The organism is Streptomyces poriticola (genome assembly GCF_036689765.1).
Taxonomy (GTDB): Bacteria; Actinomycetota; Actinomycetes; order Streptomycetales; family Streptomycetaceae; genus Streptomyces; species Streptomyces poriticola.
Map to the genome: position 1 here is coordinate 1 of NZ_JBAGKH010000016.1, position 115343 is coordinate 115343.

Genomic DNA, 115343 nt, shown 5'->3' on the forward strand with positions numbered 1-115343 from the left:
TGCCCCCCCGGGGGCCCCCCCCGCCCCCGGCGACGCTCGGGGGGTGGTCCCGGGGGGGGGGGGGCGGGGGGGGCGGGGCCGGCCGCGCCCCGCGGCGGAGCCGCGGGTCGGCACCGCCGCGCGCCGCCGGGGCCGGCGCGTCGCCCTCGGCCGTGCGCATCCCTACCTCCCTCGCCACTTCGGGGCGCGCTTCTCCGAGAACGCCGCGTGGAACTCCGCGTAGTCCTCGCCGTTCATCAGCAGGGCCTGGGTCGAGGCGTCCAGCTCCACCGAGGCCGCCAGCGGCATGTCCAGTTCCGCGGTGAGCAGGGCCTTGGTCTGGGCGTGGGCCAGGGCGGGGCCGTCGGCGAGGCGGCGGGCCAGGGTCTGCGCGGCCTCGTCGGCGCGACCGTCGTCGGTCAGCTCGCTGATCAGTCCGATCCGCTCGGCCTCCGGGGCCCGTACCGGCTCGCCGAGCATCAGCAGCCGGGTGGCGTGGCCGAGGCCGACCACGCGGGGCAGCAGATAGGCGGCGCCCATGTCACCGCCGGAGAGGCCGACGCGGGTGAAGAGGAAGGCGAAGCGGGCGGTGGGGTCGGCGACCCGGAAGTCGGCGGCCAGTGCGAGGACCGCGCCGGCGCCCGCGGCGACGCCGTGGACGGCGGCGATCACGGGGAAGGGGCACTCCCGCACCGCCCTGACGACCTGCCCTGTCATCCGGTTGAAGTCGAGGAGCTGGGCGGTGTCCAGGGACAGGGTGGCGCCGATGATCTCGTCGACGTCGCCGCCGGAGCAGAAGCCGCGTCCTTCACCGGCCAGCACCAGCGCGCGGACCGAGCGCTCCCGGGACAGCTCGGCGAGCAGGTCGCGCAGATCGGCGTAGGCACCGAAGGTGAGGGCGTTGAGCTTCTCGGGGCGGGCCAGGGTGACGGTGGCGACGCCGTCGGCGAGGCGGAGGCGCAGATGCCGCCAGTCCTCGGTGCGGGCGGCGGAGCCGGTGAAGGGACTCATGACGGGCGGCCTCCTAGGGCGGGCACGGCCTCACTGAGCTCTGCACCCCGACGTTATCACCTATTGATGACTGTCGTCATGAGTGCGCGATAGCACATCCCGGCGCGCGTCCGGCGGAGCGGCCCCGTACGATGCATGAGGTTGAAAGCAGGACAGCAGTGTCCTGCTCCACGAACGGACAGACCGTGCACGATCGCTTCCACGCCCCCGCCTCCTGGCGCATCGCGCTGCCGCACACCGTCGCGGCCGTGCCGGTGGCCCGTGCTCTGGTCCGCTCCGCCCTGACCGAGCTGGAGCACCCGGCCGACTGCGACACGGCGGAGCTGCTCACGGCGGAGCTGGTCGCCAACGCGGTGGAGCACACTCCGGGCGAGGGTCCGATAGAGCTGGTGGTGGAGCTGCTGCCGACCGGCTGCCAGGTCGAGGTGCACGACCCGGACCCGGAGCCGCCCGGCGATCTCACCTTCCCGGTCGGCACCGAGCCCGATCCCTGGCAGGAGCACGGGCGCGGGCTCCTGCTGATCCGCGCCCTCAGCTCGTCCTGCGGGCACCGCCCCACCGCCACCGGCAAGGCGGTCTGGTTCAGACTGCCTGTGGTTCCCGCTCAGCGCCGGCCGGTGTGACCTCGGCCGTCCGGCCGAGCCGCGAGTTGCGCCGGCCGTAGAGCAGGTAGACCAGCAGGCCCGCGACCAGGAAGACGGCGAACTGCAGCCAGGTCGTGACGCCGGTCTCGTAGCTCAGGTACAGGCAGAATCCGACCCCGAGCAGCGGCATGACCGGGTACAGCGGCACCCGGAAGGTGCGGTCGAGGCCCGGCTCACGGCGGCGCAGCGCGATCACCGCGATGTTGACGGCGGCCATGATGGCCAGGGTGCCGATGGTGCACAGGTTGACCACCGCGTCCAGTGGGGCGAAGGCCGCCGGGATCGCGAAGACCACGGCCACGATCAGCGTGCCGGCCACGGGGGTCGCGGTGCGCGGCGAGACCTTCTCGAAGACGCGCGGGACCAGGCCGTCGCGGGACATGGACAGCAGGATGCGGGTCTGGCCGTACATCACGGCGAGCACCACGGAGGCGATGGCGACGACCGCGCCGAAGGCGACCACGCCGCCGCCGATCGCGGAGCCGGTGACCTCGTCGACGACGTGGGAGAGCGCGGCGGGCGTGCCGCCGACCCGGTCGCCGCCGATGGCGCCGATCGCGGCGAGGGCCACCGCGCAGTAGAGCAGGGTGACCAGCCCGATGCAGACCAGGATGGCGACGGGGATGTCCCGGCGGGGGTTCTTGGCCTCCTCGCCGGCCGTGGTGATGGCGTCGAATCCGATGTAGGAGAAGAAGGCGGCGGTGGTGCCGGCGCCGATGCCCGCGAGACCGGTCGGGGAGAACGGGCTCAGGTTGCCGTCCTGGAAGGCGGTGAAGCCGATGGCGACGAAGGCCACCAGGACGGCGAGTTTCACGACCGCCATGGCGGCGGTGGCCCGGGCGCTCTCGCGCACCCCGCGCACCAGCAGCACGGCGGCCATGGCGATGACGAGGACGGCCGGCAGGTTGACCGCTCCCCCGTCGCCGGGTCCGGCGGACAGTGCCTGCGGGAGCTGGATGCCGAGGACGCTGTCGAGCAGTTCGTTGACGTACTGGCTCCAGCCGACCGCGACCGCGGAGACGGACACGCCGTACTCCAGCAGCAGGCACCAGCCGACCAGGAAGGCGGTGGTCTCGCCGAGTCCGGCGTAGGCGAAGGAGTACGAGGAGCCGGAGACCGGGATGGCACCGCCGAGCTCGGCGAAGGAGAACGCGGTGAACACGCAGGTGATCGCGGCGAGCACGAAGGAGACGACGACGGCCGGGCCGGCCTCGGCGACCGAGGAGGAGAGTCCCACGAAGATGCCGGTGCCGACGATGGCACCGATGCCGAAACAGACGAGGTGGAACAGGCCCATCGTGCGCTTGAGGCCGTGGCCTGCGCGATCGGCGCCGGATTCGGCCACCAGCAGATGGGGCGACTTGATGCGGGGCATACGGGTGGTGCTCGTTTCTGGTGGTGCGGGCGCGACGGTGGTCGCGGTCGGCGGCACCGGACAGGGGTGGTTCCGGGCCGCCGGCCAGGATAGAGCCTGGCGGATCAGGCGAGTGTGGCGACCATCACGGCCTTGATGGTGTGCAGCCGGTTCTCCGCCTCGTCGAAGACGACCGAGTGCGGCGACTCGAAGACCTCGTCGGTGACCTCCAGGGAGTCGAGGCCGTGGGCTTCGAAGATCTCCCGTCCGATCCCGGTACCGAGGTCGTGGAAGGCGGGCAGGCAGTGCAGGAACCGCACGCCCGGGTTGCCGGTGGCGCGCAGCACGTCCATGGTCACGGCGTAGGGGGCGAGGGCGGCGATCCGCTCGGCCCAGACCTCCTTGGGCTCGCCCATGGAGACCCAGACGTCGGTGGCGACGAAGTCCGCCCCCCGCACCCCCTCCGCGACGTCCTCGGTGAGCATGATCCGCGCGCCGCTCGCCCCGGCCAGCTCCCGGGCCCGGTCGACGACCTCCTGGGCGGGCCAGTAGGACTTCGGGGCCACGATCCGCACGTCCATGCCGAGCAGGGCGCCGGTGACCAGGTAGGAGTTGCCCATGTTGAGACGGGCGTCGCCGAGGAAGGCGAAGGCGGTCTCGGTCAGCGGCCTGGTGCCGTGCTCGGTCATGGTGAGGACCTCCGCCAGCATCTGGGTGGGGTGCCAGTCGTCGGTGAGCCCGTTGTAGACCGGGACGCCCGCGTGTGCGGCCAGCTCCTCCACCTTGGCCTGGCTGTCGCCGCGGTACTCGATCGCGTCGAACATCCGGCCGAGGACGCGGGCGGTGTCCTTCACCGACTCCTTGTGGCCGATCTGCGAGCCGGACGGGTCCAGGTAGGTGGTGGCGGCGCCCTGGTCGGCGGCGGCGACCTCGAACGCGCAGCGGGTGCGCGTCGAGGTCTTCTCGAAGATCAGCGCGATGTTCCTGCCCCGCAGATACGGCGTCTCGGTCCCGGCCCTCTTGGCGGCCTTCAGTTCCGCGGCCAGCTCGACCAGGCCGCGGAACTCCTGTGCGGTGAAGTCCAGCTCCTTGAGGAAGTGGCGGCCGGCGAGGGCGGTCGGGACAGTCGCCATGGGGGCGCTCCAGGGATACGGGGAACTGCAGGGACACGGGACACGGGCCGGGAGCCCGCTGGAATACTATACGACTGTTGGCATTCTTATACGGGATCGCGTTCGACCGGGCAGCTCATGCAGCGCGGCCCGCCCCGGCCCCGGCCCAGCTCGCTGCCCGGGATCTCTATCACCTCGATGCCCTGTTTACGCAGATGGGTGTTGGTGGTGGAGTTCCGCTCATAGGCGACGACCACGCCCGGCTCGACGGCCAGCACGTTGCAGCCGTCGTCCCACTGCTCCCGTTCGGCCGCGTGCACGTCCTGGGTGGCGGTCAGCACCCGGATCTCGCTGAGCCCGAGGGCGGCGGCGATCGCACGGTGCATGTGCTCCGGCGGATGGTCGGTGACCTTGAGCTCCTTGTCGCCGGTGCCCGGCTCGATGGTGTACGAGCGGAGCATGCCCAGGCCCGCGTACTGGGTGAAGGTGTCGCCGTCGACCATCGTCATCACCGTGTCCAGGTGCATGAACGCGCGCCGCTTCGGCATGTCCAGCGCCACGATGGTGCGGGCGGACCCGGCGGCGAACAGCTTGTGGGCGAGCATCTCCACGGCCTGCGGCGTGGTCCGCTCGCTCATGCCGATGAGCACCGCGCCGTGGCCGATCACGAGCACGTCCCCGCCCTCGATCGTGGAGGGGTAGTCGGCCTGCCCCTCGGACCAGACGTGGAAGTCCTCGCCGCGGAAGAGCGGGTGGTGGCGGTAGATCGCCTCGAAGTGGACCGTCTCGCGCTGCCGGGCCGGCCAGCGCATCGCGTTGATGGAGACGCCGTCGTAGATCCAGGCGGAGGTGTCCCGGGTGAACAGGTGGTTGGGCAGCGGGCCGAGCAGGAAGTCGTCCAGCTCCATGGCGTGGAAGCGCACCGAGACCGGCTCGGCGTGCGCCTCCAGGAACTCCCGCTTGGTCATGCCGCCGACCAGCACCTCGGCGAGGTCGCGGGCGGGCAGTGCCTCGAAGGCGGCCCGGAGGTGGTCCGTGGCCAGCACGCCGTACTCCTTCTCGTCGAAGACCCGGTCCAGGACCAGTTCCCGGGCGGCCGGGAGGCCCAGGGTCTCGGTGAGCAGGTCGCCGAAGAGGTGGACGGCGACGCCGCGGTCGCGCAGCACGTCGGCGAACCCGTCGTGCTCGGCGCGCGCCCGGCGCACCCAGAGCACGTCGTCGAAGAGCAGGGCCTGCTTGTTGCTGGGGGTGAGCCTTTTGAGCTCGAGATCCGGCCGGTGCAGGATGACGCGGCTGAGCCGCCCGGCCTCGGAGTCGACATGGAATCCCATGCCTCCATCCTGACCATCCGGGCGCGTGTTCACCCCCCGCTTGCGCGGACCCGTGCCCCCGTGCACCGCCCGTGTGCGCCCGCACCACCGGGCCCGGTCACGCTCCGTGCGCGACCGGGGCCGGCGGCGGTGTCACAGCCGGGGGTCCACCGGCTCCGACTCCAGCGCCAGGACGCCGAAGACCGCCTCGTGCACCCGCCACAGCGGCTCGCCGTCCGCCAGCCGGTCCAGGGCCTCCAGACCGAGGGCGTACTCGCGCAGCGCCAGGGACCGCTTGTGGTTCAGGAACCGCTGCCGCAGCCGGGCCAGGTTGTCGGGCCGGGTGTACTCGGGACCGTAGATGATCCGCAGGTACTCGCGGCCCCGGCACTTGATGCCGGGCTGCACCAGGCGCCCCTCCGCATCGCGGACCAGCGCGCCGAGCGGCTTGACGACCATGCCCTCGCCGCCCCGGCCGGTCATCTCCAGCCACCAGTCGACGCCCGCCCGCACCGACTCCGCGTCCGCGGTGTCGACGTACAGCCGGCGGGTGGTGTGCAGCAGGCCGGTGCCGTCGTGCTCGACCAGCCGGTCGATCAGCGCGAGCTGCTCGTCGTGCGGCAGGGCGGCGAGGCTGCGGCCCTGGACGGCCAGGATCTGGAACGGCGCCAGCCGGACGCCGTCCAGACCGTCCGTCGGCCAGCAGTAGCGCCGGTATGCGTCGGTGAACGCGGCGGCGTCGGCGGCCCGCCCCCGGTGCCGTGCCAGCAGATCGGCGACGTCGACGCCCCGGGCCGCGGCGCCCTCCAGCGCGGCCAGCGCGCCGGGGAACACCGCGCCGGAGGCGGCGCCGACCGCCGCGTACTGCGAGCGCAGCAGGCCGGACGCCTTCAGCGACCACGGCATCAGCTCGGCGTCCAGCAGCATCCAGTCGGTGGACAGCTCGTCCCACAGTCCGGCCCCGCCGATGGCGGTGCGCAGCCGGCCGAGGATCTCCCCGGTGACGGACGCGTCGTCGAGGAACGGCCGGCCGGTACGGGTGTACAGGGCGCCGGCCGGGCCCCCTTCGACGCCGAACCGGGCACGGGCCGCGTCGGCGTCCCGGCACACCAGCGCCACCGCCCGCGAGCCCATGTGCTTCTCCTCGCACACCACCCGGGCCACACCGTCGGCGGCGTACTGCGCGAACGCCTCCTTCGGGTGCTCCAGGTAGCCGTCCTCCCGCGAGGTGGCGGCCGGGGCCATGGTCGGCGGGAGATAGGGCAGCAGCCGCGGGTCGGTGGCGAAGCGGCTCATCACCTCAAGGGCCGCGGCGGCGTTGTCCTCGCGGACGGTGACCCGGCCGGCGTGCCGGGTCTCCACCGTGCGGCGGCCGTGCACGTCGGCCAGATCCAGCGGCCGGCCGTCGTGCCCGCCGGGTGCCTCGGTGCGCAGCGGCTTCACCGGTTCGTACCAGACCCGCTCGGCGGGCACGTCGACGGTCTCCCGCTCCGGCCAGCGCAGCGCGGTGAGCCTGCCGCCGAAAACGGCACCGGTGTCCAGGCAGATGGTGTTGTTCAGCCAGGTGGCCTCCGGGACGGGGGTGTGGCCGTAGACGACGGCCGCCCGGCCGCGGTAGTCCTCGGCCCACGGGTAGCGCACCGGCAGCCCGAACTCGTCGGTCTCGCCGGTGGTGTCGCCGTACAGGGCGTGGCTGCGGACCCGCCCTGAGGTGCGGCCGTGGTACTTCTCCGGCAGCCCGGCGTGGCAGACCACCAGCCGGCCGCCGTCCAGGACGTAGTGGCTGACCAGCGAGTCGATGAACTCCCGCACCTCGGCGCGGAACTCCTCGCTCTCGCCGGCCATCTGCTCGACGGTCTCGGCGAGTCCGTGGGTGAGCCGCACCGTGCGGCCCTTGAGGTGCCGGCCGTACTTGTTCTCGTGGTTGCCGGGAAGGCACAGGGCGTTGCCTGACCTGACCATGGCCGTGACGCGGCGCAGCACGCCGGGGCTGTCCGGGCCGCGGTCGACGAGGTCGCCGACGAAGACGGCGGTGCGGCCCCCGGGGTGCACACCGTCGGTGTAGCCCAGCTTGCCGAGCAGGGTCTCCAGTTCGGCGGCGCAGCCGTGGACGTCGCCGATGATGTCGAACGGTCCGGTGAGGTGGGTCAGGTCGTTGAGCCGCTTCTCGGTGACGACGGTGGCCCGCTCGGCCTCCTCCGCCCCGCGCAGGACGTGCACCTTGCGGAAGCCCTCGCGCTCCAGGTGGCGCAGGGAGCGCCGCAGTTCGCGGACGTGCCGCCGGATCACCCGGCGCGGCAGGTCGGCCCGGTCGGTGCGGGCGGCGTTGCGCTCGGCGCAGACCTCCTCGGGCACGTCCAGCACGATGGCGACGGGCAGGACGTCGTGCGCGCGGGCCAGCTCGACGAGCTGCCGCCGGGCGTCGGGCTGCACGCTGGTGGCGTCGACGACGGTGCGGCGGCCGGCGGCGAGCCGCTTGCCGGCGATGTAGTGCAGCACGTCGAAGGCGTCGCGGGTGGCGCTCTGGTCGTTCTCGTCGTCGGAGACCAGCCCGCGGCAGAAGTCCGAGGAGACGATCTCGGTCGGCTTGAAGTGGCGGCGGGCGAAGGTGGATTTGCCCGAGCCGGAGGCGCCGATCAGCACGACGAGGGAAAGGTCGGTGACCGGCAGGGTGCGGCCCTGTGCGGTGCGGGTCTCGGTGGTCGTGTCGCCGGTCATGCGGCCGTCGCTCCCTTCTCGTTCGCGGTCTCGGTTGCGGTCTCGGTTGAGGTCTCGGTCTCGGTCTCGGCTTTCAGGGTGAACACGGCCAGCTGGGTGGGCGGGCCCACCTCGGGGTCGTCGGGGCCGACGGCGCGGAACTCCACGGCGTAGCCGTGCCGTCCGGCCACCGCCCGCGCCCAGTCGCGGAACTCGGCGCGGGTCCACTCGAAGCGGTGGTCGTGGTGGCGGACATGACCTGCCGGAAGGGTCTCCCAGCGCACGTTGTACTCGACGTTGGGTGTGGTGACGACGACGGTGCCGGGGCGGGCGGCGCCGAACACGGCGTACTCCAGGGCGGGCAGCCGGGGCGGGTCGACATGCTCGATCACCTCGCTGAGCACGGCGGCCTCGTACCCCTTGAGCCGTCGGTCGGTGTAGGCGAGCGAGCCCTGCACCAGCCGGACGCGGGCGGCCTGCCGCTCGCTCATGCTGTCGAGCCTCAGCCTGCGGGCGGCGACGGCCAGCGCGCGCACCGACACGTCGACACCGAGGATCTCGGTGAACCGCGGCTCCTTGAGCAGCTCCCGCACCAGGTGGCCCTCTCCGCAGCCGAGGTCCAGGACGCGGGCGGCGGCGGACTCGCGGAGCGCGGTGAGGATCGCCTCGCGGCGCTGCACGGCCAGCGGCGTCGGCTTCTGCTCGGCCTCGGTCTCCGCCCCGACGGCGTTGTCCACCTCCTCGACCTCGCTGTCGTCGGCCTCGGCCAGCCGGACCAGCTCCAGCCGCTCCATCGCCTGCCGGGTCAGCGACCAGCGCCGGGACAGATAGCGGCTGGTGATCAGCGCGTGCTCGGGGTGGCCGGGCAGCCAGCCCTCCCCGGCCCGCAGCAGCTTGTCCACCTCGTCGGGGGCGACCCAGTAGTGCTTGGCGCCGTCGAGCACCGGCAGCAGGACGTAGAGGTGGCGCAGGGCCTCGGCGACGGTCAGCGCCTCCGACTCCAGGACCAGCCGGACGTAGCGCGAGTCGCCCCACTCCGGGAACTCGGTGTCCAGCGGGACCGGGTCGGCGGCGACGGACCAGCCGAGCGGCTCGAAGAGCCGCCGTACGAGGTCGGCTCCGCCGCGAGCGGGCAGTGCGGGCACCTCGACGCGCAGCGGGCGCGGCTCGCCGGGCAGTTCCGGCCGGGCCCGGCAGGCTCCGTGCATGGCGCTGGAGAAGACCCGGCTCAGGGCGACGGCGAGCAGGGAGGAGGCGGCGTAGGGGCGGTCGTTGACGTACTGGGCCAGGGCCGCGTCGGGGGCGCCGCCGCGGCCCTTGCCCTTGCCACGCCGGACCAGGGCCACCGTGTCGACCTCCAGCAGCAGCGCCGCCGTGCAGCGCTGGGGCTCCGCCTCGGGGTAGAGGACATGGGCGGTGCCGAAGGAGGTGTCGAACGCCTGCGCCTTCCCGGGATGCTTGTGGAGCAGGAAGCCGAGGTCGGTGGCGGGGCGTTCGGGGGTACCGGTGGTGGTGATGGTCAGGAACATGCGGCGGGCCTCTCCGGCCGGATGGTGATGACGAGGGTGCCGTACGTGCGCGAGCCCCCAGGGGAGTGCTCCCGGGGGCTCGGCAGGACGACGGTCACACCATCGCACACGGGGCCGACCGGCGCCTTTGTTTATTCCGGTGCCTGTCACGGGGTCCGGCAGCGGGCCGGGTCAAGCGGAAGAAGGCGTCGAAGCCGAGGTCTTCGGTGGCCTTGGCGACGGTGAGCAGGGTGTGTAGCCGGCCCCCTGCTGGGGCTCGGTGAGGATGCGGAGATCCATGGATCCGTCCTGCCTGCTCGAACAGGGGCGGAGATCGTCCGTCGACGGCCGTGTGTGCCGCGGTGTCCACGGTCGGGTGAAATCGCGTCAACGGTGCGCCGTCGCCGGGACCCTGCCAGTGACCGGCCCCGACGGGTGATCGTTGGCTCGGGCGGAGCCGGACCGCCCGGCACCCGCACCGGCCCGCGACCGCCGGAGTGTCACCGTGTCGGCCTCCCCCGGGGGCCAGGGGCCGAGGAGGCCGTCATGTCCGAAGAGACCGCACCGCAGCAGGGCGGGGCCGCAGCCCGGCCGAAAGGGCTGCTGCAGCAGATGGAGGAGCTGATGGCGGCCCTGAACGCGGACCTGTCGGCACTGGACGCGGAACTGCAGCCGCCCGGTCCCCCTTCCCCTTCCCCGGCGCCGGGAGCGGGTCCGGGACCCGGACCGGCCGAGGACGGGCGCGGCACGGACTGACGCGGAGGGTCTGTCCGGCCTCCGGCGCCGGAGGCACAGCCGGCCGGTCCGGCAGCGCGGGTGGAGTCAGCCCGCCTCGCGCTCGGGTAACACCGCGTCCCGGTCGGCGAGTTTGCGGAGCATCTCCTGGACACGGTCCCGGCACTCGTCGGCCGCGTCGATCGCCTCCATGCACTGCCAGTAGGTGCCCTCGTCGTCCGCCGCGCAGGCGATGCCGACCAGGGCGATGCCTATCTCCCCGAGCAGCGCGCCGAGGCGCATCAGGGCCTGGCGCGCGTCACCCAGCTCGGTGAGCTGGGCGGCGCGCAGCTCACCCGGGCCCAGCGCCGGCGTGTGCAGCACACCGCAGCCGCGCCCCGCCAGCTCGGTCAGCCCCAGTGCCTCGCCGCGCAGTTCCGGTGGCCCGGAGACCGCGAGCCGGCTGCCGATGGCCTGTGCCAGGGCCTGCGCCTGCCACACCTCCGCGAGAATCTCCGGCACATCACCGCCGGCGGTCAGGGCACGCCTGCTCGTCACGATGAGCCGCACAGCGTCCATGCGCTGCCCCCGTCCGTCCTTCGACGCGCAGTCACGCGCGTCCGCCCGAACTCCGTTGTCCACTACCCAGAGTGAGGGTCTGTGGGACGAAAAGCCAGAGGAAGACGGAAATCTGTGGACAACAAATCGGTTTCGGGCAGGTTGACGACTACTCGGGGTGACTGTCGGGTGGGTTCGGCGGTACCGGGAACCTGCGCTCGTTGCGGTCGACCTTCGCCTCCAGCGCGGCCAGCGGGTCGACGCCGAGCACCTCGCACAGCTGCAGCAGATAGGCCAGGACGTCGGCGACCTCGTCGCGGACGCGGTGCGCCCGGTCGGGGTCGGCCATCACGCGGGCCGACTCCTCGGGCGTCAACCACTGGAAGATCTCCAAGAGTTCGGAGGCCTCGACGCTGAGCGCGGTGACGAGGTTCTTGGGGGTGTGGTACGGCTGCCAGTGCCGCACGGCGGCGAACTCGGCCAGCCGGCGCTGCAGCGCCGCCAGGTCGCGGGGGTGATCGGTCACGCGTCCAGGTGTACCACCGTGACGCCGCGCGTCGCCTCGCGCGCCCACGAGGCGTCGCTGACCGCGCCGACCAGGCGCAGATGCCCCCGCTCGCACATCCGGGCCGCCAGCCGGAGGAGTTCGCCCCGCTGGTGCGGGTCCAGGCCCCGGTCGAAGCCGTCGGCCAGGACCGTGAGGGTCTGCAGAGCGCCCGGCACCTCGCCGGCCGGGTCGACCTCCAGCACACCCGGCCCGGTGAGCAGCACCAGGGCGAGGGCGAGATAGCGCACCTCGCCGTAGCCGAGCCGGGCGAGTCCGCTCCGGGTGCCGTCGCCCCGCTCGAGCAGTGCCCGCACCGCTCCCCCGGTGATCGGCTCGGCCAGCACGTCGGCCACCGGCCCCGCGCATCCGGTGCGCACCGCGGCGACGAACTGCGCGTACCGCTGCCCGCATTCGGCGCGGGTGCGCCACAGCACGTCGGCGAGGTTGTCGCAGCCGCGCAGCAGCCGTCCCGTGCCGGCCGGCACCGGATCGCGCATCCGGCCGGGCCGGGGGTCGCAGGCGAACACCGAGCGCAGGGCGACGACCGTCTGCTCGGCGGCGGCGAGCACGCGGCGCTGCCCGTCGGTCTTGCCGGCCACGCGCAGCGGCAGCAGCGTGGTGCCGAGCCGGTCGTCCGGCAGCGGCGCGCGGGTCACCGGCGCCGGTCCGGCCGTGTGCCAGGCGGCCTGTACGGTGCGCCGCCCGGGATCGCGCAGCGCGGTCTCCAGCAGGACGACGCCGTCGGCGCTCAGCCGTTCGCCGACGATTCGGAGTTCGGGTTCCGCCTGGACGGCGACGTCCAGACGGACCGGGCCCTCGGGTCCGTCGGCGGTGCAGCCGATCCGGAATCCGCGACGGCGCTGTGCGTCGGGCCGGGCGCCGTCGGGCACGCAGGAGACGGGGTCGGGGAAGACCATGCCCAGCGGGGCGCCGCCGCCGAGCCGGGCCAGCGCCTCGTACGCCCGCAGCGCACTGGTCTTGCCGGAGCCGCTGGGGCCGGTCAGCAGGGTGAGCGGGCCGAGGCGGAGCGCGGTGCGCCGCAGGCCGGCGAAGGCGGCCAACCGCAGCTCGGTGACGCAGGGCCGCCGCTCCGGGTGTGCCCCGGGGGCAGGTGCGGAGGGGGTGGCCTGCGGGGACGGCGCGTCGGGCACGGGCATGCCCGGACCGTAGGGCCGCGGAGGGCGGGCGAACCGTTCCGCCCCGGGGGCCTTCCCACGTTCGGGGGACCGGAGCGCGGTGCGGCGGACCCCGGGTCACTCGCCCGGGTCGGCTGACGCCGGTCACCTGCCCCGGGGTGACGAGTGCCGGGCACCTGCCCGGTGCGGCGGACGCCGGTCACCGGCTCGGGGCGGCGGCCGGCCGCAGGGTGGCGCCCGCGCCGAGGGCCCGCCCGCCGGGGGCGGGTACGCCTGCCTGCGGGGGGCCGGGGGCCTGCGGCCGAGGCCGGGAGGCTCACGCCCGGTGGCGCCGGCGGCAACTCCGCCGAGGGTACCCGGCACGCCGCCGCCCGCCGGTTACGGGGACGGCGGCGGTGCGACGACCGCATGGTCGGGGGCCCAGCCCGGCGCCGACGCGGTGCCGCCCGCACCCACCCGTGCGGCCCTGGGGCACCTCCAAGGCCCTCGAGGCGCTGGAGGAAGCACGACCGCCCTGGTCGGGCGGGGGGCCGCCCGGCCTCGGCAGCGGGCACCCGCGGTCGGACGGGGACGGCCGCCCCAGCCGAAGCGGTACGGTCCGGATGAGGGGCGCCGCCCAGCGGCACCCCCCGGGACCGGTGGGTACCCGCCCCCGGCAGCGGCGCGGTCCGCCGTCGGTGGGTGTCCTGGGCCGGCGCCGTACACGGGCGGACTGGTCCTGGCCGCCGGTGGGTGGGGCGTCGGCGCGGGCCGGGCTTCCGCGCGCGGGCCTGCCCGGCGTCAGATGCCCGGGGCGCCCGCCTGTTCCATGAGGCCGTTGACCTCCATGCCCGCCGGGGTCAGCAGGAAGACGTTGCGGTCGACCCGGTGCATCCCGCTGGCCAACCCGAAGACCACGCCGGTGCTGAAGTCGAGGACGCGCTTGGCGACCTCCGTCTCCGCGCCGGTCAGGTCGAGCAGCACCGGGATGCCGGCCATCAGGGTCTCGGCGACGTCGCGGGCGTCCGCGAAGATGTTGACGCGCAGCACCACGAACCGGCGGCGTGCCTCCGTCTCGGCCTCCGGCAGGGCGCGGTGCCCCACCGAGGACGGCCATGCGTCCCGCCCGCGCAGCGGAACGACCTGGGCGAGCCCCTCCCACTGTTCATCGGTGACGTCGTGGCTGTTCACCGGCTCCCCCCGTTCCGACTCGCCTTCGCTGCCTGCACCAGCCAATTCTTACGCCATGTCACCCGTTCGGCCCAACTGCGACACGGTCCGCGACCCCCCCCCCCGGTCCGGTCGCGGGCGCCGGTCCGCTCAGACCGTACGCCCCGCCTGCGCCTGGCTGCCGGCCGGCTCCTGGCGGCTGGCCAGCGCCCAGATCACGAAGACGTCGATCGCCATCAGGACCACCGACCAGAAGGGCGCGTACGGCAGGAACAGGAACTGGGAGATCAGACTGAGCGCGGCCAGCACGATGCCCGCGACGCGGGCCCAGGTCATGTCCTTCAGCAGGCCGTAGCCGGTGACGAGGAGCAGCGCGCCGAGGATCACGTGGACGACGCCCCAGCCGGTGAGGTCCAACTCGTAGACGTAGCCGCCGACCTGGGCGTACACGTCGTCCTCGGCGATGGCCGCGATGCCCTGCAGCACCGCGAAGGCGCCGTTGCACAGCAGCAGGACGCCCGCGAAGACGACGCCGCCGGCCACCCATCCGCTCTCCCGGTCCGTGCGCGTCCGCGGGGGCGCGGTGCCGCCGGAGGAGGGGGTGCCTGCGGGGGGCGTACCGGGGGAAGGTGCGTCGTGCTGGCTCATGAGCGGCGTCCTTTCTCACGGGTCCTCCGAGCCTGCGCGGAGCGGCGGCATACGGCCATGCGGGATGCGCCGGACGGGTGAGCCCGGGTCGGAGGCCAGAACATGCGGCCGGTGCGGGCCTCGCGTTGACTGGCCCCACATGCCGTCGGGGAGCCCCGGAGGACCACATGAGCGCGCCGGCGAACGCGGCCGTGCCGCAGGCCGAGCAGTCACTGCGCGACACCGTGCTCAGCCGCGGCTATCTGCGGTTGCTGCTGCTGTGTGTGCTGCTGGGCGTGCCGATCGCCCTCGCGTGCTTCTTCTTCGTCGGGCTCCAGCACCTGCTCCAGCACTGGGTGTGGGAGTCGGCGCCCGAGGCGCTCGGCTACGCCGGGCCGCCCTGGTGGTGGCCGCTGCCGGCGCTGGTGCTGGCCGGGCTGATCCTGGCACCGATCGTGACCCGGGTCCCGGGCTCGGGCGGCCATCTGCCGGTGAACGGTCTGGGCGGTGCGCCGGTCGGTCCGAAGGAGCTGCCCGGCACGGTGCTGGCCGCGCTGGCGACGCTGCCGCTCGGGGTGGTGCTCGGCCCGGAGGCGCCGCTGCTGGCGATCGGCAGCGGGCTGGCGCTGCTGGCGGTGCGGCGGTCGGCCGCGGCGGATGCGAAGGCGCGGGCGGTGGTGGCGACGGCCGGGTCCACCGCGGCCATCTCCACCATCCTCGGTGGGCCGATCGCGGCGGCGGTGCTGCTCATCGAGGGGGCCGGGCTGGGCGGCGCCCGGCTGGTGGCACTGCTGCTGCCCTGCCTGCTGGCCAGCGCCGCGGGCGCGCTGGTGTTCACCGGCTTCGGCGACTGGACGGGCCTGGAGACCGGTGCACTCGCGCTGGGCGAGCTCCCGTCGGCGGCCGGTCCGGACGTCGGCGACTTCCTGTGGGGATTGCCGGTGGCGGCGCTGATCGCGGTGCTGGTCACCCTGGGACGTGAACTGGGCCGCTCCACCGTCGGCTTCACCCGGCGGGGCAGCAAGGCCGCCCGCACCGTGGCCTGCGCCACCGCCGTGGGTGTCTGTATCACCGCCTACGCCCTGATCACGGGCCGCTCCCCGGCCGAGGCCGCGCTGTCCGGGCAGGCCACGCTGGCCGAGCTCGCCGCGGATCCGCACGCCTGGTCGGTGGGCGCGCTGGTCGCGCTGGTCGCCTGCAAGGGGCTGGCGTGGGCCGTCTCGCTGGGCAGTCTGCGGGGCGGCCCGATCTTCCCCGCGGTGCTGCTGGGCACGGCGACGGCCACGGCCTTCTCCGGGCTGCCGGGGTTCGGTACGGCGCCGGCCCTGGGACTGGGGATCGCCGCCGCGGCGTCCGCGACCACCGGGCTGCCGCTGGCCAGCGCGGTGCTGGCGGCGCTCCTGCTCGGCGGGGACGCCGCCGAGCAGATGCCGCTGATCGTCGCGGCGTCGGTCGTCGCCTTCATCGTCGGCCAGCTGGTGCGGCGGCAGCGGCCCGAGGGGGCGACGGACACGGCCGGGGCGGCGGGGGCGGCCCGGTGACCGGCCGACGGGACTCCCGACGGGACTTCGGGAGGGGCTCCCGGCGGAGGCCCTGGCCGGGCTCCTGGCGGACCGCCCGCTCCTGGCTGCCGCGCACGGTCCTCGCCGCGCTCGTGGTCGTCGCCTACTTCCTGCTGCCGCTGGACCATCTCGGCCCGCAGCACCCCGTGCTGAGCTGGGTGGTGTTCTGCCTGGTGCTCACGCTCGTCGCGCTGCTGCTGCTGCGCCAGGTCCGCCAGGTGCTCGCCGAACGCCCCGGCGCCCGGCCCGGCCTGGCCATCGCCCTGCTCACCGTACTGGCCGTACATGTCTTCGCCGCCGCGTATTATGCGCTGTCCCATCAGCCGGGCCAGTTCTCGGGGCTGCACACCCGGCTCGACGCCCTGTACTTCACCGTGGTCACGCTCGCCACCGTCGGCTACGGCGACATCACCCCGCGGGGCCAGACGGCCCGCGTCGTGACCATCGTGCAGATCCTGTACACCTTCGTGTTCCTCACCGCCGGCGCCACCGCGCTGGGCCAGTGGATGCGCGAGTTGGCGGTCCGGCGGGCGGAACGGACCGACCGCGACCGGCCCGGGTGACGGCGCACATCGGGCGCGTGACCTCGTTCCGAGCGCCGGGCACGCCCTTGTCAGCGGGACCCCGCCGCACTACTGTCACCACGCCTCGGTGAACGGGAAATCCGGTGTGATGCCGGTGCGGCCCTCGCCACTGTGATCGGGAAGTCCGGCTCCGGCCCTCGCGGGCAGCCACTGGGTCCTCACGGACCCGGGAAGGCGGAGTGCGGGCGGTGGTACCCGTCAGCCAGGAGACCGGCCGAGGCGCGTCAACCATCCACGAGGTGCTGGAGAGGGTCTGCCGAGCCATGCACATAGCCGAGGGCTTTCTGCCTCCGGCGCACGCGGTCGCCTGGGGCGCCGCGTCTGCGCCGTTCGTCGTCCACGGAGTACGGTCACTCACCCGCGAGGTCAGGGAGCATCCGGAGAGCACTCTGCTCCTCGGCGCCTCCGGGGCCTTCACGTTCGTCCTGTCCGCGCTGAAACTGCCCTCGGTCACCGGGAGTTGCTCCCACCCGACCGGCACCGGGCTGGGCGCCATCCTGTTCCGGCCGCCGGTGATGGCGGTGCTGGGCACCATCACCCTGCTGTTCCAGGCGCTGCTGCTGGCGCACGGCGGGCTGACCACGCTCGGCGCCAACGTCTTCTCCATGGCGATCGTCGGCCCCTGGGCCGGATACGCCGTCTACAAGCTGCTGCGCCGCTACGACGTGCCGCTGATGGTCGCGGTGTTCTTCGGCGCGTTCGTCGCCGACCTGTCCACCTACTGCGTCACCTCCGTGCAGCTGGCGCTGGCCTTCCCGGACCCGAGCAGCGGCTTCGCCGGCGCGCTCGGCAAGTTCGGCTCGATCTTCGCCGTCACCCAGGTCCCGCTCGCGGTCAGTGAGGGCCTGCTCACGGTGCTGGTGATGCGGCTGCTGGTGCGCTCCAGCAAGGGCGAACTGACCCGGCTGGGCGTGCTGCTGACGAGGCCGAAGAAGAAGTCCGAGCAGGCCGACCAGGAGGCGGTGGCCCAGTGAAGCGCAACACACGGATCAACGCCCTGCTGCTGCTCGCGGTGGCCGCGCTCGCCGTGATCCCGCTCGTGTTCGGGCTCGGCGACCACAAGGAGGAGCCGTTCGCCGGCGCGGACGGCGAGGCGGAGACGGCGATCACCGAGATCGACCCGGACTACGAGCCGTGGTTCTCGCCGCTGTACGAACCGCCGTCCGGGGAGATCGAGTCCGCCCTGTTCGCCCTGCAGGCGGCGCTCGGCGCCGGGGTGCTGGCCTACTACTTCGGGCTGCGCCGGGGCAGGCGGCAGGGCGAGGAACGGGCCCTGGCCGCCCCGCAGGACGCCCCCGCCGGGGACTGAGTGCTGCCGATCGACGCGGCGGCGCACAGCAGTCGCTGGCGCCGCCGCCATCCCGTGGACAAGGCCGTGCTCGGGCTGGGCCTGACCCTCCTGGCGATCTCGCTGCCGCCCTGGCCGGGCGCGGCACTGGTGCTGGTGACGGCGCTCGCGGTGCTGCTCGGCCCGGCGGGGGTGCCGGCGCGCCGGCTGTGGCGGGCCTGGCGGGTGCCGCTCGGCTTCTGTGTCACCGGGGCGCTGCCGCTGCTGGTGCAGGTCGGCGGTCCGGACGCGTTCCTGTCACCGGCCGACGGCGGTCCGGCGCGGGCGGGCGGGCTGCTGCTGCGCACCTCGGCGGCCTCGCTCGGGGTGCTGCTGTTCGCGTTCACCACCCCGATGTCCGACCTGCTGCCGCGGCTGGTGCGGGCCGGGGTGCCCGCACCGGTGGTCGACGTGGCGCTGGTGACGTACCGGATGAGCTTTCTGCTGCTGGACTCGGTGCGCCGGGTGCGGCAGGCGCAGGCGGCCCGGCTGGGGCACACCTCGCGGGCCGCGGCCTGGCGTTCACTGGCCGGGCTCGGCGCCACGGCGTTCGTGCGGTCCTTCGACCGGGCGGCGCGGCTGCAGACGGGGCTCGCCGGGCGCGGCTACGACGGCACGCTGCGCGTGCTGGTGCCCGAGGCCCGGGTGTCGGTGCCGTTCACCGCCGCGAGCTGTGTGCTGCTCGCGGTGCTGGCCGTCCTCACCTTCCTACTGGAAAGGCCGCTGACGTGAGCGACTCCGAGCTCGTCGCCCTGCGGGGCGCCTCCTTCGCGTACGAGGACGGGCCCACCGTACTGCGCGACCTGGACTTCCGGGTGCCCGAGGGGCGGGCGCTGGCGCTGCTGGGCCGCAACGGCAGCGGCAAGACCACACTGATGCGGCTGCTCAGCGGCGGGCTGAAGCCCCGTACGGGCCGGCTGACGGTGGCGGGCGAGCCGGTGACCTACGACCGCAAGGGGCTGACCCGGCTGCGGACCACGGTGCAGCTGGTGGTGCAGGACCCGGACGACCAGCTGTTCGCCGCGTCCGTGGCGCAGGACGTGTCGTTCGGGCCGCTCAACCTCGGGCTGCCGGACCCCGAGGTGCGGGACCGGGTGGGCGAGGCGCTGGCCGCGCTGGACATCGCCGCGCTGGCCGACCGGCCGACGCATCTGCTGTCGTACGGGCAGCGCAAGCGGGCGGCGATCGCCGGTGCCGTCGCGATGCGGCCGCGAGTGCTGATCCTGGACGAGCCGACCGCCGGGCTCGACCCGGACGGGCAGGAGCGGCTGCTGGCGACCCTCGACGGACTGCGTGCGGGCGGCACCACCGTGGTGATGGCCACCCATGACGTCGATCTCGCCCTGCGCTGGTCCGACGACGCGGCCGTGCTCACCCCGTCCGGGGTGCACACCGGTCCGACCGCTGCCACGCTGGCCGGCCCGGATCTGCTGCGCCGGGCCGGACTGCGGCTGCCCTGGGGGGTGGCGGTGGCGCGGCTGCTGCGGGCGCAGGGCGTGCTGGGCGAGTCCGCGGCGGGGCCGCGCACCCCGGAGGAGCTGGCCGGACTCGTCGCCGGGTGTGCCGCGCCGGACCGGCCGGTGTCGTCCTGACGGCCGGTCCGTGGGCGGGGGGCTGGGTGTGCCGGGCCGTCGCGCACGGGGGAGTGCGCTGCGCCCGGCACACCCGGTCTCTGGCCGCCGCGGGTCAGACCAGCGGCGTGTAGTCGAGGCGGGGGAAGTAGTCCTCGCGGGTGCCGGTGCGGCGCACGTCCCAGGTGGCGCAGTGCAGCGAGCCGCCGTACTCGAAGACGTGCCGGAAGGGCACCGGGAACACCTCGAAGCCCAGCTTGTCCAGCAGGTCCTGGAGGGGCTTCTCCTGCTCCTCGCAGATCACCTTGGTCGGGGAGATGCTGAGCACGTTCATCGACAGCCACTTGGAGGACTGGCAGTACGGCGGCATCTCGTCGTTGGACAGCACCGGCTGCGGGGCGTCCACCAGCTCCCAGTCGTTGGCCAGGAACATCTTCTCCTCGCCCTCGCGCAGCGGGCGTTCGGGGTTGGTGAGGACCAGGCCGGGGCGCAGCGGCACGAAGGTGCAGTCGATGTGCGAGGGGAAGAAGTCCAGCGGGAAGTGCACCGTGTGGACGCGGAAGCCGCGCGGCTCGAGGTGCTGGCGCAGCCAGCGGATACCGGCCCGGTTGGTGGTCATCGACTCCTGGACCAGGATGTCCCGGCCGAGCCGGCTCATGTCGGCGGCGTCGAAGACCACCTCGTCCTGGGTGACGCAGAACTCGAAGGAGTGCATGCGCTCGTGCCGCTGCTCGAGCGGCCAGTCCCAGAACTCCTCGCGGTACATGCCGTCGGCCATGGACGGCTTGGGCGCGGTGGTCCACAGCACCCGCGGGTCGGCGTTCCAGTACTCGTAGACCAGTTTGCGGTAGGGCTGGTACTCGAAGTAGCGGGCCCGGCGCGACATGGTGGCCTCGACGATCTCGTTGCCGAAGGTGATCATCACGTCGCGGGGGCAGACCGCGCAGTACTGGTTGTCGACCTGGAAGTCCGGGGTGGTGACCGGGCGGGAGAAGTCGTGCGGGGCCGGGCGGCGCACGGTGACGCCCTGCGACCGCAGAACCTTGACGAGGCCGTCGAGTTCCTCGCCTGCGAGGTCGACGGCCTCCTTGGACTTCGGCCCGGTCGGGAACGGCGTGCCGGGGGCGTTGCGGACGGCGGGCCGGCTGCCCGGCTCGGTCGGCTCGAAGCAGGCGCTGTCGGCAGAGCCGACGACCATCTCCTCGAGGGGGTCCCACTCGTTCCAGGAGTTGACGACCACGGAGTCGTTCTGCATGGGTACGGCCACCTGTCTGTGAGGGCGGGAAGGCGGGGCGGGCGGGGCGGATGCGGTCAGACGTCGGCGAGGCTCGCCGGTCGCATGTCGGTCCAGTGCTGCTCGATGTGGTCGAGGCAGGTCTGCCGGTCGCTGTCGGCGACGACGACGTCCCAGCCGGGCGGGACCAGGGCGAAGGCGGGCCACAGGCAGTGCTGGCGTTCGGCGTTGACGAGGACGTGGAAGGTGCCGCTCTCGTCGTCGAAGGGGTTGGTCATGGCGTACTCCTGGTTGCGGATGCGGCCCCGGTCTCGGTGCCGGTCCCGGTCTCGGTGCCGGTCCCGGTCTCGGTGCCGGTCCCGGCCGGTGCGGCTGCGGTGAGCGCCGCGGCCAGGGCCCTGGGTGTGCGGTGGCCGAAGACGGTGGACACCTCGACGGTGCGGTCCAGTTCGGCCTCGATACGGCCGGTCAGGCGCAGTGCGGTGAGCGAGTCGCAGCCGAGGTCGAACAGGTCGTCGTCGGCGCCGACGCGGGCGCGGCCGAGGATCCCGGCGGCCAGGTCGCACAGCCGCCGTGCGGTGCGGCCGGGCTCCCCCGCGGGCTCTCCCGGGTCCGCGAGCAGCCGGCCGGTGGGGGCGGCGAGGGACTGCGGGAGTGCGGTGAGCAGCTCGCGCAGGCGCGCGGCGACCCGGGTGCCGGTGCCGGCGGGGAGCAGGTCGGCACGGTGGCCGAGCTCCAGGCGGAACCGGGTGCCGGGTGCGGCCATCAGCTTCAGCGGGTAGTGGTACGGGTCCTCGCCGCTGACGGCGGTCAGCCGCAGCCCGTCGTCGGGGCTGGGGAAGGCCTCGGCGGTGGGGAAGTTCTCGAAGACGACGCAGGAGTCGAACAGCGCGCCCCGGCCGGCGGCCCGCCGCACCTCGGTCAGCGCGAGGTGGAGGTGCGGCAGCAGCGCCGCCTGCTCGCCCTGGAGGCGGCGCAGCAGGGCGCCGACCGGCTCGTCCGCGTCCAGCCGCACCCGCACCGGCACGGTGTTGATGAACAGCCCGACGGTCTCGGCGACGTCCGGCAGTTCGGCGTCGCGGCCGGAGACGGTGGCGCCGAAGACCAGGTCCCGCTCTCCGGTCAGGTCGTGCAGGCACAGCGCCCAGGCCAGCCGGACCACGGTGTTCGGGGTGACGCCGTGGCCGCGGGCGGCCTCCAGCAGGGCGGCGGTCTCGGTCTCGGTCAGCTCGACGGTGAGGCGTTCGGGCAGGGCGCGGACGCGGGCGGTGTCGCGGCCGGGACACACCAGGGTCGGCCGGTCGAGCCCGGCCAGCGCGGCGGCCCAGGCGGCGCGGGCCCCGTCCCGGTCCTGGGCGGCGAGCCGGTGCAGATGGTCCGGGTAGTGGCCGGGGGCGGGGAGTCCGGCGGGGTCGCCGTCCCGGTCGAAGAGCGCGAGCAGGTCCCGCAGCAGCAGGGAGGTGGTCCAGCCGTCGACGAGCAGGTGGTGCGTGCTCAGCACCAGCTGGTGCCGGTCGGCGGCGAGCGCGAGCACGGTGCAGCGCATCAGCGGCGGCACGGCGGGGTCGAAGCGGCGGTGCCGGTCGGCGGCGAGCAGTTCGGCGCGCCGGGTGTCCTGCTGGTCCGGGTCGAGGCCGGTGAGGTCGTGCAGCTGCCAGGGCATCCGGACGTGTGCGGTGACGGCCTGCACCGGTTCGCCCGAGCGGCGCTGCAGGAATGCCGCGCGGAGCATGGGGTGCCGGTCCAGCAGGGCGTCACAGGCGGCGCGGAACCGCTCCACGTCCAGTGGGCCGCGGGTCTCCAGCGCGATCTGCACGGTGTAGACGTCGAGGTCGCGGCGGTCGTAGCGGGCGTGGAAGAGCAGTCCCTCCTGCATCGGCGTCAGAGGCAGCAGCTGCTCGACGGGCCGCCCGAGGCGCTCGGTCAGCCGGGAGCGCTCGGCAGCCTCCTCCCGGGCGGCGCGGGCCGGTCCGGCGCTGCCGTGGGCGACGAGGGCGCGCAGGGCCGCGAACCACAGCTCGGCGAGCCGCCCGGCCTCGGCCTCGGTGAGCAGCCGCCGCGCCCACAGCCAGTGGGCGACGAGGCGTGGGCCGTCCGGGCCTTCCTCCACGGCGGCGTTGACCTCGACGGCGTGGGTCAGCGGCATCCGCGGATCGGCGCCGAGAGGCAGTGCGTCCGCCTCGGGCGCCGCGCTCCAGTCCGCGTCCTGCACCGCGGCCGGACCGCCCTGTCTGCCGAGGTAGTTGAAACAGAGCTGGGGCTCGGGCCGGGCGGCCAGTCCGGCCGCGGTCTCCGGGTTGAGGTGGCGCAGCAGGCCGTAGCCGAGGCCGTGGCGGGGGACCTCGCCGAGCTGGGCGGCGACGCGGCGTACGGCGTCGCCGAGGCGGGCGTCGCCGGCGGGGTCGGCGGTGTCGTCCGGGGTCCAGTCGGGCACGCCGGCGTCGAGGCGCACCGGGTAGAGGGAGGTGAGCCAGCCGACGGTGCCGGACAGGTCGTCGAGTGCTCCGACGGCTTCCCGGCCGTGGCCCTCGAGGTCGAGGAGTACGGACGTGCCGGAGGGGCCGGCGACGGGGCCGGCGACGGGGCCGCGCCAGGTGGCGGCCGCGAGGGCGAGCGCGGTGAGCAGGATCGCGTCGGTGCGGGTGCCGAGGGCGGCGGGCACCGTGGTCAGCAGCGCGGCGGTGAGGTCCTCGGGCAGCGTCAGGCGCAGCTCGGCGGCGGTGGCGTGGATGTCCCGGGACGGGGACAGCGGCGCGTCGGTCAGGGCGAGGCCGGGGGCGTCCAGGGTGCGCTGCCAGTGGGGCAGTTCGGCGAGGACGTCGGCCTCGCGGGCGGCGCGGTGCAGCGCGGTGGTCCACTCGGCGAGCGGTACGGGGACCGGGTCGAACGGGTCGAGGGGCTCGGGGGTGCCGGGGGCCGCGGCGTGCCAGGCGGTGTAGAGGTCGGTGAGCACGATGTGCCAGGACACCGCGTCCACGGCCAGGTGGTGGATGGTGACGAGCAGCCGCCCCGGCCGCTCGGGGCCCGCGTCGAACCAGGTGGCCCGGAGCATCGTGCCGTCGCGCGGGGCGAGGGCGTCGGCGTCCTCGGCGGCGCGGTCGGCGATCCGGCGGCGCAGCTCGGTGTCGGGGCCGGCGGCGTCCGGGACATCCGAGACGTCGACCCGGCGCACGGTGCCGCCCGGCGGATGGTGCGGGGCGGTCCCGACGGCGAGGGAGCCGTCCTCGCGCAGCCGTCCGCGCAGTGCCTGGTGCCGGGCCAGCACGGCCTCGACGGCGGTACGGAGCCGTTCGGTGCCCAGGGCGGGCGGGACGCGAAGCAGGGTGGACTGGTGGTAGGCGTCGTATCCGCCGCCGTGGGCGCGCAGGCGCCGCATCATCGGGGTGGCGGGGATGACGTCGGGGGTGGCGGGGACGAGGCCGGGGGCGGCGGCGGTGTCCCCGGCCGCGGCGGCGAACGGCCGTGCGGGCACGGCCCTCGCGGGCGCGGGCTCGGCGGGCGCGGTCCCGGACCTCTCCGGTCCGGCCTCCGCCAGCAGGGCGGCCAGCGCGGCGGGCGTGCGGTGCGCGAACACCTGCTTCGGCGTCAACCGCACCCCCGCCTCACGCGCCCGCGCCACCAACTGGATCACCGTGATCGAATCACCACCCAGACCGAAGAAGTCGTCCTCGACCCCCACCGCCGCCAACCCCAGCACCTGCCCGAACAGACCCGCCAGCGACACCGCCGCACCCCCCGCCGACGGTACGGAGACCACCACCGGCTCCCGCTGCCCGGGCGCGGGCAGGGCGGCCCGGTCGACCTTGCCGTTGGGGGTGAGCGGAACGCTCGTCAGGGGGACGAAGGCGGCCGGCACCATGTAGGCGGGCAGCCGACCGGCGATCCGGTCCGGCAGGCCGTCCAGGTCGGCCCCGGGCGCGGCCACCACGTACGCCACCAGGCGCCCGGTGCCGCGCCGGTCCCGGCGTACGGCGGCGGCGACCTGGGCGACCGCGGGGTCGGTGCCGACCACGGCCTCGATCTCGCCGAGCTCGATGCGGTGGCCGCGGATCTTGACCTGGTCGTCGGTGCGCCCGAGGTACTCCATGGTGCCGTCGGGCCGCCAGCGGGCGAGGTCACCGGTGCGGTACATCCGGGCGCCCGGCGCGCCGAACGGGTCCGCGACGAAGCGGGCGGCGGTCAGGGCGGGGCGGGCCGCGTAGCCGCGGGCCAGGACGTCGCCGCCGATGTACAGCTCGCCGGCGATGCCCGGCGGGACCGGGCGCAGCCAGGGGTCCAGGACGTGGAGGCGGGCCGCGGGCACGGGCCCGCCGATCGGCACCGCGCCCGTGGGCAGCGCGTCGCCGGGCTCCAGGCGGTACTCCATGCAGCCCACGGTCGCCTCGGTGGGGCCGTACTCGTTGACGACCGTCACCTCGGGGTGGGCCGCGCGCCATTCTGCGAGCGCCTCGCCGGTCAGCTGCTCGCCGCCGAGGACGAGTTGGCCGGTGGGCGAGCACCGGTCGGGACCGGCGGTGAGCACCGGCAGATGGCTGGGGGTGGCCTTGACGAACGCGGGGGGCCGGTCGCCCGCGCCGGCCGGGGTGTCGAAGTCGTCGAGGTCGCCGAGGCGGACCGAACCCCCGGCGGTCAGCGGGCCGAGGATGCCGGTGACGGTGAGGTCGAAGGACGGCGGCGAGTGCACCAGCGCCCGGTCGGCCAGGCCCGGGTAGGCGGCGCGGGCGAAGGCGAGATAGCCGTCGACGGTGCGGTGTTCCACCACGACGCCCTTGGGCCGGCCGGTGGACCCGGAGGTGTAGATCACGTAGGCGGTGTCCTCGGGCCGCACCGCGGCGTCCGGGGCGGGACCGTCGTAGGCCGCCAGGGTGGCACGCACGGCCGGGTCGCGGAGCGGGACGGGCGCCGGGTGGCCGGCGAGGGCGGGATCGGTCGCGTCGGCGCCGACGACGGCGGCGGGAGCGGCGTCGGCGAGCACGAAGGCGATGCGTTCCGCCGGGTGGCCGGGGTCGACGGGGACGTATCCGGCGCCTGCCTTGAGCGCGGCGAGCAGCGCCACGACGAGGTCGGTGCCGCGGGGCAGGGCGACGGCGACCAGGTCGCCGGGTCCGACGCCCCGTTCGGTGAGCAGCCGGGCCAGCCGGCCGGCGGCGTCGTCCAGTTCGCGGTAGGTGAGGGTGCGTTCGGCGTCGGCGACGGCCGGGGCGCCCGGGGTGGCCCGCACCCGGTCCGCGAACCGGCGGGTCAGCGGCGCGGGTTCGGGACGCTCGCCGGAGCCGCGGCCCCAGCCCTCGACGATCTGCCGGTGTTCGTCGGCGGTCAGCAGGGGCACCCGGGCCACGGGGGTGGCGGGCTCCCGGGCGAAGGTCTCGAGCAGCAGCCGCAGACGGGAGCCGATCAGCTCCATGCGGTCGGCGTCGAACAGGTCGGTGCGGTGGCTGAGATGGAGGCTCAGCCGGGGTCCGGCGAGGGCGACGACACTGAGGGGGTAGTGGGTGGCACCGGTGATCTCCTGCCCCCCGGGTCCGTCCGATTCACCGGGCCCCACCGGCGCTCCGGGTGGTGTCTCCGCACCACCGGGCCCCACCGGTATCCCGGGCGCCTCGGCTCGACCCGGTACCCCGGACACCTCGGGACCACCCGGCCCCACCGGTACGGCGGGCGCCGGCGGCACCACCGGTGCTCCGGGCGTCTCCGCTCCGTCCGGTGCCCCGGGCCTGTCCGGGCCGGCAGGCCGCTCCGGCTGGCCGGAGCCGTTCGGCTCCCGGTCGTCGTCGGCCTCCCGCAGGGGCGTGACGCGCAGTCCGGGAACGGCGTCCCGCAGGCCGTCCCAGCCCAGCGGGGCGTCGCCGAAGCTGGTCGCGGTGTCGAACAGCGGGCCGTCGGACCCGGCGAGCCGGCGGACGGCGGCCAGTGCCAGATGCTGGTGCGGGGCGAGGGCGAGCTGCTCGTCCTGGATCCGGGCGATCAGCGCGGCCAGCGGCTCGGCGGGGTCGATCCGCACCCGTACGGGCACGGTGTTCATCAGCAGGCCGACCACCCGGTCGGCGCCCGGCAGATCGGCCGGGCGGCCGTGCACCGTCTGCCCGAAGACCACGTCGTCCCGGCCGGTGAGCAGCGCCAGCAGCAGCGCCCAGGCGCCCTGCACCACGGAGTTGAGCGTGAGGCCGTTCCGGCGTGCGGTCTGCTCAAGCGCCCGGGTGGTCTCCTCGGACAGCGTGAGGCGGGTCAGGCCCGGCAGTGCGCCCTCCCCCGCCTCGGCGGCGCCGGGCGCGACGAGGGTCGGATCGGCCAGTCCCGCCAGCGCCTCGGCCCAGGCCCGCTCGGCGGCGTCCCGGTCCTGCCGGGACAGCCAGCGCAGATAGTGCGCGAGGGGAGTGCGGGGCGCTCCGTCGGCGGCGGGGGTGCCCGTCGCGTGGTGGTGGTACCGGGTGAACAGGTCCTCCAGGACCAGCGGCACCGACCAGCCGTCCAGCAGGATGTGGTGATACGTCAGGACGAACGCGTACCGGTCGGCGGCGAGCCGGACGAGGGCGAACCGGATCAGCGGCGGGTCGGCCATGTCGAAGCGGCGGCGCCGCTCCTCCTCCAGGAAGGCGACCAGCTTCCTGCGGCGCGCCCCCTCCTCGTCCGCTGCGAGGTCGAGTTCGGTCCACGACGCGTCGGCAGTGCGGCGGATCAGCTGGACGGGCTGTCCGCCCGCCCGCTCGCGGAAGCCCGCCCGCAGTGCGGTGTGCCGGGCGAGGGTGTCCGTGCAGGCCGAGCGGAGCGCCCCGGCGTCCAGGTCGCCGGTCAGCTCGAAGGGGGCCTGGATGGTGTAGACGTCCGCGCCGTCCGGGTCGTAGAGGGCGTGGAAGAGCATGCCCTCCTGCAGCGGCGTGAGCGGCAGGGCGGCCTCGATCGGCGACGGGGTCCCGGCTCCCGGAGACCGGCTCCCGGCCTGCGGCGGCGCGGCCTGCGACGGCCGGCGGTTCTGCGTGTCGTCGTTGGTCTTCACTGTGAGGTCTTCCCGGAAGCGGTCGGCGGCGCGTACGGCGACGCGCGCGCCCGGGCGGATCGGGCCGGCGGGGACGGGGAACGGCGGGTCAGCAGGTCAGCGGGTCAGGGGCCGTTGCGTGCGGGGGACGGACGGGCGTGCTGGTCGAGGAGCTGCGTGAGCACGTCGAGGGTGTCCCCGGCGTGGGCGAACGGGTAGTCGTGGCCGCCGGGCAGCATCCGCAGGCCGAAGGCGTCGTCCCCGGCACAGTCCCGCCACTCCGCCAGCCCCTCCCGGCCCACCAGCGGATCGTCGGCGCCGCCGAGCACCTGCAGCGGGCAGCCGGCCGGGGCCGGGCCGGGTGCCGTGTAGGCCTCGGCCAGCGCCAGGTCCCGGCGGACGGTGCGCAGGGCGTAGCGCAGATAGGCGGGGTAGCGGCGCAGTTCGGGCGGAAAGCCGCCGAACCCCTCCAGCCAGTGGAGCAGGGCCTCGTCGGGACGGTCGGAGATCCGCTTGCGCACGGGGAGGTGCGGGGCCCGGGAGGCGGAGACGATCAGTGCGGCGGGCGGGGTGAGGCCGCTGCGGCGGATGCCCTGGGCCAGTTCGTAGCCGAGCAGGGCGCCGAAACTGTGACCGAAGATCGCGTACGGCTGCCGGAGTTCACCGGCGATGCCGTCGAGCACGGCGTCGGCCAGTTCCCGGAGGGTGCCGGGCAGCGGCTCGGCGCTGCGCACCCCGCGGCCCGGCAGCTCGACGGTGGCCAGTTCGATGCCGCGCGGCGGGATGACCCGCCAGGGGGCGAACGACGCGGCGCTGCCCCCCGCCTGGGGCAGGCAGACCAGCCTCAGGCGGGCGCCGGGTGCGCTCACCCGGCCGACGACCCACGGACTGTCCACACCGCGCGCCGGGGTGTGCGCGGTGTGGGAGGACCGTGCGGCGGCATCGGTTCGCATCCCGCTCCTCTCGTCGGCCGGCGTTCCGGAGCCCGGGTGGGGCTCGGGTGGGGCGGTGGCCCCGCGGGGATCATCGTGGGCGGCCGGTACCGGCGGGGCCAGGCACCCCGACCGGCAACACGTCTGCCGCCCAGTTGCCCGGCGCCTGCCTGGCCCGCCGGAGCGGGCGGCGGTGAGGATCGCCGGGACAGTTCTGCTCTTGTGCCCGAGGGGATCGCCTTACCGATGACCACCCTTCCTGACGAGGCAGCCGACCCGACGTTCTTCACCCTGGAATCCGTCAAGGCGGACCTGCTGGAGGTGGAGACCCTCACCCGGGCCTGCCTGAACTGGGACTACGGCAAGCGCGACAGCCGTGTGTGGAGCCTGTACGAGAAGAACAAGGCCTCCCAGTGGAACGCCACGACCGACATCGACTGGGACCACGACGTCGACTTCGGTGCCGAACTGACCGAGGAGAACGGGGCGAGGCTCGCCTCGTTCGTGGTCGGCGAGGGCAGTCCGGTGCCCCAGGAGCTGCTCACCGCGTTCCGCTGGGAGTACCAGGCGTGGATGTGCAGCCAGTTCCTGCACGGCGAGCAGGGCGCGCTGGTGACCACGGCCCGCCTGGTGGAGACCGTGCCCGACATGGACGCCAAGACGTACGCCGCCTCGCAGGTCGCCGACGAGGCCCGGCACGTGGAGGCGTTCGCGCGGTACATCGACGAGAAGCTCGGGGTGGTGTACCCGGTCAACCCGGGACTGGGGACCCTGCTGCACGACGTGCTGTCGGAGTCCCGCTGGGACATCGTCTACCTCGGGATGCAGGTGGTGATGGAGGGCCTGGCCATCACCGGGCTGCGGCTGGCCAGCAGCGGCTTCGGCGATCCGCTGATCCGGCAGATCACGCGGATGGTGGCGAGCGACGAGGCCCGGCACATCGCGTTCGGGGTCACCGCGCTGACCGGCATGTACCAGCAGGTGACGGCGGCGGAGCTGCGGGACCGGGAGGACTTCCTGCTGGAGGCGATCCGGCTGATGTCACGCCGGTTCATGCTGCGCGAGTTGTGGGAGCGCATGGACCTCGACGTGGAGCTGGGGGTGCGGTTCGCGCGCACCAATCCGATGATGGCCACCTACCGGCAGCTGCTGTTCCAGCAGGTCATCCATGTGCTGCGGCAGCTGGGCATGCTGTCCGAGCGGGTCAAGGAGCTGCTCGTCGCGGAGAACCTGGTCCGCGTGGAGACGATGGCCGCGGTCCGCTGAGCGCCTCTGCCCGCGTCGGCCGCGGTGGGCCCGGCCGGGACCGGGGAGGACACCCGGGCCGCGGGTCCCATGGCGGCCTTCGAGGGCGGGCCGTGACACCGGTGTTCCTGACCTCCGGAACATGCTCACGGCACAAACCTCCCCACCACCGTTCAACGCTTTCCCGGATGGGGACGTTACGCCGTCGGATCGTACTTCTTCGGCCGACCGGTGGCTTCGGGTACCAGGGCAGTAGAACCAGGGGCCTGCCCTTCGTTGAGCGCGGCGAGTCGCCTGTCAATAGGAGGTATTCGTGAAGAAGTCCCAGCAGTTCTCTCTCACCGCCATGGCCGTGGCGGCCCTTGCGTCGGCGGGGTCGGGAACGGCCCTCGCCGACGCTGGGGGCAACGTCTCCACACACGACAACTCAGGGCTCCTGACGGGATTCGTGCTCCAGGATGTCAGGCACGACCCGTCGAACAGCTGCGGCAACACCGGTTCCGCGGCCGACCAGAACGGCTCCATCGTCGCGGGAGGCGACATCCAGGACCTCTCCGCTCTCCAGCTCAGCGCGTTCAACCCGGCCTTCGGCAACACGTGCAACAACGTCAGCAGCGGCCACTGACGCGTGACCGGAGCAGGGCCTCCGTGGGGAGTCACCTGTGGCCGGTGTCTCCCCGCCACGTGGGACGGAGGGGCAGCCGGCCCGGCACCGTCGAACCCCCGAGGGCGGGCGGCGAGCCACCGGTGGCCGGCTGAGAGGCCGCCGGGCCGGGCCGGTCAGGGGAGGGTGATGCGGGCGGCGACCGGCAGGTGGTCGCTGCCGGTGGCGGGCAGGGTGCGTACCTGAGTGACGGTCGCCGCGCGGGCCATCACCTGGTCGATCCGGGCCAGCGGGAAGCCGGCCGGGAAACTGAACGCCACCCCGCGTTCCGCGGTGTTCAGCTGCGAGGTCAGCGGGGCCAGTCCGCGGTCGTCGACGGTGCCGTTGAGGTCGCCGAGCAGGATCACCCGGGTCTGTCCCTCGGCGGCGAGGGCCTCGCCGAGCAGGGCGGCGCTCGCGTCGCGCCGGCCGGAGGCGAGCCCGCCCGCGCCGAGCCGCACCGACGGCAGATGTGCGACGTAGGCCGCGATCTCGCCGCGGGGGGTGGCGACCAGGGTGCGCAGTCCGCGGCTCCACTCCCCCTCGATCCCCTCGGGCCGGATGTCCAGCGCCACGGCCTCGGTGAGCGGGTGCTTCGACCAGAGCCCGACGGTGCCGCGTACCGCGTGGTACGGGTAGTCGGCGGAGAGGGTCCGCTCGTAGACCGCCAGGGCCGGGGGGACCAGCTCCTGCAGCGCGATGAGATCGGGCCCGGCAGCGGCCAGGTCGCGGGCCGTGCCCGCCGGGTCGGGGTTGTCGTCGGCGACGTTGTGCTGCACGACCGTCAGGTCGCGGGGGCCGGGCGGTGCCGCGGGCAGCAGCAGCCCGGCGAAGAGGTGGGTCCAGGCCGCGGCCGGAAGCAGCAGGGCCGGCAGCGCTATGGCGGAACGGCGCAGCAGCGCGAGCCCGAGCAGCACCGGGACGGCCAGGCCGAGCCAGGGCAGGAACGTCTCCAGCAGGCTGCCGAGGCGGCCCGGAGTGCCGGGCACCGCCCGGTGGAACACCAGCAGTGCGGCGGTCAGCACCGCGAGGGCGGCGAGTACCCGGCCCCGGTGCCAGGAGAACCGTCCCCGGTGCACGGAGAACCGGCCCGGGTGCCGGGCGGAACGGCCGGGGTGCGGGGAGCTGCGGGCGGGATGCCGGGCGGAACGGCCCGGGTACCGGAAGCTGCGGCCGGGATGCCGGTCGGACCGGCCCCGCTCGCCCGGTGCGGATCCGCCGATCCGGCCCCGCGCGGATCCGCCGATCCGGCGCCGCACCCGTCGGCGCGCCGCCGCCGTCGGCGCCGTGCCGCCGTCCACCGCCCGATCCGTCATGATCCCCTTCCGTTCCGTCTCCCCATCAGGACGAGCCGCGGGACGGATCGGTTTCCGCCGGCGAGGGACCGCGAAACCCCGTGGAAGCGATGTCAGCGGGTCCGCTCATGCTGCACCGCGACGATCACGCAGCCGCGGGCAAGCCCCGCCAGCCGCAGACAGTCGTGCCGCAGGGCGGCACGGGTGGGCGCGGCGGCACCCCGCGATGCCGGGCCGCGCCCGCCCACGCCCGGCCGCCAGCTGCAGTCGCGTCTCCGCAGGCGCCGGTCCGCCTCAGGCGTCCGGCGATGCGGCCAGCGGCCCGGTGGTGTCGTCGTACGTGCCCGTGCACAGGGACTTCCAGATCACCCGGCGGCGGGGCTTGCCGCTGGAGGTGACGGCGATACCGCCGCGCGGCACCTCCACGGCGAGCAGCTGCGCGTCGCCGAGCCATTCCGACAGCACCTCGTGGGCGATCTCCCGCCAGCCGTCCCGGACACCGGCGAAGACCGCCACGCCGGTCGGTACGCCGTCGCGGACACCGAGCAGCACCGCGACCCGGCGCTCGGGGATGCCCCGCTGGTGCAGCAGCGTCTCCAGGCTCTCGGCGAACACCATCTTGCCGCTGACCTTCAGCCCGTCGCCGAGCCGCCCGACGACGAACAGCTGCCCGTCGCGCAGGAACCCCGCGTCGCCGGTGTGCAGCCGGTCGCCGAGGCTGGTGCCGGAGGCGGTGCCGGCGTCACCGACATAGCCGTCGGCGAGGGACACCCCGCGGACGACGATCTCGCCGACCTGGCCCTCGGGGAGTTCCCCGCCGTCCTCGCCGACGACGGCCACCGTACGGTCCCGCAGCGGCCGGCCGCAGCCGACCACCGCCGTGCCGGCGAGGGACGCGGCGTCACCGGCGTACGGCTCGCCGACGGACCAGCCCTCCCCCGGAGGCAGCCCGGTCACGGCGAGCGTCGCCTCCGCGCTGCCGTAGGCGGGCAGCAGCGCACCGCGGTCGAGGCCGTGCGGCCCGAGCAGCGCGTGGACGTCGTCCAGCACTCGCGGGTCGATGCGCTCGGCGCCGATGATGAGGCAGCGCAGCGAGTCGAAGCTCAGCCCCTCCAGGTCGGCGGGCCGCACCCGGCGCAGGATGTAGGACAGGCCGAAGTTGGGCATGGCGGTCATGGCGATCCGCCGCTCGCTGATCCGCCGCAGATAGCGCTGCGGGGAGCGGATGAAGTCGTCGGGCTGCAGCATGTGCCCGTCGAAGCCGGTGACCACGACGTTGAGGAGGAAGCCGACCAGGCCCATGTCGTGGTGGACGGGCAACCAGCTGACCGCGGGGAGTTCCGGCGCGCAGCCCAGCCACTGCCGCATCCCGTCGAGGTTGGCGCGCAGCGCGTCGGCGGAGATCCGGACTCCCCGGGAGAAGCCGCTGGAGCCGGAGGTGAACTGCACCAGCGCGGTCTCGGGCAGCGTCAGCGGTGCGCCGAGCGGTTCGGCGTCCGCGACGAGCTGGTCGAAGACGACCGGCTCCGGCAGCTCCGTCACGGCGGCGATCTTGCGGATGCGTTCCTGCGACTCGTCGTCGCAGACGGTGATCCGGGGCCGCACGGTACCGAAGAGGTGCGCGGCGTGCCTCTCGTAGTCGTCGGCCCGCTGGAAGGCGAACGGCGGGGCGATGGTGCAGGGCGTGGCACCGGCGGCGAGGGCGCCGAAGAAGGTGGCGACGAAGCCGGGGCCGGAGCGCTGCACCAGCGCCACCACGTCCCCGTGCCGCACACCGTGGGCCCGCAGGGCGGCGGCGGTGGCCAGCACCAGGTCGCGCAGTTCGCGGTAGGACCGGAAGTCCCAGCCCTCCCGGCGGCCCGCGTAGTACAGGCCGCGCTCGGCGGAGGCGTCGTCCAGCCAGTCGAGCAGGCCTCGGTCCACGGTTCCCAACGTGCTCGTCCTCTCCGCAGCGTCCCACCCCGGGCGCCGCGCCCGGTGACCGCCAGCCTCGGCGCCGGCCCGCCCGGGCGCCAGGCAGGAGCCCGGTAACTCGGGCGCCCGCGGCGGCAGTTCCACCAGCAACAGCGATTGCCGGTCGGTTGCCTGGTGACCCCCTTGGGCGCCGTGCAGCATCGAGCGGAGTGGCGGCTCCCGCCTTCTGCCCGGTACGCACGCCCACGAGAGCGGTTACGAACCAGATGACTTCACGCGACGGCGGTCCGCCCGCCGATCCCGGCCTGCTTCCGCTGACGGCGGCCCAGCGGGGCGTCTTCCACGCGCAGGCCCTCGACCCCGGCAACCCGTCCTGGAACACGGTGGCCGTGATGGAGGTCCGGGGTCCGCTGGACGGGGAGCTGCTGCGCCGGGCGGTGCGCCGGGCGGAGGCGGAGAGCGGCACCTTCGACGTGGAGTTCGCCGAGCGCCCGGACGGGGTGTTCCAGCGGCCGGTGGCGCCCGGCTGCTCCACGTGGCGGCAGCTCGATCTCACCGGTGAACCGGACCCGTTCGCGGTGGCACGGGCGCTGGTGGACGGCGACCGGACCACCGCGCTGGACCCGCTGACGGACACCCTGTCCGCGCATGTGCTGATGCGGGTCGGCGACCACCACCACCTGTGGTACCAGCGCAGCCACCACGTACTGTCCGACGCGTTCGGATCGGTGCTGCACTCGCGCCGGATCGCCACCCACTACGAGGCGCTGGCCGCCGGCGGCGAACCGGGCGGCGCGCCGCTGGACACGCTGCGGGACCTGCTGGCGGAGGAGGCCGGTTACCGCGCCTCGGAGGAGTTCGCGGCGGACCGACGGTACTGGAACGACCGGTTCGCCGACCGGCCCGAGACCGCGAGCCTCGCCCCGGGTGTGCCCACGGGGGCGGCGCCGGGCGCGCTGTCCGCGTCGGCGCGGCTGTCCGCGGCCGAGCTGGCGGCGCTGCACTCGGCCGGGCGGGCCGCCCGTGCACCGTGGACGGTGGCGCTGCTGGCGGCGGTCGCCGCCTATCTGCACGGGATGACGGGGGCCGAGGACCTGACGCTGGGCGTGCCGGTCACCGCGCGGCTGGACGCCCGGTCCAGGAACGCACCGGGCATGCTGTCGAACACGCTGCCGCTGCGGCTCTCGGTCCGCCCGGCGGAGGGCCGCACCGCCCTGGTACGGCAGGTGGCACGACGGCTCGGCGAGCTGCTCACCCACCAGCGCTACCCGTACGACGAACTGCGCCGCGACCTGAAGCTGCTGGGCGGCGGCGAGCAGGTGTACGGCGTGCTGGTCAACATCATGCCGGCGGGTTCGGAGACCGCGTTCACCGGCCGCACGGCGACGCTGACCACGCTGTCCGGCGGGCCGGTGACGGACCTGAACATCACCTGCCACCCGGAGCCGGACGGCACCGGCGCACGGGTGGCGTTCGAGGCCAATCCGCAGCGGTACTCGCCGGCCGAACTGGAGTTGCACCGACGCCGGTTCACCGCCTTCCTGGCCCGGTTCCTGGCCGTCCCGGGCGACCGCCCGCTGGCCCGCACGGAGGTGCTGACCGAGGGCGAGCGGGTGACGGTGCTGGCCGCCGGCGAGGGCCTGGGCGGCGTACTGCCGCGGACCTTCCCCGAGCTGTTCGAGGAGCAGGTGCGCCGCGCGCCGCACGCCCTCGCGGTGCTCTCCCCCGCCGGGCCGGTGGACTACGCGGGGCTGAACGCGCGCGCCAACCGGCTGGCGCGGGCCCTGATCTCGCGCGGTGCCGGCCCGGAGGGGCTGGTGGCGGTGGCGGGGCCGCGCGGCGCCGAGGCGACCGCCGCCGTGGTGGCGGTGCTGAAGTCGGGGGCCGCCTATCTGCCGGTCGACCTCGGCTATCCGCGGGCCCGGCTGACCGCGATGCTCGAGGACACCCGGCCGCTGCTGATCCTCACCACCCGCGACGCGGACGACGCGACGCTCGCCCCGGACGTGCCGCGGCTGTACGCGGACGACGAGGCGGCCGTCGCCGGGCTTGCGGACACCGACCCCGCCGACCGCGACCGCCGGGCGCCGCTGCGCACCGGGCACCCGGCGTACGTCATCTACACCTCGGGCTCGACCGGCCGCCCCAAGGGCGTGGTGGTCACGCACACCGGTCTGGCGGCGCTGGTGCGGCACCAGCGGGACCAGCTCGGGCTGCGGCCGGGCACCCGGGTGCTGCAGTTCGCCTCGCCGAGTTTCGACGCCTCGGTGTGGGAGCTGACGACGGCGCTGCTCACCGGGGCCGCCGCGGTGGCCGCCCCGGCCGAGCGGCTGGTGCCCGGTCCGCCGCTGGCGGAGCTGGTCGCGGAGCTGGGCGTGACCTGTCTGCTGCTGGCCCCGTCGGTACTGGCCGCCCTGCCGGCCGGGGCGCTGCCGGAGGGCACCGACCTGGTGGTGGGAGCCGAGGCGTGTGCACCGGAGCTGGTGGCCCGCTGGTCGCCGGGCCGCACCATGGTCAACGCCTACGGTCCGACCGAGTCGACGGTCATCGCCACCCAGACGGGCCCGCTGTCCGGGCGGATCGTGCCGCCGATGGGCCGCCCGGTGCCCGGAACCCGCGTCCGGCTGCTGGACGCCGCGCTGCGCCCGGTGCCGCCCGGGGTCCCCGGCGAGATGTATCTCGGCGGCGACGGGCTGGCCCGCGGCTATCTTGGCCGCCCCGGCACCACGGCGGACCGTTTCGTCGCCGACCCGTTCGGCCCGCCCGGCACCCGCATGTACCGCACCGGCGACCTGGCCCGTTGGAACACCGACGGCTCGCTGGCCTACCTGGGCCGCGCCGACGGCCAGGTGAAGGTGCGGGGCTTCCGGATCGAGCCCGGCGAGGTGGAGGGCGTGCTCACCGGGGCGCCGGGCGTCGGCGGGGCGGTGGTCGTCGCCCGCGAGGCCCGGCCGGGCGTGCGGCAGCTGGTGGCGTACGTCGTGCCGGCCCGGGACGCCGCGGCGCCGCCGGATCCGGTGGCGCTGCGCGCGCTGGCCGGGGAGCGGCTGCCCGGGTACATGGTCCCGGCGGCGGTGACGGTGCTGGAGGCGTTCCCGCGCACCCCCGGCGGCAAGGTGGACGTCCGGGCGCTGCCCGAGCCGCGGTTCGAGACGGCGAGCGCCTACCGGGCGCCGTCCACCGAGCGGGAGCTGATGCTGCACGCGGTGTTCGCCGAGGTGCTGGGCCGGGAGCGGATCGGCGTCGACGACAGCTTCTTCGACCTCGGCGGCGACTCGGTCACCGCCACCCGGCTGGCGGCCCGGGCGCACCGTGCGGGCCTCGCGCTCACCGCCAGGGACATCTTCGGCCACAAGACCATCGCGCGGCTCGCCGGGGTGGTCCGGGACGCCGCTCCCGGGACCGCGGCGCCGCGCGCCGAGAGCCTGGTGCGGCTCGACGCGGACGAACTCGACGAGCTCGAAGCCCAGTGGGGGACGACACTGTGAGACAGACATCCCTGGAAGCGGTGCTGCCGCTGACGCCCTTGCAGCAGGGCATGCTCTTCCACGCCCTCTTCGACGAGGGCGAGGGGGTGGCGGGAGCGGACCCGTCGGACGGCACCGCCCGGCCGGTCGACTTCTACACCGTGCAGACGCCGCTGGAGCTGACCGGCACGCTGGACGCGGTGGCGCTGCGCAGCGCCACCGCGGCGCTGGCCGACCGGCATCCGAGTCTGCGCGCCGGGTTCCTGCGGCGCCGCTCGGGCGAGGCCGTGCAGGCCGTGGCGCGGTCGGTGCAGCCCGCGTGGGAGGAGGCCGACCTGTCCGGGTTCGGCCCGGACGAGCAGCGGCTGCGGCTGGCGGGGCTGCTGGGCGAGGACCGTGCGCGCCGCTTCGACATGGCCCGGCCGCCGCTGCTGCGGTTCACCCTGATCCGGCTCGCGGCCGACCGGCACGTGCTGCTGATGACCAACCATCACATCCTGCTGGACGGCTGGTCGCTGCCGCTGCTGCTGGCCGACCTGTTCCGCGTCTACCGGGACGGCGGCTCGGCGGCGGCGCTGGAACCCGCGGTGCCGTTCGGGGAGTACCTGGGCTGGCTCGCGGCGCAGGACCGCGACGAGGCCGAGCGGGCCTGGCGGTCGGCGCTGGCGGGGCTGGACGGGCCGACGCTGGTCGCGGGGCCGTCCGGGCAGGGCGGCGGGCCGGAGCGCGGCCAGCGGCGTGCGGTCGCGGAGCTGTCCGAGGCGGACACCTCCCGGCTGACGGCGACCGCACGCTCGCGCGGGCTCACCCTGAACACGGTGGTCCAGGGCGCGTGGGCGCTGCTGCTGTCGGTGCTGACCGGCCGCCGGGACGTGGTGCACGGAAGCACGGTCGCCGGGCGCCCGCCGGAACTTCGGGGCAGCGAGCGCATGGTGGGCCTGATGATGAACACCGTGCCCGCGCGAGTGCGGATCGATCCGGCCGAGCCGGTGGCCGCGCTGCTGGCCCGCCTCCAGGACGAGCAGTCGGCGCTGACCCGGCACGAGTACCTGGGCCTGGCCGACATCCACCGTGCCGCGGGGGTGCCGGAGCTGTTCGACACCACGGTCGCCTTCGAGAACGTCCCCGTCGACGGCGCCGTCCGCGGGGCGGAGGTGCCGGGCCTCGGGGTGCGGCTGCTGCGGGACGTCGTCGACGACGCCTTCGAGGGCACCCACTATCCGCTGAGCCTGGCCGTGCACCCGGGCGAGCGGCTGCGCTTCGAGCTCAACCACCGCGAGGACGTGTACTCCGCGGACGCCGCGGCCGGGGTGCTGCGGCGGCTGTGCGGGCTGCTGCGGGACATCGCCGAGGGGCCCGACCTGCCGGCGGGCCGGCTGCCGCTGTGCTTCCCTGCGGAGCGCGAGGAGATCCTGCGCACCGGCTCCGGGCGGACCACCGGTCAGCACCCGGCGCGGACGCTGCCGGAGGTGTTCGAGGCGCAGGTGCGGGCCACCCCGGACGCGGTCGCCGTGGGCGACGGCAGCAGCCGCCTGACGTTCGCCGAGCTGAACGCCGAGGCCAACCGGCTGGCGCGGCTGCTGGCCGCCGAGGGTGCCGGTCCGGGCGGGCTGGTCGGTGTGGCGCTGCCGCGCACCGCTCAGGCGGTGACGGCGATCCTGGCGGTGCTCAAGTGCGGGGCCGGGTATCTGCCGGTCGACACCTCGCACCCGGCCGAGCGGATCGCGGCGATCTGCGCGGAGGCGGCGCCGGTGCTGGTGCTGGCCACCGCGGCGACCGCACCCCGGCTGCCCGGCCGGACGCTGTGCACGGACCGGGCGGTGCTGCCGGACGACGCCTCGGACCTCACCGACGCCGACCGTACCGCCCCGCTGCGGCCCGGGCATCTGGCGTACGTGATCCACACCTCGGGTTCCACGGGCCGCCCGAAGGGCGTCGCGGTCGAGCACCGCAACCTGGTCAACATGTTCCACAGCCACCGGGCGAACTTCTTCGAACCGGAGCGGCTGCGCGCGGGCGGCCGGCCGCTGCGCGCGGCGCTGACCAACTCGCTGGGCTTCGACGCCTCCTGGAGCCAGCTGCTGTGGATGGTCGGCGGCCACGAGCTGCTGCTGGTCGACGACGACGTCCGCAGGGACGCGGTGGCGCTGGCCGACCTCGCCGCCCGCGAGGCCGTCGACGTCGTCGACACCACTCCGTCGGTGGCCCGACAGCTGCTGGCGGCGGGCATGTTCGAGCCGGTCGGCGAGGACCGGGTGCGGGTCCTGGCGCTCGGCGGGGAGGAGGTCGGCGCGGACCTCTGGCAGGCGCTGCACGAGATGCCGGGTCTGTCCGTCTACAACCTGTACGGCCCGGCCGAGTGCACGGTGGACGCCATGCTGTGGCACGGCGGCGCCGCGTCCGGCCCCGCCATCGGCACGCCCTCCGACAACACCCGCGTCTACGTCCTGGACGGCTTCCTGCGGCCGGTCCCGGACGGTGTGGTGGGCGAGCTGTACATTGCCGGTGACGGGGTGGCCCGGGGCTATCTGGGCCGCCCGGCACCGACCGCCGAGCGGTTCGTCGCCGATCTGCTCGGGCCGCCCGGAGCGCGGATGTACCGCACCGGCGATCTGGGGCGCCGCCGGCCGGACGGGGTGGTGGAGTACTGCGGCCGGTCGGACTTCCAGGTGAAGATCCGCGGGCACCGCGTGGAGCTCGGCGAGATCGAGGCAGCGCTGGCGGCCGATGCCTCGGTCGCCCAGGCGGTGGCTGCGGTCTCCGCCGACACGGGCGGTGTGCGCCGGGTCGTGGGCTACGTACGGCCCGTGCCGGGCGCCGCACCCGACCCCGGGGCGCTGCGCGCGGCCGTCGCCGAGCGCCTGCCCGCGTACATGGTCCCGGCACTGGTGATGGCCGTGGACGCGTTCCCGCTCACCGGCAACGGCAAGGTGGACCGGCGGGCGCTGCCCGCACCGCGGTTCGAGGCGGCGAGCGCCTACCGGGCGCCGTCCACCGAGCGGGAGCGGCTGCTGCACGACGTGTTCGCCGAGGTGCTGGGCCGGGAGCGGGTCGGCGTCGACGACTGCTTCTTCGACCTCGGCGGCGACTCGATCACCGCGATGCAGCTGGCCGCCCGCGCCCACCGGGCCGGGCTCGCGGTGGGCGCCCGGGACGTGTTTTCGCACCGGACCGTGGCCCGGCTGGCCGAGGCGGCCCGGGAGGCCGGGGCGCAGGAACCGGCGGCGGCCGTACCGGCGGGGCCGCCGATCGTGCTCACCGACGCCGAGCGGGCGGAACTGGACGCGCTGGAGCGCCCGTTCGGCGAGGTGCTGCCGCCGACGCCGCTGCAGCAGGGCATGCACTTCCACGCGATGCTGGCCGCCGACGGCGTCGACGTGTACACCGCGCAGGCGCCCGTACGGCTCGCCGGCACGCTCGCCCCCGCGGTGCTGCGGACGGCGTGCGAGGCGGTCGTGGCCCGGCACACCGCGCTGCGGGTCTCCTTCCGGCTGCTCGGTTCGGGGCGGCTGGTGCAACTGGTCCACGAGGACGTGCGGGTGCCGTGGCGCGAGGTGGACCTGAGCGGCGCCGGCGAGGAGGAACGCCGGGCCCGGGTCGCCGAACTGCTGGCCGACGAGCGGGTGCGGCGCTTCGACCTGGCCGAGCCGCCGCTGCTGAGGGTCACCCTGGTGCGGTTCGCCGACGACGACCATCTGCTGGTGGTCTCGCACCACCACGGGCTGCTGGACGGCTGGTCGCTGCCGCTGTTCTTCCGCGACCTGTTCGCCGCCTACGCCCGTGGCGGCACACATCCGGCCCCGGAGCCCGCGCAGTTCACCGACTTCAGCCGCTGGCTCGCGGCGCAGGACCAGGGGGCGGCTGCAGCCGCCTGGGCGGAGGCGCTGGCCGGCTTCGAGGAGCCCACGCTGGTCGCCCCGGACGCGGAGGCCGCGACGGCCGCGGTGCCCCACCTGGTGACGCACACCGTCGACGCGGAGCGCACGGCCGGGCTGGCCGCCGCCGCCCGCCGGGCCGGGCTGACCCTCAACACCGTGGTGCAGGGCGCCTGGGCGGTGGTCCTGGGCCGGCTGCTGGGCCGCGCCGACGTGGTGTTCGGCGCCACCACCGCCGCCCGCCCGCCGGAGCTGCCCGGCGCCGAGGACATCGTGGGCCTGCTGATGAACACCGTCCCGGTCCGGGTACGTCTGGACCCGGCCCGGCCGTTCGGTGCGCTGCTGGCCTCGGTGCAGGAGCAGCAGGCCGGGCTGCGCCCCTACCAGCATCTCGGGCTGACCGAGGTGCAGCGGGCTCTCGGCCTGGGCGAACTCTTCGACACGGTCGTGGACTTCGCCAGCGCACCCTTCGACGGCGAGGCGGTGCAGCGGCAGGTGCCGGGGCTGCGGATGACGGTGGACGAGGACCCGGCGCCGGGTGCTTCGCACTACCCGCTGAACCTGGTGGTGGTGCCGGGCGAGCGGCTGAGCCTCGAACTCAGCTACCGTGCCGACCTGTTCACCGCCGAGGCCGGTACCGTGCTGCTGGACCGGGTGCGGGCGGTCCTGGACGGCTTCGTCGCCGGCCCCGCCGTCCCACTCGGTCGGCTGGACCTGCTCGGCGCCGGTGTGCGGGCGGAGCTGCTGGCGGCCGCCGAGGGACCGGCGCACGGCGGATCCGTGCGCGGCGGACCGGCGGCGACCTTCCCGGCGCTGTTCGAGGCGCAGGTGCGGGCCCGCCCCGATGCCGCCGCCGTGTCCGACGGCGCGCGGACCCTGACGTACGGCGAGCTGAACGCGCACGCGAACCGGCTGGCACGGGAGCTGGTGGCGGACGGGATCGGCCCCGAGGACGTCGTGGGCGTGGCGCTGCCGCGGTCGGCGGAGTCGGTGCTCGCCGTGCTGGCCGTGCTCAAGGCGGGCGCCGCCTATCTGCCGCTGGACCCGGGCTATCCGGCGGAGCGGCTGCGGCACATCGTCGGCGACGCGCGACCTGCCCTGGTGCTGACGGCACCGGGCACGACTGAGCTGCTGGCTGCGGCGGGCGCGGCCCGGACCCGGTGCCTGGAGCAACTGCCGGTCACCGCCGGCCACCCGGACCCCGGCTCCGATCACTCCTACACCGCACCGTCCGGCGCCCGGGAGGCCCGCGCCGACCGCTCCGGTGCCGACCAGGCCGACGCCACCAGGAACTCCGGCGACGATCCGACCGACGCCGGGCGCTCATGCGCCGATCTGACCGACGCCGACCGGGTGGCGCCGCTGCGGGCGGCGCACACCGCGTACGTGATCTACACGTCCGGGTCGACCGGCCGCCCCAAGGGCGTCCAGGTGCCCCACACGGGCGTCGCGGCCCTCGTCGCCCAGCAGCGCACAGGGCTGGAACTGCGCCCGGACGAGCGGGTGCTGCTGTTCGCCTCCCCCAGCTTCGACGCGTCGGTGTGGGAGCTGGCCACGGCCCTGCTGACCGGGGCGTGCGCGGTCACCGCGGCGGCTGACGAGCTGCTGCCGGGCCCGGCGCTGGCGGCCACGGTGGCCCGGCACCGGGTGACGGCGCTGCTGCTGCCGCCGTCGTCCCTGGCGGTGCTGCCCGAGAACGCGCTGCCCCCCGGCGTCACCCTGGTGGTCGGCGCCGAGGCCTGCCCGCCCGACCTGGTGGAGCGCTGGTCACCCGGCCGGCTCATGGTCAACGCGTACGGCCCGACCGAGGCGACCGTCATGGCGACGATGAGCCGCCCGCTGCACGGCCGGGTCCGGCCACCGCTCGGCGGGCCGGTCGCCGGGGCCCGCGTGTATCTGCTGGACGGCGCGCTCCAGCCGGTGCCGGCCGGCACGCCGGGCGAGCTGTACGTGGCCGGCGAGGGCCTGGCCCGCGGCTATCTGGGCCGCCCGGCGCTGACCGCGGAGCGGTTCGTCGCCGACCCGTTCGGGCCGCCGGGGGCGCGGATGTACCGCACCGGCGACCTGGCCCGCCGTACGGCCGGGGGCGAGCTGGAGTTCCTGGGCCGGGCGGACCAGCAGGTCAAGGTCCGCGGTTTCCGGATCGAGCCGGGCGAGATCGAGGCGGTGCTCGCCGGGGACCCGGCGGTGGCGCAGGCCGTGGTGGTGGTCCGGGAGGACCGGCCGGGGCACCGGCAGCTGGTGGCGTACGCCGCCCCGGTGGCCGGCGCCCGGCCGGAACCGGCCGCGCTGCGGGCCCGGGTGGCCGGCGTACTGCCCGAGCACATGGTGCCCGCGGCGGTCGTCGTCCTGGACCGGCTGCCGGTCACCGCCAGCGGCAAGCTGGACCCGGGCGCGCTGCCCGCGCCGGAGTTCTCCGCCGCGCCGGGCTCCCGGGCTCCGAGCACGCCGGGCGAAGAGCGGCTGTGCGCGCTGTTCGCCGAGGCCCTCGGGCTGGAGCGGGTCGGTGTCGACGACAGCTTCTTCGACCTCGGCGGGGACTCCATCGTCTCGATCAAGCTGGTCACGCTGGCCCGCGAGGCCGGCCTGGACGTCGCCCCGCGGGACGTGTTCACGCACAAGACCGTGGCCGCGCTCGCCGCGGCCGTGAAGGAACTCGCCCCGCCGTCCCCCGCCGGGGCGACGGCCCCGGACGACGAGCCGCTGATCGAGCTGGACCCGGACGAGCTGGACCGGTTCGCCCAGGACTGGCAGTAGCCACCGCCCCCGCACCACCCACACGACCTGCACCATCCGCACGACCCGCACCACCCGCACGAACCACTGGGCCGCGACACGGCCGGGACCCTGCTCGGCCGGCCCAGTGCGCACCACCGCGCGGTCCGGCCGCACCACGAGGGCGCGGGCCGCACAGGACCGGACGACGGACGACCCGAGCGGTCACGACCCGGTGAGGACACCGAGATGGCACCCATGAACCCGACTGTCGACGCGTCCCGCCGGGACGCCGCCCCCGCCCTCGACGCACCCGGCAGGCCGAACACACCGGACATTCCAGATATTCCGGCCGAGTACGTCCTGGACTCCGACGAGATCGCCGAGCTGCGCACCGCCGCGACCAAGCTCGCCGAGGTGTACGGCTCGCCGAGCCTGCCCGAGTTCTACGACCGTGCGCTGGCCGCCGAGGAGCTGCTGCCCGCCGGGCTGCGCACGTTCCTGCTGTCGTACCGGCGCAGCGAGCGGCACGCGGCCTGCCTGGTGCACGGCTTCCCGGTGGACGAGGCGGGGCTGGGTCCGACGCCGGGCCACTGGCGGGAGGCGATCCACGGACGCACGGCCCGGGACCAGGAGGTGTGGCTGGCGCTGTGCGGGCTGGTGCTGGGCGACCCGTTCGGCTGGGTGACGCTGCAGGAGGGCCGCATCATCCAGAACATCCTGCCGATCCGCGGGGACGAGGACCGGCAGAGCGGGCACGGCAGCGAGACCCTGCTGGAGTTCCACACGGAGGACGGCTTCCACCCCAACCGCTGCGACTATCTGATGCTGATGGGGCTGCGCAACCCCGATGCGGTGCCCACCATCGTCGCCTCGGTGCGCGACGTCCGGCTGGCCGACGCCGACCGGGCGGTGCTCGCCGAGGACCGGTTCCGGATCCGCCCGGACACCGAGCACATCCGGCAGCTGGAGGCCTCGGCGCCGGACCATCCGGCGCTGCCCCGACTGCGGGTGATGGCCGAGCGGCCGGTGCCGACGGCCGTGCTCTCCGGCGACCGGCTGAGCCCGTATCTGCGGATCGACCGCCCGTTCATGGACGCACTGCCCGGCGACACCGAGGCGGAGGCGGCGCTGGACCGGCTGATGGCCGAGCTGCACCGGGTCCAGCAGGACGTCCCGGTCGGCCCCGGCTCGCTGCTGATCGTCGACAACTACCGGGCGGTGCACGGCCGCAGGCCCTTCACCGCCCGCTACGACGGCACCGACCGGTGGCTGAAGAAGCTCACCGTCAGCCGCAACCTGCGCCGCAACTTCAGCGGCTACGCCCTCGACCACCCCCGCGTCATCGTCTGAAAGGCACCGTCATGCGCACCGTCATCGTGTCCGGCGCGTCCAGCGGCATCGGCCACGCCACCGCCGAGCGGTTCGCCCGCGCCGGCGACCACGTCGTCAACCTGGATGTGCAGCCCCCGCCCACCGGCACCCCGGACGGGGCCCGGGACGGCGGCGGCGAGGTCCACTGGGTGAGGACGGACGTCGCCGAGTGGGACGCCGTGCGGGAGGCCGTGGACCGGGTGGCCGCCGAGCGGGGCCGGCTGGACGTGGTCGTCGCCAACGCCGGGATCAGCGTCCGGCACGGCATCCTGGAGCTGACCGAGGCCGAGGCCCGGCGGACCCTGGACGTCAATCTGATGGGCGTGCTGGCGCTGTGGCGGCACGCCGTCCCGCACATGCTGCGCCGCGGCGAGGGCGTGCTGCTGGCCACGGCGTCCGTCAACGGCTCCCGCGGCTATCCGCTGTACGCCGACTACAACGCCAGCAAGGCGGGCGTGGCCTCGCTGTGCCAGACCTTCGCGGTGGAGCTGGCCCCGCTGGTCCGGACGGCGTGTGTGGCGCCGGGCGCGGTGCTGACACCGATGCAGCGGGCCGAGTACACCGACGCGATGCTGGAGGAGGTCAACGCCCGGATCCCGGCCCGGCGGCACGCGCGGCCCGCGGAGATCGCGGAGATGTTCCACTTCCTCGCCTCGCCGGGGGCGGCGTTCGTGTCGGGCCAGCAGTTCACGGTGGACGGCGCCGAGACGGCCGGGGCTACGACGGCGTTCTTCCCCGGCCCGACCGAGCCGCTGTGCTGAGCCCGGACCTGCGTGACGAGTCGAGCGGGGAGAGCCGACGATGACGACGATGAGGAACCGGCCCGTGCTGGAGCCGGCGGGCCTGGACGAGGTGGACCTCGCCGACCCGCTGCTGCACGCCCGGCACGATCTGGGCCCGCTGTGGCGCCGGCTGCGCGACGAGGCGCCCGTGCACTGGCAGCCGGAGGGGGCGCACGGCCCCGGCTTCTGGGTGGTGAGCGGGCACGCGGACACGGCCGCGGTGCTGGCCGACAACGACACGTTCACCTCGGAGCACGGCAATGTGCTGGACACGCTGCTGGCGGGCGGCGACTCGGCGGCCGGGAAGATGCTGGCGGTCACCGACGGCCGCCCGCACCAGGCGCTGCGCAGTGCGCTGCTGAAGCCGTTCTCGCCGCGGTCGCTGCAGGTCGTGGTGGACAGTGTGCGGCGCGGCACCCGGCAGCTGGTGGCGGACGCGGTGCGGCGGGGCACGGTGGACTTCGCCGCCGACGTCGCCGCGCACATCCCGCTCGCCGCGATCTGCGACCTGCTGGGCGTGCCGGCCGCCGACCGGGAGCACATCATCTCGCTGACCTCCTCGGCGCTGTCGTCCGCGGACGGGGTGCCCACCGAGGAGGCCACCTGGTCCTCGCGCAACGGTCTGCTGCTGTACTTCTCGGAGCTGGCCGCCGAGCGCCGCGCGAAGCCGTACGACGACGTGGTCAGCCTGCTGGTGAGCCGGGAGATCGACGGGCGAGAGCTGACCCACGAGGAGATCGTCTTCAACTGCTACAGCATCATCATGGGCGGTCATGAGACGACCCGGTTCGCGATGGTGGGCGGGCTGCACGCGCTGATGGCGCGGCCGGAGCAGTGGCGGGCGCTGAAGTCGGGCGCGGTGGGGACCGCTCCGGCCGTGGAGGAGGTGCTGCGCTGGACCACCCCGGCGCTGCACAGCGGGCGTACCGCCGCGCAGGACGTGCTGCTCGGCGACCGGTTCGTGGAGGCCGGCGACATCGTCACGGTGTGGATGGCCTCGGCCAACCGGGACGAGCGGGTCTTCGACCGGCCGGACGACTTCGTGCTGTCCCGCACGCCCAACAGGCATCTGTCGTTCGCGCACGGGCCGCACTTCTGCCTGGGCGCGTTCCTGGCCCGTGCCGAGCTGTCGGCGCTGCTGGAGAGCCTGCGGGAGCTGGTGGCCGAGGCGGAGCCGGCCGGGGAGCCGGGTTATGTCTACTCCAACTTCCTCAGCGGGCTGTCAGCCCTGCCCGTCACGCTCCGCGCCGAGTAGGCCGAGGCGGCGCAGCTCCTCCGTGACGGCGGTCAGCGTCGCCTCCGGGTGCGCCTGCGGGTAGGAGTGCCCGCCGGGCAGGACGCGCATCCGGGGCGGCCCCGCCGAGTACGCGGTCCACGGCTCGACCCTGGCCGGGGCGGCCACCTCGTCGTCGGCTCCGGCGAGGACGATCAGCGGGCAGTCCACCGGGGCCGGTGCGGGCAGCAGATAGGCCTCGGCCAGCGTGAGGTCGGCACGGACCGCGTGCAGCAGGTCGCGCAGGAACTCCGGGTGGTGCAGCAACTGCTCGGGCAGTCCGCCGTGGCCGTGCAGCCAGGCGGCGAGCTGCTGATCGCTGCTGCCGGTCAGCGGGTCCCGGGCCAGCGGCAGATGCGGGGCGCGGTGCGCCGACACCAGCAGCGCGGACGGGGCCCGCAGCCCGTCCTGCCGTTCGATGCGCCGGGTCAGTTCGTAGCCGAGCACCGCACCGAAGCTGTGCCCGAACACCGCGTACGGCAGGTCCAGTTCCCCGCGTACGCCGTCCAGGAGGTCGTCGGCCAGGGGCGGCAGGGCGTGCGGCACCGGCTCGTCGATGCGCGAGCCGCGGCCGGGCAGTTCCACCGGGGCGATTTCCACCCCGTCGGGCAGATGGGGCCGCCAGGCGGTGAACGAGGTGGCGCTGCCGCCGGCGTGCGGCAGGCACAGCAGCCGGAACCGGGGCACCCCGGCGGCGTGCCTGCCGATGATCCAGGGTGCCGCGGGGACGACGGGTGGCGCGGGGTCGAATGTGCTCATGGCGCACAGCCTTATCGTCGTCGCGGTGGTGCGGCAAGGCAGCGCGGCGGCAGCTTCCGCGGAAGGAATGCATATGCCGGGTGGGAGAGTTGCCGAGTGCTTGCCGGGATCGTTACCTGGGGCGGGTGCGGGGGCCGCCCTAGCGTCGGCGCCATGACTCACACCCCTGCCGCAAGCGCCACCGAGGCCGTGGCCCCCGTGGTGCTACGGATGACCCGGCTGATCGCCCCGCGCAAGCTCCCCGAGGTGACGCCGGAGCACCGGCTGATCGGCGATCTCGGCTTCCACTCCCTGGTGCTGGCCGAGCTCGGCTACAACCTGGAGGACCTGTACGGGCTGCGGTCGCTGACCCCCGAGGAGGCGATGAAGCTGGAACGGGTCGGCGACGTCATCGGGTTCGTCGGGGCCGAGGTGGCGGCGGGCCGCGCCCAGCTGCCCGCCGACGACGAGGTCGAGCTGCTCCTCGCCCGCTACGACATCGGCGACTCGCCGGTATGACCGGGCAGGACGTCGACCGGCCGTCCCATGCGCTCGCCGCCGGGCTGGACCGGCTCCTCGGTGACCCGTTCACCGGGAGCGGTCCCTTCGCCTTCGCGCAGACGGTCGGGCACGAGGAACGCGACGCGCTGCCGCCGGGCGCGGTGGAGCTGCTGCGCTCGTGGGGGTTCGCCCGGTATCTGGTCCCGGAGGCGTTCGGCGGCGGGCTGCGCAACCTGGAGCAGCTGTTCCTGCTGACGCGGGTGCTGGCCCGGCGCAATCTGACGGTGTCGGTGATGTTCGGCTCCGCCCTGCTGGGCGTCAACCCGGTGTGGCTGTGGGGCGACGAGGAGCAGCGGGACCGGGTCGCGCGGGGGCTGCTCGACGGGGACCTGGCGTGTTTCGCGGTGTCCGAGCCGGAGCACGGCAGCGACCTGGGCACCAACGAGACGGTCGCGGTGCCGGACGGCGACGGCTATCTGCTGACCGGCGACAAGTGGCCGGTGGGCAACGCCACCCGGGGCCGGTTCGTCACCGTGTACGCGAACGTCGCGGGCACCGGCTCGTCCCTGCTGCTGCTGGACAAGACGGAGCTGGCCGAGGGCAGCTGGGACAACCGGGCGTTCGTGCGCACGGTGGGGCTGCGCGGCCACGATCTCAGCGGCATCTCCTTCGACCGCACCCCGGTGCCGGGCGGCTGTCTGCTGGGCCGGCCGGGCGGCGGTCTGGCCGGGATCCTGCAGGTTCTGCAGATCACCCGGACCGCGATCGGCGCGCTGTCGGTGGGCACCATGGACTCGGTGCTGCGGATCGCCCTGCGGCACGCCCGCGAACGGGTGCTGTACGGGCGGGAGATCTACGCGATCCCCGTGATCCGCCGGCATCTGGTCCGCGCCCATCTGGATCTGCTGATCGCCGAGTGCACCGCGCTGCCGGTCACCCGCTCGCTGTCGCTGGCGCCGTCCCGGCTGAGCCTGTGGTCGTCGGTGGTGAAGTACCTGGTGCCGACGCTCGGCGAGGAGGTCGTGGCGGAGGCCGGCCGGGTGCTGGGCGCACGGAGCTATCTGCGCGAGGACGTCGCCTCCGGGGTGTTCCAGAAGCTGCAGCGCGACCACGCGATCGCGAGCATCTTCGAGGGCACCACGCACGTCAACCTGCACGGCATCGCGGCGCAGCTGCCCACGGTGGCGCGGGTCGCCGACCGCCCGGCGCAGGACGGGAACACCCTGCTGCGGGACCTGTTCGACGATACGCGGGAGGCGCCGGTCTGGCAGCCGTCGGGCCGGGCACTCCGGCTGACCAACGCCACCGAGGACGAGATCACCCGCGGCTGGGAGCCGGCGGTGGCGCGGGCACGGCTGATCGCCGAGCGGGAGCTGCGGCCCGCAGAGGCGGGCGCGCTGACCAAGGTGCTCGACCAGCTGTCGGTGCTGCGGGGCGCGTTCTACGCCCGGATCGCCGCGGGCACCCTGGACGCGGGCACCGCCGAGGCGCAGGACAGGGCCGCGGAGCACTGCCTGTACCACGCGGCGGCCTCCTGCCTGTACACGTGGCTGTACTCCTTCGAGCACGAGCGCACCGCGCCGGCCGGTACCGCCTGGCTGGTGCTGGTGCTTCAGCGGCTGCTGTCCCGGCTGGGGCAGCCGACGGAGCCGGACGAGGCGCTGACGGCGCCGGTGGAGGAGCTGATGCTCGGCTGCGTGGACGGCCCGGAGCACTTCTCGCTCCGCGCCGTCCGGGCGGCCTGCCGCCCCCGGTGACCCCGCGTGACGCGCCGCCGCAGGCCGCCGCCCCGTGGTGCGCGGCGGCCGTCCACCGGGCCCGTCGGCTGCTTCCCGACGGCCGGAGGGCGGGGCCCCGCCCTCCGGCGACGCACGCCGCCGGAGCGCCGCCGCCTTCCCTGCAGCGCGAGGCGGCCCGGGGCCCGTCCACGGCAGTTCCTCCCGGACGACCCACGGCCCGCACCCGCCCTGCCGCAACGCACCACCGACCGAGCACACCACTCCACCCCGGGAGCCCGACCACCCCAGCGCCCACCCCGGCAACCTCTCCCGGACGACCCACGGACCGCACCCCGCCCGGCGCAGCTCCACCGCCTCACCCTGGGACGCGACGAGCCCCGGCACTGCGTCCCGGACGACTGGCGGCCGGAACCCCGCCCTGCGGCAGCACACCGCCGGGCGAGTCCAACCGCCTCGCCCCGGGGTGCGAGGGTCCCCGCGCCCGCCCAGGTGCTGCGGTCGCCGGCGCAGCAGTGCCGAGGTCGGTGTCCCCGCGGGGACGTCTCCGTGCGCTTCCGGCCGGGCGGGATGCGTGCCCGCCGCCGGAACGGGCGTCCGGTCAGGCGGCCGGGTGGGCCGCGCCCGCGGGGGCGGTCAGCGGGTGGGTGTGGTGCTCGTCCGTCTGCCGGCCCGGGGCGGCGGTCTGCTGCCGAGTGCCGGCCACGACATGCCGGACCAGGGCGTGGACGCGGTACTGGTACTGGTCCTGACGCAGCGTCTGGACCAGGGACGCGTCGGCGAGTTCGGCGAGCAGGTGGGCGACCTGGGGCGCCTGGCCGGCGGGCTCGGGGGAGGTGGCCCGGCGGCGGGCGGCGAGGACGTCGTCGAGTCCGAACCGGTCCGGCAGGGCGACCAGGTCGTGCAGCAGCCCACGGTGGGCCGCGGGCAGCAGGTCGTAGCTCCAGCGCACGCTGTCGGACAGGGTGCGGTGGGCGCTGAGCGCACCGGCGTCGACCTGGTCGAGGAGCGGGAAGAGGGTCTCCTCGCGCAGCAGTGAGCCGATCGGCAGCGACCGCAGCCGCTGCGCGGCGATCTCGATCGCCAGGGGTACGCCGTCCAGCAGCCGGCACAACGAGGTGACCTGCGGCAGATGCGGGGCGAGGTCCAGCGTCGGCAGGCTGGAGCGGACGCGCCGCAGCAGCAGTTCCACCGCACTCGGCGGTCCGGTGTCCCGGTCCCCGGGGCCGTCCGCGCACAGCGGTTGGACCTCCCAGCTCTCGGCGGCTCCGGCGGCCAGCGCGCGGCGCGAGGTGACCAGCAGATGCAGTCCGGGGTGGTCGTCGAGGAGCTGCCGGGCCAGCCGCGCGGTCTGCCGTACGACGCGCTCGGCGCCGTCCAGAACCAGCAGCCGGCGTCCGGTCCCGCCGGGCTCGCCGGTCAGGTTCTCGGTGAGGCGGACGAGCTGGGCGCGGGCGCGGACCGGCTCGATGTGCTCCGGCGTGCAGTCGTGCAGTTCGGCGACGGCGACGCCGTCCGGGAACAGCGCACGCAGCCGGGCGGCCGCCGCCAGGGCGAGCCTGGTCTTGCCCACCCCGCCGGGCCCGGTGAGGACGATCAGCCTGCTGCGCTGCGCGCAGGCGAGGATGTGCCGCATGTCGGCCTCGCGGCCCACCAGCGGATCGCCGGGCGGACGCGGCCCGTGCCACGGCGCGGGTGCCGTACGCTCCTCCTCGGCCGCGGTGCGCTGCGCCGGGATCAGTGCCCAGTCGCCGGTGCCCCAGACCGTGGCGCCGGCGGGCGCCGCCGGGGCCCCGCCCAGGGCGCTCAGCAGCAGTTCCACGGAGCTGCGCCGCGGGTTGGTGTTGGAGCCGGTCTCCAGATTCCGGATCGTGCGGACACTGACACCGGAACGCTCCGCGAGCTCTTCCTGCGTCCACCCCGTGATTCGTCGCTGATTCAACAGGAATTCACGCAGGTGGTGAACGTCCATTCTGCCGTAGGAAGCGAACTCGGCACGAATTGCCATTGACAGAATCCCCCTTGGAAATGAAACACGCATGGCCACGTGCACCCATCCCGCGAGTTGCGCGCACGGTGGCGCGCCGCACCCCTCTTCGGCCGGTGGGCCAGCTCAGGAGCGGTTGACCAGGTCCCCGCAGAGTCAACTCCGGCATGTCCATGTTTTGGCCAAGACCGGACCCTACTCGACCGAAACACCGAAAGGGAGTTCCCCTCCTTACAGGAAGGCGTCATATGACCGCTTGCTGCCACCCGGAGCCGACCGGAACAGCTGGTTCGGACCATTCCCGGACCGCCAGGCAGACGGCCGCCACAACATAACCGGAACGCAGCGCCCACCGCCCCCGGAACGCTCCGGCACCCTCCGGGAGCTCACCGTCGAACCAGCCGTCGGCGCGGGGCCGCACCACGAACTCCCGGAACCCGTGGCGTCGGCCCAGCCAGGGCGAGAACGCCTTGTAGGAGGCCTCCTTGGCGCAGAACACCAGCCGGTCGGGCGGCACCCCGGGATGCCCGCGCAGCAGTGCGGGCATCCCGGGGCGCCGCCGCTCGGCGTCCGGCAGGATCCGCGCGGCGACGGCGGGGGGCAGCGGCTCGGCCGGCTCGGCGTCCAGACCGAGCCCGGCGAACTCCCCGGCGCGCGCCACCAGCGCCGCCCGGTAGCCGGGGCAGTGGGTGAGACTGCCGACCGCTCCGCGCGGCCACCGCGGAGCGCCCGATACATCCGGAACCAGTGGCTCCGCAGGGATCTCCAGCCGCTCCAGCGCCCTGCGCGCACACCCCCGTACCGTGGTGAACTCCCGCCGCCGCTCCCCCGACACTCCTTCCAGCAAGGCCTGTTCGGCCGGGAACAGACTGATGGCGGCCTCGGGGCCGCGGTCCCCGTACGCCTCGCACAGCTCGACGCCGGGTGGAACCAGATCGACGATCACAGCGTTCCTCCACGGGAAGGACGGCCGGTCCGCACGGACCGCACCGCAGATGCTCCTGCACGTGTGCGGGCAACGTGTGAAGATGACCGACGGTCCGAGGAGTGACAGGCTACGGGGACACGGGGGTGTGACTCCATGCTGCAGAGGTTAGGGCTCGACCGGCTCACCGACGCGGTGTACAAGCAGCTCATCGCGGGACGGCACCGGGGAGTCGAGGAACTCGCCGACCACCTCGGCGTCCGCGCCGACGATGTGCGGCTCGCGCTGGAACAGCTCGCGAAACTGGACCTGTTACAGCCCTCCGGCGAGGGCCTGGGCGAGCTGGCCGACCCCCGCCTGGCGCTCAAGGCCCTGCTGCTGCGGCAGATGACCGGGATCGAGGACCGGCTGCGGGAGTTCGAGGAGGACCGCGCCACCGTGATGGGTCTCATCGACCGGTACGCGGAGGCCCGGCCCGGCGGCGCGGAACCCGGCTGCGAGTACGTGACCGGCCGCGCGGCCGTCGCGGACCGGCTGTGCCGGCTGTCCCGGGCGGCGGGCAGCGAGTGGCTGGCCTTCCTGCCGGACGGCTCGCCCTCGGTGAGCTGGCTGGAACCCCTCCAGCAGGTGCACGGCCAGGTGCTGGCCTGCGGCACGGAGGCCAGGGTGGTCACCACGGACAGCATCCGCAGCGACGCCCGCGCCGCCCTGCGCGCCGCCTGGAAGGGCGAACCGGGCGGCAGGGTGCGCACGGTGCCGTCACTGCCGGTGCACCTGCTCCTGGTCGACCGCTGCCACGCGCTGCTGCCCGCCGACCCCGCCGACCCGTGGCACAGCGTCCTCCAGGTCACCACGCCCGGTGCGGTCGAGGCGCTCACCTCCCTGTTCGAGGGCATCTGGGAGGACGCCGTGCCGCTCGGCTCGGCCGGTCCCGGCGTGGACGAACACGGGCTCAGCCCGCGGGAGAAGGAGCTGCTGCGGCTGCTGGCGCGGGGCCTGAACGACGAGGCCATCCGCCGGCGGCTCGGCGTCTCGCTGCGCACGGTGCGCCGGATCGTCGCCGAGCTGTGCGTCCGGCTCGGGGCGGCCAGCCGGTTCGAGGCCGGGTACCAGGCGGCCAAGCGCGGCTGGATCTGACCGGCCCCCACCCGAGCGGCAGCGGCGGCAACTTGCCGCCCCGGGAGTTGCCGGTGCGCTGCCTGGCCGGGCCCGTGACGCGTCGACCAGCATGCTGGTCGGGATCCGCGGCAGCGGCCCGGACCAGCGAGCGCGTGAGCGGATGGGGGACGGACGACGATGGTGCGGTCACGTCCCGGCCAGGACGAACCGGCCGAGCCGGCGGAGCGGACCGAGCCGGCCGGGCGCGCCGGGCAGGCCGGCTCCGGCGTGGCCGGCCCCGCCGGGAAGCCGCCGTCGCTGTGGCGGGACCGGGACTACCTGGTCTGGTGGTCCGGTGAGGGCCTGTCGGCGCTCGGCACCAGCGTCTCCACGCTCGCCTTCCCGCTGCTCATGCTGTACGCGACCGGATCGGCGGCACAGGCCGGCACCATCACCGTGCTGCACATGCTGGGCCGGCTCGGCACCCTGGTGCTGGGCGGCGCCCTGTCGGACCGGGTGTCGCGCCGGGCGCTGCTGTGTCTGGCCGCGCTGGTCGAGGCGCTGTCGATGGGGGCCGTCGCCTGGCTGGTGTACCGGGGCGACCCGTCGGTCCTGGGACTGGACGCGCTGGCACTGGTCAGCGGGCTCGCGGCCGGGCTGCGGTCGGGAGTCACCTCGCCGGTGCTGCGCCGGATCGTGCCCAAGGAGCGGATCGCCGACGCCACCGCGCAGGGCATGGGCCGCGACATGCTGGCCCAGCTGCTCGGCGCCCCGCTGGGCGGCCTGCTGTACTCGGTGGCCCGCTGGGTGCCGTTCCTGTTCGACGCGGTCTCGTTCCTGTTCATCACGCTGGGCTCGCTGCTCATCCGCCGGCCGCTGGGCCCGGACCGGCGGGGCGGCGAGGAGTCCCGGCCCGGTCTGGCCGCGGACGTCAAGGACGGGCTGCGCATGATCAGGCGCAGCGACTACCTGGTGTTCACGCTGGCCTGGGGCGCGGTGCTCAATGCGGTGGCCCAGGGCTTCATGCTGCTGTTCGTGGTGATCGTGCAGCACCGGGGCGGCGGGCCGACCACGGTCGGCGTGGTGACCTCGATGGCGGTCGCCGGCGGGGTGCTCGGCGCCGTCGCCGGACCCTGGCTGATGCGGCGGATCGGCGCCCGCCGGGTGCTTCTGCTGTCCGCCTGGCTGTTCACGGCGTCCTTCGCGGCCGTCGCGGTGGTGCCCCGGCCCTGGCAGATCGGCCTGGTGATGATGATCGGCATGACCAGCATGGTCCCGATGAACGTGGTCACCGAGTCCTACGAGGTCCGCTTGGTGCCGGACGCCTATCTGGGCCGGGTCGCCGCCACCGGGCAGTTCGGCTTCCAGGCGGTGCAGTGGACCGGCCCGCTGGTGGCGGGCGTGCTCGCCGACGTGCTGGGCGTGGAGCCGGCGGTGCTGATCCTGGCCGCCGCCATGGCCGTGCTGGCGCTCGTCCTGCATCTGGCCCGGCGCCGGCTCACCGTGCTGGACACCCCGTTGGCCGAGGTCGAGGAGCTCCCGGCGCCGGACGGCACTCCTCCGTCCGAGCCGGACGGCCCGCACGTGGAGCACCGGGAGCCCCCGCACCAGGGACCGCCGTCCGACGCCGCCGTCCTCACCCGCCCGTCGAAGGGCGAGGCGGGCTGAGCCGAACCACCGTCCAGCAGTGAAGGGACCGCACATGGGCACGTCAGCGGAGTTGGGCATCGTCACCACCGGCATGGCCTTCGGCGAACGGCACGGGGTGGCGGCGACCGCCGCCGACCATGTGCCCGACCCCGAGGCGGTCACGGCCCTCGGCTACGACACCTACCACCGCGCCACGCCCGGGGTCACCGCCACCGACTTGGCGGCCGAGGCCGCCCGGGAGGCGCTGGAGAGCGCCGATCTCGCCGCGGCGGACCTCGATCTGATCGTCGTCGGCAACTCGGACGTCCCGGACTACCTGGGCTGGGACCCCTCGGCGGCGGTGGCCCGGGCGCTGGGCGCGCACGGCACGCCCACCGTGCTCTTCACCCAGGCGTGCGCCGCCTGGTCGCCGGCGCTGGACCACGCCGCCGGCGCCATGGCCCTCTCACCCGGCACCGACACCGTGCTGGTGGTACTGGTCAACGTGGTGAGCGAGGCGCACAGCAACCGCATGGACTTCAACGGCTGTGTTGCCAGCGACGGCGCCGTCGCCGCCGTGCTCCGCCGCGGCCATCCGCGGCTGCGCCGGCTGGCCTCGGCGCAGTTCACCAACCCCGAGTACGCGGACCTGTTCCGCATCGAGTACGGCGGGGCCGCGGCGCCGTTGCCGCCGCCGGGCCGCGGGCTGCACGACGTCAGCCCGATGGCCTCCGTCTACCGGCACTTCGGGCGGGACCCGGAGCGCTTCCAGGCGTTCATGAAGGAGATCACCGGGCGGCTCTCCGACGTGGTCGACGAGGCCCTGGCCCGCGCGGGGCGGGAGCGCTCGGAGCTGACCCGGCTGATCCATCTCAACGACAACCAGCAGACGTTCCGCGCGGTGGCCGACGCCGTCGGCATCCCGCTCGAGCGCACCAACGCCGAACTGGCCCGCTCCCTGGGCCATATGGGCGCCGCCGACCAGCTGGTCTGCCTCTGGCGGCACATCGAGGCCGGCGAACTGGCCCTCGGGGACCTGGTGGCGCTCACCGGCGTCGCCTCCCCGGGCATGCACTGGTTCTGCACGATCGTCGAAGTGTGAGGCCGCGGCACCCGGCATGCCAGCCCCCTGGAAAGGACCCACCGACATGGCCGCCGATCCCCCCGCAGCGCCGGCGCTGCCCTCCGCCCCCTCCGAGGCGGACATCGCCGCCTTCGTGGCCGAGCGCTTCCTGCCCGGCGTCGACGCCGCCGAACTGGACCCGGAGTACGACCTGCTCGCCACCGCCGTGGTGGACAGCCTCGGGGTGCTGCACATCGCGGCCTGGCTGTCCGACGCGCACGGAGTCGACCTGCCCGACGAGGAGCTGACCGGGCGGAACTTCCGTACCGTACGCGCCGTCCGGGCCACGGCCGGGCGGGCGGCGGCCCGGCGGGCGGCGGCCGGGGAGGGGCGCGCATGACCCGCCCGCTGCCGCTGGCCGCCGCGTTCGCCGCCCGCGCCGCGGAACGGCCGTCCGATGCCGCGCTCCTCTGGGAGGGCCGCGCGGTCACCTACGGCGAGCTGTACGCGATGGCCGGCCGGGCCCGCGCCCAGGTGGAGGCCGCGGCACCGCGTCCGGACGGCCCGGTGGGGCTCAGGGTGCGCAAGTCGCCGGAGACGGTGGCGCTGGTGCTGGGCTGTCTGATGGCGGGCCGCAGTCTCCTGCTGCCCTCGCACGAACTGCCCGACCTGCCGCTCAAGGAGCTGTACCGGCAGGCCGGGTGCGCGGTCGTGCTCGGTCTGGCCGAGGACCCGCTGGTGGACGTCGTGGTGGAGCCCTCGGTACCGGCCGCCGGGGTCCGTCCGGAGCCGCGCCCGCCGGCCGAGGTGGCCGAGGACGCCACCGGGTTCCTGCTGACCACCTCCGGCTCCACCGGGCTGCCCAAGATCGTGCCGCTGTCGCAGGGTGCGGTGGCGCGGTTCACGGAGTGGGCGGCCGGGACCTTCGCCCTCGCCCCGGGCACCCGGGTCCTCAACTACGCGCCGTTCAACTTCGACCTGTGTCTGCTCGATGTGTGGAGCACCCTGGCGTCCGGCGGCACGGTGGTGCTGGCGGACCCCGAGCGGGGCACCTCGGCGGGCTATCTGCACGGGCTGGTCGCCGAGCACCGGGTGACGCTGGTCCAGGGCGTGCCGCTGCTGTTCGAGCTGCTCGCCCGGGGTGCGGCCGAGGCGGGGCCGCTGACCACGCCGGAGTATCTGGTCTTCGCGGGCGAGGCGATGCCGGCCCGGGTGCTGGCGGGACTGCCGCCGGTGTTCCCGGACGCCCGCTGGTTCAACAACTACGGCTGCACGGAGACCAACAACAGCTTCCTGTACGAGGTGGACCGCACCCGGCCGGTGCCGGCGCCGCTGCCGATCGGCAGCCCGCTGCCCGGCGTGGACTGGCTGATCGCCGGTGCGGACGGGCGTGCGCTGACCGGTCCCGGCCAGGGCGAGCTGCTGGTCAGCACCCCGTTCCAGACGGCGGGTTACGTCAATGTGCCGGACGGCGGGAGGTTCGGTCCGCATCCCGACGGCGTTCCCGGGCGGGTGTACTACCGCAGCGGCGACGTGGTCCGGCGGGACGATGACGGCTCGCTGAGCGTGCTCGGGCGGACCGACCACCTGGTCAAGGTGCGCGGCACACAGGTCAGCACCCAGCAGGTGGAGAGCATCCTGCTGGAGCATCCGGCGGTGGCCGAGGTGGCGGTGGTGGCGCTGCCGGATCCGGTGGCCGGGCACCGGCTGCACGCGCGGCTGCGGCTGACCGAGCCGGGCGGGGCGGGGGTCCTGGCGCTGCGTCGGTACTGCGCGGAGCGGGCGGCGCGGGCGGCCGTGCCGAGCGTGTTCGAGACGGTGTCGGAGCCGCTGCCGCGGACCTCGACCGGCAAGATCGACCGCAACCGGATCCGCGAGTCGCTGGCGACGGCATGACGGAGAGGGCGAAGGGAGGCTGTCCGGCCGGGCCGGACAGCCCCCCCTTCGGGGTTGCTCCGCGAAGGTCAGCCGCGCGCGGTGCGGAAGGCCTTCACCACGGAACTGGCGCCGATGGCGAGGACGATGACCGCCGCCCCGGTGTAGACGGGCCCAGGGGACTCCCAGAGGGTCGTGGCGTCGGCGAGGAACTCCGGGTTGAACAGCTCCTGCCGGTACAGCACCCAGGCCAGCGGCAGGGTGAACAGTGCCTGGGCGGCGGCGTGCCAGCCGGCCAGCCGGAGGGTCCAGCCGCGTCCGGCCACCCGGGCGATCCCGGTCGCGGCGAGTGCGACGAGCCCGGCCAGCACCGGCCAGATCCAGCCCGACCACAGGGCAGGGTTCAGCACCTCCAGGTGCTTGCCGTCCCCTGCGGCGGCGCCGTCGGCCCAGTAGGGCTCGGCGGTGTGCTGCCAGAGGATCAGCGCGAACAGCAGGACGTCCCAGGCCACCGCCGCCAGTGCCGCGACGCCGCCCCGGTCGGGCTCCCGGAGGTCCGGCAGTTCGTCGGGCGTCCAGCGGGCCGCTCCGGCGGTGCCGCGGCGGTGGCGGACCCGCTCCGTCACGGCGAACACCAGCGTGGTCGCGGCGACCAGCTGGGCGCCGACGCCGATCAGGGTGCCGACGCCGACCCGCAGGGCGGCGCCGAGGTCGTCGCTGTCGGCGACCTCCAGCAGCGTCAGGGCGAGGGTGAGGGCGGGCAGCACCGTGGTCAGCAGGGTGACCAGTACCCGTATGTACGCGGGGTACAGGTCGGGGCCGATCAGGGCGAGCGGCCGCTCGGTGTACCGGGCCGCGTACCGCACCGGGTCGCCCAGCTCGCTGAGCACCTCCCGCTCGGCCCGCCCGGGGTCGTCGGCGCCGCGGCCCTCGATGGTGTCGGCGATGGTGGCGCGGAGCTCTTCGGCGATGTCGTCCCGCTGGTCGGCCGGCAGCCGCCGGACGACCTCGTGGACATAGCGCTCCGTGAGCACCCCCGTACTCATGCGGTCTCCTTGGTCAGTCGTGAGATCGAGGCGACGAGGTCCTGCCATTCGCGCACCAGGCCCGCGCGGACGCGGTCGCCGTCGGGGCTGGTGCGGTAGAACTTGCGCGGCCGGGACTCGTCGGTGTTCCACTCGCTGGTGAGCAGCCCCTGCTTCTCCAGGCGCCGCAGCAGTGGGTAGAGCGTGTTGCCGTCGACGGTGACCCCCGCGCCGTTGAGCGTCTCCAGGAGCGCATAGCCGTACTGCGGTTGCCGGAGCAGCGCGAGACAGGCGAGCACCACGGTCCCGCGGCGCAGCTCCTGCGCCTGGCTCAGGGCGAGTTCTTCTACGGACACGACTTACACATTACTGTGTGACACACATTATTGTCACCTCCCCGAGCACCGCGCGGCTCCACCGTCCCGGCGGCGGCCGGGACGGTACGGGGCACGGCAGACCCGGGGGCGAACGGCGGGGGGCGCCGGCCCGACCCGGGGCCGTCGATACGCTCACGACTGTTTGAACAGCCAATTAGTGTCCGGTGAACGGACTTTGCGTCCCGGATAACGGTCCGATTGCGATCCCCGGCCTTATCGCAGGTCACGGTCCGTAATGTGATTCGCGTCACTCAAATTTTCGTGAACCTCATGGTAGAACTGCGCAACTCCGCAGGTGGCACGACACCTCGTCATCCGCGGAGTGTCGGCGCACAAGTCGACTGCACGACCAGGGTGATCACGTTCCGACTCCGCGGACGTCCCCACCCGGGGTCGCCGAACGGACAACGGCGTTCGCTCTAAGACCGCACATCTCGCCGATGCAAACTCCCCTAGCGTCGGTCCTGCGCATCGAGGTAGCCACTGTGTCACTCGAATCCTTCACCAACTCCGTGGACGAAGCCGTCAGCGGATTCTTCGAGCCCGTAGCCTCCTGGCTCGGCGAAAAGGTCTTCTACTCCGTACCAGTGGGAGGTACGGAATTCCCGCTCATCGTGGCCTGGCTCGTGATCGCGGGTCTCGTGTTCACCGGGTGGTTCGGGTTCGTCCAGCTCCGCAAGTTCCGGCTCGCCGTCGACGTGGTGCGCGGCAAGTACGACGAGAAGGGGTCGACCGGTGAGGTCAACCACTTCCAGGCGCTGACCGCCGCCGTCTCCGGCACGGTCGGGCTCGGCAACATCGCGGGTGTGGCCGTGGCGGTCTCCATCGGTGGCGCCGGCGCCACCTTCTGGATGATCCTCTGCGGTCTGCTGGGCATGGCCTCCAAGTTCGTCGAGGTCACCCTCGGTGTGAAGTACCGCGAGGTGCACGCGGACGGCACCGTCTCCGGTGGCCCGATGCACTACCTGCCCAAGGGCCTGACCGAGCGCTTCGGCAAGAACGGCAAGACCCTCGGCAAGGTCCTCGCCGTGCTCGCCTCCGGCATGATCCTCTTCTTCGGTCTCTTCGGCGGCAACCTCTTCCAGGTCAACCAGTCCTACGCGCAGCTGGTCTCCGTCACCGGCGGCGAGGACGGCGCGATCGGCTCCTCGACGGGCGCCCTGTTCTTCGGTGTCCTGATCGCCGCGCTCGTCGGCATCGTGCTGCTGGGCGGCATCCGCTCGATCGCCAACGTCACCAGCCGGCTCGTCCCGGCCATGGCCGGCATCTACATCGCGGGCTGCCTGATCGTCATCCTGGTCAACGTCACCGCAGTCCCGGACGCCGTCGCCACGATCATCGAGGGTGCCTTCAACCCCGAGGGCGTCGCAGGTGGTGTGCTCGGCGCGCTGATCATCGGTTTCAAGCGGGCCGCGTTCTCCAACGAGGCCGGTCTCGGCTCCGCCCCGATCGCCCACTCCGCGGTCAAGACCAAGCACCCCGCCAGCGAGGGCCTGGTCGCCCTGCTCGAGCCGTTCATCGACACCGTCGTCATCTGCACCATGACCGCGCTGACCATCGTCATCGCCAACCCGGCCAGCTGGGGCGAGGCCCGTGCCGGTGAGAGCATCGGCGGCGTCACGATCACCTCCGACGCCTTCGAGACGGTCATCCCCTGGTTCCCGTACATCCTCACCGTCGCGGTGCTGCTGTTCGCCCTCTCCACCGTGCTGACCTGGGGCTACTACTGCCTCAAGGCCTGGACGTACCTGTTCGGCCGCAGCAAGGCCAGCGAGCTGACCTTCAAGGTCGTCTACACGCTCGTCGCGGTCGCGGGTGCGCTGCTCACGCTGCAGACGCTGATCGACCTGGCCGACGCGGTGCTGTTCATGCTCGCCGTCATCAACATCATCGGCCTGTACCTGCTCGCCCCGGTCGTCAAGCGCGAGCTGAACACCTTCCTGGAGTACGTCCGGTCCCGCCGGGCCGGCGACACGGACGGCCAGGACGAGGACGAGGAGCCGGTGAAGAGCACCGTCTGACCGTCCTCGGGCAAGACCGCAGAGCGGCCCGCCTGCCACCACGCACCGTGGTGGCAGGCGGGCCGCTCGCCGTGTGCGCACCGATCCGGTCAGACCGCCCCGCCCAGCTCCAGTACGGCCGCCACGTACAGACAGATCGCCGACACCTCCAGAACGAGGACGAGGCCCGTGTGCAGCACGAGCCGGCCGGGCCGCCCGGACCCGAGGAACGCCCGCGCCGCCGCGCTCACCCGGGGCGCCGGGCCCGCCGGGGACCGCTGCAGCGCCCCGCGCAGCACCCTGCGCCCGGCGGCGGAGGTCACCCCGAGCCGTACCCCGTCGGCGTCCCGGACGAGGACCGTGTGGTCGGCCCCGCCGTACGAGAACGCCGTCACCAGGCGGACGTCCACCAGACGCCGCGGATCGACCGAGCGCACGCCGGTGAGGGTCCGCGCGGTCATCCGGGCCGCCGAGTGCCGGGCCGGCCGCAGCTCCTCGCACAGTCCCCCGGACAGCAGCACCACCCCGCACACCGGTCCCGCCAGCAGCCCCAGCACCACGCCCACCGGGCGGGTCGCGGCCAGGGAGCACAGGAGGCAGGGCAGTACCAGCAGCGCCAGCAGCAGGGCCGTACCCGCACGGGCCCGGCGACGGGCCTCCGCCGCCCCCGGCGGGTCCCCGAGCGCGCGCAGCGGCCGGCCGCTGCCGTGCTCAGTGCGGCCCATGGCCGGGGCCCCGCCCGGCGGGCCGGCCGTTGGGGACGGTCATGAGGTGGTGGCGGGGGTCGGAGACCCGCCGGATCGCCGACTCCACGGCCGCGACCCGGTCGGCGAGCAGCCCCAGCGCGGCCACCGCGCGGGTGAGGGGATCCCCCTCGGGGCCGCCCAGCGTCTGTGTCCGCACATACGCCGCCCTGACCTCCGCCCAGCGGGCCGCCCGCTCGGCGGTGAGGGTGCCGCGCAGCTCGGCCAGCCGGAGCAGACCGGCCTCCGCGCCGGTGGCCAGCGCCTGCGCCTCGGCCGTGTAGTGGTCCTCGATCACGGCGGCCAGCTCGGCGTCGTTCATCACCGGCCGGATCCGCTGGGCGATCTTGTTCATGTTGCGGTACGAGCCCTGCAGCCGGAACGGCGGCTCGGTACGGGCCGCCTCCGCCTGGGCCGCCGAGGCGATGTAGGCGGCGTTCACCGCCAGGACCGTCTCCCGGGCGGTGAGCAGATGCCGCAGCACGGCCAGGATCCGCTCCAGCTCGGCCGGCGGATACGGGTGGGTCAGCCGGTCGGCGCGCGCCGTGGGGTCACCGGCGGCCAGCCGCACGAGCAGGTCCAGGTCGGCGCGGTCGCGGCCGGCCAGCGGGGCCAGCACCGGGTTGGCGGTGAGGGCGTTCTCCACGAAGCTCGCGGCGAAGGCGTCCTCCTTGCCGGTCAGTACCTCGCCGAGGTTCCAGACGTCGGCCCGGTTGGCGAGCATGTCGGGCACCTGGAACCGGCCACCGGACTCGGTGTAGGGGTTGCCCGCCATGCACACCGCGAACCGCTTGCCCCGCAGGTCGTAGCTGCGCGGCTGCCCGTCCCGGACGCCCTCGATCCGGCGGGTGGCGTCGCACAGCGGGATGAACCGCTGCAGCAGCTCGGGCGAGGTGTGCTGGATGTCGTCGAGGTAGAGCAGGACGTTGTTGCCCGCCTCCAGCGCGAAGTTGATCTTCTCGACCTCGCGGCGGGCCGTGGCGTCGGGTGCCTCGGCCGGGTCGAGGGAGGTGACGGCGTGGCCGAGGGCGGGGCCGTCGACCTTGACCAGGATCAGGCCGAGCCGCTCGGCGACGTACTCCATGAGCGTCGTCTTGCCGTAGCCGGGCGGGGAGACCAGCAGCAGCAGTCCGCCGGTGCCGGGCCGGCCGGGCTGCCCGGCCTCCCCCGCCGTGCCGAGCTGCTTGGCGAGGCTGTCGCCGACCAGCGGCAGGTACACCTCGTCGACCAGTCGGCCGCGCACGAACGTGGACAGCACCCGCGGCCGGTAGGCGTCCAGGCCCAGCCGGGCCCGTTCGGCCGCCACCAGGGCGCTGCGCCGCCGCTGGTGGGCGCGGTGACCGGGCACGTCGCGGTCGCGGAACCGGCGGGTGCGCGCGAGCAGCTCGTCGACGCGGACGGTGAGCGACCGGCCCCGGACACGGGGGTGGCTGCCGAGGAGGCCCTCGACGGTCTCGGCGAGCGGCGCGTCCGAGAGGTACCGGGTCAGCCCGGGGCAGAGCTCGGCGGCGACCGCCTCGGCCAGGTCTCCGGGGGACGGATCGGTGCCGGTGGACTCCGCGTACGCGGACAGCCAGGCGGTGGCCAGGTGCCGGCGGGCGTCGAGGTCGGGCAGGGCGGCCAGGTCGTCGTCGTAGGCGCGGGCGTCCACGGCGCGGCGGAAGGAGTCCAGCAGCTCCCGGGTGCCGGCCGCGAGGACGAACCCGTCGGGGCCGCCGGTCAGCTCCTGGAGCAGGTAGTCCGCGGCGGCGTCCGCCGTGTCGCCGCCGATCGCCTCGGCCAGCTCGCCGCGCAGGCCGCCGAGGGCGGGCGCGGTGCCGAAGGTGTCCCGGGCACGGGCCAGCGACACCGCGCGCCGGTTCCAGGCCGCGCGGGCCTCGGCGGTGGTGCCGTGCGCCCAGAACAGCTGGGCGGCGGCGCGGGCGGCGGCCTCGTGGCGCAGCGGGCCCGCGCCCTCGTGCAGCCGGAGCAGCGCGGCCAGGATCAGGGTGGCGTCGTGGTCGTGGACGCCGCGCTCGTAGCCCTCGTCGTACGCGGCCTCGGCGGCCTGCCGGACCAGGCCGGCGAGATCGCCGGTGCGGGCGAGTGCGGCCGGGCCGTGCTCGTCGAGCAGCCGGGCGGCGAGATGTTCGGCCCGGTAGACCCCGGGCGACTCCGACGGCAGGGGGCGGTCCCGGTATTGGCGGTCCGCGGTGAGCTCGGGGTCGGTGACCGGGGCGCGGTAGTCGGTGCCGGTCAGGGCGAGCGCGAGGCCGTCGCCGTGCGGGACGAGGGTGAGGTCGAGGGGCTGGGTGTTGACGGCGAAGCGATGGGCGCCGAGGCGGAGGGTGCGGCCGTCGTCGGTGTACAGGTCGGTGCGGTCGCGCAGGGCGCGCAGGGCCTGGCGGTGGGCGGCGGTGAGCCTGCCGTCGAGTTCCTCGGCGCGCCCCGCCTCGTCCAGTCCGCGCAGTTCCCCGGCGAGCCGGCGGACCTTGGCGGGCATCGGGTCGGAGCTGAAGTACGCGGCGATCGCGTCCGCGTCGGGCAGCGCCGCGGCGCGCCGGGTGAGCGTGGTCAGCACCCGGTCCGCGGAGTCGGCGAGCCGTTCGGCGCGGCGGGCGCGGGCGTCGGCGAGGGTCTGCTTGCGGGCGGCGAAGGCCTCGTGCAGCTCGTCACGCTTGTCGGCGAGCTCGGTCAGGAAGCCGTCGTGCTCGGCGAACCGGGACTCCAGGTTCTCCAGCTGCACCAGCAGCCCGGCGAGCTGCTCGTCGCAGGCCCGCGGGCTGTCCGCGGCGGCCAGCGCCCCGGTGACGGCCTGGCCGAGCAGGGCGAACTCGGCGGCGAACGCGGCCCGCCCCTCGGCCTGGAGCAGTTCGCGGCGGCGGGCGTCGAGCGTGGCGCGGGCCCGGTTGGCGCCGCCGAGCACCTCGGCGATCCGCTCCAGTACCGCGGTGCGTACCGTGGCGTCGCCGGCGTCCAGCCCGGCGACTACCTCGGTGACCGTGCGCAGCCCGTCGGCGAGTCCGTCCAGCCGCTCCGCGACCGGCGCGGCCTCGGCGACGGTGGCGACCGCCTCGGCGTCGGCGACCAGCTGTTCGATGTCCGCGTGCTGCCCGGCGAAGGCGTCCTCGCGGGCCAGGTGCTCGACGGCCCGCCGGCCGAAGCCGGCGAGATCGGCCTCGGCGCCGGCGGCGAGCGCGTCGATGCGGTCGGTGTCGGCGTACCGCAGGTCCTTGAGGGTGAGCAGCTGCCCCTGGGCCCGGCGCAGACCGGTCAGTCCGGCGACCCACTCGGCGGCGCCCCGGGGTACCTCGCCGCGCAGCCGCCGCACCACTGCGGCGAGGCTCTCCTCTGCCTCGTCGAGGGCCTCGGCGGCCTGCCGGGTGAGTGCCCGGACGGTCTCGAACTCGGCCAGCACCTGCTCGGCCGTCTGCCTGACCTGTGCCAGCGGGGTGTGCAGATCGCCCAGTTCGGGCTCGGCGAGCCAGTGGTGGGCGTCGGCGGTGCGGACACAGGCGGCGGCGAGCTCGGCGTACACCTCGCCGGTGGGGGTGGTGTCGGCGACGGCGCGGGCCACGGACAGGCAGTCGGAGACGGCGCGCACCAGGTCGGCGTTGCCGACACGGGCGAGCGGCCCGGTGCCGACGGGGCGGGCGGCGGCGTGGGTGTCGGAGACGTACGGGGAGCGCCACACCTGGACGGGGTGGACGCGCTGCGGGGCGTCGCCCTCGGTGCGCAGCAGCACCAGGGTGCCGTCGTCGAACAGCGCCCAGCCGCGGCAGGGCAGCGGGGTGGCGATCTCCTTGCGGATCAGGTGGTAGGGCAGCAGCAGGCTGCGGCCGGCGCCGGGGGCGTGGAACGCGTACAGCACGTCCTCGCCGTTCGGGGAGCGGATCTCCCGCTCGAACTCCAGGCCGGTGGGGTCCAGGTCGAAGGTCTTGTGGCCGCCGGTGGCCAGGCAGTAGCCGCCGGGGAAGACGACGCCCTGGTCGTCGGGGAGACGGCGGCAGCCCTGCCCGATGCCGTCGAGGCGGACGACGGCCCTGGTGAGGGTGTTGAAGACCAGGTGGCGGTCGGTGTCCTCCTTGTAGGGGCGGATCCGCAGCAGGATCAGCGCGCCGACCCGGGCGTGCGCGATGTCGGCGTCGGCGAGCGACTGCAGCGGCTCGTCGACCGGTTCGGCGTGGATGCCGTCCGGGGTCCCGGTGTCGTTCTCGGTCTTGACCGTGAGGGCACCGCCGACGGTGGAGACGAACACCTCGTCCGCGACGGAGACGTGCGGATGGCGGCCGAGTACGTGGTCCTCGCGGGTGGCCGCGGTCCACTCCACGTCGTGCGCGGGCGGCCGGACGTGGTCCCGCTCGCCGCGTGCGTCCAGGAAGGAGACGGGCCCTTCCTCCGGCACGGACCAGCGCAGCACCCGGATGTCCGTGGCCTTCTCGCCGGTGCGGAAGACGGCCAGCAGCTTGCCGGGCAGCCGGCGCAGCCGCTCCGGGCGGGCCTGCCGGAAGTAGCGGTGCAGGGCCCCGCACTCGCGGACGAAGTCCGCGTCGTCCAGCAGGCCGGGCACCGCGCCGGACGGCAGCCGCTCCAGGTCGCGGCCGTGCAGGGCGAGGACGTCGGCGACGCCGGTGCCCTCGCCGCGGCCGGGAACGGTCTCGTAGCCGAAGAGCAGGGTGTCGCCGACGACGGTGATGTCCCGGGGCACCGCGGTGTGCTCGGTACGCAGCCGCTCGGTGCCGGCCAGCTCCAGCCGCTGCGACCCGAACTCCTCGGTGCGGCGGGCGTCGAGGGCCTCGGCGCGGCGGGCCAGTTCGGCGGCCTGCGCGGTGAGCCGGTCGCGCAGCACCTCGTAGGTGCCGGTGTCCAGGTCCGTGCCGCCGGAGCCAGGTCCGGCGGCGGCAGGGTCCGAGCCGGTGGAACCGGTCCCCGGACGGGTGCCGGTCCGCGGACGGGCGGTGCCGGACGCCTGGCCGGTGGAGCCGGACGCCGGACGAGCGGTCGAGCCGGACGCCGGACGAGCGATGCCGGACGCCTGGCCGGTGGAGCCGGACGCCTGGCCGGTGGAGCCGGTGGTCATGGGGTCCCTCTCAGGAGTGTCGGACCGCGCCGTTGGCCATCGCGGTCAGCGGCCGGTCGGCCAGGCCGAGTTCGTCCGCCTTGTCGAGGAGGACCTTCAGCTGCCCGGCGTCGGCGCCGCCGGCGTTCATCAGCCGCATCAGCAGCGCGGACACGGTGAGGTTCTGCACGTCGCCGGTGGACAGCGAGCCGAGGACGCGGGTCAGGTCGGCGGTGAAGTCGGCCGAGCCGTTCAGCCAGGGACCGGCCAGCGCCTGTGCGGTCTCGGAGTTCTGGACGAAGCCGTCGACGCCCTTGCCGAGCGCGACCGAGGACAGCAGCCGGTCGAAGAAGACCGACTCGCCGCCGACGATGTCGATGTCGGCGTTCTCCAGACCGGTGGCGAGCACCGTGGCCTGTGCCTCCGCGACCTGCCGGTGCACCTCGAGACCGGCCAGCCGGATGTCCTTCTCGGCCTCCAGGCGCAGCCGGTACTCCTCGTGCCCCCGGGAGGCCTCGTCCAGTGCGGCCATCGCCGCAGCCTTCTCGGTCAGGCCCTGTGCCTCGGCCTTGAGCTTCTCTCCGACGGCAGCGGCCTCCGCGAGCGCCCGCGCCTTCGCCCCCTCCGCCTCGGCGCGCAGGCGTGCCTCGGTGGCCTCGGCCTCGGCACGGCCGGCCTTCTCGATGACCTCGGCCTCCTTGTCGCGGACCTGCACGGCGGCCAGCCCCTCGGCGGCGGCCTCCGCCTGGATGCCCTCGGCGAGCCGCTGCTTGGCCTTGGCCTCCAGGTCGGCGGCCTTCATCTGCGCCTCGGCGAGGGTGAGCTGCTCGGCGGCGCGGTGGGCGGCGGCCTGTTCGGCGGCCTCGGCGGCCTTGATGTCCTTGACGAGCCGCTCCTGCGCCTCGGCCTCGGCGGCGATCACCACGGCCTGCCGCTGCCGCTCGGCCTCCTCCACGGCGCGCAGCTTCTTGATGGACTCCTCCTGCTCGGCGACCGTGCGGTCCACGGCGACCCGCTCCCGCACGACCTCGGCGATCTGCCGCTTCTCGGCCTCGACCTCCTTCTCGGCGGCGATCCGGGTCAGGTCCGTCTCCCGGTCCCGGGCGATGACCTCGAGCAGCCGGTCCTTCTCGATGCGCTCGTTCTCGACGGCGATGACCCGCTCGCGGTTCTTCGCGGCGACGGCGACCTCGCGGGCCTGGTTCTCGCGCTGCACACCGAGCTGCTCCTCGGTGGCGAGGAACGCCGACTGGGCGCGCAGCCGCTCCTCCTCCACCACCCGGGCGGTCTCGGCCTCCTCGCGGGCGCGTACGGTCTCGATCTCCCGCTTCTGCCGGATCTCCGCGTCGGCCTGCCTGCGCTCCAGCTCCAGCACCGCCTCACGGGCGTCGACGTTCTGCCGGGTGATCTCCTTCTCCTCGGTGCGCTGCGCCTCGTTGGTGCGGACGTGCTCCACCGCGGTCAGCTCGGTGATCTTGCGGATGCCCTGAGCGTCGAGGACGTTCGCCGGGTCGAGCTGGGTGAGCGGCGTCTGCTCCAGGAAGTCGATCGCGGCGTCCTCCAGGTGGTAGCCGTTCAGGTCGACGCCGATGACCTCGATGATCCGGTAACGCAGCTCCTCGCGCTTGGTGTACAGGTCGGTGAAGTCCATCTGCTTGCCGACGGTCTTCAGCGCCTCGGAGAACTTGGCGTGGAACAGCTCCTGCAGCGTGTTCCGGTCGCTGGCGCGGGCCGTGCCGACGGCCTGGGCGACCCGGATGACGTCCTCCACGGTCTTGTTGACCTTCACGAAGAACGAGATCCGGATGTCGGCGCGGATGTTGTCCCGGCAGATCAGGCCCTCCCGGCCGGCCCGGGTGATCTCGATGGTCTTCACCGAGATGTCCATCACCTCGGCCCGGTGCAGCACCGGCAGCACGACCTGTCCGGTGAAGGTCACGTCGACCTTGCGCAGCTTGGAGACGATCAGTGCCTTGCCCTGGTCCACCTTGCGGAACAGCCGGGTGAGGACGAGGAAGGCGAGCAGGACGAGGGCGACGGCGAGCACACCGAGGCCCAAGGTGATGGGATTCATGGGATACGTCCTTGTGGCGGGCGAAATGTCCGTGCGGCGGAGTGAAGCGGTACGGCGGGAGAGCGGGCGGTGCGAGGAGTGCCGTGGGCGGCGGTCGCACGCGGGCCCGGCGCGCGGCTCGACCGGGTTCCGGTGCCGGGCGTCTGCCGGGGTCCGGCAGACGCCCGGCACCGGAACCATCCGCTGTGCTCCCCGTACGTCATGGTGCCGCCGCGGGGCCTTCGGTCGCATTGCCGGAACCAAGCAGAGTTCATTAGGGTCTGCATGCCGGTCAGCCGCTGAGGAACCGTCAGCGGCGCGTCAGAGAAGCGGGGGAGATGTGGCGGAGCGGGAAATTCCGGAGCAGTATCTGGACGGGTACGCCCTGATCCTGGCCGAGGCCGCGGCCACCGGCCGCCGACTGACCCGGGACGAGATCGCCTCCCGGCGAGTCCTGGGCGAGCAGGCCGCGGAGGCCGGGTACGGGCTGCGCACCCTGGTGAGCGCCCATCTGTCCGCCGCCCGCGAGGCCTGGCCCCGCACCCCGGGCTCGGCGGACCGGGCGCTGGCCACCGTCCAGCAGGCCGTCGACGCGTTCGCCGAGGGTTACGAGCGGGCGCAGCGGATCGCGGTGCGCCAGGAGGAGGCGGCCCGCCGGGAGTTCATCGACGACCTGCTCTACGGCCGCTCCGACCTGGGCCGGCTCGCCGAGCGTGCGGAGCGCTTCGGGCTGCGGCTGTCGCACGCCCATGCGGTGGCCGTGGCGCAGGGCCCGGACTCCTACGACGAGGGCCACGCGGTGCCGCGCCGGGTCGAGCACGCGCTGATATCGCGCTTCGGGGACCGCAGCATCCTGCTGACCACCAAGGACGGGCGGCTGCTGTGCATCGCGCCGGGCCACCAGGACGAGATCCTCACCCACTTCGCCAAGCAGGCTCACGCGGCCACCGACGGCGGCCGGGTCGCCATCGGCCGGCCCCAGCCCGGCCCCGGCGGGGTCGTGCACAGCTACGAGGAGGCCTTGAACGCCCTGGAGCTGGCGGAGCGCCTCGAGCTTGACGACCCGGTGCTGCGCGCCGCCGACCTGCTGGTCTACCCGGTGCTCACCCGGGACCGGCAGGCCATGTCCGACCTCGTGGTGAACACTTTGGGCCCGCTGACCGGCGCCCGGGGCGGTGCCCGGCCGCTGCTGGACACGCTCACCGCGTACTTCGACTCCGGCTGTGTCGCCGCCGAGGCGGCCCGCCGGCTGGCGCTGAGCGTGCGCGCCCTGACCTACCGTCTGGAGCGCATCCACCAGCTCACCGGCGCCAACCCGGCCGACCCGGCGCACCGGTACATGCTGCAGACGGCGGTGATCGGCGCCCGGCTGCTGGACTGGCCCGCGCAGCCCGTCTGACCGGCCGGGCGCCGCTCCCCACCGGGCCTCAGGCGCGGGCGAGTTCGGCGGCGCCGAAGGAGACGTCGAAGCGGTCGCACCAGATGCTCACGCTGCTGTACTTGGACAGGTCGACGTCCTCGGGCACGGTGTAGTTCTGGCTGCCCTTGTTGCCCTTGAGCTTTCCGAGGCTGACGTAGGCGCCGTCGTCGAAGACGTGCCAGCCGGCCCGGCCCTCCTTGACGGGCGCGTCGGTCAGCCACACCCGCAGGTCGGGTCCGTTGCTGGTGTCGAGGTTCTCCAGCCGGACGACATGGCTGCCGTCGGCGAGCCGGACCAGCTTCACGGACCCGGAGGTGGCGTGCTCGTGGCTGATCAGTTCGCCGCCGGCCAGCGTCTGCGGCCCGGCGGGCGCGCTGGGCGAGGCAGCGGTGTCGGCGGACGGCTCCGCCGGGGCCCCGGCGGGCGAGTCTCCCGGCGCCGGGGCGGACGGGTCGGCCGGAGCGGAGGTGCTCACCGCGCCGGGCAGCGCCTCCTCGACCGTCTCGTCCTGCCACAGCTTCCACGGCTGGAACCAGTACAGCCCGAAGCCGGCCCCGGCCACGGCCACCACCAGCACCCCGATGACCCACGGCCTGCCCAGGGCCTGTCGCACACGTACCATTCCCGCCTCGCTTCGTCGGATCCTGCTGTCGTCGTCCCATTCAACGCAACGGAGGGCCGCTGCGGATCCCGGGAGAGATGACGGAAACCTTACGTTCCGCTCCGCCGGCCCGGCCCGGTGAGGACACAGTCGCCGCAGTAGCCCCCGCCCCGGACCCGGTAGTACAGGCAGCAACTGCTGCGCCGGTAGGTGGTGAGCGGGTCGGTGCCGTGGGTGCCGGAGCTCGCGAGCGGCTCGCGGGCCAGCAGGGCGGTGGCCGGGCCGAGCGGCGGGCAGGGGGCGGCGGGGCGCCGGTCCCGCAGCACCCGGACGGCGCCGAGCAGTGCGGAGGCCGCGTTGCCGGGCAGCACCTTGGCGGACAGCCCGCAGTCGCGGCGCAACGCCTCCCCCAGGGGCCGCAGATTGGCGCCGACGACGGTGCCGTACAACCCGTCGGCGACATCGGCCTCAGGCAGCGCGGCCGGTTCGGGCAGCCACAGCTCGATGGGGCCGCTGTCGGGGGTGCGCCACCACAGCCGGTCGGGCGACAGGTCGGGGACCCGGCCGGTCAGCGCCGCGGTGGCGAGGGCGACCGACCAGAGCCGGGCGGCGATGCCGATGTGCAGCGTGGACGCGGCCACCCTGCGCTGCACGGTGTCCAGCCGCCGGCCCACCTCCGCCACATACGCCGAGAGGACCGCCGGGTCCGTGTACAGCGCGGTGAGCGGCCGGAAGAGCCCGGCGTCGGCACGGGGGCCGGCGGCCACGGCGAAGTAGGGGCCGACGTCCGACACGTCGGCGAGGGTGTCCGGCGTCATCATGGGCTGCGCACCTTCCGGGGTCGGGTCCGGCCCGATCGTGCCGGACGTCCCGGAGCCGCGCCAGGTCGCCTCGCCGTTCCGGCGGCCTCGGGCCGGCACCGGGCTCGGTGGCTGTCGGGCGGGGCAGGGGGGCCGGGTCACCTGATCGGGACCGCAGATGGTCGCTGCCACCGCCTGACCGGAGCGCACGGCCCGTGACCGGGGCAAACGGCCCTGGTCGGAGTACACGGCCACTACCCCTGCCAGCCCGTCCCGCCGCCGCCCCGCGGACGGGCAGGCAGCCGCATCCGCACCCGGAATCCGCCGCCCTCCGGTCCTGCGGTCAGCTCCCCGCCCAGCAGGGCGGCCCGCTCGCCGAGGCCCAGCAGCCCGTGGCCGCCGCCGGGCAGGGCGTCCGGGCGCGTGCTTGACGGCGTCGGTCAGGGACTCCTGCACGGCCCGGTACAGGGTCTGCTGCACCACCGTGGGCAGCGCCTCCGGACCCGTCCTCCGTGTGTCGCATGAGGCATGGGCGGGGTTCGTCGGGCAGGCCTGACGGTCGTACGTGCGCAAGGAACCCCTGCCGCCCCGGAGAGGAGCGGCAGGGGTTCTCGCGTACCGGGGAAGGCGGCCGGCCCGGAGTCAACGGGCGGCGGCTGCCCCCTCGGCCCGCTCCACCAGCACGTCCGCGACGTCCGCCGCCAGCAGGAAGGGGAGATGACGGTTGACCTGGCTGTCGTGATCACGGTAGCGGGCGAACGGCAGCAGGGACGCCAGCAGCGCCCACTGGTACTCGGCCTCGCCGAAGGGCCAGTTCTTCTGCTCGCAGCCCTTGAGGATGGCGCGCAGCTTGGCGACGCACAGCAGGACCCGCCGGACGTCCGGGTCGACGTCCTCGGGAATGGCCGACTCCCACATGGCGGTGCCGCGCAGTGCGCCGACGAACCAGGAGCGCACCTGGAGGAGTTGGTCGTGGTTCCAGGAGAACGTCCGTGACCACAGGGCGGATTCGAGCCGGGCGAAGTCCTTGCAGATGTGGCCCTGGTGGGTCGTCTCGAAGTCGATGACGTAGAGATCGGGGCGCCGCCCGTCCGGCCCGCTGGCCAGCACGTTCTCGCCGTGGAGGTCGCCGTGGCAGACACAGGTGAGGTAGGAGGCGGTGGTGACGCCGTACTGCTGGTCGTACAGGAGCTGTTCGAAGAGGGTGTCGGTACCGGCGTCCCACTCCCCGATCTCCGCCATGTGCGCGACCAGCCACAGGGGGTTGGTGACGGATCCGTAGTCGGGGTCGGCGGCGAACGGGCTCTTGCCGAGCGCGGAGTTCTCCAGCAGATAGCCGAGCCGGCGGTACCGCCAGGGCAGTCCACCGTCGATGCCGAAGATGTCGGCGACCTCGGGCAGCCGGAAGTGCTCCAGTTCGGACTCGGCGTTCTTGCCGGGGGCGTAGCTGGTCAGCTCGAAGGCGGCGGGGCGGAGGGCGGGGTACTCGCCGCGCAGATCGCCGATGGTGCGCTGGGCCTGGCTGAGCCACGGGCCGAGGGCGTCCATGAAGACCTCCTCGACGACCGGCTGGAGCGCCTCGGGGTCCGCGGTGCGCACCCAGTCCCGCAGCGTCTTCGGTTCGTCACGGTGCCGGAAGACGTAGGAGGTGAAGATGCCCTGGTAGAGGTCGCCGTTGCTGCTGTTGGCGATGGTGGTGCTGCCGACGACGCATTTGCTGGCCCGGTACACGGGCCGGAGGTACGCCTCCGCGAACCGGTCGAAGTTCTCCTTCTCCCGGCGTACCTTCGCCACTTCGTCGATCTTCAGCACACCGACCGGACCGAAGCTGTCCAGGGCGAGGAAGGTCGGTACGGACCGGCCGGCGAACAGGGCACCCTGGACCATGGTGCCCTGCGGCCCGGGGGCCAGCTCGGCGGCGATACCCTGCAGAAGCCGGTTCGAGACCTGTACGGACGCGTCCTGGTCGCCCATGGACAGGAAGCCGGCCGCCGTGGCGGCGCCGGTCTCCCAGGGGTTGCGGGCGACCCGCACCATCCGGATCGTGGCCAGCATGTCCATGCCCGCCTTGCGCCAGAAGGCGAGGGCTTCCTGCCGCTCCTCCGCGGTTCCCGAGTCGCCGTAGTACCCCGTGGAGGAGTACAGCAGGTCGAGCAGGCGGTCCAGCCGGTCGGCCTTCCACCCGGAGAGCTTGAGCAGGGTGAGGGCGACGCTGCTGCGGTGCTGCGTCTCCTCGGTCCAGCGGTTGAGCACGCGGGTCGCCCAGTACTCGGCGTAGATGTGCCGGTCGGCGAACTTGGGATCCTGGATCAGTTCGTTGAACCGGAGCTCGTTGGGCGCGGTGGGGTCGGGTCCGCCGACGAGGAGATGGATGCCGACGGCGTGCCGCAGCCAGCCGCTGACGTGCGGCACGCGGTTCAGCTCGGTGTCACGGAGCTCGCCGAGCGCGAGGAGGACGGCCGTTTCGGTCACGTCCAGCAGCAGTTCGCGCTTGGCCGCGTGGTAGCGGTAGGAGATCTGGATGAGCTGCAGATAGCCGAGCAGGTCGGCGAGGGTCTGGTAGCCACTGGAGTGCCAGTGGCCCTCCACCGCGTAGTTCCAGAGCGCGCTGGCCAGCCAGTGCCGGCGCAGGACGTCCACGTCCACCACGGTGCCGCCCTTGGCGTACGCCAGCATCTCCGACCGGCAGGTGCTCCGGGCGTCCTTGGCGCGCTGGTGCAGTGCCTGGGCGTCGTCGCCGGGGACGGAGACCGGGGCGAGATGACCGGGCAGCTGGCGCAGGTCCTCCTCGATGATCGGCAGGAGTGACTCCGAGGAGACCGAGGCATGCGTACGGAGCAGCTCGGTGATGCGCACGCCCAGCTCCCCCACCAGCTGCCGGACCGCGGTCTCGTCGGGGTCTCCGGTGCGCCAGTCGTCGAGGAGTGCGTCCCAGTCCCGGGTGGCGTTCAGCTGCGTGGCGAACCGCGAGGCGGCCACGGCGCCGGCCGCCGCCGTGTCGCCACCGGTGGCCACCGAGACCGCGGCGACGCCACCGCCGCCGGCCGCGACGTCCGTGGCGGAAGCGGTGGTCTGCGTGGTCGGCGCGGTCTCCGTGGTCGGCGCGGCCGGGATGGCCGGCGTGGTCTGCTCGGGTGACCGAGGCGGGGTGACCGCTGCCACCGCGGCGGACGCCGCGGCCGTGGCCGCGGCGTCGCCTGCTCCCGACGGCAGGACCGGTTCCGGTTGCCGGCCTGCGGGCGCCGGTCCCAGCTGGTCCAGCCTGCCGCGGCAGTTTTCGATCGAGGGCGTGTAGCGACCGTCGTCGTTCTCGGACTCGAACAGGTGGACGGCGAGTTCGAGTAACACGCGCGCCCGTGCACCGTCCCTCTGCATATAGTGCTCGGCCACGGTCGAGGCACCGTTCGCGAGGAAGTAGCCGGGAATGTGTTGGTAGCCCTTTGCCAGTTGCTCCTGCGTTTTCATCAGGCCCTCGCGCGCCTTCCGGAAGCGCGTGTCCCTTTCCAGGGAGGGCACCGCCTGGATCGCGTCGTAGAGCGCGGTCTCCAGCGTCTCCGCAGAGTGCTGAAGAATCTCTGTGGCCACACCAGCAGCCATCACTACCCCCTCGAGTGACCGGCGCGCGCGGCCGGATGGCGCCGCACGCGTCCTGGCGGCTCATATCCCAGCAGAGTCGCCGAACCGCTGCCATCGCTTCACACAAAGACGGTCCGAATCTCAGCTCACGGGATGGATGTCCCCGCGATAGCGCCGGTCTCCGATCAGGAAGGCGGACTGCGGCAGTACCACGTGCACTCCCGCCCGACCGAGGGTGATCTCCCGGCGGGTCGCACCGATGACCGAGACCTCCGTCGCGTCATTTGCGAGAGCGATCAGCGTGGCACGCAATTCCGCTGCCTCGGACCTGTCCGGCACCAGGTCGAACACCTCGAAGAAACGAATCTGGCTGTAGCTTTCTCCGGCAACCTGCATGGGGCCGTCGATGACGCGCCGCACATGCTGGAAAGCAACGTTCCGGGCAGCTTCGGCGAGTTCGTCGTGGCCGACCTCGCCCAGTTCCTCGAGGAGTTCCCGCCGCAGGCCCTCGGTCCACGGCTCCCGGCCGTCCCCGCGTTGGAGCCAGCGGGCGAAGGCGAGCACCCGGGCGGCGGGAAGGAAGCCCCGCAGATCGAACCGCATGGCGGCGCTGTTGCGCCGCTCGCACGCGAAGCCCAGACGCTCCAGAGCGGGAAAGGCCGGCTCCCGGTACTTGACCACCCCGCCCGGCGGGCCGAAGGCACCGGGGCGGGTCGGCGCGGTGAAGAGGACGAAGCGGTCCTCGTCATGGACGCGCAGCAGCACGGCCACCGAGACCCGGACCTGCCGCCACGGTGTGGCCAGGACCAGCAGTAGCCTCAGATGCCGCCGGTTCTGCCAGAGGGTACGCCCTGCGAAGGTGAGCAGAGCCAGGACGAGACCACCGACGACCTTCTCAACCACAGGGCCCCCTCCGCCTCGTGAGTCGAGCGCCAATCTACCGACGAGGGGTCACGCTCCGCGGGCGAACGCCGGAAGGTCGACCCGTCGACGCTCCGGCCCGCCGTCAGCGGTCGCGCTGTAGGCACACCGGTTCGCCGAGCACCGCACGGGCAGGTCGAGGGGGTGCCTCCCTGAGGTGCGGCCAGACCGGCCGGCGGCACGGCCGGGCGGTACTCGCGGGGGACGCGGGCTGCGCCGGGGAATCGATGGCACAGCCCGCACCGCCGCAGGGGTCACGGCACCGCCGCAGGGGTCACGGCACCACCGCATGGGTCACGGACCGCCTGCACGGTGGCGAGAGCCGCGACATGGCCACGACCGCTACGACGTGGCCGTCTCGCCCTTCGTCAGCAACCACTCCTCGTGCAGTGCACCCAGCGGAATCCTCTTCTGGAACAGGGGCGTGCCGAATATGGAGAGCTGGACGTTCAGGGTGCCGGTCAGGTCGACGCCGCCGTAGAGGGCCCACGAGCCCGACGCCGAGCCCGTGCCGTCCGCCGAGCCCTCGGCCGAGGCCGCGGCTTCCGTCCGCAGATACGGGGCCAGGTCGGCGGTGACGCCCACCGTGCCGTAGAGGCCGACCGTGGCCTCGGCGCCCAGAGCCGCCTCGACCTCGCCGACCCCTGTGACGGCCGCCTTCAGGGGCTCGCCCGTCATGTCGGACTCACTCACGCCCGTCCAGCCCTCGGACCAGGTGAAGTTGCCGCCGACCCTGAAGTCGCCCTCGACGTCCTGTTCGACGTCGACGGTCACGCGGCCGTCGGCGTCCACCGCGAAGTAGCAGACGAGGTCGAGGTTGACGACGATGGGGACCGGGCCGACCTGGATGACGGGGTCGGCGTGGAGCTCGGCGAAGGGGATACGGATCGGCCGGCCGTCGGTCGGCCCCGCCGCGCGGCCCTTCAGCGACCACTGGGACGCCCAGTCTCCGGAGAGCCCCAGGAACGCGCCGCCGGGCGAGGAGCCCGCGCCCGAACCGGAGCCGTCGTACGAGAAGGAGACTTCCGGGGCGAGTTGCACGAAGCCCTCGACCGAGGCGGCGGCCGATGCCGGGGCTCCCTCGGCGGTCTCCACGGCGGCACCGACGTCGAGGCGCAGACTGCCGAGCGGGAGCTTCGCGCCCTCGGGGCCGGACGTGAGGTCGCCGGTCTTCGCCCAGGAGACCTTCACGCCCTGGACGAGCGGGTCGACCTCCATGGTGGACGGGTCGACGCGGACGGTGCCGTCCGCCGTGGACTCGCCGAGCACGGAGGTGAGTTCGGCGGGCTTCGTCTGGACCGTCGTACCGTCGCCGTCCGCAGCGGTACCGACGATCTCCGTGACCTCGGCGAGCAGACCGTCGGGGGCGCCGGGAGCGGGGGCACTGGCGATGACGTCGCCCACGGCCACGACTGCCTCCGGCTCCGCGCCGCCCGGCTCCGGAGTCCTCTCCGGGTCCGACGTCACGCCCGCACCCGGGGTCCCGTCGGCGTCCGGGGTCCCGGCGTCCGGAGCCGCGGACGCCGTCTCCGAGGCGGCCGACGACGGGGCGGACCCGGATCCGGACGACGCGCCCGGCGGGGCCGAGATCACCGCCCGGCCGCTCTCCTCGTCGTACGAGGCGACCTTGAGCGCGGACTTCCGTGCCTTGACCTGACCCACGGTGTCCGCGTCCGCGTCGGCCACGGCGGTGGGTGTCGGGCCGTCGGTCGCGGCCGACACGACGGCGAGTTGCTCCTCGGCCGCACCGGCCCCGGAGGGCTCGGCCGTCGCGGTGGGCGCCGCCCCGTCAGCGGCGGACCGGGATCCGGCGGAACAGCCGGTCGTCAGCAGGGTGGCGGCGGTGACCGCCGACAGCGCCGAAATCAAGGCATGTCGTCTGAATTTGTGCACGCGTGATCCTCGGGAGCGATGATTTGGGGGGTGCGCTTCAGGAGGTGGCGCGGAGGGGACGGCGCGCGAGACCGTGGCGGGTCATGGCGACGCCGCATCGCGGGCGCGTCGACACCACGCGAACCGGGCATCCACGACGCAGGACGCGGGATGCAGACTGCGGTTACCCCTCAGTAGCCACGCATGAGCATGCCAGGCTCATGGAACCCGGCATGCCACTTCCCCCGCCAAACACCGGTGACCTGAATCACATCTCCCGCCGAGACCTCCCCGGCAGCATGCCAACTGCCCCACGAGCAGCCGAAGTACGTACGCTCAGGGAGTACGCCCGGCAAAGTCGGACTGCCCCCCTTCACCACCGGTTCGGGAGACGGGCGTTGGGCACGCCGGCCCCGTGCGGGGACGGGTGGGGCGGAAGGAGAGCGACAAGGAAGGCACAGCCCTCGCCGGCGGCGGTGTCGAGGGCGGTGCGGTCGCCGACAGCCCGTCCGAGCGAATCCGGAATTCCTCCGACGTCACCCGGCTGCCCGGCCGGGCCGGAGGCTTCTGGTTCCACGCCTACGCGATCATCGGCATCGGTACCGTGCCCGACACCGCCCGGACGCCGGTGCTCTCGCTGCACAGAGGAACAACGCACGGCCCCCTTGTCCAACCGCTGCCCCGGAGCACCCGGATGGGTGAAGACGCCACAGTCCCTGTCACGCTCAGCACTCTGGTCATCGTGGCCAACGGCTATGTGGATGCCTATCTGTACATGGCCCACGGTGGCGTCTTCGCAGGGGCACAGACGGGGAATCTGGTCCTGTTCTGTGTCGACCTGGCCCAGCCTCGATCCCACGGATCCCTGGCGCACCTGTGGCCCATGACGGCGTTCGTCGCAGGCGTCGTCGTGGCCGGGTTGTTCCGTGGCGCCTCCGCGGAAGGCCGTCGCGCCGCCCGCTGTCCGCTGCTGTACGCCCTCGCCCTCGAAACCGCGGTGCTGACCGTGATCGGACTGGCGCCCGGGGGCATCCCACAGACCGCGATCACCACCTCGGTCGGATTCGTCGTCGCACTCCAGGTCGTCTTCTTCCAGGCGGTCAGACCAGCCGCCTTCCTCACGGTCGCCATGACCGGGAACCTGACGAGGGTCACCGGCGCGGTGCTGACCGCACACCGCACCCGGAGCCGGTCCGACCTACGTCTCGCAGCCCTGTACGCGTCGGTCATCGTGTCCTTCGGCGCAGGTGCCGCGATCGGCGCGCTGGGCACCGCCGCCATGGGAACACGGTCGTCGCTGGTGGCCGCGGGGCTCTTCGCGGTGTCCTGGGCGTGGCTGCGCGTGCTGGTCCCCGGCAGGACGAGGTCCTCGGCCGGCACCGGCACCTGACGGAGCGACCGAGGGCCGGGAACCACAGCCCCCCAGTGGGTCCGCGGGGGTCCCGGCCGCGTACCGTGCCGGGATGCCGGCACCCGTCCAGGGCGGGTCGGCCACCCACGGCATCGCGTGGAGTGGCGTACCCGGCCAACCGCCCTGCATGCCTGCCCGGCCCGCGTGGGCTGACCACGCCGCCGTGGCCGGTTCCGGCCGGGGTGCCGGGAAGGCAGTAGGCGGCCCGCGTCCGGCCGGGTCACCTGCCTCGCCGGCTCAGGCGGGCCACCGAACGCGCCCCGCGGTCGGCAGGCGTCGTCTCCGCCATGGTGGTCGGGCTGCCGATCCGGTGACGTTCGCGGCCGGTGCCCCGAAACGCCGTCGGTGCCTCCCCGGGGCCGGCCGACCCGAGGCGTACGTTTCCCCCGGACCGGCAGGACGCTCCTGCCTGCGCAGTACGGGAGGACGAAGAAGTGACGCCTTGTCGGTTCCTGGCACGCCGTCTGCTGTTCGCCGCCGCGGGGCTCGGCCTGCTGGCGGTGTCGGCCTGCGGCGTCGAGAGCGCTCCGGGCGCCTCCCCGGCCGGCCCGTCCGGCCCGGAGCCCGCCGCGTCGGGGTCCGGTGAGATCAGGGCGCCGCGCGAATTCAGCGGCATCGCCTGGCTCGCGACCCGGCGGGGTTCCGCTGCGCCGGGCGGTGACGAGGAGCCGCAGCAGGTCTTCCTGGTCTGCCACGACACCCGGGACAACGACGCCGAGCGGGACCTGCCGCGCCTGTCGATCGTGAAGACCCCCGTCGATCCGGACGGGATCGTCGTCCGGGAGCTCGACATCGACTTCCCCAGCGTTCCGAACGACCTCGAGAGCATCGCCCGGCTCCCCGGCCGGAACGAGGCGCTGCTGGTGGAGAGCAATGCCGACGGCGACGACCCCGACCCCACCATCTACCTGGCCAGGTGGGACCAGGACCTGCAGGTCAGCATCGCCGGTTCGGTGCCGTGGCCCAGCACGCCCCAGCCACTCGTCAATGTCGAGGCTTCCGCCGTCGCCACCGTCCGCGGACACGACTACTTCGTGTACGCCGAGCGCGCGGAGGGCAGCGACACCACCCTCGTCAACATGACCCGCCTGACGGTCGGCCGCGACGGGCGGATCACCTTCGGCACCGAGTGGGTGTCGGTCCCCTTCACCGCGGCCCAGCCGCCCGGCGCCCGCCCCGCCTCCGGGCTCGACATCGACGGCGAGGGCAACCTCTTCATCTCGTCCGCGTACGACCCCGGTGATCTCGGCCCCTTCGACAGCGCCGTCCACCGTGCCGCCAGGATCCGCCCCGGCGGGCCCCTCGGCGCGGAACTGGTCCCGGCGCGACCGCAGCTCCTCGCGCGCAGCTCGGGACTCAAGGTGGAGGGCGTAGCCCTGGTCACCGGTTCGTTCCCGGTCTTCATCAGCGACGACGACGAGGACTACGGCGGTCTGCTGCGGCAACTGCGCGTGACGGCACCCGAGGACCCTCCGGGTGACCGGCTCCGGCCGCGCACCGGGACGGACGCGACGCGCGGATAGCCGGGCGCAGCACTCATGCGGGGCCCAACCGCCGGTCGAGTGCGGCGCCGACGTCGGGACAGGTCCTGCGGACGGTGTCGAGGAAGGCGGCCAGCACCGGGGAGCGGTCCCGTTCGGCGAAGGACAGGACCAGGTCGGGCAGCGCCGTCTCCGGGGTCACCCGGCAGAACCAGATCCCCGGCCGCGCGGCCGACCGCATGCGGGAGGGACCGAGGCCGACGCCGACGCCGCAGGCGGCCAGGCCCATGATCGTGTGCACGTCCCTGGCCACGGTGGCACCGTGCAGCGCGGCGGCGTCCTCGCCCAGCAGGGTGCGCAGCCCGGCGGCAACCGCGGGCTCGTCCTCCCCGGCGGCCACGATCAGCGACTGACGTCGCAGTTGGTCGACGCTCACCGATACCTGACCGGAGTAGGGGTGCGCGTCGGCGACCACGGCGGTCAGATGATCGTGCCCGACGGGGACGGACACCAGATGCTCGGCCCCGGCGCCCCGAGGCGCCCCGAGGGTGACGGCCACGTCCAGTTCTCCGGCGACGAGAGCGGCGGCGCTGCGGCCGGACGCCATCTCGTGCAGCTCCAGCCGTACGTCGGACCGCTCGCGGCCGAACCGGCCCAGGACGTCCGGGAGGGGGTCCAGCAGCGCGGAGGCGATGAACCCCAGCCGCAGTCGGCCCGTCTCACCGCGGGCCGCCCGGTCGGCGTCGACCTTGGCCGCTGCCATCTCCTCCAGGGCCCGCCGCGCTCGGGCGAGGAAGGCCTCGCCCGCGGCGGTCGGGAACACGCCCTGGCGGGTCCGGTCGAACAGCCGGGCCCCGGTCTCGCGCTCCAGGTCGGCGACCTGCTTGGACAGCGGGGGCTGTGCGATGCCCAGCGCGCGGGCCGCCCGGCCGAAGTGCCCGTACTCGGCGAGGGCGAGCGCGTACCGCAGATGCCGTGCTTCCATGGCGCTCCGTCCATATTCGCAAAGTATCGCCACCCAGCGTGCCATATCTCTCTCTGGATCGAGCTTCCGCTGCCGATTGGGATGGAGCCATGACGCCCTCCCTGAACAGCGCGGACAGCGCGGACAGCGCGACCCACACAGATGCCGCGGACACCACTGACACCACTCACAGCTCTGACGCCGCGGACACCGGTCTGGACGACACCGTGTTCGTCCTCGTCCACGGTGCCTGGCACGGCTCGTGGCAGTGGGCGGCGACACAGCGGGCGCTCGCCGGTCTCGGTGCCGCGAGCGTCGCCGTCGACCTGCCCGGACACGGCTTCGGCGCGCCCTTGCCCAGCGGGTACCTGCTGCCCGGCCGCCCCGGTCTGCTGACCGAGAGGTCACAGCTCGCCGACGTGACGATGGACGACTGCGCGGACGCCGTCCTCGACACGCTGCGCGGGGTCCGCCGCTACGGCCGTGTCGTGCTCGTCGCTCACAGTGCGGGCGGCGGTCCCGCGTCGCTGGCCGCGGAGCGCGCGCCCGAGTTGGTCGACCGCATCGTCTACCTCTCCGCGTTCGTCCCGGCGGGCCGCCCCCGGTTCTCCGACTACCTCGGCGCGCCCGAGAACGCCACCGCACGGGGGCAGGGCCTCAGCATCGGTGAACCCGAGGCGCTGGGGGCCGTTCGGATCGACCCGCTCTCGCCGGACCCCGCATACGTCGAGGAGTTGCGGCAGACCCACTACCACGACACACCAGCCGACCGCTTCGACCGCTGGCGCTCCGCGCTGAGCCCGGACCTGCCGCTGGCGGTCCCGGCGGCCCCCGTCGTCCTGACGGCGGCACGGTGGGGCCGAATCCCGCGCGCCTTCCTGCGCTGCGCGGAGGACCGGGCGCTGCCGACCGCCGTACAGGACCTGATGATCGCGGAGGCCGACCTGGCCATGCCGGGCGAGCCGTTCACCGTCCGCACGCTGCCGGGCAGCCACAGCCCGTTCGCCGCACGTCCACAGGAACTCGCCGAGGACCTGGCCCGGTGAACGGCCGACGCTTCCTGCTGCCGGTGGTGCTGAGCGCGACCTTCGTGCAGCTGCTCAACGTCACGATCGGGCAGATCGCCGCTCCGGCCATCCAGTCCGGTCTGGGCGCCGGCCCCGGCGCGATGCAGCTCGTGCTGGCCGGATACACGCTCGCGTACGCGTGCCTGCTCATCACCGCCGCACGGCTGGGCGACCGCTACGGCTACCGCCGGCTGTTCCTGCTGGGCACCGCGGTGTTCACCGCCGGTTCGGCGGCCTGCGCCGCCGCACCCGGCGCCGGGTGGCTGATCGCGGCTCGGCTGGTGCAGGGTGCGGGCAGCGGCCTGGTCGCCCCACAGGTGCTCTCGCTCATCCGCACCGGCGTCCCCTCGGAACGCCGCCCCCGGGCCCTCGCCCTGTACGGCGCCACTATGGGCGTGGCCTCGCTGGCCGGACCGCTCATCGGTGGGCTGCTCGTCGACGCCGACCTCTTCGGCCTCGGCTGGCGCGCGGTCTTCCTGGTCACGGTCCCGGTAGCACTCGTCTCGCTGGCCGGGGCGGCCCTGCTGCCTCCTGCACGCGGGACGGGCGGGCAGCGCGTGGACCGGGTCGGGGCGGCACTGGCCGCCGCCGGCTTCGCGATGCTGGTCCTGCCGTGCGCGCTGGGGCGGGAGACCGGCTGGCCCTGGTGGACCTGGGGCTCCTTCGCGGGGTCCGCCGCGGCCCTCGCATGCTTCGCGTTCACCCTCCGGCATCGGACGGACCCCCTGATCCACCCGTCGGTCCTGCGGGACGGGACCGCGCGACGGGGTGTGCTGCTGGTGTTCGTCTTCAACGCCGGGGTGCCGTCGTTCACGTACCTGCTGTTCCTGCACCTGCAGTCCGCCCTCGGGTATCCGGCGCTGTCCGCCGCGCTGGTCTCGGCGCCGTTCGCCGCCGCGGCCGTGGTGGGCAGCCGTGCCGCCCCGGCCCTCTCCCGCCGACTGGGCCCGACGGCACTGGCAGCCGCCGCCCTCGTCCTGGCGGGCACGGCCGTGGCACTCGCGCCACTCATCGGCACCGAGCCCGGGCGCCGTGCGGCCTTGCCGGTACTGGCGGCCGGAGGTGCGGCGTTCGGCCTGTTCACGGCCTCGGTGTTCACACTGGTGCTGGCGGGTGTGCCGGGCACCGCCGCGGGTTCGGTGTCCGGGCTGCTGCCCACGGCCCAGCAACTCGGCGGCTCGATCGGGGTGACAGCGGCCGGGCTGGCCTACTTCGCCCCGGCGGACGGCGCGGACGCGGCGTTCGCCCACGCCATGGCCTACGAGGCCGCGGTCTTCGTGCTCACGGCGTCGATCGCCCTTCGGCTGCGACGGGCCGGCTCCGGGCGGCAGCAGCCCCGGCCGGCACCGACCCCCGGAACGCACGGGCAGACCGCCCCGCAGGGTGCCGGGTGCCCCTGACCGGGCGGAGCCGGAGTCGAGGCGCACAGGCTGCCACGGTCGGCTCACCGCGCCGGTGGCCGCACGGCGGGCGCCTCCCCCGGGCATGCCCGGGGGAGGCCGGGGGAGGCCGAGGGAGGCCGGGGGAGGCCGAGGGAGGCCGGGGGAGGCCGAGGGAGGCCGGGGGAGGCCGGGACCCCGCTCTTCACCGTGCGGGGCCGCCGGTGAAGGAGAAGGTGACGGTCGGAGGATTGTGATCGGACAGCGGTTCTCCCTCGGAATCGAGGAACTCTGCGTACTCATTGCTGTAGTGGACCGCGTCCAGTGCCAGTCCCGGGCCGCTGCGGTAGAAGACCTTGTCGAGGAGCTCACACTCGGTGGCTTCCTTGCAGGTCGGCGCGTCGTCGTCGACCTCGGGCGTGGTGCCGCCCTTCACCAGTCGGACCCAGGCGTCGGTGAGTCCGTTGTCGTCCCGCAGCTCGCGGACGATGTCGCCGGACCTGGTGTAGCGGCTGTTGGTGTCGCCCGTCACGATGACCGCCCGGCCGGCGGAGTGCTTCCTGATGTAGTCGGACAGCTGACGGACGTTGTGACGGCGGACGCGCAGCATCTTCTCCGAGCCGGACCCCGCGTTCATGTGCGCGTTGTAGAGGTCGAGAGAGGCTCCGCCCGGAAGTTCCAGCCGGAGGTAGGTGAATCCCTTCGGCGTCAGGCAGTCGGCGTTGGTACACCGGTCCCAGGTCACCCGGTCGAGCTTCTTCAGCTTGAAGTCGGACAAGGTGTTGAGCCCGTCCGAGAAGGGCACACCGGGCACGGGCACCCAGGAGGGAACCGACGGCGGCGTCCGGTACCGGTGCTCGTCATGCTTGATGAGGTCGGCGTGGTACGCGAAGTCCTCCTGGACGTTGACGATGTCGTAGGCGTTGATCCGCTGGGAGATCACCTTGGTGTTCTTCGCGGGCCTGCTGCCCGAGAGCGGCTCGGGCAGCCCTGCGACGTTGTATGTGAGCACGCTGAAGGTGCCGTCGGCGGGTGCGGGTGCGGATCCGCCGGCGTATGCGACGGGGGACGGGGCCATCGTCACGATGACCACTGCCAGGCTCACGGCGGGAACGACGAACCCGGTCGCGGTACGAGATGCCGGCATGTGTTGTCCCTTCTCTCGGGGGTGTCGCGCGGGCAGGAACTACCGGTCTCCGAGGTGGCCTCGGCGGGGTCCGCGCCCGGTTCGTGGCGCGGGACGTCGCGTGGACGCCCGCACGGCGGAGGGCGTCGACGACAGCTGACGACTTGTCATGAACGCATCTTTGCGGTTGTGCGCACCCGAGCACAACCACACCTGGACCGGCTCCAGCCCCTGCGCCCCAATTGCGGAAACCGCGATGGGACTTGGCACACCCCGGGAGCGCCGGCAGTTCCGCGGGGAGTCACGGCTCCGGACGGCTGAGCGGTCCTCTTCAGAGCGAGGCCGGCTCGGTGATCGCGAAGGAGGGTGACCGACGGGCTCGTTCCGCGAACGGACGTAAGCCGACTGCGTGACCGCGAACCCAGCCGCTACCGGCTCGAGACACAGCGCGCCAGGTCACTGCTCTTCGCGGCCGCGACTGTTAGCTTCCGGAGTCGACTGCGTCGATCTCTGAAGTCGCCTGCACTCGCCAGCAGTTCTCATCCGTTACGGATTCAGACCGATCTCGGCCTCTCCTGTTTCCGAGGTGAGCCGCTGGTGGACCTCGCGCACCTGCCGCTCGGCGTCCGGGTCGGACAGATCCGGGAACGAGTGGTGCTCGTGCGCCACCATCCACCGGCCGTCCTCTTTACGCAGCCCCAGGGTGAGCCGCATGCGCACTTCGGGGCGCTCGGCCAGCTCTGTTGGCGTCCCGCAGCGCAGCAGGGCGTGGGCGAAGGCGACGTCCGCGCCAGCGGTGATGTCGAGCGACTCGATGTCGAAGCAGGCACCCTGCGCCTGCCAGGTGAAGAAGCCTGGCCAGACTTCGCGGTAGGCGTCGATGCCGCGCACGCCTTCGTGCGGCGGCGGCACGTCGAACATCACGATGTCGTCGGTGTGATCCTCCACCACGCCGGCCAAGTCTCCGGTGTGCACCGCCTGGGCCCAGCGCTCCACCAGGGCCCGGATCTGCTGCTTGTCGTCCGCCATGCCGACTTCCCTGTTGCCGCGGCACCCCTCTTTTTCGGGCGCCTCTCACAGGAGACGTCGGAGCGGCCCCGGCACCCTCGACACTCCCATGGTGAATTCTTGCCGAATTCTGCGTGTTGTGCAGTTTCTGGCCGATCTACGAAAACATCGCGCAGCTTATGCGCTTCTTGTGCGGTTTCGGCTGCAGGCAGCGGTGCAGGGAGGTCTTGGGGATGCCGGTCTTCTCGGCGATCTGGCCGAGGCTGCTCCCCTGTTCCTTGAGGAGCTTGGCGTACTCGATCTTGTCGTCGGAGTGGGCGACGGGGCGGCCGATGCGGCGTCCGGCGGCTTCGGCGACGGCGCGGGCGGCGCGTTCGGCGGTGTACGTGCGTTCCATCTCGGCGAAGAGGGCCAGCAGGCGGTAGTTGGGGCCTGGAGCGCGGGGCCGAGGCGGCCGCGAGCGGAGATCAGGCCGTCGGCGGCCGGCTGGAGCGCGGTGGCGGTGGCGTCCCACATCGCCTCCCGGATCTCGTCCCGCAGCTGCTCGAAGGGGCGCCGGGCCTGCGCGCTCCAGGGGGTCGGTGCCCTGCCGCAGCAGGTCGTGCACCGGCATCTCGTACAGCTCCGCGAGCCGCCCCAGCCACGATGACAGCGCCTCCAGCGGGCCGGGCTGCGGGTGCAGCGGCCAGCGCCGGGCAGGGCTCACGTCAGCTCGCGCTCGAACATCCGGCGCCGCTCGCTCGACCCGGCGTACGCCGCCAGCAGCAGAGCGCGCCGATTGATAGCCTCCTCACCGGACTCGATCGCCGTGACGGCCGCGTCCGTGAGCAGATGGGCCAGCTCGCCGATCGTGCCCTCGCTGCGGGTGAGCAGATAGCCGGCCATCCCGGCGGTGCCGATCGGTGAGGACCTGCGCAGCGGGAACGACGCGGCGAAACTCGCCAGCAGCGACCAGGCGTCCTCATCCGCCTCCCATCGCGCCAGTGTCAGCGGCGCGAACCGGTTCTCCAGCTGGTCGTCCGCGCGGACGGCCAGGTAGGCGTCCCGGGTGCCGACCCCGACCAGCGGAATGCGCAACTCGTTGCCCAGATACCGCAGCAGGTTCAAGAACTCCCGGCGCCCGTCGCCGTGCCCGCCGCCAAACGCTGAACGCGCACGGACGGCCAAGGCCGGACAGCATCAGGGGCCCTGGCGGAAACAGCCTCCCCCGGGGTGCGGCATACGGCGCGGTGGTTGGCGGCGCGGGGTGCGTATTTCTGTGGTTCCTGCTGTCGGACCGTCTTCATGCGCGGCGCGCGACCTCACCGGGTCGGAGCTCGCTCGTCACCTTGGACGACCGTCACCGGGGATCGCCATACCGCGAGGGCTGACCGCGCTGGGCTCGTCGTGCGGCTGGCACCGCACGAGTGGCTGACCGGGGATCCGATGGTGCGGGCTACGGCCCCGACAGTAACCACCTCTCAAGTATTCAAACGATTGCGGTAGAACCGGTCGTCGTTCCCGCGCACGAACAGGTGCACCGCACCGTCGAAAACAATGGGAGCGGGCCTCGAGGGGGTTATGCCGCTACCTTCGACCTCAACCCATGGGGCACCGAAGTGGTTGCCGTCGCCAGCGTTGCGGTAGATCCGGTTGTCGGTCCCGCGCACGAACAGGTGCACCGTACCGTTGAACACAACGGGAGCTGGCCCCGAGCGCGTCAGTCCGCCGCCCTCGACCTCGACCCAGCCGCCGAACGGCTGTCCTCGAGGTGCCCGGTTGTGGTAAACGCGGTCGTCGAGTCCGCGCACGAACAAGTGCAGGACATCTCCAACCATGACGGCGCCCGGCCCCGAGCGCGTCAGTCCGCCGCCTTCGACCTCGGCCCAAGTGCCGAACGGCGTGTCGGATTGGGCCCGGTTGTGGTAAATGCGCTCGTCGAGTCCGCGCACGAACAAGTGCAGATCGGGACCGTCGCCAAGGGCGGCCGGCGCCGAACCTGTCTGCCCGCCGCCTTCGACCTCCACGAAATCTACGCCAGCACCCCCGTTGTAGATCCGGTTGTCGAGACCTTGGACAAACAGAACACCCGCTCCGTGGAAGAGGGTGTAGGCCGGTTCGGATGCACTGAAGCCATCCAGGTCGTTTTCCCAACTGCCGAACGGTCCTCCACCAGAAGCGTTCTTGTAGACGCGGTTGTCAAACCCTCTGGCTGCAAGAAGCATTTTGTTTCTGTGAACAATCCCGGCGGGCCCGGACGGCGTCGATCCGCCGCCCTCGACTTCAATCCAGGCGCCCATTCTGACTTCCTTCTCCTTGTCGAAGCTTGGCGATCGTGATGCCCTTGATGTTCTTCGACGGGTCGGGTTGTGCCAGCCGGGCTCGGGCCACGGAACCCGGTAGCGACCCGGCAGAGCCAGTCGGCGTTGATCGGGTCTGGACCGGCGATGTGGTCGTCGGCGAACTGGCGCATCTCAAATGCGAGCGCACGTCCCGCAAGCCAGCTGGCCGTCCCCCGTAGGCAATATCAGCCGGGACTGTCCGGGGCGTGTCCATCTCCCATTATCGGCGCTGCCGGCAACGTCCGCTCGGCGACCAGCAGCCCGGCGCGCATGAGACGCACCCGGCCTCTCGGCCGGGTGCGTCGTTGTGCTTCAACCCCGGCCGGTCGCCCGTAACGCCCACACCGCACATGGTCCGCACGCACAAAATCGCAGGTCAGGAGCCCTTTGCTGCAAGCTCCAGGATCGCGACGCACTCCACGTGATGCGTCATCGGAAACAGATCGAACACCCTGAGCGTCCGAACCCGGTACCCCCCGTCCCGGAAGTACCCCAGGTCGCGTGCCAGGGCCGCCGGGTCGCAGGCCACGTACGCGATCCGGCGTGCGCCCAGAGAGGTCAGACTCGCCACCGTCCGGCGGCCGGCACCGGCGCGGGGCGGGTCGAGGACGATCAGGTCGGCCTCCGTGATGCCGGTGCGCGGCAGGACCGATTCGACCTTGCCCTGCTCCACCCGTACCCGGTCGAAGCCGGCGAGGTTGTGCCGGGCGTCCTCGACCGCGCGCTTGCCGGACTCGATGCCGAGCACCGCGCCCTGCTCGCCGATCCGGTCGGCCAGCGCGCCCGCGAAGAGGCCGACGCCGCAGTACAGGTCCAGGCACATGTCGCCCTTGCGGGGCAGCAGGCCCTGCATGACCGCCGTGACCAGGGTGTCCGCGGCCTTGGGGTGGACCTGCCAGAAGCCGCCGCTGCCCACCCGGTAGGTGCGGCCGTCGGCGCGCTCTCGGACGAAGGGGCGGCCGTGGACGCGGTGGACGCCGCCGTCCTTCTCCCCCACCCGCATCACCGACACGGGACGGTCCAGTTCGACGATCGGCAGGCGTGCGCCCGGCCCCGGGGTGAGGATCACCTGGCGGTCCTGGGAGCCGCTCGCCGCGATCGCCTCGACGGATTCCATGCCCGTCCAGTCCCGCTGCTCGATGCCCAGCTCGGTGACGCCCTCGGCGGCGATCATGCAGTGGTCGATCCGCTCGACCTCGTGGGAGCGGTGCCGTCGCAGCCCCGCGTGCCCCTCGGCGTCGACGGCGTACTGGACCCGCGTACGCCACTGCGGCACCTGGCCGGCGGGCAGCTTGTCGCCCTCGGCCGGCATCACCGTGCCGTCCCAGCCGGCCTCCTCGGGGGTGAGACCGGCGAGGCGCTGCAGCTGCTCGGCGACGACCTCGCCCTTCAGCCGGCGCTGGGCGCCCGGCTTGACGTGCTGCCAGTCGCAGCCGCCGCAGCGGCCGGGGCCGGAGAACGGGCAGGGGGCCGCGATGCGGTCCTTGGCCGGCTCGAGGATCTCGACCGCGTCCGCGCGCAGGAAGCGGGCGCCCTCCTCGCCCTCGGTCACCCGCGCGATCACCCGCTCACCGGGCAGCGTGTGCCGGACGAACAGCACCTGGCCCTCGGAGGTGCGGGCAATGCAGTGGCCGCCGTGGGCGACGGGGCCGATCTCGACCTCGTACTCCTCACCCACGAGCGAGACCGCCGGCTCCTTCTTCTCTTCTGCCTGCATGGCGGGGTGACTCCAGTGAGGGGTGCGGGGACGGTGGGACAACAGCCCACCAGTCTACGTCGACCGGGAGGAGTCGTTCGGCCGGTCCTGGGCGGGTCCACGGCGCACCGCGCCGGGTGCGTTCCACTCCTGCTGCTTGCGGGCGCGCCGTTTGGCGACCTCCGAGGACTGAAGCTGGTAGGGCACGGAGGTGACCATGACGCCCGGAGTGAACAACAGCCGGCCCTTGAGCCGCAGCGCGCTCTGGTTGTGCAGCAGATGCTCGTACCAGTGGCCGACCACGTACTCGGGGATGATCACGGACACCGCGTCCCGCGGGGACTCCTTGCGCAGGCTCTTGACGTACTCGATGACCGGCCGGGTGATCTCGCGGTAGGGCGAGTCCAGCACCTTCAGGGGTACGTCGATGCCGCGCCGCTCCCACTCCTCGCGCAGCGCCCTGGTCTCCTCCGGGTCGACGTTGACGCTGAGTGCCTCCAAGGTGTCGGAGCGCATCAGCTTGGCGTAGGCGAGAGCGCGCAGTGTGGGCCGGTGGATCTTGGAGATCAGCACGACGGAGTGGACGCGGGAGGGGCGGACCACATCGTCGCTGGGGCCCTCGGGGGCGGCGATCTCCTCGGCCACCCGGTCGTAGTGGCGGCGGATGACACTCATCACGGCGAAGAAGATGCACATGCCGAGCAGCGCCACCCAGGCGCCGTGGGTGAACTTCGTGACCAGGACGACGACCAGCACCACACCGGTGAAGAACGCGCCGAAGGCGTTGATCGCCCGGGAGCGCATCATGCGATGGCGCTTGGCACGGTCCCGCTCGGTGCGCAGGTGGCGGTTCCAGTGCCGGACCATGCCGGTCTGGCTGAGCGTGAAGGAGACGAACACCCCGACGATGTAGAGCTGGATCAGCCGGGTGGAGTCGGCGCCGTAGACCCAGACCAGCAGTATGGCCGCGCCGGCCAGCAGCACGATGCCGTTGGAGAAGGCCAGCCGGTCGCCGCGGGTGTGCAGCTGGCGCGGCAGATAGCGGTCCTGGGCCAGGATCGAGCCGAGCAGCGGGAAGCCGTTGTACGCGGTGTTCGCGGCGAGGAACAGCACCAGCGCGGTGGCCGCGGCCAGCAGGACGAACAGGACGCTGCCGTCGCCGAAGACCGCCTCGGCGACCTGGGAGATCACCGGGTGCTGCACGTAGTCGGCGCCGACCGGGACGCCGTCGCGGACCAGGTCGGCGGCCGGGTTCTCGGCCATGCGCACGTCGGTGGCCATGGCCAGGCCGATGATCCCGCAGAACATGGTGACGGCGAGCAGGCCCATCAGCGCCAGGGTGTTGGCCGCGTTCCGCGACTTGGGCTTGCGGAAGGCCGGGACGCCGTTGGAGATCGCCTCGACACCGGTGAGCGCGGCGCATCCGGAGGAGAAGGCGCGCAGCAGGAGGAAGAGCAGGGCGAAGCCGGCCAGGCCCTGGTGCTCCGGCTTGATCTCCAGGTCCGCCGTGGGGGCGTGCATCTCGTCGCCGAGCACGATCCCGCGGAACGCGCCCCACGCGATCATGGTGAAGACGCCCGCGACGAACACGTAGGTGGGGATCGCGAAGAGGGTGCCCGACTCCTTGACCCCGCGCAGGTTCATCAGCGTCAGCAGCAGGATCACAGCGATCGCAGAGAGGGTCTTGTGCTCGACGATGAACGGGACCGCCGAGCCCAGGTTCTCGATGCCGGAGGAGATGGAGACCGCGACGGTCAGGACGTAGTCGACCAGGAGTGCGCTCGCCACCGTCAGGCCCGCCCTGGGGCCCAGGTTGGTGTTCGCCACCTCGTAGTCGCCGCCGCCGCTGGGGTAGGCCCGCACGTTCTGCCGGTAGGAGGCGACCACGGTGAACATCAGCACGACGACCGCGGCCGCGATCCAGGGACTGAAGTGGTACGCCGACAGGCCCGCGATGGACAGGACCAGCAGCACCTCGCCCGGCGCGTACGCCACGGAGGACAGCGGGTCGGAGGCGAAAACGGGGAGTGCGACGCGCTTCGGCAGGAGCGTTTCGGCCAGCCGATCACTGCGCAGTGCGCGCCCGATCAGAATCCGTTTGGGCACGTCGGTCAGTTTGGACACAACAGAGGATCGTAAGCCTTCGAACGGGAGGCCGCCCACTCGCCACCCCCGCCCCTCCCGCCGTCTGCTCCCCGGGTGAAATCACCGAGCGGTCCGGATGCGGATCCCGCAGGTGGGGGGCTGCGTGCCTCTTTGGCAGAGCTCCGCCCGGAATTCTTCAGGGGTCCGGGTCCGGGTCCGGGCCCGGGTCCGGGTCCGGGGACGTGGCCGGCCTGTCCGGTCCGGTTCCCTTCCTCCCGCCCTTGTCGTGCTCCCTGCCCCGGCCGCCCGACGGCTCAGCGGGTGGGCGGCATCGGATTGCCGGGCTCGGGGTGGTCGGCCGGGACGCGCGTCTACCGCTACGTTGGACTCGGGCCACCGGCCGCGGCATTCCGCCCCCGGCCGGGGTCACCCCGGGCGATTACCCGCATGATGGTGCCCGGCGGTCCGCGCAAGGTCCGCCGCGTGCCGTCGGGCGAGCCGAGAGAGAGACATGAGCACGAGATTCACGAAGGCCAGCGGGTCTGTGGGAAGCACGGTGTGACGCGATGCATATTGTCATCATGGGGTGCGGGCGTGTGGGGTCCGCTCTCGCCCAGACCCTGGAGCAGCAGGGTCACACGGTCGCCGTGATCGACCAGGACCCGACCGCCTTCCGCCGCCTGGGCTCCGCGTTCGGGGGGCGCCGGGTCACCGGCGTCGGCTTCGACCAGGACACGCTCCGCGAGGCGGGCATCGAGGACGCCGGTGCCTTCGCCGCCGTCTCCAGCGGTGACAACTCCAACATCATCGCCGCCCGGGTGGCCCGGGAGATGTTCGGCGTGGAGCATGTGGCCGCGCGGATCTACGACCCCCGCCGCGCCGAGGTCTACCAGCGCCTGGGCATCCCCACGGTCGCCACCGTGCGCTGGACCGCCGACCAGATGCTGCGCCGTCTGCTGCCCTCGGGCGCCGAACCGCTGTGGCGCGATCCCACCGGCGGCGTCCAGCTAGCCGAGGTGCACACGGCGACCTCCTGGGTCGGCCACAGGATCAGTCGGCTGCAGGAGGAGACCGGCGTCCGGGTGGCGTTCCTGACCCGGCTCGGGGAGGCGGTCCTGCCGACCTCGCAGACGGTGTTGCAGGAGGGCGACCTGGTGCATGTGATGATGCGCACGGACGAGGTCGACACCGTCGAGGCCGCGTTCGCCAAGGGTCCCGAAGAGGGTGGTCACTGATGAGGGTCGCCATTGCCGGAGCCGGTGCGGTCGGCCGCTCGATCGCCGGCGAGCTGCTGGAGAACGGGCACGAGGTGCTGCTCATCGACAAGGCGCCGACCGCCATCTCGGTCGAGCGCGTGCCGCAGGCGGAGTGGCTGCTCGCCGACGCCTGCGAGATCACGTCCCTGGACGAGGCGGCGCTGCAGCGCTGCAACGTGGTGATCGCCGCGACCGGCGACGACAAGGTCAACCTGGTCGTCTCCCTGCTGGCCAAGACCGAGTACGGCGTGCCGCGTGTCGTCGCCCGGGTGAACAACCCCAAGAACGAGTGGCTGTTCAACGAGGCCTGGGGCGTGGACGTCGCCGTCTCCACCCCGCGACTGATGTCGGCGCTGGTGGAGGAGGCGGTGAGCGTCGGCGACCTGGTCCGGCTGCTGCGCTTCAGCCACGGTGACGCCAACCTCGTGGAGCTGACGCTGCCGGAGGAGTCGGCCCTCGCCGGCACCCAGGTCGGCGATGTGGACTGGCCGCAGGACACCTCCCTGGTCACCATCATCCGCGGCAACCGCGTGCTGGCTCCGTCCGGGGAGGACTCCCTGGAGGCGGGCGACGAACTGCTCTTCGTCGCGGCGCAGGCCCGCGAGGAGCAGCTGGAGGACCTGCTGTCGGCCCGGCGGGACACACCGGCGCGCTGACCTGCGGTCGGCCCACGAGGACGGGGGCGCCCGGAGTTCTCCGGGCGCCCCCGTCCTCGTCGTGCCGCGTGGTACGCGGTGCTTGATGTGTGTGGCGTGTTCTGGTGTGTGTGGCGTGTTCTGGTGTGTGGCCTGTGTGGTGTGGCGGTGCGCTCGGTGATCGGTGAGAGGTGGGCGGTCTGTGGGGCGGGTGCGTCGTGGCTGCTCGCGCAGTTCCCCGCGCCCCCTACGGGGCCCACGGGGCGCTCGGTGTCACGGTCTGCGGTGCCGACCGCTCTGGGAGTCCACCGGATCGCCCTCGACGGAGAGGCCGGGGGTGCCCTCCGCCCTCCGGAGCTCCCCCCGCTCCCCTCGCTCCTCCCGCTCCATCTCGGCCTTCTCCGCCGCCTCCATCTCCGCGAACACATCGATCGGGGGCGGCGCCTTGGCGAGGAACACCCAGGTCAGCCAGACGGCGAGCAGGAACGGCGGGATCTTCAGAGTGACCAGGACCCAGCCGAGCTGCTCGGTGTCCGCCCACCAGTACAGCGGGAAGAGGATCGCGCACTTGGCGAGCAGGATCGCGCCCCAGGCGTAGCTGGCCTTGGCGTATGCCTTCTTCCGGCCCGGGTTGCGGGTGCGCCAGGAGAGGTTCTCCTTGAAGACCGGGCCGAGAATCAGACCGATCAGCGGCACCCCGGCCAGGGTGGTGAAGATGTAGGCCAGGCCCAGGCCCAGGGTGTAGAGCATGCCGGGGAGATAGAAGTTCTTGGCGTTGTCGGTCATCATCGCGAAGACGACACCGAAGGCGACCCCGAAGACGCCGCTGAAGGCGTGCTTGATCGTGTCCTTCATCGCCAGCCGGACCACGACCAGCACCAGTGCGACGGCGAGCGCGGCGATCGCCGACATGTGCAGGTCGCTGTTGATCGTGTAGATCGTGACGAAGAGCAGACCGGGGAGGACCGTCTCGATCATGCCCCGCACGCCGCCGAAGGCTTCGAAGAGGGCGGCCTCCGTCACCGCCCGCGAGTCATCCGCTTCTTTGTCTTCGGTCGGCTTGTCGAGGGACGTCACCGGCTACTCCCGTCCGAGGGGTCGCAGTTCGTACTTCGGGTTGAACAGCACCCGGCGGCCCCGGCTCATCGAGATCCGGCCCGATGCGATGAGCCTGCGCCCCGGCTCTATGCCGACGATGGAGCGCCTGCCCAGCCACACCACGTCCAGGGCGGCGGAGCCGTCGAACAGCTCGGCCTCCAGGGCCGGGACGCCCGCGCGCGGTCGCAGGGTGACCGTGCGCAAGGTACCAGTAACGGTGACGATCTGCCGGTCCTGGCAGTCGCCGATGCGCGTACAGCCGGCGGTCTCGGCGTCCTCCCGCAGCTCCTCGGACTCCAGGTCCTCCTGCGAGGAGGAGAGCCGGTCGATGATGCGCCGGAACCGGCCCACCGGCTTGTCGGAACGAGGAACAGCACTCATATCTGAAGCGTACCGGGGCCCACCGACACCCATGCAGCCCCTGGCAAGGAGAACCCGCTCACTTCTCGCACCGGTGTCCGGCCACTTCCCGAACCGGTATCCGGGGTATGCAGCACCGGCGCCTCACCTCTCGAACCGGTACCCCATCCCGGGCTCCGTGATGAAGTGCCGGGGGTGGGACGGGTCCGCCTCCAGTTTGCGGCGCAGCTGGGCCATGTAGACCCGCAGGTAGTTCGTCTCCGTTCCGTACGACGGCCCCCACACCTCCTGGAGCAGCTGTTTCTGGCTGACCAGGCGCCCCGTGTTGCGCACCAGCACCTCCAGCAGATGCCACTCCGTGGGTGTCAGCCGTACGTCCCTCCCACCCCGGTTGACCTTCTTCGCGGCGAGGTCGACGGTAAACTCGGCGGTCTCGACGATCACGTCGTCGTCGCCGCCGGGGACCGGCTCGGCGCGGCGGACGGCGGCGCGCAGCCGGGCGAGCAGTTCGTCCATGCCGAAGGGCTTGGTGACGTAGTCGTCGGCGCCCGCGTCCAGCGCCTCCACCTTCTCGTCGGAGGAGTGCCGTGCGGAGAGCACCAGGATCGGCACCCGGGTCCAGCCGCGCAGCCCCTTGATCACCTCGACGCCGTCCAGGTCGGGCAGGCCCAGGTCGAGGACGATCACGTCGGGGTGGCGGGCGGCGGCGAGCTGCAGGGCGGTGGCGCCGTCGTGGGCGGCGTCGACCTCGTAGTGGCGCGCCCTGAGGTTGATCACGAGGGCGCGCACGATCTGCGGCTCGTCGTCGATCACGAGCACCCGGGTCATCGGGCAGCCTGCCTTTCTGCCGTCGCGGCGGGGAGGGGGCGGCCGGGTGCTCCGGCCGCACGGAGGGTGAGGACCATGGTGAGACCGCCGCCGGGTGTGTCCTCGGCGTCCAGGGTGCCGCCCATGGCCTCCGCGAAGCCGCGGGCCACGGCCAGGCCGAGCCCGACCCCGGAGCCGCGCGGGGCGTCACCGTAGCGCTGGAAGGGTTCGAAGATGCGGTCCTTGGCCTCGTCCGGCACGCCCGGGCCGCGGTCGACGATCCGAACCTCGACGCGGTCGGCGTGGGTGCTGGCGGCGACCAGGACGGGCCGGTCGGCCGGGCTGTACTTGACGGCGTTCTCGACGAGGTTGGCGACCGACCGCTCCAGCAGGCCCGGGTCCACGGCCACCATGGGCAGCGATTCGGGGACGTCCAGCTCCACGCCGGCCTCGGGCACCCCGCCGAGCGCCACCGGGACCACTTCGTCGACGTCGATCTCGCGGATCAGGGGGGTGACGGTGCCGGTCTGCAGCCGGGACATGTCGAGCAGGTTGCCCACCAGGTGGTCGAGCCGGTCGGCGCCCTCCTCGATGCCCTCCAGCAGCTCCGCTCGGTCCTCCTCGGACCAGGCCACGTCGTCGGACCGGAGGCTGGTGACCGAGGCCTTGATCCCGGCCAGCGGAGTGCGCAGGTCGTGGCTGACGGCGGCGAGCAGGGCGGTGCGGATGCGGTTGCCCTCGGCCAGCGCGCGGGCCCGGTCCGCCTCCTCGCGCAGCCGTCGCCGGTCCAGTACGACGGCCGCCTGGGCGGCGAAGGCGGCCAGCACCCGGCGGTCCTCGGCAGGCAGCACGCGGCCGGTCAACGCCAGCGCCATGTGATCCCCGACGGGCATGTCCACGTCGGCGTCCTCGGGCCGGTCCAGCACGGGACCGGCTCCGGTCCGGCCGGCGCAGGTCCACGGCGCCAGGTCGCTCTCCCGCTCCAGCAGGGCGGCCGACTCCATGCCGAAGGTCTCGCGGACCCGTTCCAGCAGGGCCTCCAGGCTGGTCTCGCCGCGCAGCACGTTCCCGGCCAGGAAGGACAGGATCTCCGATTCGGCGCGCAGTCGGGCCGCCTGGTGGGTGCGACGGGCCGCCAGGTCGACGACGGAGGCCACGGAGACCGCGACGCCGACGAATATCACCAGGGCGACGATGTTCCTGGGGTCGGCGATCGTGATCCGGTACACCGGGGGTGTGAAGAACCAGTTCAGCAGCATCGTCCCGACCGCGGCCGAGGCGAGCGCCGGGTACAGCCCGCCGAGCAGGGCGGCTGCCACCGTCATCGCCAGATAGATCAGGACGTCGTTGGCGAGCCCGAGGTCGACGCTGCTGAGCAGTGGGGTGAGCAGGAGCGGGCCGCCGATACCCGCGATCCAGCCCCAGACGATCCTGGCCCTGCCGAGCCGGGCACCGCGGGAGACGGGCAGGCCGCGGCCCTTGGCGACCTCGTCGTGGGTGACGATGTGCACGTCGAGGTCGGGGCCCGACTCGCGGGCGACGGTGGTGCCGACGCCGGGGCCGAAGACGTACTGCCAGCTCTTGCGACGGGAGGAGCCGAGCACGATCTGGGTGGCGTTGACTCCGCGTGCGAAGTCCAGCAGGGAGGCGGGTATGTCGTCGCCGACGACGTGGTGGAAGGTGCCTCCCAGGTCCTCCACCAGGGTGCGCTGCAGCGCGAGCTCCTTGGGGGAGGCGGAGGTCAGCCCGTCGCTGCGGGATATGTAGACGGCCAGCACCTCGCCGCCGGCCCCCTTCTCGGCGAGCCGCGCGGCCCGGCGGATCAGCGTCCGGCCCTCGGGTCCACCGGTCAGACCGACCACGATCCGCTCGCGCGAGCCCCAGATCCTCGACACCCGGTGGTCGCTGCGGTACTGCTTCAGGTACTCGTCCACCCGGTCCGCCACCCACAGCAGCGCCAGCTCCCGGAGCGCGGTGAGGTTGCCGGGGCGGAAGTAGTTGGACAGCGCCGCGTCGACCTTGTCCGGCTGGTAGATGTTGCCGTGCGCCATCCGCCGCCGGAGCGCCTGCGGGGACATGTCGACCAGTTCGATCTGGTCGGCGCGCCGCACCACCTCGTCCGGTACGGTCTCCTGCTGCCGCACGCCCGTGATCGACTCCACGACGTCGCCGAGCGACTCCAGATGCTGGATGTTGACGGTGGAGATCACGTCGATCCCGGCGGCCAGCAGCTCCTCGACGTCCTGCCAGCGCTTGGCGTTGCGGGTGCCGGGGACGTTGGTGTGGGCGAGCTCGTCGACCAGCGCGACCTTCGGGCGGCGGGCCAGCACCGCGTCCAGGTCCATCTCGGTGAAGCCGGCGCCGCGGTGCTCCAGCTGCCGGCGCGGCACCTGCTCCAGTCCGTGCAGCAGGACCTCCGTGCGGGGCCGGGCGTGGTGCTCGACGAAGGCGACGACGCAGTCCGTACCCCGCTCCACCCGGCGGTGTGCCTCGGAGAGCATGGCGTAGGTCTTGCCGACGCCCGGTGCCGCACCGAGGTAGATCCGAAGTTTGCCGCGTGCCATGGCCTTATTGTCTTCCGGTTCACTGTCTTCCGGTCACTGCTGACTGCGCAGCGTCGACCTTACGGCCAACAATCCCGACATATGGGGGCCGTGCGCAGGCCGGCACCGTCTTTGACGCAACTCTGACGTCACACCCGGGACGCGTCGCTGTCGCGGGCGGTGCATGTCCGGCGCGTGCGGGAACGCCTCCGGCGCACCATCGAGGGCCGGGCGCGGCCGACGCCGGTCTGGCGTGATCAGACACGGTCGGTCCCGGTCAGCGGCACGGTCACAGCGTCCAGGGACGATCGGACGCGGCCAGCTTCACGGCCGGGCCGTCAGGGACGATCGGACGCGGCCAGCCGCACGGTCACGGCGCCCAGGCACGATCGGGCGCGATCAGCCGCACGGCCGGGCCATCAGGGACGATCGGTCACAGTCAGGCGCGACTGGGGCCGTCAGGCACGATCTGCCCCTGTCCGTGCGACCGGGGCGTCCAGGCGTGGACGGGCAACTGACGGGTGCGGAGGGGGAGGAAAGCCTTCAGGCACGATCGGTCGCCGTCGGGCCTGGTCACGCCGCGGCGATCTCCCCGTAGCGCAGTTCCGGCACGGTCGGCCAGGTCGAGCAGGGTGGCGTCGTGGGCGGCGACCAGGGCGGTGACCTGCCCGCTGCGGACGACGGCCCGCAGCAGTTCCATCACCGAGGGCCCGGCCTCGGCGTCCGGGTGGCCGGTCGGCTCGTCGGCGATGAGCAGCGCGGGGTGTTGGCGGAGGCGCGGGCGAGGGCGACCCGCTGCTGCTGCCCCCAGGGCAGCTCGCCGGGCCGCTGGGCGGCGTCGTCGGCGAGGCCGACCAGGGGCAGCAGTATTTCGACGCGTTCCTCGCGCTCGCGCGGCGCCGCCCGCGGCATCCGCAGCGGTACGCCGACGTTCTCCGCGGCGGTGGGGATGGGGATGGGCTCAAGGGACTGAAAGCGAGGCCGATCCGGTCGCGGCACAGCGCCAGCAGCCCGTCCTCGTCCGGCCCGGCCGGTTCGACGGTCGTCGATCCCGCCCCGCCCGGAGTCCGCGGTGTCGAGGCCGCCGACGACGTTGACAGGGGGTCTCGCCCGAGCCGGAGCGGCCTTTCAGGGCGACGGACTCGCCGCGCGGTACGTCGAAGGAGACACCGCGCAGCGCGTGGACGACAGCGTCGCGACGGCCGTAGGACCTGCGCACGTCACCGTAGGACCTGCGCACGTCCTCGACGCGCAGCATGGTCTCGGTGATCACCTGTCGCGTGGGCCCTCCCCCGCCGGAACCGGGCGTCGGTATCCCCGGCGGACGGCGGACGGCGGGCGGCGGACGGCGGGCGCTCAACGGCCGGCGGGATTTCCGGCGGAACGGCGCCGCAGCAGGCGGGTTCCGGCCGTGCGGCGCCGCCGCACGGTTCCGCGCATGACAAAAGGGCCGTGGCCCCATGCAGTGGGGCCCGGCCCTTTCCGTTCCGGGTCGTCCGGCCGGACGACCGCTACCGGACCTCGGTGATCTCAGGGCCGCGCTGGAGCTGGCCCATGCCGCCGGAGAACCGGGAGCCCTCCTCCTGCTGCACGCCCTCGGGGACCATCTGCGCGTCGTTGGGCAGCTTCAGGACGATCGGGTCGCGGGGCGCCATCGGGCCGTCGCCGCGGACCACGACCGTGTCCCGGAAGATCTGCTCCAGCAGTCCGGCCGCCTGCGGCTGCACCGCGCCCTGGCCGGAGATGACCCCGCGCAGGAACCAGCGGGAGCCGTCCACCCCGACGAACCGCACGACCTGGAAGCCGCCCGTGCCGTCCGGCAGCTTCACCGGCACCTGGGCGCGCAGCTCCCAGCCCAGCGGGCCCTCGACCTCGTCGATGATGCCGCCCTGCTGGGTGATGCCGGACGCGATCTCCTCGCGCACCTCGGACCAGATGCCCTCGCGCTTGGGCGCGGCGAAGGCCTGGAGCTGGATGGCGCTGTCGCGCAGGACGACGGTCGCGGCGACGATCGCGTCGCCCGCCACCTCGACCCGCAGTTCCATGCCGTCGACGCCCGGCACGAACAGTCCGCCCAGGTCCACCCGGCCCTCGGCGGGGTCCCGGACCTCGGTGCTGTCCCATGGCCCGTCGGGGCGCGGTTCGGGCTCGAGCCGCACCCGCTCGGACTCTGCGTCCGCCTCGGTGTCGACGCTGTCGACGACCTGCTCGGCCTCGCCGGCCGCGTCCTCGGCGGCACCCTTCTTCTTGCGACGTCCGAACACGTCACTGTCCTTCCCGGTCGGATACGACCGAAGCGTATCGATTCCCACCCGTCGGGCCGCCCTCGGCGACCTGACCGCTTGTGCCGCTTGCAGGGCCCGTCCCGGCGTGGCCACCGGTGGACCCGAAGCCCCCTTCGGCCCGCGCCGAGTCGGGAAGCTCCGCGACCTCGCGGAAGCGGACCCTCTCGACCTGCTGGACGACCAGTTGGGCAATCCGGTCGAAGCGCTCGAACCGCACGGTCTCGCGCGGGTCGAGATTCGCCACGATCACCTTGATCTCCCCACGGTACCCGGCATCAATCGTCCCCGGGGCATTCACCAGGGCGACACCGCAGCGTGCGGCGAGCCCGGACCTCGGGTGTACAAAGGCCGCGTACCCCTCCGGCAGCGCCACAGACACACCCGTGGGCAGGACGGCCCGCTCGCCGGGAGCGATCTCGGCGACGACCGTGGTGCGCAGATCGGCGCCCGCGTCGCCGGGGTGCGCGTACGTCGGAAGCGGTACGTCGGGGTCGACGCGGCGGAGCTCGACGTCGAGGGCGGGACGGCTCACGGGTTCACCTCGAAGGCACGGGCGCGGCGGATCTGGTCGGGGTCGTCCATCGCCGCGCGGATCTCCTCCTCGCGGCCGTGGTGGACGAAGTGCTCGACCTTGACCTCGATGAAGAGGGCGTCGGCTCGCACGGCGACGGGGCCGTCCGGGCCACCGATCCGGCCGGTGGCCGTGGAGAAGATCTTGCGTCCGGCGACCGCGGTGACCTCGGCCGCCAGATGCAGGGTGGTGCCGACGGGCACCGGCTGCCGGAAGTCCGTCTCCAGCCGTCCGGTGACCGCGATGGTGCGCAGCAGCCAGTTCAGCGAGCCGAGCGTCTCGTCCAGGGCGGTGGCCAGCACGCCGCCGTGCGCCAGGCCCGGGGCGCCCTGGTGGGCGGGCTGCACCGTGAACTCGGCGGTGATCGACACCCCCTCGCCGGCCCGCGCCGCCAGGTGCAGGCCATGGGGCTGGTCGCCACCGCAGCCGAAGCACTGGCCGTAGTGCGCGCCGAGCAGTTCGCCGGGGGCGGGGGCGTCGGGGTGCCGCACGGGTTTCACGGCGTCGGCTGGGGGCTGAAGTGCTGCGGAAGTACCACTCACAGGCGCAGACCTTACCCGCGCGTCGGCATCCGGCGGGCACCGTGCCAAGCTTGGCACCATGCAGCTCTCCGGCTCCCCGTACGAAGAACGCCTCACCGCGCCCCGTTCCTGGTGGCTGGTCTCCTTCCTGGTGGGGCTCGCGGCCGCGCTCATGCTGCTGCCGCTGGGCACCCTGCCGATGCTCGCGGGCCTGGCCGGCGGGACGGCGGTGGCGGCGGTGGTCGCAAGCTCCTACGGTGCGGTCCGCATCCGGATCGTGGGCGGTGCACTGATCGCGGGCGAGGCGCGGATCCCGGTGGCGGCGCTGGGCGAGGCGGAGGTGCTGGACGCGGAGGAGGCGCGCGCCTGGCGCACCCACCGGGCCGACGCCCGCGCCTTCCTGCTGCTGCGCGCCTACATCCCGACGGCGGTGCGGATCGAGGTCACCGACCCCGAGGACCCGACGCCGTACCTGTATCTGTCGACACGGGCCCCGGAGCGTCTTGCCGAGGCCCTGCGCGCGGCGAAGGGCCCGGTCTAGCCTCTGGCGGAGGCCCCGCGCGCGGCGAACGGGCTGGGTCGAGTTTCCCGGCGGGACTCGGGGGCTGTGGGGCTCGGGGACTCGGGGGCTCGGTCGAGTTCCTCGGCGGAGGCTCGGGAGCTCAGTCCAGTTCCCGGCGGAGGCCCAGCGTGGCTTCTGGCCAAGCCGCGAGTGGCTCCCGGCGGAGGCATCGGGTGCTCCCGGCGGAGGCATCAGGTACTCCCGGCGGGGACCTCGGGTGGCTCCCGGCAGGTGCAGGAGCGGCTCCTTCAGGTGGTCCGGAGCGGCTCCCGGTAGACGCCGGCCCAGACACCGACGCACACACCGATACAGCCCGCGCGACAGCACTGCAGGTCCGCAGGTCCGCAGGTCCGCAGGTACAGGCGACCACGGTCCAGATCCGCGGGCAGCGGTGCACATCCCGGACGGGCCGGAGCAGCCTGGCGGGAGCAGTGGGGCAGCCTGCTGCGAGCGCCGCGCCGCGCCGTCCGGTCGGGCGCGCGTCAGACCTCGTCGGGCCCCGTACGGCGGCCGAGCTGCCTGGTGACCCCGCTCATGTCCAGCGCGTCCGCCGGGGTCTCCAGGGCCGGCAGGCCGGTGAGGGCATCCCAGGGCACCTGCCGCTTACGCAGATCGTCCCGGATGCGACCGGCGAGCTTTCTGGTGTCGCGGCGGTTCATCACGGCGCCCACGGCGGCGCCCACCATGAACGGCATCAGGTTCGGCAGATTGCGCACCATGCGCTTCATGATCTGCTGGCGCAGCTGGCGCTTCATGGGGCTGTTCATCGCCGCGCTGTAGGTCGACGGCTTGGTCACGTCGACCCCGCGCTCCTCGGACCAGGAGTTCAGATACGCGGTGCTGCGCTGCGCCAGGTTGCCGGGCGGGCGCAGCCCGTACACCTCGTGGAGCTCGGCGATCAGCTTGAGCTCGATCGCGGCGACGCCCGTGACCTCGGCGGCCAGTTCGGTGGGCATGGCGGGTGGCACGGGCAGCATCGCCGCCGCGCCGATCCCCGCTCCGACCGTCGCGGTGCCCTTGGCGGCCCCCGCCACGAGCCGGTCCGCGAGCTCTTCGGGGTCCAGGTCCGGGAACTGCCGGCGCAGCGTCGCCAGGTCGCGTACGGGTACTCGCGGGGCAATGTCGATGATCCGGTCGGCGAGGTGCGCCAGGGCCGCCCTGGCCCGGTCGCCGCCCTTGCGGATGCCGTCGCCGGCCTTCTCCCGGAGCACCGCCGCACGGCGTCGGGCAGCAGGTGCAGGGGGTGCCGCGGGGACCGGGAGGTCAGTCCGGTCACTCGGATCGGCAGCCGGTTCGAGCGAGGCCGTTCCCGGATGGGTCGGGCCTCGCTCGTCGTCACGCGCGCGCTGCAGGCCGTCGGGCGGCCTTTGGTCCGCTCCCCGCCTGGGGAAGCGGCGCTTCCAGGGAGGGGTCGAGCCAGTCACGGCCGACCCCGCCTCAGTCGCAGTCGCGGCAGATCGGCTGGCCGTTCTTCTCCCGGGCCAGCTGGCTGCGGTGGTGCACCAGGAAGCAGCTCATGCAGGTGAACTCGTCCTGCTGCTTCGGGAGCACCCGGACGGCCAGCTCCTCGTTCGAGAGGTCGGCGCCGGGAAGCTCGAGGCCCTCGGCGGCCTCGAACTCGTCGACGTCCACAGCGGAGGCCGACTTGTCGTTCCGCCTGGCCTTCAGCTCTTCGAGACTGTCCGAGTCGACGTCGTCATCGGTCTTGCGTGGAGTGTCGTAATCGGTTGCCATGTCGCTCTCCCCCTCTGGGTGTCTGCGGTGTCTCCAGCGCACGTAACGCGTGAGAGGCCGGACTTGTGCCCGACCCGAGGCGGAGATTTTGCCTCACATCAAGGTCTGTTACTCAATCGACACCCAACCGGACTCCTCACGAGTGATCGGCTTGGATGGCGAACGGGACCGTACACGCTCGGATCACCGCACCTCAAAGGCGTCTCCACGTGTACTTCCCGTGATCAGGACCCCCGAAAACCAGGATTTTCCCGACTATCCGCCAGGGTGCATGATCACGGAGAGTAGATGGCCGGAAAAGGGCCGCTGTGATCGATCACACATGAGAAAGTCGGACCGGCAGCCTGGAAATTACGCGCAAAGCGAACATCTCCGGGGGTCGGCGAGGTGATCGGGGACATGATCTCAGATCGGCAGGGTGACTCGCATCACGAGACCACCCCCCTCACGCGGCTGGGCGTAGATATGGCCGCCGTGCGCCCGGGCCACGGACCGGGCGATGGACAGCCCCAGTCCGACGCCCTTGTCGCTGCCGGTGCGCTCGGTGCGGAGCCGGCGGAACGGCTCGAAGAGATTGTCGATCTCGTACGCCGGCACCACCGGCCCGGTGTTGGTGACGACCAGGACCGCCTGACCGTGCTGGACGTCGGTGGTGACCTCCACCCAGCCGTCCTCCGCGACGTTGTACCGCACGGCGTTCTGCAGCAGGTTCAGCGCGATGCGCTCCAGCAGCACCCCGTTGCCCTGGACCACGGCCGGCTTGCGCTCACCATGGATCCGCACGCCCTTCGCGTCCGCCTCGGCATGCACCTGGTCGACGGCCTGGGTGGCCACCTCGGCCAGATCCACCGGCTTGCGCTCGACGATCTGGTTGTCGCTGCGCGCCAGCAGCAGCAGGCCCTCGACCAGCTGCTCACTGCGCTCGTTGGTGGCCAGCAGCGTCTTGCCGAGCTGCTGGAGCTCCACCGGCGCGTTCGGGTCCGACAGGTGCACCTCGAGCAGCGTGCGGTTGATCGCCAGCGGGGTGCGCAGCTCGTGCGAGGCGTTGCCGACGAAGCGCTGCTGGGCGGTGAAGGCCCGCTCCAGCCGCTCGAGCATGTCGTCGAAGGTGTCCGCGAGCTCCTTCAGCTCGTCGTCCGGGCCGTCCAGCTCGATCCGGCGGGACAGGTCGGAGCCTGCCACGGCACGGGCGGTACGGGTGATCCGGCCCAGCGGCGACAGCACCCGGCCCGCCATCGCGTAGCCGAACGCGAAGGCGATCACCGCGAGACCGAGAAGCGCCAGCAGCGAGCGGCTGAGCAGGCTGTCCAGGGCGTGCTGGCGCTGCTCGTTGACGCACTCGTTGATGGCCTCGTTGAACTCGTTGGGCGAGGCCCGCTCGGGCAGGTTGCACACGGAGCTGGCGACCTCACCCGATGTGATCTTGAACGGCAGGTCGCCGCCCACGTTCATCGCCTGGGCCGCCAGCAGGTAGATGATCGACAGCAGCAGGATGCCGGCGATCAGGAACATGCCGCCGTACAGCAGCGTGAGCCGTATCCGGATGGTCGGCCGCAGCCAGGGGAACGGCGCGGGCTGGCGCGGGTCCCAGGTGGGCTTGGGGGGCGCCTGCGGGGGTGTGGGGGTCGCGGCCACGGTTGATCAGATCCGGTAGCCGGAGCCGGGGACGGTGACGATCACCGGCGGTTCGCCCAGCTTGCGGCGCAGGGTCATGACCGTGACCCGCACGACGTTGGTGAACGGGTCGGTGTTCTCGTCCCAGGCCTTCTCCAGCAGCTGCTCGGCGGAGACCACGGCGCCCTCGCTGCGCATCAGCACCTCCAGCACCGCGAACTCCTTCGGCGCCAGCTGCACCTCCTTGCCGTCGCGGAACACCTCGCGGCGGTTGGGGTCGAGCTTGATCCCGGCGCGCTCCAGGACCGGTGGCAGCGGCACGCTGGTCCGCCGGCCGAGCGCCCGCACCCGGGCGATCAGCTCGCTGAAGGCGAAGGGCTTGGGCAGATAGTCGTCGGCGCCGATCTCCAGGCCCTCGACCCGGTCACTGACATCGCCGGACGCCGTCAGCATCAGCACCCGCGTGGGCAGACCGAGCTCGACGATCTTCCGGCAGACGTCGTCGCCGTGCACCAGCGGGAGGTCGCGGTCGAGGACGACCACGTCGTAGTCGTTGACGCCGATGCGCTCCAGGGCAGCCGCACCGTCGTACACGACGTCGACGGCCATGGCCTCCCGGCGCAGTCCGGTGGCCACCGCATCGGCGAGCAGCTGCTCGTCCTCGACGACGAGTACGCGCACGTCGCTAGTCCTTCCTGTGTCCGCCCGCGCGGCGGCTCTCGGGCACGCGCGAGCGGGGGTCGGGTGGGTGTGTTGCCTCCATCCTGCCCTTTTCGGTCATAAGTCGGCTGTAAGACAGGTGGCGGGCGGGGGCCGGGACCGATCAGATGCCGGTGCGGCTCCCCGGGAATGCCGGATTTTCTCGTGCGGTCGAGGTTTCCGCGGAAGGGAGCTGGGGGAGGACGGCTTTACACCCCACGATCACGCTCTGTCGTACCGCACGACCAGCGGTGCACAGCGGTCCGCTTCCCGCAGGGCGGGCGGGGGTGTCCGGCACCGTCGCCGCCCAGCAGAGCGGCGCTGGGCACCCTGTGAAGACGTGATCGTCCCTTCCGAACGGCACACCCCCGTGCCATCGACCCACGACCCAGGACGAGGGGGCGCAGCATGGACGCTTTCACCGCAGGACTTCTGCAGCGCATAAAGGCGACCGAGTCCGACCTGTCGCGGGCCCGTGACGAGGGCGACGACTTCCTCGTCGAGGTGGAACTCGGCGAACTGGACGATCTTCGCCGCCTCGCCGCCGAGCACGGCGTGGAGGTACGCGCGTCCGGTACGTGACCAGCCCGTGAACGGAAGGACCCCGGCGAGATCCAGCGCCGGGGTTCTTGCTGTGCCGGGCCCTCCGGCCGGTCAGTCGTGCCAGGCACCGGCCTGGTCCAGCAGGCGTTGGAGGGGCTCGAAGAGACCCTGGGTGGCCGCTACCGCCAGCTCGCGCGACGGCCGTGCTCCCGGGCGCCCCCCGGTGAGCGCGCCTGCCTCCCGGGCGATCAGGTCGCCTGCGGCCAGGTCCCAGGGGTGCAGCCCGCGCTCGTAGTAGCCGTCCAGCCGGCCCGCGGCCAGGTCGCACAGGTCGATGGCTGCCGAGCCGCCCCGGCGGATGTCACGCACCAGGGGGATCAGCTGCCCGGCGACCTCGGCCTGGTGGGCACGGACCTTGGCGACGTAGTTGAATCCGGTGGAGACGAGGGCCTGGTCCAGGGGCGGCGAGGGCCGGCAGACGAGCCGGCGCTCGCCCTCCCAGGAGCCCGTGGCCCAGGCACCGGCGCCCAGGGCCGCCTGGTACGTCTCTGCGCGCATCGGGGCGGCGACCACGCCGACGACCGTTTCGCCGTCCTGCTCGGCGGCCACGGAGACCGCCCAGGTGGGCAGGCCGTACAGGTAGTTCACCGTGCCGTCGAGGGGATCGATCACCCAGCGGACTCCGCTGGTGCCGTCGGTGGCGGCGCCCTCCTCGCCGAGGATTCCGTCGTCCGGGCGGCGGTCGGCGATCAGGCCGGTGATCAGCTTCTCCGCCGCGATGTCCATCTCGGTGACGACGTCGATCGGGCTGGATTTGGTCGCGGTGACCGCCAGGTCGGCCGGACGGCCGTCGCGCAGCAGCTCGCCCGCGCGGCGGGCGGCCTCCTGCGCGACGTCGAGCAGCTCCGCGTGCAGGGGGTCGGTCAGGCGGGTCATCGGGCTCCTCACGCGTAGGGACTGTCGGCGCCCGCGGCGGCGGGGCGGGGGGCACGGGCCGGGCAGCAGCCCACCGGGCAGAGCTGGTGACTGGCGCCGAGTGCACCCAGGGCGCACGGGGTGACCTCCTGGCCGCGCTGGTCGGCGGCGCGCTCCAGCACCAGGTCCCGGACCGCGGCGGCGAACCGGGGGTCGGCGCCGACGGTGGCCGAGCGGCGCACCGGCAGGCCCAGCTCCTCGGCCTTGGCCCTGGCCTCGGTGTCGAGGTCGTACAGGACCTCCATGTGGTCGGAGACGAAGCCGATGGGGGCCATCACGACGGCCGGGACCCCGGCGGTGTGCCGCTCCTCCAGGTGGTCGCAGATGTCGGGCTCCAGCCACGGAACGTGCGGGGCGCCGGAGCGGGACTGGTAGACGAGCTGCCAGGGGTGCTCGATGCCGGTGCGCTCGCGGACGGCGTCCGCGATCAGCCGCGCCACGTCCAGGTGCTGTCTGACATAGGCGCCGCCGTCGCCGTGCTCCTCGACCGGGCCCGAGGTGTCGGCCGCGGCGGTGGGGATGGAGTGGGTGGTGAAGGCGATGTGGGCGCCGGCTCTGGCCTCCTCGGGGAGGTCGGCGAGCGACTCGATCACACCGTCGATCATGGGCTCGAGGAAGCCGGGGTGGTTGAAGTAGTGCCGCAGCTTGTCGATCTGCGGCAGCTCCAGGCCCTCGGCCCGGAGGGCGGCCAGCGCGTCCGCGAGGTTCTCCCGGTACTGACGGCAGCCCGAGTAGGAGGCGTAGGCGCTGGTGGCGAGCACGAGGATACGGCGACGGCCGTCGCGCACCATGTCGCGCAGGGTGTCGGTCAGGTACGGCGCCCAGTTGCGGTTGCCCCAGTAGACCGGCAGGACCAGGCCGTGCTCGGCGAAGTCCTTGCGGAGGGCGTCCAGCAGGGCCCGGTTCTGGTCGTTGATCGGGCTGACCCCGCCGAAGAGGAAGTAGTGCTGCCCCACTTCCTTGAGGCGCTCGGTGGGGATGCCGCGCCCCCGCGTCACGTTCTCCAGGAAGGGGACCACGTCGTCCGGGCCCTCCGGGCCGCCGAACGAGAGGAGCAGCAGGGCGTCGTAGGGGCTGGCGTCGAGCACGTCTGGCATGACTCGATCCTGCCACCCGGCACTGACACCCGGACAACGGTGGGGGTTCCGACGGGTGCGTCGACCCGGAAGTCTGGACGGCACGGACAGGACAGACAGAACAGACAGAAGAGGCGGGACGGACGGGACGGACAGGAGGGAGAGGAGGAATAGGAGGGAGAGGAGGAATAGGAGGGACAGGAGGGACAGGAGGGACAGGAGGGACAGGAGGGACAGGAGGGACAGAAGGGACGGTACGGGCGGGCGGGAAATCGTGGTGCGCGGGGTTCGCCCGCCGCCGTAAGCTGTATCGGCTGCGTTCGCGCCTTACGAGACGGTGCCGAGCCGTGGTCGCCGTCGTTCCGTGCCTCGTTGAGCCGCTTTCCGGAGACCCCGTTGCCCAGTGCCTACCGCGCCCTGTTCGCCGCCCCCGGCTCCAAGGGCTTCTCCGCCGCGGGCTTCCTAGGCCGGATGCCGCTGTCGATGATGGGCATCGGCGTGGTGACCATGATCTCGCAGCTCACCGGGCGGTACGGGCTGGCCGGTGCGCTGTCGGCCACCATCGCGCTCGCCGCGGCGCTGGCCGGACCCCAGGTCTCGCGTCTGGTGGACCAGTACGGGCAGCGGCGGGTGCTGCGCCCGGCCACCCTGATCTCGCTCGCAGCCGGGGCCGGGCTGCTGTTCGCTGCCCACTACGGCTGGCCGGACTGGGTGCTGTTCGTGTGCTGCGCCGGCATCGGCTGTGTGCCGAGCGTCGGCGCGATGGTCCGTGCCCGCTGGGCGGCCCTGTACCGGGGCACCCCGCAGCTGCACACCGCGTACTCCTTCGAGTCCGTGGTGGACGAGGTCTGCTTCATCTTCGGGCCGATCGTCTCCATCGGGCTGTCCACGGCCTGGTTCCCGGAGGCCGGGCCGCTGCTGGCCGGCTGCTTCCTCGCGGTCGGTGTCTTCTGGCTGACCGCGCAGCGGGACACCGAGCCGGAGCCGCACCCGCGCGAGCCGCACGGCGGGGGCAGCGCACTGCGCTCGCGGGGGCTGCAGGTGCTGGTGGCGACCTTCGTGGCGACCGGGGCGATCTTCGGGGCCGTCGACGTGGTCACCGTGGCCTTCGCGGAGGAGGAGGGGCACAAGGCCGCCGCGAGCCTGGTGCTCGCCGTGTACGCGACGGGTTCGTGTGTGGCGGGCATGTGCTTCGGCCTGCTGCGCTTCTCGGGAGCGCCCGAACGCCGTTGGCTGCTGGGCCTGTGCGCGATGGCCGTGAGTATGATCCCCCTCCTACTGGTCGGAAACCTGCCGTTTCTGGCCGTGGCGCTCTTCGTCGCGGGCCTGTCCATCGCTCCCACGATGATCACGACGATGTCCCTCATCGAAGAGCACGTACCACGCGCGCAGCTGACCGAGGGCATGACCTGGGTGAGCACCGGGCTCGCGGTCGGGGTCGCGCTCGGCTCCGCCACGGGCGGCTGGGTGATCGACGCGGCCGGGGCGCGTGCCGGGTACGGGGTTCCGGCGGCGGCCGGGGCCGTCGCGGCGGCGGTCGGTTTCCTCGGGTACCGCCGGCTCAAGCGGCCGGCTCCGCGTCGGGGAGGGTCCGTTGAGCAGCACACGCACGGCGAGCGGCAGGAACGGCACATGGCGTAACTGGGGCGGTACCGTCACCGCCCGCCCCGCGCGGGAGGTCGCTCCCGCCTCGGTCGACGAACTGGCCGACGCGGTGCGCCGGGCGGCGGAGGACAGCCTGCCGGTGAAGGCGGTGGGGTCCGGGCACTCCTTCACGTCCATAGCGGCGACCGACGGTGTACTGATCCGACCTCAACTGTTGACGGGCATACGTGACATCGACCGTACGGCCATGACGGTCACGGTCGAGGCCGGCACTCCGCTCAAGAGGCTCAACCTGGCGCTCGCACGCGAGGGCCTGTCGCTCACCAACATGGGCGACATCATGGAGCAGACGGTCTCCGGCGCGACCAGCACCGGCACGCACGGCACAGGCCGCGACTCGGCCTCGATCGCCGCCCAGATCCGGGGACTGGAGCTGGTCACGGCGGACGGCTCGGTGCTGACCTGCTCCGAGAAGGAGAACCCCGACGTCTTCGCCGCCGCCCGCGTCGGGCTGGGCGCCCTGGGCGTCGTGACCGCCATCACCTTCGCCGTGGAGCCCCTGTTCCTGCTCACGGCACGCGAGGAACCGATGCCGCTCGACCGTGTCCTGGCGGATTTCGACGAACTGTGCGCCGAGAACGAGCACTTCGAGTTCTACTGGTTCCCGCACACCGGCAGCACGAACACCAAGCGCAACAACCGCAGCGCGGGTCCGCAGCGGCCGGTGGGCCGGCTCCAGAGCTGGTTCGAGGACGAGTTCCTCTCCAACGGCGTCTTCCAGGCGGCCAACTGGGTCGGCCGGGCGGTGCCCGCGACGATTCCGGCGATCGCCCAGCTCTCCAGCAGGGCGCTGTCCCCGCGCAGCTACACCGACATCCCGTACAAGGTCTTCACCTCGCCGCGCCGTGTGCGCTTCGTGGAGATGGAGTACGCCGTCCCGCGCGAGGCGGCCGTGGAGACGCTGCGCGAGCTGCGGACGATGGTGGAGCGCTCCCGGCTGCGGGTCAGTTTCCCGGTCGAGGTGCGCACCGCCCCGGCGGACGACATCACGCTCTCCACCGCATCGGGGCGCGACACCGCGTACATCGCCGTACACATGTTCCGCGGAACGCCCTATCAGGCGTACTTCACCGCAGCCGAGCGGATCCTCACCGCGCACGAGGGGCGCCCGCACTGGGGGAAGGTGCACACCCGGGACGCCGGGTACTTCTCCCGGGTGTACCCCCGCTTCGGCGAGTTCACGGCGTTGCGGGACCGTCTCGACCCGGAGCGCCGGTTCCGGAACGACTATCTGCGGAGGGTGCTGGGGGCGTAGCGGCCGGATCGGGGTCCGGGGCGGTGGACCCGCCGGAGCTCTGGTCACCGCCGGCGCCCGGGGCGGTCTCCGAGCCGGACTCCGCATCCCCGCCGGAGCCGCTCGGCGTCCCGGAGGGCAGGTCCCCGTCCGACGGGGTGTCGCGGCCGGAACCGGACCCGGATCCATCGGAGTCGGCCGGCCGGTCCGAGTCGGCGGAGTCGGCGGAACCACCCGGGTCCCCCTGGCCGCCCGAGTCGTCCGAACCGTCCGAACCGTCCAGGTCCTGGGAGCTCCCGGAGTCCGGAGCCGGGTCGGTGCGGCCGGTCAGCGCCGCCCCCACGGTGGTGGCGCTGCCGCCACCGCTCAGGCTCTCGCCGGAGGCGAGTTCGTACGCCGTGACGCCGGTCATCGTGACCCCGAAGACCAGGGCCGCCGCGACGAGGGGCCGCTTCCAGCCTCTGGCCCTGGCCCGGTAGACCGTGCCCTCGGTGAACTCCCCGGACTGCGGGGGCGCTTGACCGCGGGACTGCCCGGCAGGGCCGGCCACCACCGGCGTCGCCGCCACCGCACCGCCCGGGTCCGGCGCGCGCCTGCCCCGGAACTGTTCCCCGGTGCGCTGGAAGAGGTGCTGGAAGACGGTGCCGCCGCAGGTGGCGACGACACTGATCAGGCCGGCTCCGAGAATCGTGCCGTAGACACCGAAGGAGGAGGCGAGCTTGGCGGCGATCACCGCGGCGAGCGCGCCGCCCGCCACCTGGGGCACGCTCAGGTCGATCCGTCTCGTCCTGCCCTCCCCCTCCTCCCTGATGTCCGAATCACCGCCGTCACCGCCGACTTCGGGCCTTTCACGCATCACCGGATCTTGCCTGTCTTTCCCGTACGCGAACGATCAACTGCATGAGAAAGGGACGTACGGACGAAACCAATAGTTCCGTTTCTGGTGGTTGCGTGAACTACGCCACGTTCAAGATCACATGGATCCGGCCACGGGCGGCCAAGTTGCCCCTCTTGCCTGAAGTCGGACGGCGTGCCAACCCACGCACGTGGCCCGAATGGAGTACTGTTGCGAGCCCTGGGTCCGGTCTCCCGCCAGGGGGTACGGATCCTTCAAGGTCCGCCAGGAGGGGGCTAGTTGCACAGGGTGACGGAGTTGGTCACTTAGCGTTGCGAATAGGTTACCGTGCCATAACGGCGACCCAGGGCCCGCGCCCGACACGCCGGGCAACTCGGCAAGGTTGTGGCAGGCTGCACCCGGGCAGGCCACACTCGACAGAGCGGAAGCAGCGACGCACGTGACGTCGGCAGGCACCACCCGGGAGGTCCCCATGCCCGAACTGCGTGTCGTGGCCGTCTCGAATGACGGCACACGGCTGGTGCTGAAGGCTGCGGACTCGACGGAGTACACGCTTCCTATTGACGAACGGCTGCGCGCCGCCGTGCGCGGCGACCGCCCCCGCCTCGGCCAGATCGAGATCGAGGTGGAGAGCCATCTCCGCCCCCGCGACATCCAGGCGCGTATACGCGCGGGAGCGAC

General features: G+C 73.4%; 87 protein-coding genes, 3 pseudogenes and 1 riboswitch (1 of these 91 running past the window's edge). Of the genes and pseudogenes, 36 read left to right on the forward strand and 54 right to left on the reverse strand.

The genetic code is table 11. The annotated features are described in order from the left end of the window. Nucleotides 1-162 precede the first annotated feature (162 nt). Nucleotides 163-990, reverse strand: a complete 828-nt coding sequence (locus V5O46_RS19960; protein WP_332885991.1) for an enoyl-CoA hydratase family protein — start codon at nt 988-990, stop codon at nt 163-165. A gap of 131 nt (nt 991-1121) precedes the next feature. Between V5O46_RS19960 and V5O46_RS19965 the strand changes: the two genes are divergently transcribed. Continuing rightward, nucleotides 1122-1613: an ATP-binding protein gene (locus tag V5O46_RS19965; RefSeq protein ID WP_408649027.1), complete on the forward strand. Its 492-nt coding sequence runs from the start codon at nt 1122-1124 to the stop codon at nt 1611-1613. Here the strand turns inward: V5O46_RS19965 and V5O46_RS19970 are convergent. From V5O46_RS19970 to V5O46_RS19995, 6 genes and pseudogenes are all read right to left on the reverse strand, one after another. Then, a complete protein-coding gene (locus tag V5O46_RS19970) occupies nt 1573-3009 on the reverse strand; it encodes an amino acid permease (RefSeq protein WP_332885993.1) in 1437 nt (478 codons plus the stop codon). The two genes, V5O46_RS19965 and V5O46_RS19970, sit on opposite strands and share 41 nt — an antisense overlap. A gap of 104 nt (nt 3010-3113) precedes the next feature. Beyond that, a complete protein-coding gene (argF, locus tag V5O46_RS19975) occupies nt 3114-4121 on the reverse strand; it encodes an ornithine carbamoyltransferase (RefSeq protein ID WP_332885994.1) in 1008 nt (335 codons plus the stop codon). A gap of 86 nt (nt 4122-4207) precedes the next feature. Next, nucleotides 4208-5431: an arginine deiminase gene (locus V5O46_RS19980; RefSeq protein ID WP_332885995.1), complete on the reverse strand. Its 1224-nt coding sequence runs from the start codon at nt 5429-5431 to the stop codon at nt 4208-4210. A 132-nt stretch (nt 5432-5563) separates the two neighbouring features. Beyond that, entirely contained in the window at nt 5564-8128 is a 2565-nt protein-coding gene (locus V5O46_RS19985) for a polynucleotide kinase-phosphatase (protein ID WP_332885996.1), read from the reverse strand. Further along, nucleotides 8125-9636: a 3' terminal RNA ribose 2'-O-methyltransferase Hen1 gene (locus V5O46_RS19990; protein WP_332885997.1), complete on the reverse strand. Its 1512-nt coding sequence runs from the start codon at nt 9634-9636 to the stop codon at nt 8125-8127. Before V5O46_RS19990 ends, V5O46_RS19985 begins: the two co-directional genes overlap by 4 nt. A gap of 175 nt (nt 9637-9811) precedes the next feature. Next, a pseudogene (locus V5O46_RS19995) lies at nt 9812-9915 on the reverse strand (LLM class F420-dependent oxidoreductase); the annotation flags it as partial. 246 nt (nt 9916-10161) lie between these two features. Here V5O46_RS19995 and V5O46_RS20000 point away from each other — a divergent pair. Further along, nucleotides 10162-10371 (forward strand): hypothetical protein, encoded by a 210-nt coding sequence (locus tag V5O46_RS20000; RefSeq protein ID WP_332885998.1) that lies wholly within the window; start codon nt 10162-10164, stop codon nt 10369-10371. Between the two features lie 66 nt (nt 10372-10437). Here the strand turns inward: V5O46_RS20000 and V5O46_RS20005 are convergent, their stop codons facing one another. From V5O46_RS20005 to V5O46_RS20025, 5 genes are all read right to left on the reverse strand, one after another. Beyond that, entirely contained in the window at nt 10438-10908 is a 471-nt protein-coding gene (locus V5O46_RS20005; RefSeq protein WP_332885999.1) for a DUF6099 family protein, read from the reverse strand. Nucleotides 10909-11056: 148 nt separating this feature from the next. Further along, on the reverse strand, nt 11057-11413 hold the full coding sequence (locus V5O46_RS20010; protein ID WP_332886000.1) for a nucleotide pyrophosphohydrolase: 357 nt from the start codon (nt 11411-11413) through the stop codon (nt 11057-11059). After that, nucleotides 11410-12591, reverse strand: coding sequence for an AAA family ATPase (locus V5O46_RS20015; RefSeq protein WP_332886001.1), 1182 nt, complete (start codon nt 12589-12591; stop codon nt 11410-11412). The genes V5O46_RS20010 and V5O46_RS20015 overlap by 4 nt, the downstream gene beginning before the upstream one ends. A 759-nt stretch (nt 12592-13350) precedes the next feature. Beyond that, nucleotides 13351-13740, reverse strand: a complete 390-nt coding sequence (locus V5O46_RS20020) for a cell division protein SepF (protein WP_332886002.1) — start codon at nt 13738-13740, stop codon at nt 13351-13353. Between the two features lie 129 nt (nt 13741-13869). After that, entirely contained in the window at nt 13870-14367 is a 498-nt protein-coding gene (locus V5O46_RS20025; protein ID WP_332886003.1) for a DUF7144 family membrane protein, read from the reverse strand. A 167-nt stretch (nt 14368-14534) separates the two neighbouring features. Here V5O46_RS20025 and V5O46_RS20030 point away from each other — a divergent pair, with 167 nt between their 5' ends. The 6 genes from V5O46_RS20030 to V5O46_RS20055 all read left to right on the forward strand — a co-directional run bounded on the left by V5O46_RS20030 (nt 14535) and on the right by V5O46_RS20055 (nt 19411). Continuing rightward, nucleotides 14535-15887, forward strand: coding sequence for a voltage-gated chloride channel family protein (locus V5O46_RS20030; protein WP_332886004.1), 1353 nt, complete (start codon nt 14535-14537; stop codon nt 15885-15887). A 113-nt stretch (nt 15888-16000) separates the two neighbouring features. Further along, the gene (locus V5O46_RS20035; protein WP_408649028.1) at nt 16001-16471 is read left to right on the forward strand and encodes a potassium channel family protein; all 471 of its coding nucleotides are present in this window, start codon (nt 16001-16003) and stop codon (nt 16469-16471) included. Nucleotides 16472-16540: 69 nt separating this feature from the next. Further along, nucleotides 16541-16725: riboswitch (cobalamin riboswitch) on the forward strand. Nucleotides 16726-16755: 30 nt separating this feature from the next. Further along, nucleotides 16756-17466 carry an energy-coupling factor ABC transporter permease gene (locus V5O46_RS20040; protein WP_332886079.1) on the forward strand — a complete coding sequence of 237 codons (711 nt, stop codon included), beginning with the start codon at nt 16756-16758 and terminating at the stop codon, nt 17464-17466. Then, a complete protein-coding gene (locus V5O46_RS20045) occupies nt 17463-17801 on the forward strand; it encodes an energy-coupling factor ABC transporter substrate-binding protein (RefSeq protein WP_332886005.1) in 339 nt (112 codons plus the stop codon). The genes V5O46_RS20040 and V5O46_RS20045 overlap by 4 nt, the downstream gene beginning before the upstream one ends. Further along, nucleotides 17802-18551, forward strand: coding sequence for a cobalt ECF transporter T component CbiQ (cbiQ, locus tag V5O46_RS20050; RefSeq protein WP_332886006.1), 750 nt, complete (start codon nt 17802-17804; stop codon nt 18549-18551). Beyond that, the gene (locus tag V5O46_RS20055) at nt 18548-19411 is read left to right on the forward strand and encodes an ATP-binding cassette domain-containing protein (RefSeq protein WP_332886007.1); all 864 of its coding nucleotides are present in this window, start codon (nt 18548-18550) and stop codon (nt 19409-19411) included. The genes cbiQ and V5O46_RS20055 overlap by 4 nt, the downstream gene beginning before the upstream one ends. Nucleotides 19412-19505: 94 nt before the next feature. Here V5O46_RS20055 and V5O46_RS20060 read toward each other — a convergent pair whose 3' ends face one another. The 4 genes from V5O46_RS20060 to V5O46_RS20075 form a co-directional block, all read right to left on the reverse strand. Next, entirely contained in the window at nt 19506-20645 is a 1140-nt protein-coding gene (locus tag V5O46_RS20060; protein ID WP_332886008.1) for a glycine amidinotransferase, read from the reverse strand. Nucleotides 20646-20701: 56 nt separating this feature from the next. Then, nucleotides 20702-20902 carry an MbtH family protein gene (locus tag V5O46_RS20065; protein WP_332886009.1) on the reverse strand — a complete coding sequence of 67 codons (201 nt, stop codon included), beginning with the start codon at nt 20900-20902 and terminating at the stop codon, nt 20702-20704. After that, complete coding sequence (locus V5O46_RS20070; protein WP_332886010.1) at nt 20899-27618, reverse strand: amino acid adenylation domain-containing protein; 6720 nt, start codon at nt 27616-27618, stop codon at nt 20899-20901. The genes V5O46_RS20065 and V5O46_RS20070 overlap by 4 nt, the downstream gene beginning before the upstream one ends. 104 nt (nt 27619-27722) lie before the next feature. After that, nucleotides 27723-28550 carry a thioesterase II family protein gene (locus V5O46_RS20075; protein ID WP_332886011.1) on the reverse strand — a complete coding sequence of 276 codons (828 nt, stop codon included), beginning with the start codon at nt 28548-28550 and terminating at the stop codon, nt 27723-27725. A 225-nt stretch (nt 28551-28775) separates the two neighbouring features. On the opposite strand from V5O46_RS20075, the gene V5O46_RS20080 reads away from it, so the two are divergent. Further along, nucleotides 28776-29795, forward strand: coding sequence for a diiron oxygenase (locus tag V5O46_RS20080; RefSeq protein ID WP_332886012.1), 1020 nt, complete (start codon nt 28776-28778; stop codon nt 29793-29795). Nucleotides 29796-30087: 292 nt separating this feature from the next. Then, nucleotides 30088-30399: a hypothetical protein gene (locus V5O46_RS20085; protein WP_332886013.1), complete on the forward strand. Its 312-nt coding sequence runs from the start codon at nt 30088-30090 to the stop codon at nt 30397-30399. 155 nt (nt 30400-30554) lie between these two features. Here V5O46_RS20085 and V5O46_RS20090 read toward each other — a convergent pair whose 3' ends face one another. Next, the gene (locus V5O46_RS20090; protein ID WP_332886014.1) at nt 30555-31733 is read right to left on the reverse strand and encodes an endonuclease/exonuclease/phosphatase family protein; all 1179 of its coding nucleotides are present in this window, start codon (nt 31731-31733) and stop codon (nt 30555-30557) included. A gap of 273 nt (nt 31734-32006) precedes the next feature. Further along, a complete protein-coding gene (locus tag V5O46_RS20095) occupies nt 32007-33635 on the reverse strand; it encodes an AMP-binding protein (protein ID WP_332886015.1) in 1629 nt (542 codons plus the stop codon). A 257-nt stretch (nt 33636-33892) separates the two neighbouring features. On the opposite strand from V5O46_RS20095, the gene V5O46_RS20100 reads away from it, so the two are divergent. From V5O46_RS20100 to V5O46_RS20120, 5 genes are all read left to right on the forward strand, one after another. Continuing rightward, nucleotides 33893-37114 (forward strand): amino acid adenylation domain-containing protein, encoded by a 3222-nt coding sequence (locus V5O46_RS20100; protein ID WP_332886016.1) that lies wholly within the window; start codon nt 33893-33895, stop codon nt 37112-37114. Beyond that, complete coding sequence (locus V5O46_RS20105; protein WP_332886017.1) at nt 37111-43725, forward strand: amino acid adenylation domain-containing protein; 6615 nt, start codon at nt 37111-37113, stop codon at nt 43723-43725. Before V5O46_RS20100 ends, V5O46_RS20105 begins: the two co-directional genes overlap by 4 nt. A 216-nt stretch (nt 43726-43941) precedes the next feature. Further along, nucleotides 43942-45036 carry a guanitoxin biosynthesis L-enduracididine beta-hydroxylase GntD gene (gene gntD / locus V5O46_RS20110; RefSeq protein WP_332886018.1) on the forward strand — a complete coding sequence of 365 codons (1095 nt, stop codon included), beginning with the start codon at nt 43942-43944 and terminating at the stop codon, nt 45034-45036. A gap of 11 nt (nt 45037-45047) precedes the next feature. Continuing rightward, complete coding sequence (locus V5O46_RS20115; protein WP_332886019.1) at nt 45048-45818, forward strand: SDR family NAD(P)-dependent oxidoreductase; 771 nt, start codon at nt 45048-45050, stop codon at nt 45816-45818. A 40-nt stretch (nt 45819-45858) separates the two neighbouring features. Next, nucleotides 45859-47094, forward strand: coding sequence for a cytochrome P450 (locus tag V5O46_RS20120; RefSeq protein WP_332886020.1), 1236 nt, complete (start codon nt 45859-45861; stop codon nt 47092-47094). Here V5O46_RS20120 and V5O46_RS20125 read toward each other — a convergent pair. Beyond that, nucleotides 47062-47871 (reverse strand): thioesterase II family protein, encoded by an 810-nt coding sequence (locus V5O46_RS20125; RefSeq protein WP_332886021.1) that lies wholly within the window; start codon nt 47869-47871, stop codon nt 47062-47064. The genes V5O46_RS20120 and V5O46_RS20125 overlap by 33 nt on opposite strands. Before the next feature lie 153 nt (nt 47872-48024). Between V5O46_RS20125 and V5O46_RS20130 the strand changes: the two genes are divergently transcribed. Together V5O46_RS20130 and V5O46_RS20135 are read left to right on the forward strand one after the other, a co-directional pair. Next, nucleotides 48025-48369 carry an acyl carrier protein gene (locus tag V5O46_RS20130; RefSeq protein WP_332886022.1) on the forward strand — a complete coding sequence of 115 codons (345 nt, stop codon included), beginning with the start codon at nt 48025-48027 and terminating at the stop codon, nt 48367-48369. Next, a complete protein-coding gene (locus V5O46_RS20135; RefSeq protein WP_332886023.1) occupies nt 48366-50108 on the forward strand; it encodes an acyl-CoA dehydrogenase family protein in 1743 nt (580 codons plus the stop codon). The genes V5O46_RS20130 and V5O46_RS20135 overlap by 4 nt, the downstream gene beginning before the upstream one ends. A 580-nt stretch (nt 50109-50688) precedes the next feature. Here the strand turns inward: V5O46_RS20135 and V5O46_RS20140 are convergent. Then, the gene (locus tag V5O46_RS20140) at nt 50689-52029 is read right to left on the reverse strand and encodes a helix-turn-helix domain-containing protein (RefSeq protein WP_332886024.1); all 1341 of its coding nucleotides are present in this window, start codon (nt 52027-52029) and stop codon (nt 50689-50691) included. Nucleotides 52030-52318: 289 nt separating this feature from the next. Beyond that, the gene (locus tag V5O46_RS20145) at nt 52319-53020 is read right to left on the reverse strand and encodes a 4'-phosphopantetheinyl transferase family protein (RefSeq protein WP_332886025.1); all 702 of its coding nucleotides are present in this window, start codon (nt 53018-53020) and stop codon (nt 52319-52321) included. Nucleotides 53021-53155: 135 nt separating this feature from the next. Between V5O46_RS20145 and V5O46_RS20150 the strand changes: the two genes are divergently transcribed. The 5 genes from V5O46_RS20150 to V5O46_RS20170 all read left to right on the forward strand — a co-directional run bounded on the left by V5O46_RS20150 (nt 53156) and on the right by V5O46_RS20170 (nt 58685). Further along, nucleotides 53156-54136 (forward strand): helix-turn-helix transcriptional regulator, encoded by a 981-nt coding sequence (locus V5O46_RS20150; protein ID WP_332886026.1) that lies wholly within the window; start codon nt 53156-53158, stop codon nt 54134-54136. Between the two features lie 159 nt (nt 54137-54295). Next, nucleotides 54296-55765 (forward strand): MFS transporter, encoded by a 1470-nt coding sequence (locus V5O46_RS20155; protein ID WP_332886027.1) that lies wholly within the window; start codon nt 54296-54298, stop codon nt 55763-55765. 34 nt (nt 55766-55799) lie between these two features. Then, nucleotides 55800-56828, forward strand: coding sequence for a 3-oxoacyl-[acyl-carrier-protein] synthase III C-terminal domain-containing protein (locus V5O46_RS20160; RefSeq protein WP_332886028.1), 1029 nt, complete (start codon nt 55800-55802; stop codon nt 56826-56828). Nucleotides 56829-56874: 46 nt separating this feature from the next. Then, the gene (locus V5O46_RS20165; protein ID WP_332886029.1) at nt 56875-57189 is read left to right on the forward strand and encodes an acyl carrier protein; all 315 of its coding nucleotides are present in this window, start codon (nt 56875-56877) and stop codon (nt 57187-57189) included. Further along, the gene (locus tag V5O46_RS20170; protein WP_332886030.1) at nt 57186-58685 is read left to right on the forward strand and encodes an AMP-binding protein; all 1500 of its coding nucleotides are present in this window, start codon (nt 57186-57188) and stop codon (nt 58683-58685) included. Before V5O46_RS20165 ends, V5O46_RS20170 begins: the two co-directional genes overlap by 4 nt. A 68-nt stretch (nt 58686-58753) precedes the next feature. Here the strand turns inward: V5O46_RS20170 and V5O46_RS20175 are convergent, their stop codons facing one another. Further along, nucleotides 58754-59710, reverse strand: coding sequence for an HAAS signaling domain-containing protein (locus V5O46_RS20175; protein ID WP_332886031.1), 957 nt, complete (start codon nt 59708-59710; stop codon nt 58754-58756). Further along, complete coding sequence (locus tag V5O46_RS20180; RefSeq protein WP_332886032.1) at nt 59707-60045, reverse strand: PadR family transcriptional regulator; 339 nt, start codon at nt 60043-60045, stop codon at nt 59707-59709. The genes V5O46_RS20175 and V5O46_RS20180 overlap by 4 nt, the downstream gene beginning before the upstream one ends. Nucleotides 60046-60551: 506 nt before the next feature. Between V5O46_RS20180 and V5O46_RS20185 the strand changes: the two genes are divergently transcribed. After that, nucleotides 60552-62087 carry an alanine/glycine:cation symporter family protein gene (locus V5O46_RS20185; protein WP_332886033.1) on the forward strand — a complete coding sequence of 512 codons (1536 nt, stop codon included), beginning with the start codon at nt 60552-60554 and terminating at the stop codon, nt 62085-62087. A gap of 89 nt (nt 62088-62176) precedes the next feature. Here V5O46_RS20185 and V5O46_RS20190 read toward each other — a convergent pair whose 3' ends face one another. The 3 genes from V5O46_RS20190 to V5O46_RS20200 are packed head-to-tail and all read right to left on the reverse strand — an operon-like array spanning nt 62177 to nt 69921. Further along, a complete protein-coding gene (locus V5O46_RS20190; protein ID WP_332886034.1) occupies nt 62177-62791 on the reverse strand; it encodes a hypothetical protein in 615 nt (204 codons plus the stop codon). After that, nucleotides 62778-67868, reverse strand: a complete 5091-nt coding sequence (locus V5O46_RS20195) for a DNA repair ATPase (protein ID WP_332886035.1) — start codon at nt 67866-67868, stop codon at nt 62778-62780. The genes V5O46_RS20190 and V5O46_RS20195 overlap by 14 nt, the downstream gene beginning before the upstream one ends. 10 nt (nt 67869-67878) lie before the next feature. Next, a complete protein-coding gene (locus V5O46_RS20200) occupies nt 67879-69921 on the reverse strand; it encodes a flotillin family protein (RefSeq protein ID WP_332886036.1) in 2043 nt (680 codons plus the stop codon). Nucleotides 69922-70240: 319 nt separating this feature from the next. Between V5O46_RS20200 and V5O46_RS20205 the strand changes: the two genes are divergently transcribed. Further along, a complete protein-coding gene (locus V5O46_RS20205; RefSeq protein WP_332886037.1) occupies nt 70241-71299 on the forward strand; it encodes a PucR family transcriptional regulator in 1059 nt (352 codons plus the stop codon). Between the two features lie 28 nt (nt 71300-71327). Here V5O46_RS20205 and V5O46_RS20210 read toward each other — a convergent pair whose 3' ends face one another. The 5 genes from V5O46_RS20210 to V5O46_RS20230 form a co-directional block, all read right to left on the reverse strand. Continuing rightward, a complete protein-coding gene (locus tag V5O46_RS20210) occupies nt 71328-71942 on the reverse strand; it encodes a DM13 domain-containing protein (protein ID WP_332886038.1) in 615 nt (204 codons plus the stop codon). A gap of 89 nt (nt 71943-72031) precedes the next feature. Then, entirely contained in the window at nt 72032-72742 is a 711-nt protein-coding gene (locus V5O46_RS20215; RefSeq protein ID WP_332886039.1) for a (2Fe-2S)-binding protein, read from the reverse strand. Nucleotides 72743-73363: 621 nt separating this feature from the next. Continuing rightward, a complete protein-coding gene (locus tag V5O46_RS20220) occupies nt 73364-76306 on the reverse strand; it encodes a phosphotransferase (RefSeq protein WP_332886040.1) in 2943 nt (980 codons plus the stop codon). A gap of 132 nt (nt 76307-76438) precedes the next feature. Further along, nucleotides 76439-77200: an SMODS-associated NUDIX domain-containing protein gene (locus tag V5O46_RS20225; protein WP_332886041.1), complete on the reverse strand. Its 762-nt coding sequence runs from the start codon at nt 77198-77200 to the stop codon at nt 76439-76441. A 360-nt stretch (nt 77201-77560) separates the two neighbouring features. After that, the gene (locus V5O46_RS20230) at nt 77561-79111 is read right to left on the reverse strand and encodes a prolipoprotein diacylglyceryl transferase (protein WP_332886042.1); all 1551 of its coding nucleotides are present in this window, start codon (nt 79109-79111) and stop codon (nt 77561-77563) included. 394 nt (nt 79112-79505) lie between these two features. On the opposite strand from V5O46_RS20230, the gene V5O46_RS20235 reads away from it, so the two are divergent. Next, nucleotides 79506-80480 carry a YoaK family protein gene (locus V5O46_RS20235; RefSeq protein WP_332886043.1) on the forward strand — a complete coding sequence of 325 codons (975 nt, stop codon included), beginning with the start codon at nt 79506-79508 and terminating at the stop codon, nt 80478-80480. 455 nt (nt 80481-80935) lie between these two features. Then, the gene (locus V5O46_RS20240) at nt 80936-82024 is read left to right on the forward strand and encodes a hypothetical protein (RefSeq protein WP_332886044.1); all 1089 of its coding nucleotides are present in this window, start codon (nt 80936-80938) and stop codon (nt 82022-82024) included. Between the two features lie 13 nt (nt 82025-82037). Here V5O46_RS20240 and V5O46_RS20245 read toward each other — a convergent pair whose 3' ends face one another. After that, a complete protein-coding gene (locus V5O46_RS20245) occupies nt 82038-82967 on the reverse strand; it encodes a LysR family transcriptional regulator (RefSeq protein ID WP_332886045.1) in 930 nt (309 codons plus the stop codon). 89 nt (nt 82968-83056) lie between these two features. On the opposite strand from V5O46_RS20245, the gene V5O46_RS20250 reads away from it, so the two are divergent. Together V5O46_RS20250 and V5O46_RS20255 are read left to right on the forward strand one after the other, a co-directional pair. After that, nucleotides 83057-83992 (forward strand): alpha/beta fold hydrolase, encoded by a 936-nt coding sequence (locus V5O46_RS20250; RefSeq protein ID WP_332886046.1) that lies wholly within the window; start codon nt 83057-83059, stop codon nt 83990-83992. Beyond that, on the forward strand, nt 83989-85413 hold the full coding sequence (locus tag V5O46_RS20255) for an MFS transporter (protein WP_332886047.1): 1425 nt from the start codon (nt 83989-83991) through the stop codon (nt 85411-85413). Before V5O46_RS20250 ends, V5O46_RS20255 begins: the two co-directional genes overlap by 4 nt. Before the next feature lie 184 nt (nt 85414-85597). On the opposite strand, the gene V5O46_RS20260 is transcribed toward V5O46_RS20255, so the two are convergent. The 3 genes and pseudogenes from V5O46_RS20260 to V5O46_RS20270 form a co-directional block, all read right to left on the reverse strand. Further along, nucleotides 85598-86539, reverse strand: a complete 942-nt coding sequence (locus V5O46_RS20260) for an exonuclease/endonuclease/phosphatase family protein (RefSeq protein ID WP_332886048.1) — start codon at nt 86537-86539, stop codon at nt 85598-85600. A 612-nt stretch (nt 86540-87151) separates the two neighbouring features. Then, nucleotides 87152-87547 (reverse strand): annotated as a pseudogene (locus V5O46_RS20265) (YybH family protein); the annotation flags it as partial. A gap of 136 nt (nt 87548-87683) precedes the next feature. Continuing rightward, on the reverse strand, nt 87684-87923 hold the full coding sequence (locus V5O46_RS20270) for a helix-turn-helix domain-containing protein (RefSeq protein WP_332886049.1): 240 nt from the start codon (nt 87921-87923) through the stop codon (nt 87684-87686). Between the two features lie 105 nt (nt 87924-88028). Between V5O46_RS20270 and V5O46_RS20275 the strand changes: the two genes are divergently transcribed. After that, nucleotides 88029-88175: a hypothetical protein gene (locus V5O46_RS20275; protein WP_332886050.1), complete on the forward strand. Its 147-nt coding sequence runs from the start codon at nt 88029-88031 to the stop codon at nt 88173-88175. Nucleotides 88176-88228: 53 nt separating this feature from the next. Here V5O46_RS20275 and V5O46_RS20280 read toward each other — a convergent pair whose 3' ends face one another. The 4 genes from V5O46_RS20280 to V5O46_RS20295 all read right to left on the reverse strand — a co-directional run bounded on the left by V5O46_RS20280 (nt 88229) and on the right by V5O46_RS20295 (nt 93667). Beyond that, the gene (locus tag V5O46_RS20280) at nt 88229-88693 is read right to left on the reverse strand and encodes a TniB family NTP-binding protein (protein ID WP_332886051.1); all 465 of its coding nucleotides are present in this window, start codon (nt 88691-88693) and stop codon (nt 88229-88231) included. Nucleotides 88694-88986: 293 nt separating this feature from the next. Next, nucleotides 88987-89805: a hypothetical protein gene (locus V5O46_RS20285; protein WP_332886052.1), complete on the reverse strand. Its 819-nt coding sequence runs from the start codon at nt 89803-89805 to the stop codon at nt 88987-88989. A gap of 418 nt (nt 89806-90223) precedes the next feature. Continuing rightward, nucleotides 90224-91564, reverse strand: coding sequence for a class I SAM-dependent RNA methyltransferase (locus tag V5O46_RS20290; RefSeq protein WP_332886053.1), 1341 nt, complete (start codon nt 91562-91564; stop codon nt 90224-90226). A gap of 54 nt (nt 91565-91618) precedes the next feature. Continuing rightward, a complete protein-coding gene (locus V5O46_RS20295; protein WP_332886054.1) occupies nt 91619-93667 on the reverse strand; it encodes an APC family permease in 2049 nt (682 codons plus the stop codon). Between the two features lie 527 nt (nt 93668-94194). Here V5O46_RS20295 and V5O46_RS20300 point away from each other — a divergent pair. Together V5O46_RS20300 and V5O46_RS20305 are read left to right on the forward strand one after the other, a co-directional pair. Continuing rightward, nucleotides 94195-94863 (forward strand): potassium channel family protein, encoded by a 669-nt coding sequence (locus V5O46_RS20300; RefSeq protein ID WP_332886055.1) that lies wholly within the window; start codon nt 94195-94197, stop codon nt 94861-94863. Then, nucleotides 94863-95540, forward strand: coding sequence for a potassium channel family protein (locus V5O46_RS20305; protein WP_332886056.1), 678 nt, complete (start codon nt 94863-94865; stop codon nt 95538-95540). Before V5O46_RS20300 ends, V5O46_RS20305 begins: the two co-directional genes overlap by 1 nt. A gap of 252 nt (nt 95541-95792) precedes the next feature. Here V5O46_RS20305 and V5O46_RS20310 read toward each other — a convergent pair whose 3' ends face one another. The 8 genes and pseudogenes from V5O46_RS20310 to V5O46_RS20345 all read right to left on the reverse strand — a co-directional run bounded on the left by V5O46_RS20310 (nt 95793) and on the right by V5O46_RS20345 (nt 103725). Next, a complete protein-coding gene (locus V5O46_RS20310) occupies nt 95793-96596 on the reverse strand; it encodes a DUF3159 domain-containing protein (RefSeq protein ID WP_332886057.1) in 804 nt (267 codons plus the stop codon). 3 nt (nt 96597-96599) lie between these two features. Next, complete coding sequence (locus V5O46_RS20315; RefSeq protein ID WP_332886058.1) at nt 96600-96998, reverse strand: OB-fold nucleic acid binding domain-containing protein; 399 nt, start codon at nt 96996-96998, stop codon at nt 96600-96602. Nucleotides 96999-97121: 123 nt separating this feature from the next. Further along, nucleotides 97122-97805, reverse strand: a complete 684-nt coding sequence (locus tag V5O46_RS20320) for a response regulator (protein WP_332886059.1) — start codon at nt 97803-97805, stop codon at nt 97122-97124. After that, the gene (locus tag V5O46_RS20325; RefSeq protein ID WP_332886060.1) at nt 97802-100348 is read right to left on the reverse strand and encodes a sensor histidine kinase KdpD; all 2547 of its coding nucleotides are present in this window, start codon (nt 100346-100348) and stop codon (nt 97802-97804) included. The genes V5O46_RS20320 and V5O46_RS20325 overlap by 4 nt, the downstream gene beginning before the upstream one ends. Before the next feature lie 552 nt (nt 100349-100900). Continuing rightward, nucleotides 100901-101585 (reverse strand): annotated as a pseudogene (locus V5O46_RS20330) (ATP-binding cassette domain-containing protein). Nucleotides 101586-101838: 253 nt separating this feature from the next. Further along, on the reverse strand, nt 101839-102591 hold the full coding sequence (locus V5O46_RS20335) for a DUF3710 domain-containing protein (protein ID WP_332886061.1): 753 nt from the start codon (nt 102589-102591) through the stop codon (nt 101839-101841). 1 nt (nt 102592) lies between these two features. Next, entirely contained in the window at nt 102593-103144 is a 552-nt protein-coding gene (gene dut, locus V5O46_RS20340; protein WP_332886062.1) for a dUTP diphosphatase, read from the reverse strand. After that, nucleotides 103141-103725: a PaaI family thioesterase gene (locus V5O46_RS20345; protein ID WP_332886063.1), complete on the reverse strand. Its 585-nt coding sequence runs from the start codon at nt 103723-103725 to the stop codon at nt 103141-103143. The genes dut and V5O46_RS20345 overlap by 4 nt, the downstream gene beginning before the upstream one ends. Nucleotides 103726-103783: 58 nt before the next feature. On the opposite strand from V5O46_RS20345, the gene V5O46_RS20350 reads away from it, so the two are divergent. Continuing rightward, complete coding sequence (locus V5O46_RS20350; protein WP_332886064.1) at nt 103784-104245, forward strand: DUF3093 domain-containing protein; 462 nt, start codon at nt 103784-103786, stop codon at nt 104243-104245. A 503-nt stretch (nt 104246-104748) separates the two neighbouring features. Here the strand turns inward: V5O46_RS20350 and V5O46_RS20355 are convergent. The 4 genes from V5O46_RS20355 to V5O46_RS20370 form a co-directional block, all read right to left on the reverse strand. Further along, nucleotides 104749-105690, reverse strand: a complete 942-nt coding sequence (locus V5O46_RS20355; RefSeq protein WP_332886065.1) for a hypothetical protein — start codon at nt 105688-105690, stop codon at nt 104749-104751. A 13-nt stretch (nt 105691-105703) separates the two neighbouring features. After that, complete coding sequence (locus tag V5O46_RS20360; RefSeq protein ID WP_003993510.1) at nt 105704-106000, reverse strand: DUF4193 domain-containing protein; 297 nt, start codon at nt 105998-106000, stop codon at nt 105704-105706. A 405-nt stretch (nt 106001-106405) separates the two neighbouring features. Continuing rightward, nucleotides 106406-107635: a sensor histidine kinase gene (locus tag V5O46_RS20365; protein ID WP_332886066.1), complete on the reverse strand. Its 1230-nt coding sequence runs from the start codon at nt 107633-107635 to the stop codon at nt 106406-106408. A gap of 6 nt (nt 107636-107641) precedes the next feature. Further along, nucleotides 107642-108295, reverse strand: a complete 654-nt coding sequence (locus tag V5O46_RS20370) for a response regulator transcription factor (protein WP_327318353.1) — start codon at nt 108293-108295, stop codon at nt 107642-107644. Nucleotides 108296-108721: 426 nt separating this feature from the next. Between V5O46_RS20370 and V5O46_RS20375 the strand changes: the two genes are divergently transcribed. Continuing rightward, nucleotides 108722-108895 (forward strand): hypothetical protein, encoded by a 174-nt coding sequence (locus V5O46_RS20375; protein ID WP_332886067.1) that lies wholly within the window; start codon nt 108722-108724, stop codon nt 108893-108895. A gap of 72 nt (nt 108896-108967) precedes the next feature. Here the strand turns inward: V5O46_RS20375 and V5O46_RS20380 are convergent, their stop codons facing one another. Together V5O46_RS20380 and V5O46_RS20385 are read right to left on the reverse strand one after the other, a co-directional pair. Continuing rightward, nucleotides 108968-109783 carry an inositol monophosphatase family protein gene (locus tag V5O46_RS20380; protein ID WP_332886080.1) on the reverse strand — a complete coding sequence of 272 codons (816 nt, stop codon included), beginning with the start codon at nt 109781-109783 and terminating at the stop codon, nt 108968-108970. Between the two features lie 17 nt (nt 109784-109800). Continuing rightward, complete coding sequence (locus V5O46_RS20385; protein ID WP_332886068.1) at nt 109801-110928, reverse strand: ferrochelatase; 1128 nt, start codon at nt 110926-110928, stop codon at nt 109801-109803. A gap of 375 nt (nt 110929-111303) precedes the next feature. Here V5O46_RS20385 and V5O46_RS20390 point away from each other — a divergent pair, with 375 nt between their 5' ends. Both V5O46_RS20390 and V5O46_RS20395 read left to right on the forward strand, forming a co-directional pair. Beyond that, nucleotides 111304-112548 (forward strand): MFS transporter, encoded by a 1245-nt coding sequence (locus V5O46_RS20390; protein ID WP_332886081.1) that lies wholly within the window; start codon nt 111304-111306, stop codon nt 112546-112548. After that, a complete protein-coding gene (locus V5O46_RS20395; RefSeq protein WP_332886069.1) occupies nt 112502-113827 on the forward strand; it encodes a D-arabinono-1,4-lactone oxidase in 1326 nt (441 codons plus the stop codon). The genes V5O46_RS20390 and V5O46_RS20395 overlap by 47 nt, the downstream gene beginning before the upstream one ends. Here the strand turns inward: V5O46_RS20395 and V5O46_RS20400 are convergent. After that, nucleotides 113751-114662 (reverse strand): hypothetical protein, encoded by a 912-nt coding sequence (locus V5O46_RS20400; protein WP_332886070.1) that lies wholly within the window; start codon nt 114660-114662, stop codon nt 113751-113753. The two genes, V5O46_RS20395 and V5O46_RS20400, sit on opposite strands and share 77 nt — an antisense overlap. A gap of 472 nt (nt 114663-115134) precedes the next feature. On the opposite strand from V5O46_RS20400, the gene sepH reads away from it, so the two are divergent. Next, nucleotides 115135-115343, forward strand: the start of a protein-coding gene (sepH, locus tag V5O46_RS20405) for a septation protein SepH (protein ID WP_332886071.1). It continues 844 nt past the right edge of the window; 209 of the gene's 1053 nt are visible here — the first part of the coding sequence; the start codon lies at nt 115135-115137; its stop codon lies off the right edge, out of view.

What these genes read in the sequence shown, in the direction of transcription:
- V5O46_RS20090 (WP_332886014.1), bottom strand. Translation starts at nt 31,733, where the DNA reads ATGACGGATCGGGCGGTGGACGGCGGCACGGCGCCGACGGCGGCGGCG.
- V5O46_RS20025 (WP_332886003.1), bottom strand. Translation starts at nt 14,367, where the DNA reads ATGAGCCAGCACGACGCACCTTCCCCCGGTACGCCCCCCGCAGGCACC.
- V5O46_RS20060 (WP_332886008.1), bottom strand. Translation starts at nt 20,645, where the DNA reads ATGCAGAACGACTCCGTGGTCGTCAACTCCTGGAACGAGTGGGACCCC.
- V5O46_RS19960 (WP_332885991.1), bottom strand. Translation starts at nt 990, where the DNA reads ATGAGTCCCTTCACCGGCTCCGCCGCCCGCACCGAGGACTGGCGGCAT.
- V5O46_RS20210 (WP_332886038.1), bottom strand. Translation starts at nt 71,942, where the DNA reads ATGGTACGTGTGCGACAGGCCCTGGGCAGGCCGTGGGTCATCGGGGTG.
- V5O46_RS20165 (WP_332886029.1), top strand. Translation starts at nt 56,875, where the DNA reads ATGGCCGCCGATCCCCCCGCAGCGCCGGCGCTGCCCTCCGCCCCCTCC.
- V5O46_RS20015 (WP_332886001.1), bottom strand. Translation starts at nt 12,591, where the DNA reads ATGCCCGTGCCCGACGCGCCGTCCCCGCAGGCCACCCCCTCCGCACCT.
- V5O46_RS20130 (WP_332886022.1), top strand. Translation starts at nt 48,025, where the DNA reads ATGACTCACACCCCTGCCGCAAGCGCCACCGAGGCCGTGGCCCCCGTG.
- V5O46_RS20115 (WP_332886019.1), top strand. Translation starts at nt 45,048, where the DNA reads ATGCGCACCGTCATCGTGTCCGGCGCGTCCAGCGGCATCGGCCACGCC.
- V5O46_RS20350 (WP_332886064.1), top strand. Translation starts at nt 103,784, where the DNA reads ATGCAGCTCTCCGGCTCCCCGTACGAAGAACGCCTCACCGCGCCCCGT.
- V5O46_RS20195 (WP_332886035.1), bottom strand. Translation starts at nt 67,868, where the DNA reads ATGACCACCGGCTCCACCGGCCAGGCGTCCGGCTCCACCGGCCAGGCG.
- V5O46_RS20190 (WP_332886034.1), bottom strand. Translation starts at nt 62,791, where the DNA reads ATGGGCCGCACTGAGCACGGCAGCGGCCGGCCGCTGCGCGCGCTCGGG.
- V5O46_RS20125 (WP_332886021.1), bottom strand. Translation starts at nt 47,871, where the DNA reads ATGAGCACATTCGACCCCGCGCCACCCGTCGTCCCCGCGGCACCCTGG.
- V5O46_RS20375 (WP_332886067.1), top strand. Translation starts at nt 108,722, where the DNA reads ATGGACGCTTTCACCGCAGGACTTCTGCAGCGCATAAAGGCGACCGAG.
- V5O46_RS20155 (WP_332886027.1), top strand. Translation starts at nt 54,296, where the DNA reads ATGGTGCGGTCACGTCCCGGCCAGGACGAACCGGCCGAGCCGGCGGAG.
- gntD (WP_332886018.1), top strand. Translation starts at nt 43,942, where the DNA reads ATGAACCCGACTGTCGACGCGTCCCGCCGGGACGCCGCCCCCGCCCTC.
- V5O46_RS20250 (WP_332886046.1), top strand. Translation starts at nt 83,057, where the DNA reads ATGACGCCCTCCCTGAACAGCGCGGACAGCGCGGACAGCGCGACCCAC.
- V5O46_RS20325 (WP_332886060.1), bottom strand. Translation starts at nt 100,348, where the DNA reads ATGGCACGCGGCAAACTTCGGATCTACCTCGGTGCGGCACCGGGCGTC.
- V5O46_RS19980 (WP_332885995.1), bottom strand. Translation starts at nt 5,431, where the DNA reads ATGGGATTCCATGTCGACTCCGAGGCCGGGCGGCTCAGCCGCGTCATC.
- V5O46_RS20120 (WP_332886020.1), top strand. Translation starts at nt 45,859, where the DNA reads ATGACGACGATGAGGAACCGGCCCGTGCTGGAGCCGGCGGGCCTGGAC.
- V5O46_RS20270 (WP_332886049.1), bottom strand. Translation starts at nt 87,923, where the DNA reads ATGGAACGCACGTACACCGCCGAACGCGCCGCCCGCGCCGTCGCCGAA.
- V5O46_RS20075 (WP_332886011.1), bottom strand. Translation starts at nt 28,550, where the DNA reads ATGCGAACCGATGCCGCCGCACGGTCCTCCCACACCGCGCACACCCCG.
- V5O46_RS20065 (WP_332886009.1), bottom strand. Translation starts at nt 20,902, where the DNA reads ATGACCAACCCCTTCGACGACGAGAGCGGCACCTTCCACGTCCTCGTC.
- V5O46_RS20385 (WP_332886068.1), bottom strand. Translation starts at nt 110,928, where the DNA reads ATGCCAGACGTGCTCGACGCCAGCCCCTACGACGCCCTGCTGCTCCTC.
- V5O46_RS20320 (WP_332886059.1), bottom strand. Translation starts at nt 97,805, where the DNA reads ATGACCCGGGTGCTCGTGATCGACGACGAGCCGCAGATCGTGCGCGCC.
- V5O46_RS20300 (WP_332886055.1), top strand. Translation starts at nt 94,195, where the DNA reads ATGCATATTGTCATCATGGGGTGCGGGCGTGTGGGGTCCGCTCTCGCC.
- V5O46_RS20315 (WP_332886058.1), bottom strand. Translation starts at nt 96,998, where the DNA reads ATGAGTGCTGTTCCTCGTTCCGACAAGCCGGTGGGCCGGTTCCGGCGC.
- V5O46_RS20040 (WP_332886079.1), top strand. Translation starts at nt 16,756, where the DNA reads ATGCACATAGCCGAGGGCTTTCTGCCTCCGGCGCACGCGGTCGCCTGG.
- V5O46_RS20400 (WP_332886070.1), bottom strand. Translation starts at nt 114,662, where the DNA reads ATGCGTGAAAGGCCCGAAGTCGGCGGTGACGGCGGTGATTCGGACATC.
- V5O46_RS20160 (WP_332886028.1), top strand. Translation starts at nt 55,800, where the DNA reads ATGGGCACGTCAGCGGAGTTGGGCATCGTCACCACCGGCATGGCCTTC.
- V5O46_RS20360 (WP_003993510.1), bottom strand. Translation starts at nt 106,000, where the DNA reads ATGGCAACCGATTACGACACTCCACGCAAGACCGATGACGACGTCGAC.
- V5O46_RS20245 (WP_332886045.1), bottom strand. Translation starts at nt 82,967, where the DNA reads ATGGAAGCACGGCATCTGCGGTACGCGCTCGCCCTCGCCGAGTACGGG.
- V5O46_RS20215 (WP_332886039.1), bottom strand. Translation starts at nt 72,742, where the DNA reads ATGATGACGCCGGACACCCTCGCCGACGTGTCGGACGTCGGCCCCTAC.
- V5O46_RS20285 (WP_332886052.1), bottom strand. Translation starts at nt 89,805, where the DNA reads ATGGGCGCCTGGATTGAAGTCGAGGGCGGCGGATCGACGCCGTCCGGG.
- V5O46_RS19990 (WP_332885997.1), bottom strand. Translation starts at nt 9,636, where the DNA reads ATGTTCCTGACCATCACCACCACCGGTACCCCCGAACGCCCCGCCACC.
- V5O46_RS20135 (WP_332886023.1), top strand. Translation starts at nt 48,366, where the DNA reads ATGACCGGGCAGGACGTCGACCGGCCGTCCCATGCGCTCGCCGCCGGG.
- V5O46_RS20030 (WP_332886004.1), top strand. Translation starts at nt 14,535, where the DNA reads ATGAGCGCGCCGGCGAACGCGGCCGTGCCGCAGGCCGAGCAGTCACTG.
- argF (WP_332885994.1), bottom strand. Translation starts at nt 4,121, where the DNA reads ATGGCGACTGTCCCGACCGCCCTCGCCGGCCGCCACTTCCTCAAGGAG.
- V5O46_RS20150 (WP_332886026.1), top strand. Translation starts at nt 53,156, where the DNA reads ATGCTGCAGAGGTTAGGGCTCGACCGGCTCACCGACGCGGTGTACAAG.
- V5O46_RS20290 (WP_332886053.1), bottom strand. Translation starts at nt 91,564, where the DNA reads ATGCAGGCAGAAGAGAAGAAGGAGCCGGCGGTCTCGCTCGTGGGTGAG.
- V5O46_RS20200 (WP_332886036.1), bottom strand. Translation starts at nt 69,921, where the DNA reads ATGAATCCCATCACCTTGGGCCTCGGTGTGCTCGCCGTCGCCCTCGTC.
- V5O46_RS20080 (WP_332886012.1), top strand. Translation starts at nt 28,776, where the DNA reads ATGACCACCCTTCCTGACGAGGCAGCCGACCCGACGTTCTTCACCCTG.
- V5O46_RS20175 (WP_332886031.1), bottom strand. Translation starts at nt 59,710, where the DNA reads ATGAGTACGGGGGTGCTCACGGAGCGCTATGTCCACGAGGTCGTCCGG.
- V5O46_RS19970 (WP_332885993.1), bottom strand. Translation starts at nt 3,009, where the DNA reads ATGCCCCGCATCAAGTCGCCCCATCTGCTGGTGGCCGAATCCGGCGCC.
- V5O46_RS19985 (WP_332885996.1), bottom strand. Translation starts at nt 8,128, where the DNA reads ATGACCGGCGACACGACCACCGAGACCCGCACCGCACAGGGCCGCACC.
- V5O46_RS20305 (WP_332886056.1), top strand. Translation starts at nt 94,863, where the DNA reads ATGAGGGTCGCCATTGCCGGAGCCGGTGCGGTCGGCCGCTCGATCGCC.
- V5O46_RS20170 (WP_332886030.1), top strand. Translation starts at nt 57,186, where the DNA reads ATGACCCGCCCGCTGCCGCTGGCCGCCGCGTTCGCCGCCCGCGCCGCG.
- V5O46_RS20260 (WP_332886048.1), bottom strand. Translation starts at nt 86,539, where the DNA reads ATGCCGGCATCTCGTACCGCGACCGGGTTCGTCGTTCCCGCCGTGAGC.
- V5O46_RS20000 (WP_332885998.1), top strand. Translation starts at nt 10,162, where the DNA reads ATGTCCGAAGAGACCGCACCGCAGCAGGGCGGGGCCGCAGCCCGGCCG.
- V5O46_RS20100 (WP_332886016.1), top strand. Translation starts at nt 33,893, where the DNA reads ATGACTTCACGCGACGGCGGTCCGCCCGCCGATCCCGGCCTGCTTCCG.
- V5O46_RS19965 (WP_408649027.1), top strand. Translation starts at nt 1,122, where the DNA reads ATGCATGAGGTTGAAAGCAGGACAGCAGTGTCCTGCTCCACGAACGGA.
- V5O46_RS20005 (WP_332885999.1), bottom strand. Translation starts at nt 10,908, where the DNA reads ATGGACGCTGTGCGGCTCATCGTGACGAGCAGGCGTGCCCTGACCGCC.